At 57.1% G+C, this 93,980-nt stretch carries 87 protein-coding genes, 5 tRNA genes and 1 pseudogene; 70 read left to right on the forward strand and 23 right to left on the reverse strand.

The window, feature by feature from the left end:
• Positions 1-48 precede the first annotated feature (48 nt).
• Positions 49-124 (forward strand) — tRNA-Trp (locus GJV78_RS15030).
• 102 nt (positions 125-226) lie between these two features.
• On the opposite strand, the gene hdfR is transcribed toward GJV78_RS15030, so the two are convergent.
• A complete protein-coding gene (gene hdfR / locus GJV78_RS15035) occupies positions 227-1,060 on the reverse strand; it encodes an HTH-type transcriptional regulator HdfR (RefSeq protein ID WP_167519586.1) in 834 nt (277 codons plus the stop codon).
• 118 nt (positions 1,061-1,178) lie between these two features.
• On the opposite strand from hdfR, the gene maoP reads away from it, so the two are divergent.
• Positions 1,179-1,517, forward strand: coding sequence for a macrodomain Ori organization protein MaoP (gene maoP / locus GJV78_RS15040; RefSeq protein ID WP_155109085.1), 339 nt, complete (start codon positions 1,179-1,181; stop codon positions 1,515-1,517).
• Positions 1,518-1,538: 21 nt separating this feature from the next.
• Here maoP and GJV78_RS15045 read toward each other — a convergent pair whose 3' ends face one another.
• Positions 1,539-3,059, reverse strand: a complete 1,521-nt coding sequence (locus tag GJV78_RS15045) for a YifB family Mg chelatase-like AAA ATPase (RefSeq protein WP_155109086.1) — start codon at positions 3,057-3,059, stop codon at positions 1,539-1,541.
• A gap of 350 nt (positions 3,060-3,409) precedes the next feature.
• Here GJV78_RS15045 and ilvL point away from each other — a divergent pair, with 350 nt between their 5' ends.
• The 6 genes from ilvL (at position 3,410) to ilvA (ending at position 9,962) form a co-directional block, all read left to right on the forward strand.
• Entirely contained in the window at positions 3,410-3,508 is a 99-nt protein-coding gene (gene ilvL / locus GJV78_RS15050) for an ilv operon leader peptide (RefSeq protein WP_155109163.1), read from the forward strand.
• A gap of 139 nt (positions 3,509-3,647) precedes the next feature.
• Entirely contained in the window at positions 3,648-5,294 is a 1,647-nt protein-coding gene (gene ilvG, locus GJV78_RS15055) for an acetolactate synthase 2 catalytic subunit (RefSeq protein ID WP_155109087.1), read from the forward strand.
• Positions 5,291-5,554, forward strand: coding sequence for an acetolactate synthase 2 small subunit (gene ilvM, locus GJV78_RS15060; protein ID WP_155109088.1), 264 nt, complete (start codon positions 5,291-5,293; stop codon positions 5,552-5,554). The genes ilvG and ilvM overlap by 4 nt, the downstream gene beginning before the upstream one ends.
• Before the next feature lie 18 nt (positions 5,555-5,572).
• Positions 5,573-6,502, forward strand: a complete 930-nt coding sequence (gene ilvE, locus GJV78_RS15065) for a branched-chain-amino-acid transaminase (RefSeq protein WP_155109089.1) — start codon at positions 5,573-5,575, stop codon at positions 6,500-6,502.
• Positions 6,503-6,564: 62 nt separating this feature from the next.
• A complete protein-coding gene (gene ilvD, locus GJV78_RS15070) occupies positions 6,565-8,415 on the forward strand; it encodes a dihydroxy-acid dehydratase (protein WP_155109090.1) in 1,851 nt (616 codons plus the stop codon).
• Between the two features lie 2 nt (positions 8,416-8,417).
• Positions 8,418-9,962, forward strand: coding sequence for a threonine ammonia-lyase, biosynthetic (gene ilvA / locus GJV78_RS15075; protein WP_155109091.1), 1,545 nt, complete (start codon positions 8,418-8,420; stop codon positions 9,960-9,962).
• Between the two features lie 54 nt (positions 9,963-10,016).
• Here the strand turns inward: ilvA and GJV78_RS15080 are convergent, their stop codons facing one another.
• Positions 10,017-10,403: a hypothetical protein gene (locus GJV78_RS15080; RefSeq protein ID WP_155109092.1), complete on the reverse strand. Its 387-nt coding sequence runs from the start codon at positions 10,401-10,403 to the stop codon at positions 10,017-10,019.
• Between the two features lie 31 nt (positions 10,404-10,434).
• On the reverse strand, positions 10,435-11,328 hold the full coding sequence (gene ilvY, locus GJV78_RS15085; protein ID WP_167519587.1) for an HTH-type transcriptional activator IlvY: 894 nt from the start codon (positions 11,326-11,328) through the stop codon (positions 10,435-10,437).
• A gap of 146 nt (positions 11,329-11,474) precedes the next feature.
• Between ilvY and ilvC the strand changes: the two genes are divergently transcribed.
• Positions 11,475-12,950, forward strand: coding sequence for a ketol-acid reductoisomerase (gene ilvC, locus GJV78_RS15090; RefSeq protein ID WP_155109094.1), 1,476 nt, complete (start codon positions 11,475-11,477; stop codon positions 12,948-12,950).
• Between the two features lie 89 nt (positions 12,951-13,039).
• Here the strand turns inward: ilvC and ppiC are convergent, their stop codons facing one another.
• Complete coding sequence (ppiC, locus tag GJV78_RS15095) at positions 13,040-13,321, reverse strand: peptidylprolyl isomerase PpiC (protein WP_155109095.1); 282 nt, start codon at positions 13,319-13,321, stop codon at positions 13,040-13,042.
• A gap of 86 nt (positions 13,322-13,407) precedes the next feature.
• Here ppiC and rep point away from each other — a divergent pair, with 86 nt between their 5' ends.
• Complete coding sequence (rep, locus tag GJV78_RS15100; RefSeq protein WP_155109096.1) at positions 13,408-15,429, forward strand: DNA helicase Rep; 2,022 nt, start codon at positions 13,408-13,410, stop codon at positions 15,427-15,429.
• A 36-nt stretch (positions 15,430-15,465) separates the two neighbouring features.
• Here rep and gppA read toward each other — a convergent pair whose 3' ends face one another.
• Positions 15,466-16,947 (reverse strand): guanosine-5'-triphosphate,3'-diphosphate diphosphatase, encoded by a 1,482-nt coding sequence (gene gppA, locus GJV78_RS15105; RefSeq protein WP_155109097.1) that lies wholly within the window; start codon positions 16,945-16,947, stop codon positions 15,466-15,468.
• A gap of 165 nt (positions 16,948-17,112) precedes the next feature.
• A complete protein-coding gene (gene rhlB, locus GJV78_RS15110; protein ID WP_155109098.1) occupies positions 17,113-18,378 on the reverse strand; it encodes an ATP-dependent RNA helicase RhlB in 1,266 nt (421 codons plus the stop codon).
• A 119-nt stretch (positions 18,379-18,497) separates the two neighbouring features.
• Here rhlB and trxA point away from each other — a divergent pair, with 119 nt between their 5' ends.
• From trxA to GJV78_RS15210, 20 genes are all read left to right on the forward strand, one after another.
• Complete coding sequence (gene trxA / locus GJV78_RS15115; protein ID WP_155109099.1) at positions 18,498-18,827, forward strand: thioredoxin TrxA; 330 nt, start codon at positions 18,498-18,500, stop codon at positions 18,825-18,827.
• A gap of 130 nt (positions 18,828-18,957) precedes the next feature.
• Positions 18,958-19,077 carry a rho operon leader peptide gene (locus GJV78_RS15120; RefSeq protein ID WP_167519588.1) on the forward strand — a complete coding sequence of 40 codons (120 nt, stop codon included), beginning with the start codon at positions 18,958-18,960 and terminating at the stop codon, positions 19,075-19,077.
• Between the two features lie 86 nt (positions 19,078-19,163).
• On the forward strand, positions 19,164-20,423 hold the full coding sequence (gene rho, locus GJV78_RS15125; RefSeq protein ID WP_002437993.1) for a transcription termination factor Rho: 1,260 nt from the start codon (positions 19,164-19,166) through the stop codon (positions 20,421-20,423).
• Positions 20,424-20,832: 409 nt separating this feature from the next.
• Positions 20,833-21,936 carry a UDP-N-acetylglucosamine--undecaprenyl-phosphate N-acetylglucosaminephosphotransferase gene (wecA, locus tag GJV78_RS15130; protein WP_167519589.1) on the forward strand — a complete coding sequence of 368 codons (1,104 nt, stop codon included), beginning with the start codon at positions 20,833-20,835 and terminating at the stop codon, positions 21,934-21,936.
• 12 nt (positions 21,937-21,948) lie between these two features.
• The gene (gene wzzE, locus GJV78_RS15135) at positions 21,949-22,995 is read left to right on the forward strand and encodes an ECA polysaccharide chain length modulation protein (protein ID WP_155109101.1); all 1,047 of its coding nucleotides are present in this window, start codon (positions 21,949-21,951) and stop codon (positions 22,993-22,995) included.
• Between the two features lie 52 nt (positions 22,996-23,047).
• Positions 23,048-24,178 carry a non-hydrolyzing UDP-N-acetylglucosamine 2-epimerase gene (gene wecB, locus GJV78_RS15140; RefSeq protein ID WP_167519590.1) on the forward strand — a complete coding sequence of 377 codons (1,131 nt, stop codon included), beginning with the start codon at positions 23,048-23,050 and terminating at the stop codon, positions 24,176-24,178.
• On the forward strand, positions 24,175-25,437 hold the full coding sequence (gene wecC / locus GJV78_RS15145; RefSeq protein WP_155109102.1) for a UDP-N-acetyl-D-mannosamine dehydrogenase: 1,263 nt from the start codon (positions 24,175-24,177) through the stop codon (positions 25,435-25,437). The genes wecB and wecC overlap by 4 nt, the downstream gene beginning before the upstream one ends.
• Positions 25,437-26,504: a dTDP-glucose 4,6-dehydratase gene (gene rffG / locus GJV78_RS15150; RefSeq protein ID WP_155109103.1), complete on the forward strand. Its 1,068-nt coding sequence runs from the start codon at positions 25,437-25,439 to the stop codon at positions 26,502-26,504. The genes wecC and rffG overlap by 1 nt, the downstream gene beginning before the upstream one ends.
• Before the next feature lie 153 nt (positions 26,505-26,657).
• On the forward strand, positions 26,658-27,539 hold the full coding sequence (gene rfbA, locus GJV78_RS15155) for a glucose-1-phosphate thymidylyltransferase RfbA (RefSeq protein WP_155109104.1): 882 nt from the start codon (positions 26,658-26,660) through the stop codon (positions 27,537-27,539).
• Positions 27,517-28,194, forward strand: coding sequence for a dTDP-4-amino-4,6-dideoxy-D-galactose acyltransferase (gene rffC, locus GJV78_RS15160; RefSeq protein WP_155109105.1), 678 nt, complete (start codon positions 27,517-27,519; stop codon positions 28,192-28,194). The genes rfbA and rffC overlap by 23 nt, the downstream gene beginning before the upstream one ends.
• A gap of 4 nt (positions 28,195-28,198) precedes the next feature.
• Positions 28,199-29,329 carry a dTDP-4-amino-4,6-dideoxygalactose transaminase gene (rffA, locus tag GJV78_RS15165; protein ID WP_155109106.1) on the forward strand — a complete coding sequence of 377 codons (1,131 nt, stop codon included), beginning with the start codon at positions 28,199-28,201 and terminating at the stop codon, positions 29,327-29,329.
• A gap of 1 nt (position 29,330) precedes the next feature.
• The gene (gene wzxE, locus GJV78_RS15170) at positions 29,331-30,581 is read left to right on the forward strand and encodes a lipid III flippase WzxE (protein ID WP_155109107.1); all 1,251 of its coding nucleotides are present in this window, start codon (positions 29,331-29,333) and stop codon (positions 30,579-30,581) included.
• Positions 30,578-31,657: a TDP-N-acetylfucosamine:lipid II N-acetylfucosaminyltransferase gene (locus tag GJV78_RS15175; RefSeq protein WP_155109108.1), complete on the forward strand. Its 1,080-nt coding sequence runs from the start codon at positions 30,578-30,580 to the stop codon at positions 31,655-31,657. Before wzxE ends, GJV78_RS15175 begins: the two co-directional genes overlap by 4 nt.
• On the forward strand, positions 31,654-33,012 hold the full coding sequence (gene wzyE / locus GJV78_RS15180; protein ID WP_155109109.1) for an ECA oligosaccharide polymerase: 1,359 nt from the start codon (positions 31,654-31,656) through the stop codon (positions 33,010-33,012). The genes GJV78_RS15175 and wzyE overlap by 4 nt, the downstream gene beginning before the upstream one ends.
• Positions 33,009-33,746 carry a lipopolysaccharide N-acetylmannosaminouronosyltransferase gene (gene wecG, locus GJV78_RS15185; protein ID WP_155109110.1) on the forward strand — a complete coding sequence of 246 codons (738 nt, stop codon included), beginning with the start codon at positions 33,009-33,011 and terminating at the stop codon, positions 33,744-33,746. Before wzyE ends, wecG begins: the two co-directional genes overlap by 4 nt.
• Positions 33,747-33,950: 204 nt before the next feature.
• Positions 33,951-35,336: a bifunctional threonine/serine APC transporter ThrP gene (gene thrP, locus GJV78_RS15190; protein WP_155109111.1), complete on the forward strand. Its 1,386-nt coding sequence runs from the start codon at positions 33,951-33,953 to the stop codon at positions 35,334-35,336.
• 102 nt (positions 35,337-35,438) lie between these two features.
• Positions 35,439-35,515, forward strand: a tRNA-Arg gene (locus GJV78_RS15195).
• Positions 35,516-35,576: 61 nt separating this feature from the next.
• Positions 35,577-35,652 (forward strand) — tRNA-His (locus GJV78_RS15200).
• Between the two features lie 18 nt (positions 35,653-35,670).
• Positions 35,671-35,757: transfer RNA gene (locus tag GJV78_RS15205), tRNA-Leu, on the forward strand.
• Positions 35,758-35,799: 42 nt separating this feature from the next.
• A tRNA-Pro gene (locus GJV78_RS15210) sits at positions 35,800-35,876 on the forward strand.
• A gap of 758 nt (positions 35,877-36,634) precedes the next feature.
• Here GJV78_RS15210 and hemY read toward each other — a convergent pair.
• From hemY to hemC, 4 genes are read right to left on the reverse strand one after another with little or no spacing between them, the layout of a single operon-like run.
• Positions 36,635-37,831 (reverse strand): protoheme IX biogenesis protein HemY, encoded by a 1,197-nt coding sequence (hemY, locus tag GJV78_RS15215; protein WP_167519591.1) that lies wholly within the window; start codon positions 37,829-37,831, stop codon positions 36,635-36,637.
• A gap of 2 nt (positions 37,832-37,833) precedes the next feature.
• Positions 37,834-38,994 (reverse strand): uroporphyrinogen-III C-methyltransferase, encoded by a 1,161-nt coding sequence (gene hemX / locus GJV78_RS15220; RefSeq protein ID WP_155109113.1) that lies wholly within the window; start codon positions 38,992-38,994, stop codon positions 37,834-37,836.
• Between the two features lie 22 nt (positions 38,995-39,016).
• The gene (gene hemD, locus GJV78_RS15225) at positions 39,017-39,757 is read right to left on the reverse strand and encodes a uroporphyrinogen-III synthase (RefSeq protein WP_155109114.1); all 741 of its coding nucleotides are present in this window, start codon (positions 39,755-39,757) and stop codon (positions 39,017-39,019) included.
• Complete coding sequence (gene hemC / locus GJV78_RS15230) at positions 39,754-40,695, reverse strand: hydroxymethylbilane synthase (protein ID WP_155109115.1); 942 nt, start codon at positions 40,693-40,695, stop codon at positions 39,754-39,756. The genes hemD and hemC overlap by 4 nt, the downstream gene beginning before the upstream one ends.
• Positions 40,696-41,061: 366 nt before the next feature.
• Between hemC and cyaA the strand changes: the two genes are divergently transcribed.
• Positions 41,062-43,608, forward strand: coding sequence for a class I adenylate cyclase (cyaA, locus tag GJV78_RS15235; RefSeq protein WP_155109116.1), 2,547 nt, complete (start codon positions 41,062-41,064; stop codon positions 43,606-43,608).
• 43 nt (positions 43,609-43,651) lie between these two features.
• Here cyaA and cyaY read toward each other — a convergent pair whose 3' ends face one another.
• On the reverse strand, positions 43,652-43,972 hold the full coding sequence (cyaY, locus tag GJV78_RS15240; RefSeq protein WP_155109117.1) for an iron donor protein CyaY: 321 nt from the start codon (positions 43,970-43,972) through the stop codon (positions 43,652-43,654).
• Positions 43,973-44,211: 239 nt separating this feature from the next.
• Here cyaY and lptM point away from each other — a divergent pair, with 239 nt between their 5' ends.
• The 8 genes from lptM to corA all read left to right on the forward strand — a co-directional run bounded on the left by lptM (position 44,212) and on the right by corA (position 51,436).
• The gene (gene lptM, locus GJV78_RS15245) at positions 44,212-44,415 is read left to right on the forward strand and encodes an LPS translocon maturation chaperone LptM (RefSeq protein WP_155109118.1); all 204 of its coding nucleotides are present in this window, start codon (positions 44,212-44,214) and stop codon (positions 44,413-44,415) included.
• Between the two features lie 37 nt (positions 44,416-44,452).
• A complete protein-coding gene (gene dapF, locus GJV78_RS15250) occupies positions 44,453-45,277 on the forward strand; it encodes a diaminopimelate epimerase (RefSeq protein ID WP_155109119.1) in 825 nt (274 codons plus the stop codon).
• A complete protein-coding gene (locus GJV78_RS15255; protein ID WP_155109120.1) occupies positions 45,274-45,981 on the forward strand; it encodes a DUF484 domain-containing protein in 708 nt (235 codons plus the stop codon). The genes dapF and GJV78_RS15255 overlap by 4 nt, the downstream gene beginning before the upstream one ends.
• Positions 45,978-46,874 carry a tyrosine recombinase XerC gene (xerC, locus tag GJV78_RS15260; RefSeq protein WP_155109121.1) on the forward strand — a complete coding sequence of 299 codons (897 nt, stop codon included), beginning with the start codon at positions 45,978-45,980 and terminating at the stop codon, positions 46,872-46,874. Before GJV78_RS15255 ends, xerC begins: the two co-directional genes overlap by 4 nt.
• On the forward strand, positions 46,874-47,590 hold the full coding sequence (gene yigB / locus GJV78_RS15265) for a 5-amino-6-(5-phospho-D-ribitylamino)uracil phosphatase YigB (protein WP_155109122.1): 717 nt from the start codon (positions 46,874-46,876) through the stop codon (positions 47,588-47,590). The genes xerC and yigB overlap by 1 nt, the downstream gene beginning before the upstream one ends.
• A 184-nt stretch (positions 47,591-47,774) precedes the next feature.
• The gene (gene uvrD / locus GJV78_RS15270) at positions 47,775-49,937 is read left to right on the forward strand and encodes a DNA helicase II (RefSeq protein ID WP_155109123.1); all 2,163 of its coding nucleotides are present in this window, start codon (positions 47,775-47,777) and stop codon (positions 49,935-49,937) included.
• 338 nt (positions 49,938-50,275) lie between these two features.
• Complete coding sequence (ysgD, locus tag GJV78_RS23665) at positions 50,276-50,332, forward strand: protein YsgD (protein ID WP_211180520.1); 57 nt, start codon at positions 50,276-50,278, stop codon at positions 50,330-50,332.
• A 153-nt stretch (positions 50,333-50,485) separates the two neighbouring features.
• Positions 50,486-51,436 carry a magnesium/cobalt transporter CorA gene (gene corA / locus GJV78_RS15275; protein WP_155109124.1) on the forward strand — a complete coding sequence of 317 codons (951 nt, stop codon included), beginning with the start codon at positions 50,486-50,488 and terminating at the stop codon, positions 51,434-51,436.
• 45 nt (positions 51,437-51,481) lie between these two features.
• Here corA and GJV78_RS15280 read toward each other — a convergent pair whose 3' ends face one another.
• From GJV78_RS15280 to yigI, 4 genes are all read right to left on the reverse strand, one after another.
• Positions 51,482-51,874 (reverse strand): DUF2628 domain-containing protein, encoded by a 393-nt coding sequence (locus GJV78_RS15280; protein WP_155109125.1) that lies wholly within the window; start codon positions 51,872-51,874, stop codon positions 51,482-51,484.
• 24 nt (positions 51,875-51,898) lie between these two features.
• Positions 51,899-52,282: a hypothetical protein gene (locus GJV78_RS15285; protein WP_155109126.1), complete on the reverse strand. Its 384-nt coding sequence runs from the start codon at positions 52,280-52,282 to the stop codon at positions 51,899-51,901.
• 413 nt (positions 52,283-52,695) lie between these two features.
• Entirely contained in the window at positions 52,696-53,607 is a 912-nt protein-coding gene (gene rarD / locus GJV78_RS15290) for an EamA family transporter RarD (RefSeq protein WP_155109127.1), read from the reverse strand.
• A gap of 51 nt (positions 53,608-53,658) precedes the next feature.
• Positions 53,659-54,126, reverse strand: coding sequence for an acyl-CoA thioesterase YigI (gene yigI / locus GJV78_RS15295; protein ID WP_155109128.1), 468 nt, complete (start codon positions 54,124-54,126; stop codon positions 53,659-53,661).
• A 164-nt stretch (positions 54,127-54,290) separates the two neighbouring features.
• On the opposite strand from yigI, the gene pldA reads away from it, so the two are divergent.
• From pldA to rhtC, 3 genes are all read left to right on the forward strand, one after another.
• Positions 54,291-55,160: a phospholipase A gene (gene pldA, locus GJV78_RS15300; protein ID WP_155109129.1), complete on the forward strand. Its 870-nt coding sequence runs from the start codon at positions 54,291-54,293 to the stop codon at positions 55,158-55,160.
• A gap of 421 nt (positions 55,161-55,581) precedes the next feature.
• Positions 55,582-57,411: an ATP-dependent DNA helicase RecQ gene (recQ, locus tag GJV78_RS15305; RefSeq protein ID WP_167519597.1), complete on the forward strand. Its 1,830-nt coding sequence runs from the start codon at positions 55,582-55,584 to the stop codon at positions 57,409-57,411.
• Between the two features lie 67 nt (positions 57,412-57,478).
• Positions 57,479-58,099: a threonine export protein RhtC gene (gene rhtC / locus GJV78_RS15310; RefSeq protein ID WP_155109131.1), complete on the forward strand. Its 621-nt coding sequence runs from the start codon at positions 57,479-57,481 to the stop codon at positions 58,097-58,099.
• 30 nt (positions 58,100-58,129) lie between these two features.
• Here the strand turns inward: rhtC and rhtB are convergent, their stop codons facing one another.
• Positions 58,130-58,750 carry a homoserine/homoserine lactone efflux protein gene (gene rhtB / locus GJV78_RS15315; protein WP_155109132.1) on the reverse strand — a complete coding sequence of 207 codons (621 nt, stop codon included), beginning with the start codon at positions 58,748-58,750 and terminating at the stop codon, positions 58,130-58,132.
• A 152-nt stretch (positions 58,751-58,902) separates the two neighbouring features.
• Here rhtB and pldB point away from each other — a divergent pair, with 152 nt between their 5' ends.
• From pldB to GJV78_RS15360, 9 genes are all read left to right on the forward strand, one after another.
• Positions 58,903-59,895 (forward strand): lysophospholipase L2, encoded by a 993-nt coding sequence (gene pldB, locus GJV78_RS15320; RefSeq protein ID WP_155109133.1) that lies wholly within the window; start codon positions 58,903-58,905, stop codon positions 59,893-59,895.
• Between the two features lie 42 nt (positions 59,896-59,937).
• Positions 59,938-60,738, forward strand: a complete 801-nt coding sequence (gene yigL / locus GJV78_RS15325; RefSeq protein WP_155109134.1) for a sugar/pyridoxal phosphate phosphatase YigL — start codon at positions 59,938-59,940, stop codon at positions 60,736-60,738.
• Between the two features lie 138 nt (positions 60,739-60,876).
• Complete coding sequence (locus GJV78_RS15330) at positions 60,877-63,396, forward strand: type VI secretion system Vgr family protein (protein ID WP_155109135.1); 2,520 nt, start codon at positions 60,877-60,879, stop codon at positions 63,394-63,396.
• The gene (locus GJV78_RS15335) at positions 63,389-64,621 is read left to right on the forward strand and encodes a hypothetical protein (RefSeq protein WP_155109136.1); all 1,233 of its coding nucleotides are present in this window, start codon (positions 63,389-63,391) and stop codon (positions 64,619-64,621) included. Before GJV78_RS15330 ends, GJV78_RS15335 begins: the two co-directional genes overlap by 8 nt.
• 20 nt (positions 64,622-64,641) lie before the next feature.
• On the forward strand, positions 64,642-64,989 hold the full coding sequence (locus GJV78_RS23670) for a hypothetical protein (protein ID WP_230979160.1): 348 nt from the start codon (positions 64,642-64,644) through the stop codon (positions 64,987-64,989).
• Between the two features lie 67 nt (positions 64,990-65,056).
• Complete coding sequence (locus GJV78_RS15345) at positions 65,057-65,290, forward strand: hypothetical protein (protein WP_155109137.1); 234 nt, start codon at positions 65,057-65,059, stop codon at positions 65,288-65,290.
• Between the two features lie 2 nt (positions 65,291-65,292).
• Complete coding sequence (locus GJV78_RS15350; RefSeq protein ID WP_155109138.1) at positions 65,293-65,703, forward strand: hypothetical protein; 411 nt, start codon at positions 65,293-65,295, stop codon at positions 65,701-65,703.
• A 72-nt stretch (positions 65,704-65,775) separates the two neighbouring features.
• Positions 65,776-66,162, forward strand: coding sequence for a hypothetical protein (locus GJV78_RS15355; RefSeq protein ID WP_155109139.1), 387 nt, complete (start codon positions 65,776-65,778; stop codon positions 66,160-66,162).
• Between the two features lie 354 nt (positions 66,163-66,516).
• Positions 66,517-67,416 carry a carboxylate/amino acid/amine transporter gene (locus GJV78_RS15360; protein ID WP_167519592.1) on the forward strand — a complete coding sequence of 300 codons (900 nt, stop codon included), beginning with the start codon at positions 66,517-66,519 and terminating at the stop codon, positions 67,414-67,416.
• Here the strand turns inward: GJV78_RS15360 and metR are convergent.
• A complete protein-coding gene (metR, locus tag GJV78_RS15365) occupies positions 67,304-68,257 on the reverse strand; it encodes an HTH-type transcriptional regulator MetR (protein ID WP_155109141.1) in 954 nt (317 codons plus the stop codon). The genes GJV78_RS15360 and metR overlap by 113 nt on opposite strands.
• A 255-nt stretch (positions 68,258-68,512) precedes the next feature.
• Here metR and metE point away from each other — a divergent pair, with 255 nt between their 5' ends.
• The 3 genes from metE to GJV78_RS15380 all read left to right on the forward strand — a co-directional run bounded on the left by metE (position 68,513) and on the right by GJV78_RS15380 (position 72,151).
• Positions 68,513-70,774: a 5-methyltetrahydropteroyltriglutamate--homocysteine S-methyltransferase gene (gene metE, locus GJV78_RS15370; RefSeq protein ID WP_155109142.1), complete on the forward strand. Its 2,262-nt coding sequence runs from the start codon at positions 68,513-68,515 to the stop codon at positions 70,772-70,774.
• A gap of 515 nt (positions 70,775-71,289) precedes the next feature.
• Positions 71,290-71,868 (forward strand): peptidoglycan-binding domain-containing protein, encoded by a 579-nt coding sequence (locus GJV78_RS15375; protein WP_167519593.1) that lies wholly within the window; start codon positions 71,290-71,292, stop codon positions 71,866-71,868.
• Position 71,869: 1 nt separating this feature from the next.
• Positions 71,870-72,151, forward strand: a complete 282-nt coding sequence (locus GJV78_RS15380) for a hypothetical protein (protein ID WP_230979161.1) — start codon at positions 71,870-71,872, stop codon at positions 72,149-72,151.
• A gap of 72 nt (positions 72,152-72,223) precedes the next feature.
• Here GJV78_RS15380 and GJV78_RS15385 read toward each other — a convergent pair whose 3' ends face one another.
• Positions 72,224-73,039 carry a dienelactone hydrolase family protein gene (locus GJV78_RS15385; RefSeq protein ID WP_155109144.1) on the reverse strand — a complete coding sequence of 272 codons (816 nt, stop codon included), beginning with the start codon at positions 73,037-73,039 and terminating at the stop codon, positions 72,224-72,226.
• A 301-nt stretch (positions 73,040-73,340) separates the two neighbouring features.
• Here GJV78_RS15385 and udp point away from each other — a divergent pair, with 301 nt between their 5' ends.
• Entirely contained in the window at positions 73,341-74,102 is a 762-nt protein-coding gene (gene udp / locus GJV78_RS15390; RefSeq protein WP_155109145.1) for a uridine phosphorylase, read from the forward strand.
• Between the two features lie 98 nt (positions 74,103-74,200).
• Here the strand turns inward: udp and GJV78_RS15395 are convergent, their stop codons facing one another.
• Positions 74,201-75,142 (reverse strand): sugar phosphate isomerase/epimerase family protein, encoded by a 942-nt coding sequence (locus GJV78_RS15395; RefSeq protein ID WP_155109146.1) that lies wholly within the window; start codon positions 75,140-75,142, stop codon positions 74,201-74,203.
• A 158-nt stretch (positions 75,143-75,300) separates the two neighbouring features.
• Between GJV78_RS15395 and rmuC the strand changes: the two genes are divergently transcribed.
• The 8 genes from rmuC to tatD all read left to right on the forward strand — a co-directional run bounded on the left by rmuC (position 75,301) and on the right by tatD (position 82,346).
• Positions 75,301-76,746, forward strand: a complete 1,446-nt coding sequence (rmuC, locus tag GJV78_RS15400; protein ID WP_155109147.1) for a DNA recombination protein RmuC — start codon at positions 75,301-75,303, stop codon at positions 76,744-76,746.
• A 99-nt stretch (positions 76,747-76,845) separates the two neighbouring features.
• A complete protein-coding gene (ubiE, locus tag GJV78_RS15405; protein WP_155109148.1) occupies positions 76,846-77,601 on the forward strand; it encodes a bifunctional demethylmenaquinone methyltransferase/2-methoxy-6-polyprenyl-1,4-benzoquinol methylase UbiE in 756 nt (251 codons plus the stop codon).
• A 12-nt stretch (positions 77,602-77,613) separates the two neighbouring features.
• A complete protein-coding gene (gene ubiJ, locus GJV78_RS15410) occupies positions 77,614-78,219 on the forward strand; it encodes a ubiquinone biosynthesis protein UbiJ (RefSeq protein WP_155109149.1) in 606 nt (201 codons plus the stop codon).
• Positions 78,216-79,856: a ubiquinone biosynthesis regulatory protein kinase UbiB gene (gene ubiB, locus GJV78_RS15415; protein WP_155109150.1), complete on the forward strand. Its 1,641-nt coding sequence runs from the start codon at positions 78,216-78,218 to the stop codon at positions 79,854-79,856. Before ubiJ ends, ubiB begins: the two co-directional genes overlap by 4 nt.
• A gap of 78 nt (positions 79,857-79,934) precedes the next feature.
• On the forward strand, positions 79,935-80,204 hold the full coding sequence (gene tatA / locus GJV78_RS15420; RefSeq protein WP_155109151.1) for a Sec-independent protein translocase subunit TatA: 270 nt from the start codon (positions 79,935-79,937) through the stop codon (positions 80,202-80,204).
• A 3-nt stretch (positions 80,205-80,207) separates the two neighbouring features.
• Positions 80,208-80,741 carry a Sec-independent protein translocase protein TatB gene (gene tatB, locus GJV78_RS15425; RefSeq protein WP_167519595.1) on the forward strand — a complete coding sequence of 178 codons (534 nt, stop codon included), beginning with the start codon at positions 80,208-80,210 and terminating at the stop codon, positions 80,739-80,741.
• 2 nt (positions 80,742-80,743) lie between these two features.
• Positions 80,744-81,520 carry a Sec-independent protein translocase subunit TatC gene (tatC, locus tag GJV78_RS15430; protein WP_155109152.1) on the forward strand — a complete coding sequence of 259 codons (777 nt, stop codon included), beginning with the start codon at positions 80,744-80,746 and terminating at the stop codon, positions 81,518-81,520.
• A 43-nt stretch (positions 81,521-81,563) separates the two neighbouring features.
• Positions 81,564-82,346: a 3'-5' ssDNA/RNA exonuclease TatD gene (tatD, locus tag GJV78_RS15435; protein ID WP_155109168.1), complete on the forward strand. Its 783-nt coding sequence runs from the start codon at positions 81,564-81,566 to the stop codon at positions 82,344-82,346.
• Positions 82,347-82,355: 9 nt separating this feature from the next.
• Here tatD and rfaH read toward each other — a convergent pair whose 3' ends face one another.
• Positions 82,356-82,844: a transcription/translation regulatory transformer protein RfaH gene (gene rfaH, locus GJV78_RS15440; protein WP_155109153.1), complete on the reverse strand. Its 489-nt coding sequence runs from the start codon at positions 82,842-82,844 to the stop codon at positions 82,356-82,358.
• A gap of 221 nt (positions 82,845-83,065) precedes the next feature.
• Between rfaH and ubiD the strand changes: the two genes are divergently transcribed.
• From ubiD to GJV78_RS15455, 3 genes and pseudogenes are all read left to right on the forward strand, one after another.
• Positions 83,066-84,559, forward strand: a complete 1,494-nt coding sequence (ubiD, locus tag GJV78_RS15445; protein WP_155109154.1) for a 4-hydroxy-3-polyprenylbenzoate decarboxylase — start codon at positions 83,066-83,068, stop codon at positions 84,557-84,559.
• Positions 84,560-84,599: 40 nt separating this feature from the next.
• Positions 84,600-85,304 carry an NAD(P)H-flavin reductase gene (fre, locus tag GJV78_RS15450; protein WP_155109155.1) on the forward strand — a complete coding sequence of 235 codons (705 nt, stop codon included), beginning with the start codon at positions 84,600-84,602 and terminating at the stop codon, positions 85,302-85,304.
• A 35-nt stretch (positions 85,305-85,339) separates the two neighbouring features.
• A pseudogene (locus tag GJV78_RS15455) lies at positions 85,340-85,966 on the forward strand (DUF1287 domain-containing protein); the annotation flags it as partial.
• A gap of 422 nt (positions 85,967-86,388) precedes the next feature.
• Here GJV78_RS15455 and fadA read toward each other — a convergent pair.
• Both fadA and fadB read right to left on the reverse strand, forming a co-directional pair.
• Entirely contained in the window at positions 86,389-87,552 is a 1,164-nt protein-coding gene (fadA, locus tag GJV78_RS15460; RefSeq protein WP_155109157.1) for an acetyl-CoA C-acyltransferase FadA, read from the reverse strand.
• A 9-nt stretch (positions 87,553-87,561) separates the two neighbouring features.
• Positions 87,562-89,751, reverse strand: a complete 2,190-nt coding sequence (gene fadB, locus GJV78_RS15465; RefSeq protein WP_155109158.1) for a fatty acid oxidation complex subunit alpha FadB — start codon at positions 89,749-89,751, stop codon at positions 87,562-87,564.
• Positions 89,752-89,937: 186 nt separating this feature from the next.
• Here fadB and pepQ point away from each other — a divergent pair, with 186 nt between their 5' ends.
• From pepQ to hemG, 4 genes are read left to right on the forward strand one after another with little or no spacing between them, the layout of a single operon-like run.
• Complete coding sequence (gene pepQ / locus GJV78_RS15470; RefSeq protein WP_155109159.1) at positions 89,938-91,269, forward strand: Xaa-Pro dipeptidase; 1,332 nt, start codon at positions 89,938-89,940, stop codon at positions 91,267-91,269.
• The gene (locus tag GJV78_RS15475; RefSeq protein WP_155109160.1) at positions 91,269-91,883 is read left to right on the forward strand and encodes an IMPACT family protein; all 615 of its coding nucleotides are present in this window, start codon (positions 91,269-91,271) and stop codon (positions 91,881-91,883) included. The genes pepQ and GJV78_RS15475 overlap by 1 nt, the downstream gene beginning before the upstream one ends.
• 37 nt (positions 91,884-91,920) lie before the next feature.
• A complete protein-coding gene (trkH, locus tag GJV78_RS15480; RefSeq protein WP_155109161.1) occupies positions 91,921-93,372 on the forward strand; it encodes a Trk system potassium transporter TrkH in 1,452 nt (483 codons plus the stop codon).
• Between the two features lie 10 nt (positions 93,373-93,382).
• Positions 93,383-93,934 carry a menaquinone-dependent protoporphyrinogen IX dehydrogenase gene (gene hemG / locus GJV78_RS15485; RefSeq protein ID WP_167519596.1) on the forward strand — a complete coding sequence of 184 codons (552 nt, stop codon included), beginning with the start codon at positions 93,383-93,385 and terminating at the stop codon, positions 93,932-93,934.
• The last annotated feature ends 46 nt before the right edge of the window (positions 93,935-93,980 follow it).

Consider the following 93,980-nt stretch of genomic DNA (forward strand, 5'->3'; position numbering starts at 1 on the left):
ACGCAGGGGGTCGCGGGTTCGAGTCCCGTCCGTTCCGCCACCCTAATTAGGGGCGTAGTTCAATTGGTAGAGCACCGGTCTCCAAAACCGGGTGTTGGGAGTTCGAGTCTCTCCGCCCCTGCCAGAAAATAATCCTTAGCTAACGCTAAGGATTTTTTTTATCCAAAATCTCCGTTAACCCTCCTTTATCTTCTCGTAGGCTTCCATGCCTGGTCGCCGCCACCGATTAGTCATTTAAAATGGTGGTCGTTAAAAGATCGTGGATAAGCGCCTGTTTGTCGCTATTTTGCAGCCATATCGCATACAAGGGCCGTGAGAGCGTAGTGCTGTCAGCAACGGTATGCAGTCCCCCCTTCTCCCTGGCCCAGCAGACAGGAAGCCAGCTGCATCCCTTAAGCGCTGCAAGCTGCTGTCGGGCCAGTTCTGCTGAGCTGGTTGTCAGTACAGGTACTTCATCGGCAGCAATTAATCCGACTTCATGCTGTTGAAAATCTGGCCCCCAGTCCAGACGTAGATAGTTCAGTTCGTTTTTTAGGGTTGATGGCTTACTGCAATAAAGCGCTAATGTGAAATGTCCCAACAGCTGGCTGCTGAACTCATCCATTTTAGGTGCTTCGGTGGTGATCAAAAGGTCGAGCTGGCGTTCATGAAGCTGTTTTACCAGCGATTGACGCTGGGCTATCCGGGCCTCGAACTGCAGGCCGGTTTGCGTTTCTTGTTTCTGATACAGGCGCTCCAGCCAGCCGTTGAGCATACACTCCCATAGTGAGGCGCTGGCACCAATAGAGAACTCGTTATGCCGCGAGGAGTGCGCAACTTCCTTTCGTGCCGCCTGCCAGGTATTCATCAGCGTTTCCGCATAGGGTAAAAGCTTTTCGCCAGCGGTGGTTAAGCGAATATTATTTCTGTGACGGGTAAAAAGGTTAACACCCAGCTGATTTTCCAGTTGTCTGATGCGAAAACTCACCGCTGACTGGGTCAGATAGAGCGCTTCAGCGGCCCGGCCAAAATGGCGTGTTCTACTAACTTCCAGGAAAGTTTTTAGCAATTCCGTATCCACATGGCTCTCCGCAAAATTATTTGTCGTTATGATTTAAATGTTTTGTTTGACGCTCTGTCAAGCGTAACTAATACTCCGCGCCATAAACAGCTTGGCCAAAGAATTAGGAGCGTGCAGGATGGCGGAAAGCTTTACGACGACTAATCGTTATTTCGACAATAAACATTATCCACGCGGATTCTCTCGTCATGGTGATTTCACTATTAAAGAGGCGCAGCTACTTGAGCGTTATGGTTATGCCTTTAATGAGCTGGATCTGGGAAAACGTGAACCGATCACTGAAGAAGAGAAGCTCTTTGTCGCCGTCTGCCGCGGCGAGCGTGAGCCGGTAACGGAAGCAGAGCGCGTCTGGTCTAAGTATATGACGCGAATTAAACGGCCGAAGCGTTTTCACACGCTTTCCGGCGGCAAGCCGCAGATGGAAGGTGCCGAAGAGTACACCGAGTCTGATGATTAAAAAAAGGGCGTAAGCCCTTTTTTACATCAGCGCTTTTTGTAAATGGATCAGTAACCGGTCGATAGCACGATAGCTAACCGCCTCCTGAAGATGCTGACGTGTAATCTGCCTGGCGTGGCCGAGATCCGCTATCGTTCGGGCAACCTTAAGCAGGCGTTGCCAGGCGCGTATGGAAAGCCCCAGCTGGATAAGCGACTCTTCAAGCCATTGCACATCCTCTTCTGCCAGCTGGCAATACCGGCGTATTTCCCGATTATCCAGATGGGTGTTCAGCTTCCCCTGCCGAGAATACTGACGCTCCCTGGCGTCTGTAACGCGGCTTTTAACGGCCGCGCTGCTCTCCCCCTTAGCGCTGGCCTGGCTGAGTATTCCGGGCGGCGGCAGGGGGATTTCCAGCGACAGATCAAAGCGATCGAGGAAAGGGCCGGACAGCCTGCTGAGGTAGCGTAACGTCTGTTCTGGCGAGCAGCGGTTATGGTTGCCCTGATAGTGTCCCGTCGGGCTGGGATTCATCGCAGCTATCAGCTGAAAGCGCGCGGGATAGGCGATTTTAGCCCGGGAGCGTGAAATATGAATCTGGCCGGATTCAATGGGTTCTCGCAGCGCATCCAGCGTCCGACGTTCAAACTCCGGCAGCTCATCGAGAAATAAAATGCCGTTATGTGCCAGGGATATTTCACCAGGCAAAGGCATCGAGCCGCCGCCAACCATTGCGGCTAATGATGCGCTGTGGTGGGGGGAGCGAAAGGGGCGTTGCTTCCACTGTGTGGATACACATCCGCAGGTCACCAGGCTGAGAATAGCCGCGCTTTCCAGCGCTTCCTCATCGCTAAGCGGCGGCAGCAGGCCCCTAAGGCGGCTGGCGAGCATAGTTTTTCCCGTACCGGGTGGCCCAATTAACAGCAGGTTATGTCCTCCAGCCGCCGCGATCTCCAGGCTACGTTTTCCTTGTTCCTGGCCGATAATATCGCTGAGATCGTCGCATGGGGCGTGGTAAAGCGCTTTCCTGGCACAGGGGCGGGCCAGATCGTGTTTTCCTTCAAGGAAAGCACAAACGGCCTGCAGATGAGGGGCGATCAGGCATCCTTCGGCGCTTATTAATCCAACCTCAGATTCATTTTCCTGAGCGACGATAATTCCTCTGCCTGCCTGCAGTGCCTCCGTCGCGCTGGATATGACGCCTGGCACGCTGCGTAGCGCGCCTGTCAGCGCCAGTTCGCCCACCAGTTCGTAGTCGGCAAGCCTATCGGTTTTAAGCTGCTCCGACGCGGCCAGCAGCGCGACAGCGATAGGTAAATCATATCTCCCGCCCTCCTTAGGCAAATCTGCTGGCGCAAGATTTATGGTGATTTTCTTTGCCGGAAAGTCGTATCCGCTGTTAATGATTGCGCTGCGTACTCGATCCCGCGCCTCTTTTACGGTGGTTTCCGGTAGACCGACCATGGTCAGCCCCGGTAAACCGTTGCTGATATGAACTTCAATAGTAATTGGTGGCGCATTAATGCCAAGCGCCGCACGTGTATGAACAATTGCCAGCGACATAGCTCCTCCTCAAACCGCCATTATGTAGCGCTTATTACCCTTATCATTATCTGTTTTTTGTGAAATTAGACGCCTGTTCACTGCTTTTTACTTAACAACTATCGAACAACACGCTCGCTGGAAGGCGGCACGCATTTTCTGCGTCTGAGGAGGAATGAGTGAGCGAAAAACCGCTTTCAGGTTCCGGGAAGAAATATTTTTTTTCCTTCTTTTTACTATAAAAAACAATGGTTTTTATTTTGTTTTTCGCTGGTTTCAGAAAATTTAGCGTAAAAAAATATTGTGCTATCGATAAAAACTATGATAACTCTTTAGGCATTCCTTCGAGCAAGATACAAGAAAAGACGAAAATGACAGCCCTTCTACGAGTGATTAGCCTGGTCGTGATTAGCGTGGTGGTGATTATTATCCCACCGTGCGGGGCTGCACCTGGAAGAGTAAATACTTAGAAATCAAGTTATTGCCAACCAAGACCCCCGCACCGAAAGGTCCGGGGGTTTTTTTTGACCTTAAAAATACATCAGGCGATCGGAAAATTAATTTCAGCATAAAATTCTGTTTGCCAGCGATCATGACGGGGAAGTAACTATGAATGGAGCGCAGTGGGTCGTACATACTTTGCGGGCACGGGGTGTTGACATCGTTTTCGGCTATCCTGGTGGCGCAATTATGCCCGTCTATGATGCGCTGTACGATGGTGGCGTGGAGCACCTGCTGTGTCGTCACGAGCAGGGGGCGGTAATGGCTGCGATCGGCTATGCCCGTGCAACAGGTAAAACCGGGGTATGTATCGCCACCTCCGGTCCCGGAGCCACCAATCTGCTCACTGGCCTTGCCGATGCACTGCTGGATTCCGTCCCCGTTGTGGCTATCACCGGTCAGGTTGCCGCTCCGCTTATTGGCAGTGATGCGTTTCAGGAAGTAGACGTATTAGGACTCTCGCTGGCCTGCACTAAACATAGCTTTCTGGTGCCGTCGCTGGATGAGTTGCCGCGCATTATGGCTGAAGCTTTTGATGTGGCGAACAGTGGCCGCCCAGGCCCGGTACTGATTGATATTCCAAAAGATATCCAGCTGGCCTGCGGTGAGCTGGAGCCGTGGTTTACCACGGTGGAAAACGAGGCATCTTTCCCGTATGCAGAGATTGAGCAGGCGCAACAAATGCTGGCGCGGGCGCAAAAGCCGATGCTGTACATAGGCGGTGGCGTCGGAATAGCGCAGGCGGTTCCGGCACTGCGCGAATTTCTCCGGGAGACGCAGATGCCGGTGGCCTGCACCCTGAAAGGGCTGGGGGCGGTAAGTGCCGACCACGCATACTATCTTGGCATGCTGGGGATGCACGGTACTAAAGCGGCAAACTTTGCGGTACAGGAGTGCGATCTACTGATCGCTGTCGGCGCGCGTTTTGATGACCGGGTGACCGGCAGGCTGGATACCTTTGCGCCGGAGGCCAGCGTAATCCATATAGATATCGACCCGGCGGAAATGAATAAGCTGCGTCAGGCGCACGTGGCCCTGCAGGGCGATCTCAACGGACTGTTGCCAGCGCTGCAGCAGCCGATCGATATCGACCCGTGGCGGCAGCGCTGCGCGGGGCTGCGCGCTGCCCATGCGTGGCACTACGACTTTCCAGGTGAAACGATCTATGCACCGCTGTTGTTAAAACAGCTCTCCGATCGTAAGCCAGCCAACTGCGTGATAACCACCGACGTCGGCCAGCATCAGATGTGGTCGGCACAGCATATGGCCCATACACTTCCGGAAAATTTTATTACCTCCAGCGGCCTTGGCACGATGGGGTTTGGTTTACCGGCCGCGGTGGGCGCGCAGGTGGCGCGACCGGACGATATGGTGATCTGTATCTCCGGCGACGGCTCTTTCATGATGAACGTGCAGGAGCTGGGCACCGTAAAACGCAGGCAGCTGCCGTTGAAGATCGTACTGCTTGATAATCAGCGGTTAGGGATGGTGCGGCAGTGGCAGCAGCTGTTTTTTCAGGAGCGCTATAGCGAAACCATTCTTAGTGATAACCCCGATTTCCTTATGTTAGCCAGCGCTTTTGGTATTCCTGGCCAACACATCACCCGTAAAGACCAGGTTGAAGACGCGCTCGACGCCATGCTGAACAGCGATGGTCCCTACCTGCTTCATGTCTCAATTGACGCGCTTGAGAACGTCTGGCCTCTGGTGCCTCCGGGCGCCAGCAACTCAGAAATGCTGGAGAAATTATCATGATACAACATCAGGTTAACGTGGCGGCCCGCTATAACCCCGAGACATTAGAACGTGTTTTACGTGTGGTGCGTCATCGCGGTTTTCAGGTGTGTTCAATCAATATGGAAACGACCAGCGATGCACAGAACATAAATATCGAATTGACCGTTGCCAGCCCCCGACCGGTCGAATTACTGTTTAGCCAGTTAAAAAAGCTGGTGGATGTTGCGCATGTTGCTATCCGCCAGAACACAACCACATCACAACAGATCCGCGCCTGAGCGCAAAAGGGAAAAAAAATGTCGACAAAAAAAGCTGATTACATTTGGTTCAATGGCGAGATGGTTCGTTGGGAAGACGCAACGGTGCACGTCATGTCCCACGCGCTGCACTATGGCACGTCGGTATTTGAAGGTATCCGCTGCTATGACTCGCATAAAGGGCCGGTGGTGTTCCGTCATCGGGAACATATGCAGCGACTGCATGACTCAGCCAAAATTTATCGTTTCCCGGTTTCCCAAAGCGTTGATCAATTGATGGACGCCTGCCGGGCGGTGATCCGTAAGAACAACCTGACCAGCGCCTATATCCGCCCGCTGGTGTTTGTTGGCGACGTCGGCATGGGCGTTAACCCACCTGAGGGGTACACCACCGATGTGATCATCGCCGCGTTCCCCTGGGGGGCTTACCTGGGCGCGGAAGCGCTGGAGCAGGGGATCGATGCGATGGTTTCTTCCTGGAATCGCGCCGCGCCGAACACTATCCCGACGGCGGCAAAAGCGGGCGGCAATTACCTTTCCTCTCTGCTGGTTGGCAGTGAAGCGCGCCGTCACGGCTACCAGGAGGGCATCGCCCTGGACGTAAACGGTTATATCTCCGAAGGCGCGGGCGAAAACCTGTTTGAAGTGAAGGACGGCATCCTGTTTACTCCGCCGTTTACCTCTTCGGCGCTGCCAGGCATCACCCGCGACGCGATCATTAAGCTGGCGAAAGATCTGGATATTGAGATCCGCGAACAGGTGCTGTCCCGCGAATCGCTGTATCTGGCGGACGAGGTGTTCATGTCCGGCACCGCGGCGGAGATAACGCCGGTTCGCAGCGTGGACGGCATTCAGGTGGGTGAAGGGCGCTGCGGTCCGGTGACCAGGCGCATTCAGCAAGCCTTCTTTGGCCTGTTTACCGGCGAAACGGAAGATAAATGGGGCTGGTTGGATCAGGTCAATCGCTAATTAAAAAATGGGACGGTATGCACCGTCCCATTTGATAAATAAAAATAGGGAGTGAAAAGAGCATGCCTAAGTACCGTTCCGCCACCACCACTCACGGCCGCAACATGGCGGGCGCTCGCGCCCTGTGGCGCGCTACAGGAATGACCGACGCCGATTTTGGCAAGCCGATTATTGCGGTTGTGAACTCATTTACCCAGTTCGTGCCGGGCCACGTTCATCTGCGTGACCTCGGCAAGCTGGTCGCCGGACAAATCGAAGCTGCCGGCGGCGTCGCCAAAGAGTTCAACACCATTGCCGTGGATGACGGAATCGCGATGGGCCACGGCGGGATGCTGTATTCACTGCCGTCTCGCGAGCTGATTGCCGACTCGGTGGAGTATATGGTGAACGCCCACTGCGCCGATGCGATGGTCTGTATTTCCAACTGCGACAAAATCACCCCGGGAATGCTGATGGCCTCTCTGCGCCTGAACATTCCGGTGATTTTCGTTTCCGGCGGACCAATGGAAGCCGGGAAGACCAAACTGTCGGATCGGATCATCAAGCTGGATCTGGTTGACGCAATGATTCAGGGGGCGGATCCAACGGTTTCGGACGAGCAGAGCAACCAGGTTGAGCGTTCCGCCTGCCCCACCTGCGGCTCCTGTTCTGGTATGTTCACCGCCAACTCCATGAACTGCCTGACCGAGGCGCTGGGGCTTTCGCAGCCGGGCAACGGCTCGCTGCTGGCGACCCATGCCGATCGGAAGCAGCTGTTCCTCAACGCCGGCAGCCGCATCGTGGAACTGACTAAACGCTATTACGAGCAGAATGATGAAAGCGCCCTGCCGCGCAATATCGCCAACAAGGCGGCGTTTGAAAATGCGATGACGCTGGATATTGCTATGGGCGGGTCCACCAATACCGTGCTGCATCTGCTGGCGGCGGCGCAGGAAGCGGAAATCGACTTCACCATGAGCGATATTGATAAGCTTTCCCGTAGGGTGCCGCAGCTGTGCAAGGTTGCGCCGAGCACGCAGAAATATCATATGGAAGACGTGCACCGGGCGGGCGGCGTGCTGGGGATCCTCGGCGAGCTGGATCGCGCCGGGCTGCTGAATCGCGACGTTAAAAACGTGCTGGGCCTGACGCTGCCGCAGACCCTCGAACAGTATGACGTGATGGTCACCCGGGATGAGGCGGTAAAAACCCTGTTCCGCGCCGGTCCGGCGGGCGTGCGTACGACCCAGGCCTTTTCGCAGGAGTGCCGCTGGGATTCGCTGGATGACGATCGCGCCGAAGGCTGTATTCGCTCGCTGGAGCACGCCTACAGCAAAGACGGCGGGCTGGCGGTGCTGTACGGCAATTTTGCTGAAAACGGCTGCATTGTGAAAACCGCAGGCGTTGATGAAAGTATTCTGCGATTTACCGGCCCGGCAAAGGTCTATGAGAGCCAGGACGATGCGGTAGAGGCTATCCTCGGCGGTAAGGTTGTGGCGGGGGATGTGGTGGTGATCCGCTATGAAGGGCCGAAGGGCGGTCCGGGTATGCAGGAGATGCTTTATCCGACCAGCTTCCTGAAATCGATGGGGCTGGGTAAAGCCTGTGCGCTGATCACCGACGGCCGCTTCTCCGGCGGAACCTCCGGGCTGTCTATTGGCCATGTTTCTCCGGAAGCGGCCAGCGGCGGGAATATTGCGATCATTGAAGATGGCGACATTATCGCTATTGATATCCCCAATCGCGGTATCCACCTGCAGCTGAGCGATGCGGAAATTGCCGCCCGTCGCGAACTGCAGGAGGCCCGCGGTGACAAAGCCTGGACGCCGAAAGATCGACAGCGCCCGGTCTCGTTAGCCCTGCGTGCCTACGCCAGTCTGGCGACCAGCGCAGACAAAGGCGCGGTCCGCGATAAATCAAAGCTGGGAGGTTAAGAATGGCCGAATCACAGCCTCTTTCGGCGACTCCGGAGGGGGCGGAGTATCTCCGCGCCGTACTGCGTGCACCGGTATATGAGGCCGCACAGGTAACCCCGCTGCAGAAAATGGAGAAGCTCTCTTCGCGGCTCGATAATACCATCCTTGTCAAGCGCGAGGATCGGCAGCCGGTTCACAGCTTCAAGCTGCGCGGCGCTTACGCCATGATGTCCGCGCTGACAGAAGAGCAAAGAGCGCGCGGCGTGGTCACCGCATCGGCGGGCAACCATGCCCAGGGCGTCGCGTTCTCATCGTCACGCCTCGGCGTAAAGGCGCTGATCGTCATGCCGCTGACCACCGCTGATATTAAAGTGGATGCGGTGCGCGGCTTTGGCGGTGAGGTGCTGCTGCACGGGGCTAACTTTGACGAAGCCAAGGCGAAAGCGATTGCGCTGTCGCAGCAGCAGGGCTTCACCTGGGTGCCGCCGTTCGATCATCCAATGGTCATTGCCGGACAGGGAACGCTGGCCCTGGAGCTGCTCCAGCAGGACGCTCATCTGGACCGGGTGTTTGTGCCGGTTGGCGGCGGCGGGCTGGCGGCCGGTGTGGCGGTGCTGATCAAGCAACTGATGCCGCAAATTAAAGTTATTGCGGTTGAAGCTGAAGATTCCGCATGTCTGAAAGCCGCTCTGGAGGCGGGTCATCCGGTTGATTTACCCCGCGTCGGGCTATTTGCCGAAGGGGTGGCGGTTAAACGCATCGGCGATGAAACCTTCCGTCTGTGCCAGGAGCATCTCGACGATATTATTACTGTCGATAGCGATGCGATCTGTGCGGCGATGAAGGACCTGTTCGAAGATGTACGTGCGGTGGCGGAGCCTTCCGGGGCGCTGGCGCTGGCGGGGATGAAAAAATACGTCGCTCAGCACGCTATTCGCGGCGAACGCCTGGCGCATGTGCTCTCCGGGGCAAACGTCAATTTCCACGGTCTGCGCTACGTTTCTGAACGCTGCGAGCTGGGGGAACAGCGCGAAGCGCTGCTGGCGGTCACCATTCCGGAAGAGAAGGGTAGCTTCCTCAAGTTCTGCCAACTGCTGGGCGGTCGTTCGGTGACCGAATTTAACTACCGCTTCGCCGATGCGAGAAATGCCTGCATTTTTGTCGGCGTGCGCCTGAGCCGCGGTCTGGAAGAGCGTAAAGAGATCCTCAACCTGCTGCATGAAGGTGGCTACAGCGTGGTGGATCTTTCCGACGATGAAATGGCCAAGCTCCATGTGCGCTATATGGTCGGCGGTCGTCCGTCGCAGCCGCTACAGGAGCGTTTGTTTAGCTTCGAGTTTCCGGAATCACCCGGTGCCCTACTGAAGTTCCTGCATACGCTGGGCACCCACTGGAATATCTCTCTGTTCCACTATCGCAGCCACGGTACCGACTATGGCCGCGTGCTGGCGGCGTTTGAGCTGGGCGAACACGAGCCGGATTTTGAGACGCGGTTAAAAGAGTTGGGTTATGAGTGTCATGACGAGACGAATAACCCGGCATTTCGGTTTTTTCTGGCAGGTTAGTGATTATGATGACCGGAACTTACTCTTTGTACTTTCCGGCCATCGTTTGCCACGCTATTTCATAATCGTGTTGCGCACGTACCGATCGAGCCGATCGGATTCATAAAAAGCTATGCATTGTGCCAGCACGTTGTTCGCCTTTCCGCTTTCATTCTTCAGCGACATGGTCAGCTTGTCGAAGTCTTTAGTTTCTCGCTCAATGTAGCGCAGAAACGATTCCCACAGTCCGGCGTTAGCCAGCGCGTAGCCCTCTACCAGAAAAGAGGCGTCATGGTTGAAGGCCATAAAAGTCCCCTCAGGCGTCAGCGCGCGATAGTGAATATTGAGACACTTTTGCAACGCCATGTATTTGACGTCCTGAATGGTAATGTTTTTCGGCTTTGCCTGGGTGGTGCAGCATACCAGGACGAGGATAGCTATCGCCCAGCGTTTTATCGGCATTTTATTACTCCTTGTATTGGGTTATTTTCCATTAAAAAATGGCCGGCAGAATTTTCCAGAACGCATCAATGAGCGGTTCGTGCAGCCGCTTTTTCTGCGCGCAGACGCCCAGTTCAAACGGCGTTTTTTCATCGCTACGCTCTAAGATCATTACGCGGTTGCGCACCGGCTCCGGGCTGTTTTCCAGCACCACCTCAGGAAGCAGCGCCACGCCGCAGCCGAGCGCCACCATAGAGACCATCGCCTCATGGCCGCTAACCGTAGCATAAATTGACGGGTTGCTGATTTTATGGCGGCGAAACCACAGTTCAATGCGCCGCCGCACCGGCCCCTGGTCGGCCATAATAAACGGCACCGTCGACCAGTTGGGCTTCTCTGTTGAGACCTGATTACGCACCGGGCAGGGTAACGCTGGCGCGATCAGCACCACCGCCAGATTTTCCAGCATTGAAAAGGCCACCGCGCCGGGCAGGGTTTCCGGTTTGCCGGCAATGGCCAGATCCGCCTCGCCGGTGACGACCTTCTCCATCGCGTCGGCGGCGTCGCCGGTCGTGAGCTTGATCTCCACCGACGGATGTTCAGCGCGAAAGCGGTCGAGAATCGGCGGCAAATGGCTGTAGGCGGCGGTGACCGAACAGAAGATATGTAATTCGCCGGAGAGGGACGGCCCCTGCTGGTCAATAGCGTGGCGCAGCTGCTGATACTGCAGCAGCGTCTGCTGAGCGAAGATGCGCAGCTCCTCTCCCGCTTCGGTGAGGGTGACGGTGCGGTTATCGCGCACGAACAGCGGCTGGCCGAGATCTTCCTCCAGCCGCTGGATCTGGCGGGAGAGGGTGGAGGGGCTGACGTGTATCGCCCTGGCGCTGCGGCCAAAATGGCGGCTCTCCGCCAGATGCAGGAAGGTTTTCAGATCGCGTAAATCCACAGGCCGCATCCCTTAATTTTAAATTGCACAAAATGCAACGTGACGTTGTGAATATATCAATTTTCGCAATGAATTTCCTGTCATATAGTGATGCTATCTCGCAAAAGCGAATAACAAGACGCACAACTTCACGGAGTAACTTCACCATGGCTAACTACTTTAACACGCTGAATCTGCGCCAGCAGCTGGCACAACTGGGAAAATGTCGCTTTATGGGTCGCGACGAATTTGCCGATGGCGCAGGCTATCTTCAGGGTAAAAAAGTGGTCATCGTCGGCTGCGGTGCTCAGGGCCTCAATCAGGGGCTGAACATGCGCGACTCCGGGCTGGATATTTCCTATGCCCTGCGTAAAGAGGCGATTGCCGGGAAGCGCGCCTCCTGGCGCAAGGCGACCGAAAACGGCTTTCGGGTCGGCACCTATGAAGAGCTGATCCCGCAGGCGGATCTGGTGGTGAACCTGACGCCAGACAAGCAGCACTCGGACGTGGTGCACGCCGTGCAGCCGCTGATGAAAGACGGCGCGGCGCTGGGCTATTCTCACGGCTTTAACATCGTCGAGGTGGGCGAGCAGATCCGTAAAGACATCACCGTGGTCATGGTGGCACCGAAGTGCCCGGGCACCGAAGTGCGCGAAGAGTATAAGCGCGGCTTTGGTGTACCGACCCTGATCGCCGTCCATCCGGAAAACGACCCGAAGGGCGAAGGTATGGCGATCGCTAAGGCGTGGGCGGCGGCCACCGGCGGCCATCGCGCGGGCGTGCTGGAATCCTCCTTTGTGGCGGAAGTGAAATCTGACCTGATGGGGGAGCAGACCATCCTGTGCGGTATGCTGCAGGCAGGCTCCCTGCTCTGCTTTGACAAGCTGGTGGAAGAAGGAACCGATCCGGCGTACGCAGAAAAACTCATTCAGTACGGTTGGGAAACCATTACGGAGGCGCTGAAGCAGGGCGGCATTACGCTGATGATGGACAGGCTCTCTAATCCGGCGAAGCTGCGTGCTTACGCGCTTTCTGAGCAGTTGAAAACCATCATGGCTCCTTTGTTCCAGAAGCATATGGACGACATCATTTCCGGCGAATTTTCTTCCGGCATGATGGCCGACTGGGCCAACGACGATAAGAAGCTGCTGACCTGGCGCGAAGAGACCGGGAGAACCGCTTTTGAAACCGCGCCGCAGTTTGATGGTAAAATTAGCGAGCAGGAGTATTTCGATAAAGGCGTACTGATGATCGCGATGGTGAAGGCGGGCGTTGAGCTGGCGTTTGAAACCATGGTTGATTCCGGCATCATTGAAGAGTCCGCCTATTACGAGTCTCTGCACGAACTGCCGCTGATCGCCAATACTATCGCCCGTAAGCGCCTTTACGAGATGAACGTGGTGATCTCCGATACCGCGGAATATGGCAACTATCTGTTCTCTTACGCCTGCGTGCCGCTGCTGAAAGAGTTTATGACCACGCTGCAACCCGGCGATCTGGGTAAAGCCATTGCCGAAGGCGCGGTCGACAATGCCCAGTTGCGCGACGTCAACGAAGCCATTCGCAGCCATGCCATTGAGCAGGTGGGTAAAAAACTGCGCGGCTATATGACGGATATGAAGCGTATTGCCGTCGCAGGATAATAAAAGTCGGCTGATGCCCTTACCCTGACCCTCTCCTACAGGGAGAGGAGCCAACCTAAAAGGCCTTCTCTTCGGGAAGGCCCTGCTGTTTATTTCCGGTACAGCACTTTTATAATGTGGTAGCCGAACTGAGTGTGCAGCGGGCCGGTTGGTTCCAGCACCGGGCAGGAGAACACCACTTTATCAAACGCCGGCACCATCTGGCCCTGGCGAAATTCCCCCAGATCGCCCCCTCTTTTACCCGACGGGCAGACAGAGTGTTTCTTCGCCAGTTTGCCGAAATCGGCACCGTTTTTAATCTGTTCCAGAAGATCCACAGCCAGTTTCTCTTCTTTAACAAGGATATGCAGCGCTGCTGCTATTTTTGCCATGATCGTGCCTTGAGTGGGGTGGTTGAGGCTGGCTATACTACCACGCTCTAAATTCCCCCTCCCGTCTTTCATTGAGTAGCCGTCTTATGCGTTTAAACTCCGGACAACAACAAGCTGTCGAATTTGTCACCGGCCCCTGCCTGGTGCTGGCGGGCGCTGGCTCTGGCAAAACGCGCGTAATCACCAATAAAATAGCCCATCTGATTCGCGGCTGCGGCTATCAGGCGCGCCATATTGCGGCGGTGACCTTTACGAATAAAGCAGCGCGCGAAATGAAAGAGCGCGTGGGGCAGACGCTGGGGCGTAAAGAGGCGCGCGGGCTGATGATCTCCACCTTCCATACCCTGGGGCTGGAGGTGATCAAGCGCGAATATGCGGCGCTGGGGATGAAAGCCAACTTTTCGCTGTTTGACGACACCGACCAGACGGCGCTGTTAAAAGAGCTGACCGAAGGGGCGATCGAAGATGATAAAACGCTGCTTCAGCAGCTGATCTCGACGATCTCCAATTGGAAAAACGATCTGAAAACGCCGGCTCAGGCCGCCGCCGGGGCGCAGGGGGAGCGCGATCGCATCTTCGCCCACTGTTACGGTCTGTACGACGCGCATATGAAGGCGTGCAACGTCCTTGATTTTGACGATCTGATCCTGCTGCCGACTCTGCTGCTGCAGCGTAATGAAGAGGTGCGCGAGCGCTGGCAGAATAAAATCCGCTACCTGCTGGTAGACGAATATCAGGATACCAACACCAGCCAGTACGAACTGGTCAAACTGCTGGTAGGAAGCCGGGCGCGGTTTACCGTGGTCGGTGACGACGATCAGTCGATCTACTCCTGGCGCGGTGCCCGCCCCCAGAATCTGGTGCTGCTGAGTCAGGACTTTCCGGCGCTGCGGGTGATTAAGCTGGAGCAAAACTACCGCTCCTCCGGGCGCATCCTGAAGGCCGCTAACATCCTGATTGCCAATAACCCGCACGTCTTTGAAAAACGTCTCTTTTCTGAGCTTGGCTACGGCGCGGAGCTTAAGGTGCTCAGCGCCAATAACGAAGAGCATGAGGCCGAACGGGTTACCGGCGAGCTGATCGCCCATCACTTTATCAATAAGACCCATTACAAAGATTACGCCATTCTCTACCGCGGCAACCACCAGTCGCGGGTGTTCGAAAAATTTCTGATGCAGAACCGCATCCCCTATAAAATTTCCGGCGGCACCTCCTTCTTTTCGCGTCCGGAAATTAAAGATCTGCTGGCCTATCTGCGGGTGCTGACCAATCCGGACGACGACAGCGCCTTTCTGCGCGTTGTGAATACGCCGAAGCGTGAAATTGGCCCCGCCACCCTGCAAAAGCTGGGAGAGTGGGCGACGAGCCGCAGTAAAAGCCTGTTTACCGCCAGCTTTGATATGGGACTTAGCCAGACCCTGACCGGGCGCGGCTATGAGGCTCTGACCCGCTTTACCCACTGGCTGGGTGAGGTTCAGCGGCTGGCTGAGCGCGAGCCGGTGGCCGCCGTGCGCGATCTTATCCACGGCATTGATTATGAGTCCTGGCTATATGAGACCTCTCCCAGCCCGAAGGCGGCGGAGATGCGCATGAAAAACGTCAACCAGCTGTTCAGCTGGATGACCGAAATGCTTGAAGGCAGCGAGCTTGATGAGCCAATGACCCTGACTCAGGTGGTCACGCGCTTTACGCTGCGCGACATGATGGAGCGTGGCGAGAGCGACGAGGAGCTGGATCAGGTGCAGCTGATGACGCTGCACGCCTCAAAGGGGCTGGAGTTTCCCTACGTGTTTATGGTGGGCATGGAGGAGGGTTTTCTGCCGCACCAGAGCAGCATCGATGAGGATAATATCGACGAGGAGCGCCGCCTGGCCTACGTCGGCATTACCCGTGCCCAGAAGGAGCTGATTTTCACGCTCTGCAAAGAGCGTCGCCAGTACGGCGAGCTGGTGCGCCCGGAGCCGAGCCGCTTTCTGCTGGAGCTACCCCAGGACGATCTTATCTGGGAACAGGCGCGCAAAGCGGTCAGCCCCGAAGAGCGGATGCTGAAGGGCCAGGCCAATATTGCCAGTATCCGGGCAATGATGGCGAAAGCGAAAGAGAAATAAAGCGTGATGCGGTTTATAAGGGCCGGAGTCGCCCGGCTACAGCACGTCCAGCGGCCAGTGAACGTAGCTTTGCCACTGGCTCTCCTGCACGATAAGCTCATTGCCCAGCGGATGCTGTTCCAGCCAGCCCGGCGGCAGGATTAGCGTCAGCCGCTCGCCGCTCGCCCGTAGCTGTATATCCGGCAGCAGATCGTCACGACGGCGGCTGGCAAAAATAATCGCCAGCCGCAGCAGTCGGCAGAGATGCTCCGCCGCGCGCGGCGGCACCGCGTTTTGCTGGTGGAGCGAGGAGAGATCTACCGGATTGGTCTGGTTTAACAGCAGCGTGGCCAGCAGTGTCTTTTGCGCCGGGGTGAAGCCCGGTAAATCGAGATTCCGCACCAGATAAGCCCCGTGCTGCGGTGCCTGCTTAAAGTCGATGTTCAGGCCGATCTCATGCAGCTGGCTGGCGCTCTGCAGCAGGTCGCGGCTCACCGGCTCCGGGAGCCATTCGTCCTGCACCTGTTCAAGAAAGTTCGCCGCCAGATTTGCCACGCGCTGCGCCTGGTCGGTGTCGACCATAAACCGGCGCTGGATATTGCGCAGGGTGCGGCGGCGAATATCCTGATCCACCGTCAGATGAAGCATGCCGTAAACCAGCCCCTCCCGCAGCGCGCCGCCCGCCAGCGTCATCTCCTGGATATCCAGTTCGGTGAAAATGGCGATCAGGATGGCAAGGCCGCTGGGAAAGACGAGCGCCCGTTCGAGCGTCAGGCCTTCGATTTCCAGCTCTTCCAGGCGTCCGCAGAGGATTGCCCGTTGTCTCAGCTGCTGCAGCTTGGCCAGGGTGATGCGTTCATCCATCCCCTGCGCCATCATGATTTCCTGCAGCGCCTGCACGGTGCCGGAAGCGCCGACGCACGCCTGCCAGCCATGATAGCGAAGCTTGTCGGCCACCGGGCGCAGCACGTCGCGCGCGGCCTCTTCCGCCCGATCGAAGTTCTCGCGGGCCAGGTTACGGTCGCTGAAATAGCGTTCAAGCCAGGTAACGCAGCCCATCGACAGGCTGAACAGGGCGGTGGTTTGTGCGCCGGTTCCGGTGACCAGTTCGGTACTGGCACCGCCGATGTCGACCACCAGACGGCGATCCGCTCCGCCGGTGGTGTGGGCAACGCCCTGATAGATCAGGCGCGCTTCTTCTTCACCGCTGATAACCTGCACCGGGCAGCCGAGAAGGGTTTGCGCTTTGGCAATAAATTCCCCGGCATTGACGGCAATACGCAGCGTCGCGGTTGCGACCACGCGAATTTGCGCCTGGGGAATATCCTGCAGACGTTCGGCAAACAGGCGCAGGCACTGCCAGCCGCGCTCCATCGCTTCCGCTGAGAGAGTATTGTCGTCATTCAGGCCCGCGGCCAGCCGCACCTTGCGTTTAATGCGCGAAAGGGTCTGAATGCTGCCCGCCACCTCGCGTACGACCAGCATATGAAAACTATTGGAACCGAGGTCGATCGCCGCATACAGCGAGGTCGTCTTCATACACTTTATCCTTTAACCCGTTTCCGCGTTGGCCGGATCGCCCAGCCAGCGCGTACAAGACCGTGCCTGACCGCCAGGCTAACGGTATCCGAAATCAGCGGTTCGGGATACCTTCTCTTGCCGTTCTGATACGGGCCAAAGGATTCCGCGTATGGCATCACTTTATTAGCCCGGGCGGCGACGGTTACGCGGTGCGCCGGTGCGACGCGGGCCGTTGCCAGGGCGCGGGCGCGTCAGGCGCAGCGGCTTCGGCAGATCGGTCATCAGGGCGTCCGGGTTATATTTACTGACCGGAATCGAGTGGCCAATATAGGTCTCAATAGCGGGCAGGTTCAGCGCGTACTCTTCGCAGGCGAGGCTGATCGAATGACCGCTGGCTCCGGCGCGTCCGGTCCGGCCGATGCGGTGTACATAGTCTTCGCAGTCGTCCGGAAGATCATAGTTAAAGACATGGGTTACCGCAGGGATATGCAGACCGCGCGCCGCGACGTCGGTTGCGACAAGAATATCGAGATCGCCACGGGTAAACTCATCCAGAATGCGCAGGCGTTTTTTCTGGGCGACGTCGCCGGTCAGCAGGCCGACGCGGTGACCATCAGCGGCCAGGTGACCCCAGATATCTTCACAGCGGTGCTTGGTATTGGCGAACACGATGGCGCGATCCGGCCACTCTTCTTCGAGCAGCGTCTGTAGCAGGCGCATTTTCTCTTCGTTAGAGGGATAGAATAACTCTTCTTTAATACGGTGGCCGGTTTTCTGCTCCGGTTCTACTTCCACGTATTCGGCATTGTTCATCTGCTCGAAGGCCAGTTCGCGGACGCGGTAAGAAAGTGTGGCGGAGAACAGCATGTTCAGACGCTGGGTGACCGGCGGCATGCGGCGGAACAGCCAGCGGATATCTTTAATAAAGCCCAGATCGTACATCCGATCGGCTTCATCGAGAACGACGACCTGAATGGCACCGAGGTTAATATAGTTTTGTTTCGCGTAGTCGATGAGACGCCCGGTGGTGCCGATCAGGATATCGACGCCGCTTTCCAGCACCTTAAGCTGTTTGTCGTAGCCGTCACCGCCGTAGGCCAGCCCCAGCTTCAGGCCGGTGGTTTGCGCCAGCGGCTCGGCGTCGGCGTGGATCTGCACGGCCAGTTCGCGTGTTGGTGCCATAATCAGCGCCCGCGGCTGGTTTACCTGACGATCGGCTATCGCGGGATGAGAGAGAAGATAATGAAACGTGGACGTCAGAAACGCCATCGTTTTTCCGGTTCCGGTTTGCGCCTGACCCGCAACATCGCGACCCGCCAGCGTGAGCGGGAGGGCGAGAGCCTGAATGGGCGTGCAGTTATGAAAGCCTTTAGTTTCAAGGGCTTCAATGACCTGTGGGTGCAGGGCGAAGTCGGAAAACTTCTGTTCTGTTAAATGTGTTTTGCTCATAGTGGTGGTAGAATATCAGCTTACTATTGCTTTACGAAAGCGTATCCGGTGAAATAAAGTCAACCTTTAGTGGGTTAATGCTACACCAACACGCCAGGCTTAATCCTGTGGAGTTATATATGAGCGATAAAATTATTCACCTGACTGACGACAGTTTTGACACGGATGTACTCAAAGCGGACGGGGCCATCCTCGTTGATTTCTGGGCAGAGTGGTGCGGACCGTGCAAAATGATCGCCCCGATTCTGGATGAGATCGCTGACGAATATCAGGGCAAACTGACGGTGGCTAAACTGAACATCGACCAGAACCCGGCGACCGCGCCGCAGTATGGCATTCGTGGCATCCCGACCCTGCTGCTGTTTAAAAACGGCGAAGTGGCCGCAACTAAAGTCGGCGCGCTGTCCAAAGGCCAGCTGAAAGAGTTTCTCGACGCTAATATCGGCTAAGACAATCTCACGATCGGGCTCCATTAATCCTAAATTAGCCGGATGACTGGACGCCCGACCGGAGTCGTGCTAACTTAACGTTGACTTCGTTTTAAACATACCTTATTAAGTTTGAATCTGGTTATTTCCAGTGTTTCCCGTTTTTTCTTACGCGAGAAACAAACAGATTTCTGGCTTATCATTCAATCCGTCTTGTCGTTTCAGTTCTGCGTACTCTCCTGTGGCCAGACAGCGGACAGACATGAATTGATGGCCGTAAACAGGCATGGATGACCCTGCCATACCATTCACAACATAAGTTCGAGATTTACCCCACGTTTAAGAACTCACACCATTATGAATCTTACCGAATTAAAGAATACGCCGGTTTCTGAGCTGATCACTCTCGGCGAAAATATGGGGCTGGAAAACCTGGCCCGTATGCGCAAGCAGGACATTATTTTTGCCATCCTGAAGCAGCACGCAAAGAGTGGCGAAGATATCTTTGGTGACGGTGTGCTGGAGATATTGCAGGATGGATTTGGATTCCTCCGCTCTGCAGACAGCTCCTACCTCGCCGGTCCTGATGACATCTACGTTTCCCCCAGCCAAATCCGCCGTTTCAACCTCCGCACTGGTGATACCATTTCGGGTAAGATTCGTCCGCCGAAAGAAGGCGAACGCTACTTTGCGCTGCTGAAGGTTAACGAGGTTAACTACGATAAGCCGGAAAACGCCCGTAATAAGATCCTTTTTGAAAACTTAACCCCGCTGCACGCCAACTCGCGTTTGCGTATGGAGCGCGGCAACGGTTCGACGGAAGACTTAACGGCTCGCGTTCTGGATTTGGCCTCGCCGATCGGCCGCGGCCAGCGCGGTCTGATCGTCGCCCCGCCGAAGGCTGGTAAAACCATGCTGCTGCAGAACATCGCGCAGAGCATCGCCTACAACCACCCTGACTGCGTGCTGATGGTGCTGCTGATTGACGAACGTCCGGAAGAAGTGACCGAGATGCAGCGCCTGGTTAAGGGCGAAGTTGTAGCGTCCACCTTTGACGAGCCGGCTTCCCGTCACGTACAGGTTGCGGAAATGGTGATCGAGAAGGCGAAGCGTCTGGTTGAGCACAAAAAAGACGTTATCATTCTGCTTGACTCCATTACTCGTCTGGCGCGCGCTTATAACACCGTGGTCCCGGCGTCCGGCAAGGTGCTGACCGGCGGCGTTGACGCCAACGCCCTGCATCGTCCGAAACGCTTCTTCGGCGCGGCGCGTAACGTAGAAGAGGGCGGCAGCCTGACCATCATCGCCACGGCGCTGATCGATACCGGCTCTAAAATGGATGAAGTCATCTATGAAGAGTTTAAAGGCACCGGTAATATGGAGCTGCACCTCTCGCGTAAGATTGCTGAAAAACGGGTCTTCCCGGCGATTGACTACAACCGTTCCGGCACCCGTAAAGAAGAGCTGCTTACCACTCAGGAAGAGCTGCAGAAGATGTGGATCCTGCGTAAGATTATCCACCCGATGGGGGAAATTGACGCAATGGAATTCCTTATCAACAAGCTGGCGATGACCAAGACCAACGACGACTTCTTCGATATGATGAAGCGTTCGTAAGGACATTTCCGACCAGAAACGCCACGTTTTTACGTGGCGTTTTTTTTTAATCGCTGTAACCTTAACGATACATTAACCTCAACATGGCCACCTGGGCCGCTGCGCTGAGAGTGGTATCTTGCTGGCGTTCTTCTGGCCCGTAAGGTTTGGTGTTTCCAGACGCACGGCGAGTCATTCGATAATGGGCCTGAATGGTTCCGGCCCTGGGGGAGGCGAGCCGTACGCTGTACTGGCGGGCTTGATGAGGCGCTTCTGGCTCAGCGTCGACGCCGCGCCTGGTTAAAGAACAGGTCTGGTATCGAATGGTTGATTATTATACAAAAATGACGTTTCGGAATGGAGTTTCCCTTCTGCATAAATGTCTTCGTGGTTATACTTCTGCTATTAATTTTCTCTGAGAGCTTGCATTGTGAATTTACTGACAGCAAGTACTGATCTCATCAGTATTTTTTTATTCACAACACTGTTCCTTTTTTTAGCGCGCAAGGTTGCAAAAAAGGTCGGTCTGGTGGATAAACCCAACTTCCGCAAACGCCACCAGGGATTGATACCGCTAGTGGGAGGGATCTCGGTTTACGCGGGGATCTGCTTCACGTTTGGCATCGTAAATTATTATATTCCCCATGCCGCTCTCTATCTGGCCTGTGCCGGGGTGCTGGTATTCATCGGCGCGCTGGACGACCGCTTCGACATCAGCGTAAAAATTCGTGCAACCATTCAGGCCGCCATCGGCGTGGTGATGATGGCGGTGGGCAAGCTCTATCTCAGCAGCCTCGGCTACATTTTTGGCTCCTGGGAGATGGTGCTGGGGCCGTTTGGTTATTTCCTGACTCTCTTTGCGGTCTGGGCGGCAATCAACGCTTTTAACATGGTTGACGGCATCGACGGGCTGCTGGGAGGGCTGTCCTGCGTCTCCTTCGCGGCAATGGGGCTTATTCTGTGGCTCGATGGTCAAACCAGCCTCGCCATCTGGTGCTTCGCGATGATCGCGTCGATTTTGCCCTACATTATGCTCAACCTCGGTATTCTTGGGCGTCGCTACAAAGTCTTTATGGGCGATGCCGGCAGTACGTTAATCGGTTTTACCGTTATCTGGATTTTACTGGAGACGACCCAGGGCAAAACCCACCCTATCAGTCCGGTTACCGCGCTGTGGATCATCGCCATTCCGCTGATGGACATGGTGGCGATTATGTATCGTCGCCTGCGCAAAGGGATGAGCCCCTTTTCACCGGACCGTCAGCATATTCATCACCTGATCATGCGCGCCGGATTCACCTCCCGCCAGGCCTTTGTCCTGATTACGCTTGCCGCCGCGCTGCTGGCCTCCGTCGGGGTGCTGGCGGAGTATTCTCATTTTATCCCCGAGTGGGTCATGTTGGTCCTCTTCTTGCTAGCATTTTTTCTCTACGGCTACTGTATTAAACGCGCCTGGAAAGTGGCGAGATTTATTAAGCGCGTAAAGCGCAGGCTGCGTCGAGGCCGTGAAAATAACCCAACGTTAACCAAGTAAGCTGAGGAAGCGATGACGCAATCATTACCGGGAGCAGATGCCGTGAATGCGGAAAATGAACTGGATATTCGCGGCTTATTTCGCACTTTATGGGCCGGAAAGCTATGGATTGTCGGAATGGCGCTGCTGTTTGCCCTGATTGCGCTGGCTTATACCTTTTTTGCCCGCCAGGAGTGGAGCGCGACCGCCATTGCCGATCGCCCGACCGTCAACATGCTGGGCGGTTACTACTCACAGCAGCAGTTTTTGCGCAATCTGGATCTGAGGTCCAGCGAGGCCTCCGGCGATCGGCCTTCGGTGATGGATGAAAGCTACAAAGAATTTATTATGCAGCTGGCCTCCTGGGACACCCGCCGCGACTTCTGGCTACAGACCGACTATTACAAGCAGCGCATGGTGGGGAACAGTAAGGCTGATGCCGCGATGCTGGATGAGCTGATAAACGCGATTCAGTTTACCCCCGCGGACACCGCCCGCGCGACGAACGACAGCGTAAAGCTGATTGCGGAAACCGCGCCGGACGCGAACAACCTGCTGCGCCAGTACGTGGCTTTCGCCAGCCAGCGCGCGGCCAGCCATCTTAATGAAGAGCTTAAAGGCGCATGGGCGGCGCGCACCGTGCAGCTCAGGGCGCAGGTAAAGCGTCAGGAAGAGGTGGCTCAGTCGATGTACGCCCGCCGTCTTCACAGCATTGAGCAGGCGCTGCACATCGCGCAACAGCATAATATTTCGCGCACCACCACCGACGTTCCGGCGGATGAGCTGCCGGACTCCGAGCTGTTTCTGCTCGGACGGCCGATGCTGCAGGCGCGCCTCGAAAATCTGCAGGCCGCAGGCCCGTCGTTTGATCTGGATTACTTCCAGAACCGGGCCATGCTGAGCACGCTGAACGTGGGTCCGACTCTGGACCCGCGTTTTCAGACCTACCGTTATTTGCGTACGCCGGAAGAGCCGGTAAAACGAGACAGTCCCCGCCGCGCTTTTCTGATGGTCATGTGGGGCATTATCGGCGGGCTGATCGGCGCTGGCGTTGCGTTAGCCCGTCGTCGCACGATTTAGCGCTACTGCAGCGGGGGGCTGGGCCTTCGCTGACTATTCGAAGAGAATCGATGTGAAAGTACTGACTGTATTTGGCACGCGGCCGGAGGCGATTAAAATGGCACCTCTGGTGCATGCGCTGGCCGGCGATCCTGATTTTGAGGCAAAGGTCTGCGTGACGGCGCAGCATCGGGAAATGCTCGATCAGGTTCTGAAGCTTTTCTCCATCGTTCCTGACTACGATCTCAATATTATGCGGCCGGGTCAGGGCCTGACGGAGATAACCTGCCGGATACTGGAAGGGCTTAAACCCATTCTTGCCGATTTTAAACCGGATGTGGTGCTGGTGCACGGTGATACCACCACCACTATCGCGACCAGCCTGGCGGCCTTTTACCAACGCATTCCGGTTGGTCACGTGGAGGCCGGTCTGCGCACCGGCGATCTCTCTTCCCCCTGGCCGGAAGAGGCCAACCGGACGCTGACCGGAAGGCTGGCGATGTACCATTTCGCCCCGACGGAAAACTCCCGGCAGAATCTGCTGCAGGAAAATGTGGCCGACGCGCGAATTTTCGTTACCGGCAATACGGTGATTGATGCGCTATTCTGGGTGCGTGACCGCGTGCTGGCCAGCGATGCGCTGCGCCTGTCGCTGGCGGCGCAGTATCCTTTTCTGAGCCCGGAAAAAAAGTTAATCCTCGTGACCGGACATCGTCGCGAAAGCTTTGGCCGCGGATTTGAGCAAATTTGCCACGCGCTGGCGGAGATCGCCGCCGTCAGTGAAGAGGTGCAGATCGTCTATCCGGTGCACCTGAATCCTAACGTCAGCGAGCCGGTTAACCGTATTCTCGGCCGCGTGGCAAACGTATGGCTGATTGAGCCGCAGGACTACCTGCCGTTCGTCTGGCTGATGAATCACGCCTGGCTTATCCTCACCGACTCCGGCGGCATTCAGGAGGAGGCACCGTCGCTGGGCAAGCCGGTGCTGGTGATGCGTGAAATGACCGAGCGCCCGGAGGCCATCGCCGCGGGCACCGTGCGGCTGGTCGGCACCGATCCGCAGCGTATTGTGGCGGAGGTTACGCGCCTGCTGCACGATGAAAATGAATATCAGGCCATGAGCCGCGCCCATAACCCTTACGGCGACGGGCAGGCGTGCGAACGCATCCTGAATGCGCTAAAAAATAATCGGGTATCACTATGAGTTTTACGACCATTTCTGTTATTGGGCTGGGATATATCGGGCTGCCGACGGCGGCCGCCTTCGCGTCCCGCCGGAAGCGCGTTATCGGCGTGGACGTTAATACACATGCGGTGGAGACCATCAACCGCGGCGAAATTCATATCGTTGAGCCAGAGCTGAGCAGCGTAGTGAAAACGGCGGTGGAAGAGGGCTTTCTGCGTGCCACCACCGTCCCCGTTGAGGCCGATGCGTACCTTATCGCGGTGCCCACGCCGTTCAAAGGCGAGCATGAGCCGGATATGGCGTATGTCGAAGCGGCGGCAAAGTCCATTGCCCCGGTGCTAAAAAAGGGGGCGCTGGTGATCCTCGAATCCACCTCGCCGGTGGGGGCGACCGAGCAGATGGCGCAGTGGCTGGCGGAGATGCGCCCGGATCTGAGCTTCCCGCAGCAGGCGGGCGACCAGGCGGACATCAACGTAGCCTACTGTCCGGAGCGCGTGCTGCCGGGCCAGGTGATGGTGGAACTGATTAAAAATGACCGGGTTATCGGCGGCATGACGCCGACCTGCTCGGCGCGCGCCAGCGAGCTGTACAACATTTTCCTGGAAGGCGAATGCGTGGTGACCAACTCCCGCACGGCGGAGATGTGTAAGCTGACCGAAAACAGCTTCCGCGACGTGAATATCGCCTTCGCCAACGAGCTGTCGCTGATCTGCGACGAATGGCAGATTAACGTCTGGCAGCTAATTCGCCTGGCGAACCGCCATCCGCGCGTCAATATTCTGCAGCCGGGGCCGGGGGTGGGTGGGCACTGCATCGCGGTCGACCCGTGGTTTATTGTCGCCCAGAACCCGCAGCAGTCACGGCTGATCCGCACCGCCCGCGAGGTGAACGATGACAAACCGCGGTGGGTTATTGAGCGGGTGAAGGCGGCGGTAGCCGACTGCCTGGCGGCCAGCGACAGGCGCGCCAGCGAAATAAAGATCGCCTGCTTCGGGCTGGCGTTTAAGCCGAACATCGACGACCTGCGCGAAAGCCCGGCGATGGGCATTGCCCAGAGCCTCGCCCGCTGGCACGGCGGCGAAACCCTGGTGGTGGAGCCGAACGTCGAACGGTTGCCAAAAGCGCTGGAGGGGCTTTGCGTGCTGGCCTCGCTGGAGGAGGCGCTGGCCTCCGCCGACGTGCTGGTGATGCTGGTCGATCACCGTGAATTTAAGGCCGTCAGCGGCAACGCTGTCACCCAGCGCTACGTGGTGGATACCAAAGGAGTCTGGCGCTGATGAAACGGATCCTGGTTACCGGCGGCGCGGGGTTTATTGGCTCCGCGGTTGTGCGACATATTATCAACGGCACTCCCGACGCGGTGGTGGTGGTGGATAAGCTGACCTACGCCGGCAACCTGATGTCGCTCTCCCCGGTGGCGGACAGCGACCGTTTTGCCTTTGAGCAGGTGGATATCTGCGATCGGGCCACGCTTGACCGGGTGTTTCAGCGCTACCGGCCGGACTGCGTGATGCATCTGGCGGCGGAAAGCCACGTTGACCGCTCTATTGACGGCCCGGCGGCGTTTATCGAAACCAATATCGTCGGCACCTATACGCTGCTGGAGGCGGCCAGGGTATACTGGAACGCCTGCGGCGCTGAAGAAAAAGCGGCGTTTCGTTTTCACCATATCTCCACCGATGAGGTGTATGGCGATCTGCGCGGTGGCGATGATTTCTTTCGTGAAACCACGCCCTACGCGCCGAGCAGTCCCTATTCCGCCTCCAAGGCCAGCAGCGACCATCTGGTACGCGCCTGGCTGCGCACCTACGGTCTGCCAACGCTGATTACCAACTGTTCAAATAACTACGGACCTTATCACTTCCCGGAAAAGCTGATCCCGCTGACCATCCTTAACGCGCTGGCCGGAAAGCCGCTGCCGGTATACGGCAACGGGCAGCAGATCCGCGACTGGCTGTATGTGGAAGATCACGCCCGGGCGCTGTACCGCGTGGCGACCAGCGGCACCGTGGGCGGGACATGGAATATCGGCGGCCACAACGAGCGTAAAAATATCGAGGTGGTGGAAACGATCTGCGCGCTGCTGGAGGAGCTGGCACCGGAAAAACCGCAGGGCGTGACGCAGTACCGCTCGCTGATTACCCATGTCGACGATCGCCCCGGGCACGACCTGCGCTACGCCATCGACGCGACCAGAATCGCCCGCGAGCTGGGCTGGTCGCCGGAAGAGACATTTGAAAGCGGGATGCGTAAAACCGTGCGGTGGTATCTGGCAAATGAGGCCTGGTGGAGGCCCGTGCTGGACGGGAGCTACCGCAGTGAACGCCCGGGCCTGAAAGGCTGATCTCCCGGCTTTCAGACCGTTTTATTTGTCATTTTTAACCTGGATGCGCCCGCGCAAAGCGAATTTTCACGTACTGCGTTGCCGCGCGCGGTTTGCGTTCAGGCTGGCGGCGATGATGACGCCTGATAAATCAGGCTATCGGAGGAAGATCGCATGAAAGGCATCATTCTGGCGGGCGGCTCCGGCACCCGCCTGCATCCCATCACCCGCGGCGTGTCGAAACAGCTGCTGCCGGTTTACGACAAGCCTATGATCTACTATCCGCTGTCGGTGCTGATGCTGGCGGGGATTCGGGAAATCCTGATTATCACCACGCCGGAAGACCAGGGCTATTTTCAGCGTCTGCTCGGCGACGGGTCGGCGTTCGGCATCGCGCTGCAGTATGCCGGGCAGCCCAGCCCCGACGGGCTGGCGCAGGCCTTTATCATCGGAGAAACCTTCCTTGGCGGTGAACCTTCTTGCCTGGTGCTGGGGGACAACATTTTCTTCGGCCAGGGGTTCAGCCCGAAACTACGGCAGGTTGCCGCGCGCGGCGATGGCGCTACGGTGTTCGGTTATCAGGTTATGGATCCGGAGCGGTTTGGCGTGGTGGAGTTTGACGACGACTTCCGCGCCGTCTCGCTGGAAGAGAAGCCGAAGCAGCCAAAGTCGAGATGGGCGGTAACCGGACTCTATTTCTATGACCACAACGTGGTGGAGTACGCGAAGCGCGTGCGGCCCTCCGTACGCGGAGAGCTGGAGATCACCTCCCTCAACCAGATGTACCTGGAGGAGGGCAAGCTGACGGTGGAACTGCTCGGTCGCGGTTTCGCCTGGCTGGATACCGGCACCCACGACAGCCTGATTGAGGCCAGCACCTTTGTACAGACGGTGGAAAAACGCCAGGGCTTTAAAATCGCCTGCCTGGAGGAGATCGCCTGGCGCAACGGCTGGCTGGATGACGAAGGCGTGAGGCGCGCCGCCGGCGCGCTGGCGAAAACCGGCTACGGCCAGTACCTGCTGGATTTACTCGATGCCCGTCCGCGCCAGTATTGAGCCGCTTGGCTGGGAGAACGCCTTTTTTGGCATCAACAGCGCCCTTGTGCGTCCGGACCCGGCGGCCCCGGAGCTGACAATCGCCGCGCTGGAGGGCTGGACGCGGGTACAGGCCAAAATTGCCGCCGCCGAAACCGGTACGCTGGACGCGCTGCAGCGGCTGGGTTTTTCTCTGGTGGAAGGTGAAGTGGATCTGGCGCTGTCGGTTGCAGAGGCGGCCCCGATTTCTGGCGTGGAAATTGCAAATATTACGGATATCGCACCGCTGCGTCGGCTGGCCGCGCAGGCGTTTGCGCAAAGCCGTTTTCGCCCGCCGTGGTATGCTGCGGAGGCCAGCGCCCGGTTCTACGCCCAGTGGATAGAAAATGCGGTGCGCGGCACTTTTGATCATCAGTGCCTGCTGCTGCGCGCGGCGGACGGCACGATCCGTGGCTATGTTTCGCTGCGTGAACTGAACGACGCCGAGGCGCGCATCGGCCTGCTGGCCGGGCGCGGGGCGGGCGCTGAACTGATGCAGGCGGCGCTTGGCTGGGCCCAGGCGCGCGGCAAAAAACGACTGCGGGTGGCGACCCAGATGGGCAACACCGCCGCGCTTAAACGTTATATACAGAGCGGTGCGAATATAGAAAGCACGGCGTACTGGCTATACAGGTGACACAATGATTCCATTTAACGCCCCGCCGGTGGTGGGCAGCGAACTTGATTACATGCGGTCCGCGATGAGCAGCGGCAAGCTTTGCGGCGACGGCGGCTTTACCCGCCGCTGCCAGCAGTGGCTGGAGCAGCGCTTTGGCAGCGCGAAGGTGCTGCTGACCCCGTCCTGCACCGCGTCGCTGGAGATGGCGGCCCTGCTGCTGGACATTCAGCCGGGCGATGAAGTCATCATGCCGAGCTACACCTTTGTCTCCACCGCCAATGCCTTTGTGCTGCGCGGGGCGAAAATCGTCTTTGTCGATATCCGTCCGGATACCATGAACATTGATGAGACGCGCATCGAAGCGGCGATCACGGATAAAACCCGCGCCATTGTGCCGGTGCACTACGCCGGCGTCGCCTGTGAGATGGATATCATCATGGCGCTGGCGGAAAAGTACGGCCTGTACGTGGTGGAGGATGCCGCGCAGGGGGTAATGTCCACCTGGAAGGGCCGGGCGCTGGGCACCATTGGCCATATCGGCTGCTTCAGCTTCCATGAAACGAAAAACTACACGGCAGGCGGCGAAGGCGGGGCGACGCTGATTAACGCGCCGGAGCTGATCGAGCGTGCGGAAATCATTCGTGAAAAGGGCACCAACCGCAGCCAGTTTTTCCGTGGCCTGGTGGATAAATACACCTGGCGTGACATCGGCTCCAGCTATCTGATGTCCGATCTGCAGGCGGCCTGGCTGTGGGCGCAGCTGGAGGCGGCGGATCGCATCAATCAGCAGCGGCTGGCGCTGTGGCAAAATTACTATGACGCGCTGGCACCGCTGGCCCACGCCGGGCGTATCGCGCTGCCGGCCATCCCCGCCAACTGCGGGCAGAACGCGCATATGTTTTATATCAAGCTGCGCGATATCGACGATCGCAGCGCGCTGATTAACTTTCTTAAAGAGGCGGAGATCATGGCGGTATTCCACTATATACCGCTACACAGCTGCCCGGCGGGTGAGAAATTTGGCCACTTCGCCGGCGAGGATCGTTATACCACCAAAGAGAGCGAACGCCTGCTGCGCCTGCCGCTGTTTTACAACCTGTCGCCGGTGGACCAGCGTACGGTGATAACCACGCTGCTGAACTATTTTTCCTGATATGTCGCTTGCAAGAGCGTCCCTGTGGACGGCGGCCAGCACGCTGGTCAAAATTGGCGCAGGCCTGCTGGTGGTTAAGCTGTTGGCGGTATCGTTCGGTCCGGCGGGCGTCGGGCAGGCGGGTAACTTCCGCCAGCTGATCACCGTGCTCGGCGTGCTGGCGGGGGCCGGTATTTTTAACGGCGTGACGAAATACGTCGCTCAGCATCATGATGACCCGGCGCGGCTGCGCGCCGTGGTGGGCACCGCCTCGGCGATAGTGCTGGGATTCTCCACCCTGCTGGCGCTCATCTTCCTGCTGGCGGCAGCGCCCATCAGCCAGGGGCTGTTCGGGCATTCTCACTACCAGGGGCTGGTGCGGCTGGTGGCGCTGGTGCAGATGGGGATCGCGTGGGCTAACCTGCTGCTGGCGCTGATGAAGGGCTTTCGCGACGCCGTGGGCAATGCGCTGTCCCTGATTATCGGCAGCCTGGTGGGGGTGATCGCCTGGTACGTCTGCTTCCGCCTGGGCGGCTACGAGGGGGCGCTGCTTGGCATGGCGCTGGTGCCCGCCCTGGTCGTCGTGCCTGCGACGGCGATACTGGTTAAGCGCGGGGCGATCCCGCTGCGCGACCTGCGGCCGTCATGGGATAATGGCCTGGCGGGGCAGCTCAGTAAATTTACCCTGATGGCGCTCATTACCTCCGTAACGCTGCCGTTGGCCTACGTTATGATGCGAAATCTGCTGGCGGAGCGCTACGGCTGGGACGACGTCGGCATCTGGCAGGGGGTGAGCAGCATTTCCGATGCCTGGCTACAGTTTATTACCGCCTCGTTCAGCGTTTATCTACTGCCCACCCTGTCGCGCCTGACGGAAAAACGCGCGATTACCCGTGAGGTGGTGAAGTCGCTGAAGTTCGTTTTGCCGACGGTGGCGGCGGTTGGCTTTGCCGTCTGGCTGCTGCGGGATTTTGCCATCTGGCTGCTGTTCTCCGATAAATTTACCGCCATGCGCGATCTCTTCGCCTGGCAACTGGTCGGGGACGTGCTGAAGGTGGGGGCGTACGTTTTCGGCTATCTGGTTATTGCCAAAGCGTCGCTGCGGTTCTATATCCTGGCGGAAATTGGCCAGTTTGTGCTGCTGACGGCCTTTGCCCACTGGCTGATCCCGCTGCACGGCGCGCTGGGCGCGGCGCAGGCCTATATGGCGACTTATATCGTCTATTTCTCTCTCTGTTGTGGCGTATTTTTACTCTGGCGTAGGCGGGCATGACTGTTCTGATACACGTACTGGGATCGGATATCCCACACCATAATCAAACCGTGCTACGGTTTTTTAATGACGCCCTTGCCGCCACCAGCGAACATGCTCGCGTGTTTATGGTTGCCGGCAAGGACACGGGGCTTAGCGCCGACTGTCCGGCACTGTCGCTGCGCTTTTACGCCGGAAAAAAGGCGCTGGCGGCGGCGGTCATCGCCCTTGCTAAAGCTAATCGTCAGCAGCGCTTCTTCTTCCACGGCCAGTTCAACGCCGGCCTGTGGCTGGCGCTGCTCAGCGGCGGCATCAAGCCCGGGCAGTTCTTCTGGCACGCCTGGGGGGCCGATCTGTATGAGGTCTCCGGCGGCCTGAGGTTCAGACTCTTTTATCCGCTCCGCCGCATGGCGCAACGCCGCGTTGGCTGTGCGTTCGCCACCCGGGGCGATCTCAGCTATCTGGCCCGGCGACAGCCAAAGGTGCGCGGCGAGCTGCTCTACTTCCCGACGCGGATGGACCCGTCCCTTAATAACCTGGCTGATGAGCGTCAGCCGACGGGAAAATTAACCATTCTGGTCGGCAATTCCGGCGATCGCAGCAACGAGCACATTGCCGCGCTGCGCGCGGTGCATCAGCAGTTTGGCGACACGGTAAACGTGGTGGTCCCGATGGGCTATCCGGCAAATAACGAAGCCTATATTAACGCAGTGCGCGAGGCCGGTCTGGCGCTGTTCAGCCCGGAAAATCTGCAGATTCTCGGTGAAAAGCTGGAGTTTGACGCCTATCTGGCGCTGCTTCGGCGCTGCGATCTGGGCTACTTTATCTTTGCTCGCCAGCAGGGAATCGGCACCTTGTGTCTGCTGATCCAGGCGGGCATACCGTGCGTACTCAACCGGGAAAACCCCTTCTGGCAGGATATGGTGGAGCAGCAGCTGCCGGTGCTGTTCACCGGCGATACGCTGAACGAGCAGGTGGTGCGCGAGGCCCGGCGTCAGCTGGCGTCGGTGGATAAAAGCGCTATCGCCTTCTTCAGCCCGAACTATCTGCAGCCCTGGCTCCGGGCGCTGCGGATTGCCGCCGGGGAGGAAATATGAGCCTGATGCAGTTTAGCGGCCTGTTTGTGGTCTGGCTGCTGTCGACCCTGTTTATTGCCACGCTGACCTGGTTTGAGTTTCGCCGGGTACGCTTTAATTTCAACGTTTTCTTCTCCCTGCTGTTTTTGCTGACTTTTTTCTTCGGCTTTCCGTTAACCAGCCTGCTGGTGTTTCGCTTTGACGTCGGCGTTGCGCCGCCGGAAATTCTGCTGCAGGCGCTGCTCTCCGCCGTCGGTTTCTATGCCGTTTATTACGTCACCTGGAAAACTCGCTTAGGCAGGCGGGAGGGCGGCGCGGCGCGGCGGCCGCTGTTTACCATGAACCGGGTGGAGACCCATTTAACCTGGCTTATTCTGATGGGTATTGCGCTGGTGAGCGTTGGCATCTTCTTTATGCACAACGGCTTTCTGCTGTTCCGGCTGCACTCCTACAGCCAGATTTTTTCCAGCGAAGTTTCCGGGGTGGCGCTGAAGCGCTTCTTCTACTTTTTTATCCCGGCGATGCTGGTGGTTTATTTCCTGCGCCAGGACGGCAAAGCGTGGCTGTTTTTCCTGGTCAGCACCGTCGCCTTTGGCCTGCTGACCTATATTATCGTCGGCGGTACGCGGGCTAATATTATCATCGCCTTCGCTATCTTCCTGTTTATCGGCATTATTCGCGGCTGGATCTCCCTGTGGATGCTGGCGGTGGCGGGAGGGCTGGGTATTGTCGGCATGTTCTGGCTGGCGCTTAAGCGTTACGGCCTGAACGTCAGCGGCGACGAGGCGTTTTATACGTTCCTCTATCTTACCCGCGACACCTTCTCGCCGTGGGAGAATCTGGCGCTGCTGCTGCAAAACTATGACCAGATCGAATTTCAGGGGCTGGCTCCGATTGTCCGCGATTTTTACGTTTTTATTCCTTCCTGGCTGTGGCCGGGAAGGCCGGCTATGGTGCTGAACGCCGCCAACTACTTTACCTGGGAGGTGCTGAACAACCATTCCGGTCTGGCCATCTCCCCGACGCTGATTGGTTCGCTGGTGGTAATGGGCGGCGCGCCGTTTATTCCGCTCGGGGCGGTGGTGGTTGGGCTAATTATTAAGTGGTTTGACTGGCTCTATGCGCTGGGCAACCGTGAAACCAACCGCTATAAGGCGGCGATTTTGCACAGCTTCTGCTTCGGTGCCATCTTTAATATGATCGTGCTGGCGCGTGAAGGACTGGATTCCTTTGTCTCACGGGTGATCTTTTTTCTGGTCATCTTCGGTGCCGCGCTGCTGATGGCGAAGCTGCTGTACTGGCTTTTTGACAGCGCCGGGCTGATCCATAAACGCATTAAAAACCTGCCCCGGTCGCAGGTTGAAGGTGAGTCATGACAGATAACACAACGGCACCGGTTTACGCGCTGCGCGGCCTGCAGCTGATTGGCTGGCGCGATATGCAGCACGCGCTTAATTACCTGTTTGCCGGAGGGCTGCGGCAGGGGACGCTGGTGGCGATCAACGCCGAGAAGATGCTGACGGCGGAGGATAGCCCGGAGGTCCGGGCGCTTATCGACGCCGCCGAGTTTAAATATGCTGACGGTATCAGCGTGGTGCGTTCGGTGCGGAAAAAGTTTCCCCATGCGCAGATCTCACGGGTGGCGGGTGCCGATCTGTGGGAGGCGCTGATGGCGCGAGCGGGCAAAGAGGGTACGCCGGTGTTTCTGGTCGGCGGCAGGCCGGAGGTGCTGGCGCAGACCGTAGCAAAGCTGCGCGCGCAGTGGCAGGTTAACATCGTTGGCAGCCAGGATGGCTACTTTACCCCGGAGCAGCGTCGGGAGCTGTTCGAACGTATTCATGCCAGCGGCGCGCAGATTGTCACGGTGGCGATGGGCTCGCCAAAGCAGGAAATTTTTATGCGCGACTGTCGGCGGGTGCATGCTCACGCGCTGTACATGGGCGTGGGCGGAACCTACGACGTTTTTACCGGTCACGTAAAGCGCGCGCCGAAGGCATGGCAAAAGCTGGGGCTGGAGTGGCTCTATCGCCTGCTCTGCCAGCCGAGCCGCCTTACCCGACAGCTGCGCCTGTTGCGCTATCTGCGCTGGCACTATACCGGCGATATCTGATACCCCTTTTTTGTGCGCAGGTAGCGCATACAGCTTAATATGCCGCCTGCTACCCTACATATCTGCTGCTTTCTTCGCCATAACGATATTTTTTAATGCTTAGTTTGCCATTTAGCCAAATTTAAGAAACTATTCGCAACAATAGAACGTCACCATAACAATAACCGGCGCTGCCGGAACGCTTGCAAACAACACAGAGGATCTATGGCAGAGAACAAATCTGAGCTTCAGCGTGGGCTGGAGGCTCGTCATATCGAATTGATTGCCCTTGGCGGCACCATCGGCGTCGGGCTGTTTATGGGGGCCGCCAGTACCCTGAAGTGGGCGGGGCCGTCGGTGCTGTTGGCCTATATTCTCGCCGGGCTGTTCGTCTTTTTTATTATGCGCTCGATGGGCGAGATGCTGTTTCTGGAGCCGGTGACCGGCTCGTTCGCCGTGTATGCGCATCGCTATATGAGCCCCTTTTTTGGCTATCTCACCGCCTGGTCGTACTGGTTTATGTGGATGGCGGTGGGGATTTCAGAAATCACCGCCATTGGCGTTTACGTGCAGTTCTGGTTTCCGGAGATGGCGCAGTGGATTCCCGCGCTGATTGCCGTCGGGCTGGTGGCGCTGGCTAACCTGGCGGCGGTGCGGCTGTATGGCGAAATCGAATTCTGGTTTGCGATGATCAAAGTGACCACCATTATTGTGATGATCGTCATCGGGCTGGGGGTGATTTTCTTCGGCTTTGGCAACGGCGGTCAGGCCATCGGCTTTGACAATCTGACCGGGCACGGCGGCTTTTTTGCCGGAGGCTGGAAAGGATTCTTCACTGCGCTGTGTATCGTGGTGGCCTCCTATCAGGGCGTGGAGCTGATCGGCATCACCGCCGGGGAGGCGAAAAATCCGCAGGTGACGCTGCGCAGCGCGGTGGGTAAGGTGCTGTGGCGTATCTTGATTTTCTACGTGGGGGCGATCTTTGTTATCGTCACCCTCTTTCCGTGGAATGAGATTGGCAGCAGCGGCAGCCCGTTTGTGCTGACCTTCGCCAGGATTGGCATCACCGCTGCGGCGGGCATCATTAATTTTGTCGTGCTGACCGCCGCGCTCTCCGGCTGTAACAGCGGAATGTACAGCTGCGGGCGGATGCTCTACGCGCTGGCGAAAAACCGCCAGCTGCCGACGGCGGTGGCGAAGGTCTCCCGTCATGGTGTGCCGGTGGTGGGCGTGGCGCTGTCGATTCTGATCCTGCTGATTGGCTCATGCCTTAACTATATTATTCCCGACCCGCAGCGGGTGTTCGTATATGTCTACAGCGCCAGCGTACTGCCGGGGATGGTGCCGTGGTTTGTGATCCTGATTAGCCAGCTGCGGTTCCGTCGTGCGCACAGGCAGGCGCTCGCCGATCATCCCTTCCGCTCTATTCTGTTTCCCTGGATGAACTGGCTGACAATGGCCTTCCTGGCGTGCGTCTTAATCGGGATGTATTTTAATGACGATACCCGTATGTCGCTGTATGTTGGCATTCTTTTCCTCCTTGCCGTGACGCTTTTTTACCGCCTTTTCGGACTTACTCGCCGTGAGGCAACCCACCGGCCGGAGGGGTAAGCGTTAAAATGCGCAAAGCGTAACCAAATGCGCATTTTATTGAAAAAGGCACTGGACAGTCGGGGGTGAAGTCCGTATTATCCACCCCCGCAACGGCGCTAAGCGCCCGTAGCTCAGCTGGATAGAGCGCTGCCCTCCGGAGGCAGAGGTCTCAGGTTCGAATCCTGTCGGGCGCACCATATTGTCTACGGTGCTGGAGCTGCGGTGGTTTCAATACCGCGTAAAAAATGATTATCAGTGGTGGCTATAGCTCAGTTGGTAGAGCCCTGGATTGTGATTCCAGTTGTCGTGGGTTCGAGTCCCATTAGCCACCCCATTTTAAAAGTTGTGATACGCGAAGGTGGCGGAATTGGTAGACGCGCTAGCTTCAGGTGTTAGTGTCCTTACGGACGTGGGGGTTCAAGTCCCCCCCCTCGCACCACGACTTAATGAATTGAACTAGAAATTCAAAAAAGCAGTACATCGGCGAGTAGCGCAGCTTGGTAGCGCAACTGGTTTGGGACCAGTGGGTCGGAGGTTCGAATCCTCTCTCGCCGACCAATTTTGAACCCCGCTTGCGCGGGGTTTTTTGTTTTCTGCCGCCTTCCGGCGTTGTCTGATGGAGACAAGCGCCTGCTTCGATTGTCGCCAGCGGGTGACAGTTAACTCTTTGATATTAAAGCTATTAATTCCAGTCCCGTAGAGTTGTCTCCTGACGGCGACACGCCGGCCTCGTCTGCAGGGGAAAAGGGCGCAAGTCGTCGGTAACCCGCTGATTTCACAGTAAAGTAAAAAGTCCGAATACGAATTTTTATAGTGCAAATTTGGCACGCAATGTGCAATAATCTTGCTGTAGATGCTCATTCCATCTCTTATGTTCGCCTCCGTGCCTCATAAACCCAGGAATGATGCAGAGCCGTTTACGGTGCTTATCGTCCACTGACAGATGTCGCTTCGGCCTCATCAGACACCATGGACATAACGTTGAGTGAAGCACCTCTTTAAGTTGTCATACAGACCTGTTTTGACGCCTGCCCTGATGGAGCAGGCGTTTTTTTATGCCTCAATAAAGCGTTTTTTACGGCGCTCCGGCGTTATCGGCTGGGCGTTGAGGGCTGTACCCGATCGCGTACGGTGTTAACGGATTTCCGTCGCGGAAAAAAGAGACCGTTAACCCGCTCAGCAAGGCGCTGACAATCAGCAGAAAAAGATGCTAAACCGGAACGAGAGTTGGAGCACCAGGGCGGTGGACGCTCCTTTAATACCGTGCAAACATCACGCCTGATAAGGAGGCCAGAGCGACCTTATCAGGCTTAATATTACTGTGGCGGGTTGTTCTGTAGCGTCAGCATCAGGCCGTCGCGGCGCATCGAGGCGGCCTCTTCCGGCTGGTGCAGCCGGTCAAGCGCATCGGCAAGACGGGCGTAGTCATGAGCGTCCGGGCGCTGCTTCAGGGCGGCGCGGAAGGCGACGGTCGCCTCCTGCCATTCGCCGTGCTTCATCAACGACTGGCCGAGCGTGCTCCATAACAGCGGGCGATCGCCGACGTTTTTAATCTGCTGGCGCAGCACCTTTTCCAACTGTTCCGGATCGTTCGTTTTCAGGCGAACAATCGGCTGCAGCAGGCGATCGTCATACTGGCGCTTCAGACCGTCGATGATAATTTGCTGCGCCATATCGTGGTCGTCGCATTCGATCAGGTGCTCCGCTATGGCGACCTGCAGCGCGACCTGATGGCGGGTCTTACGGCTCTGGTTTTTCCACCAGGCGCGCAGACCTTCGCTGCCCCCATCGGCGCGCGCCTGATCCATCAGGCCAATCCACGCCTGCTGCTCCAGCATATCGCGATGCGCTTCATCGCCGACGTTAGCTTTCGCCATGGAGGGAATGATGTCAAGCAGCGAACTCCAGGCCCCGGTGCGAATATAGGCCTGCTCCGCCAGACGCAGCACTTCCGGATGACGCGGCGTGACCTCCAGCAGCCGGTCCACGCCGTGGCGCGCGGCGTGGTCTTCATTGCGGGCGAGCTGCAGGCGAACGCGGGTAATTTCTACCGGAATGGTGTCGTTGTCGGCAAGCTCTGTCGCGCGTTCCAGGTGCTGATTGGCGCGCGCTTCATCGCCGCGCTGCTGGGCGGCTTCGGCGGCCAGCAGATAGTTCACCACCGGCTGTTCCGCGTGATCGGCGTTTTTCGCCATCAGCTTTTCGACCTGTTGATAATCGCCTTCCGCCAGCTTCAGCAGCGCCTGCTCGGTCTGTTTGCGCGCGCGGCGGCGCTTACGCCCGACAAACCAGCCGTGGGTGTGGGCACCGGTACGGAAAAGACGGCGCAGCAGCCACTCAATGGCGAACAATACCACCAGCGCGAGGATCAGGATAATCGTCAGTCCGGTGACGCTGGTTTCAATGTTGTAGCTGTCGGTCTGGATAAGCACGTAACCCTGGTGGCCCGCAATCATCGGGCCAACCACGATGCCTGCCAGCAGCAGCACAAAGAGCAATAATACTTTCAGCATCATTATTCTCCCTGCGGCGCGGCAGCCGGCGTTGTCGGCTCCGCCTGACGATCGGCCGCCGGCTGCGCCAGCAGATTGCGTACGCGGGTTTGTACCAGCTTCTCAAGCAGCGCCTGGCTCTGCAGCGTTTCCGGCAGATCCATTGAGATGCTTTGCTGACTCAGTTTATCCACCTCCTCAAGGAAGGTTTTAGTGGTTGAATCAGCGGTGTCGTAGTAGGCGCGCACCCAGGTAGAGACATTATCCAGCGCCTGGCGCCAGGTCTCTTCCTGATGACGCGGCACCGCCTGCGCGGCAATCAGCAGGCGGGAACGAATATTCTCCCGCAGGTAGATGTCCTGATTCGGTGCCAGCAGCGGCACGGCGGTGTCATCGCGGCGGCGAATGGTGATAAAGCTGTCCATAAAGCTCTGCCAGCTCTTTTGTAAATTGACGCGCCATTCGCGGATCGAGCTGGAAAGCTCGGTGCTGTCGGCATCCATCGGCGAATCGTCGGAATCATTGTCGGCCAGGCGCAGGTCATCCACCTGGTTGGAGAGCTGGTTGACCTTGAGGATCATGCCGTCGTAGTCGACCTGGACCACGGAGGAGAGGCTGGCGATATCGTTGGCGATGGCGCTGCGGGTGGCGATCAGGCTGGGATCGTTCATCTCCGCCAGGCTGGCGTCAGCGCTTTTCAGCAGCGCCGCGGCGGTGGTGACGTCCCGATCGCTCCATAGCTTGCGTCCGGCAAGCTTCACCAGGAAATCGGCCTGCGCCAGCAGCCAGGTTTTCGCGTCGCTGCCGGAGATGGCGGCCACCTTTTGCTGCATCTCATCCAACTGCTTCACCAGCGCCGTCTGCTGACGATTTGCCTCAGCTAACTGCGCGGCCTGCCGTTGGATAACGCCTTCCAGCTCGGCTTTCTGATTGATCTGCTCCTTCTGTAATACGGTCAGCTGGTTAGCGAGCGTAGTGGCGGTAACGACTTGCGCCGACACCTGCTGTTTTCCCCAGCCGTATAGCCCGACGCCGGTTGCCAGAGCAATGGCAATGGCGACGGCGCTGAGCACTAGCGCGGCGGCGTTGTTACTTTTCTTTTCAGCGGTGACTGGCTGTGGTGTGGTAACCACGGCCTCCCTGGTCTCTTCAACCACGGCGGAGGATTTTTCTTGTTCCGTCATTATGGCTTCCCGTCTATGAGAGTTATTGTAATGCGCGCAGCAGCGCATCGTTGTCGGCGTTATCAGCGACCTTAATATCTTGCCAGCCCAGTTCCCGGGCGAGGTGCACCAGACGCTCACTGACGACCAGCAGCCGACAGCGTAGTAACCAGTGCTCGCGATACCACTGCGGGATCAGCGACCAGAGCTGCTGCAGCATTTCGCCGCTGCTGACGACCACCGTCGTCACGCCGCGAGTCTGCCAGCGCATCGCCTCTTCCGCACCATCGTAGTATTTTGCACTGCGTTGATAACATTCACAAAAATTCACTTCGACACCGCGTTCCGCCAGGGTTTCACCCAGCAGCTCGCGCCCGCCGTTGCCACGTAAAATCAGCGCGCGTTTGCCTGCAATATTTTGTAATTCAGGTAATTGTAGCAAGACTTCGCTGATTTCCCGATCCTGAGGCCAGAGAATATCGCATCCGCTGACGGCATGTAGCGCCAGGGCGGTTGTGCGGCCAATGGCGAAATAACGAGGCGACGCGGGCCAGCGCCGCTCCTCCTGCCGTAGCCGGGCATCCGCGAAAGAGACCGCCTGCTTTGACAGGGCAAACAGCAGATCGCCTTCGCCCAGCGTTGTGAGATGCCCGGCCAGCGCGGCCAGCTCGCGGCCCGGCGTAAACTCAATAAGCGGGAAGCTCCAGGCCACCTGCCCCAGTGCGCGCAGACGGCTCACTAACTCTTCCCCGGCGGGAGACGGGCGGGTGACCAGGATACTCATGCGGGCGCTTCTCCGTTATAAATCTCAGTCAGAATGGCTCGCGCGCCGTTGTTCAGCAGCTCTTCCGCCAGCGATACGCCCATCTGCTCCGCGTTTTCCGGCGAGCCGCGGCGCTCACCGCGCACCATCAGCGCGCCGTCCGGCGCGCCCACCAGCGCCCGAAGCCATAGCTCGCCGTTAAGGATTTCGGCATAGCTGCCGATCGGCACCTGGCAGCCGCCTTCGAGGCGGGTATTCATGGCGCGTTCGGCCCTGACGCGCAGCGCGGTCTCATGGTGGTTTAGCGGGGCCAGCAGCGCCCGGGTGCGCGCGTCGTCGAGGCGGCACTCAATGCCAACCGCGCCCTGTCCTACGGCGGGAAGAGAGACTTCCGGGGACAGCGCACAGCGGATCCGCGATTCAAGATTTAAGCGCTTCAGGCCCGCTGCCGCCAGGATAATGGCGTCGTAATCGCCGTTGTCCAGCTTGCTCAGGCGGGTGCCGACGTTACCGCGCAGGGAGCGAATCACCAGATCCGGACGGCGTTCGGCCAGCTGGCACTGACGGCGCAGGCTGGAGGTGCCGACGACGCTGCCCGCCGGCAGCTCGTCCAGGCTGGCGTAGCGGTTAGAGACAAAGGCGTCGCGCGGATCTTCGCGCTGGCAGATGGTGACCAGGCCCAGCCCCTCGGGGAACTCAACCGGGACATCCTTCATGGAGTGAACGGCGATATCCGCGCGATTTTCCAGCAGCGCCACCTCCAGTTCCTTCACAAACAAACCCTTGCCGCCGACCTTTGCCAGCGGAGTATCAAGAATTACGTCGCCGCGCGTTACCATTGGCACCAGCTCCACGGCCAGCCCGGGGTGATGCGCGATCAGGGCGTCTTTGACATAATGTGCCTGCCAGAGAGCCAGCGGGCTTTGGCGTGTGGCAATTCTTAAAACATTGTCTAACATGCTTGTTACCGTCATTATCAATCATGGACCATCCTAACATCCTTGCCATTACGATGGCAGTGTTACGGTCAAAGGTGAGTAAGGGACAGGGTGCTCTATCGGCGGATAATCGCGTCAGATGGCCCGATCGTATTAAGGAATTTACGCGCAGCGAACGGTGCTACACTGCTATGTAGTGCATCTTTCTTTACGGTCAATGAGCAAGGTGTTAAATTGATCACGTTTTAGACCATTTTTTCGTCGTTATCCTGACGGATACCAACGAGAAAAGGTAACGGTTTTTTTGACATACGGTTTATCCCGAATGGTGAAGGCGGCGTGTCGGCCATCGTCAGCATGACGGGTAGCAACATCAGGCGATACGTCTTGTACCTCTATATTGAGACTCTGAAACAGAGACTGGATGCCATTAATCAGCTGCGCGTTGATCGCGCGCTTGCCGCGATGGGGCCTGCTTTCCAGCAGGTATACAGTTTACTGCCAACATTATTGCACTATCACCACCCGCTGATGCCTGGCTACCTTGACGGTAACGTTCCCAGAGGCATTTGCCTTTACACGCCTGATGAAACTCAACGCCACTACCTGAACGAGCTGGAGCTGCACCGCGGCCTGACGCCGCAGGACCCGCCCACGGGCGAGCTGCCGATTACCGGCGTTTACACCATGGGCAGCACCTCGTCGGTGGGGCAGAGCTGTTCATCGGACCTCGATATCTGGGTTTGCCACCAGTCCTGGCTCGATGGCGAAGAGCGCCAGCTGCTGCAGCAAAAATGCAGCCTGCTGGAGAGCTGGGCCGCCTCGCTGGGGGTGGAGGTCAGCTTTTTCCTGATCGACGAAAATCGTTTTCGCCATAATGAGAGCGGCAGCCTGGGCGGCGAAGACTGCGGCTCTACGCAGCATATTCTGCTGCTCGATGAGTTTTATCGCACCGCCGTGCGTCTCGCCGGCAAGCGTATTCTGTGGAATATGGTGCCGGGCGGTGAAGAAGAGCATTACGATGATTACGTCATGAAGCTCTACGCGCAGGGGGTGCTGACGCCGAACGAGTGGCTGGATCTGGGGGGCTTAAGCTCGCTCTCTGCCGAAGAGTATTTCGGTGCCAGCCTCTGGCAGCTCTATAAGAGCATCGACTCGCCCTATAAGGCGGTGCTGAAGACGCTGCTGCTGGAGGCCTACTCCTGGGAATACCCTAATCCGCGCCTGCTGGCGAAGGATATCAAACAGCGCCTGCACGACGGCGAAATCGTTTCGTTCGGTCTCGATCCCTACTGCATGATGCTGGAGCGCGTTACTGAATACCTGACGGCGATTGACGATCCGACGCGCCTCGATCTGGTGCGTCGCTGCTTCTACCTGAAAGTTTGCGAAAAGCTGAGCCGCGAGCGCGCCTGCGTTGGCTGGCGTCGCGAAGTGCTAAGCCAGCTGGTAAGCGAGTGGGGTTGGGACGACGAACGCCTGGCGATGCTCGATAACCGCGCCAACTGGAAGATCGATCGGGTGCGCGAAGCGCACAACGAGCTGCTCGACGCCATGATGCAGAGCTACCGTAACCTGATCCGCTTTGCCCGTCGCAATAACCTCAGCGTCAGCGCCAGCCCGCAGGATATCGGCGTGCTTACCCGCAAGCTGTACGCCGCATTTGAAGCCCTGCCGGGCAAGGTCACGCTGGTGAATCCGCAAATTTCACCGGATCTCTCTGAGCCGAATCTGACCTTTATCCACGTGCCGGCGGGCCGGGCCAACCGTTCAGGCTGGTATCTGTACAACCGCGCGCCGAATATGGACTCCATCGTCAGCCACCAGCCGCTGGAATATAACCGCTACCTGAATAAACTGGTGGCCTGGGCCTGGTTTAACGGCCTGTTGACCTCGCGCACCCACCTGTTTATTAAGGGCAACGGGGTTGTCGATCTGCCGAAGCTGCAGGAGATGGTGGCCGACGTGTCGCACCATTTCCCGCTGCGGCTGCCCGCGCCGACGCCGAAAGCGCTCTACAGCCCGTGCGAAATACGCCACCTGGCGATTATCGTTAACCTCGAATACGATCCGACGACGGCGTTCCGCAATCAGGTGGTTCACTTCGACTTCCGCAAGCTGGACGTGTTCAGCTTCGGCGAAGCGCAGAACTGCCTGGTGGGCAGCGTGGACCTGCTGTACCGCAACTCGTGGAACGAGGTCCGCACCCTGCACTTCAACGGCGAGCAGGCGATGATCGAAGCGCTGAAGACCATTCTCGGCAAGATGCACCAGGATGCCGCGCCGCCGGATAGCGTGGAGGTGTTCTGCTACAGCCAGCATCTGCGCGGCCTGATCCGTACCCGCGTGCAGCAGCTGGTGTCTGAGTGTATCGATCTGCGTCTCTCCAGCACCCGCCAGGAAACCGGTCGCTTTAAGGCGCTGCGCGTCTCCGGCCAGACCTGGGGATTGTTCTTTGAGCGCCTGAACGTATCGGTACAAAAGCTGGAAAACGCCATTGAGTTTTACGGAGCCATTTCACACAACAAGCTGCACGGCCTGTCGGTACAGGTAGAGACCAATCATGTGCAGCTGCCGTCGGTTGTCGATGGCTTCGCCAGCGAAGGGATTATCCAGTTCTTCTTCGAAGAGACCGGCGATCGGAAGGGCTTTAATATCTATATTCTTGACGAGAGCAACCGGGCGGAGGTCTATCACCACTGCGAGGGCAGCAAAGAGGAGCTGGTGCGCGACGTCAGTCGCTTCTACTCCTCGTCCCACGATCGCTTTACCTATGGCTCCAGCTTTATCAACTTCAACCTGCCGCAGTTTTACCAGATTGTAAAAAACGACGGGCGCGAACAGGTGATCCCGTTCCGCTCGCAGGCGATGGACGCCGCGGCACCGGTAAGCCCGGACCACGACGCGCCGCTGTTACAGCAATATTTTTCGTAGCGAGCGCCGGTCAGGCCGTGTATCACCCGCCCGGCCGTAACGCTTAACGGAAGCTCACCGCTTCCCCCGCCTGCTGCGTTGCCGCCCGTTCCAGCAGATCCCAGAAGGTTTCGCCGCTGCGGTCGCAGATCCATTCGTCGCCCTGCAGATCGAAGTGGTAGCCGCCCTGTTTGGTAGCCAGCCACACCTGGTGCAGTGGTTCCTGACGATTAATAATGATTTTGCTGCCGTTCTCAAAGGTGATGGTTAATACGCCGCCGTTGATTTCACAGTCGATATCCTGGTCAGAGTCCCGGCTATCCAGACGCTCTTCGATGGTCAGCCACAGCCGATCGGCAAGGCGGTGGAATTCACTGTCGTTCATTGTCATTTCTCGTGGTTTAGCGATGACGGCAGTATAAACGTAAAATCATTTTGGATGTATCTGTCGCGGCGGGCGACCGTCGGCATCGGCGCTGAACAAATCGCTTTTGTCGCCGTCAAAGAGTGGGCCTGCAGGAGGGCTCAGGAGAAATCACCGGGCTGTTTGTAGCCAAACTCTTGCTTTTACCTCTTCTCCTGCGATGATAGAAACAGAAAGCATGAACTTACGGGCAATCCACCATGAAAAATGTGTTCCAGGCACTCGCTGTCCTTTTTACTCTGTTCAGCCTGACGGGCTGTGGGCTGAAGGGGCCGCTCTATTTCCCGCCGGCCGATAAAAACGCGCCGCCGCCGACGCAAAAAGTTGATACGCAGACGCAGTCAACGGTGCCGGACAGGAACGATCGCGCAACGGGAGAGGGTCCTTCCCAGGTGAACTACTGACGGTCGGCTTCTGTCCCCCGCGTGAACGGAGTAAATAATGCAGTTCTCTAAAATGCATGGCCTTGGCAACGATTTTATGGTCGTTGACGCGGTAACGCAGAACGTCTTTTTTTCACCAGAGCTGATCCGTCGCCTGTCCGACAGGCATCTGGGCGTCGGCTTTGACCAGCTTCTGGTGGTTGAGCCTCCCTACGATCCGGAACTGGACTTTCACTACCGCATCTTCAACGCTGACGGTAGCGAAGTGTCGCAGTGCGGCAATGGTGCCCGCTGTTTCGCTCGCTTTGTCCGCCTGAAGGGGTTGACCAACAGGCGTGATATTCGCGTCAGTACCGCCAACGGCCGGATGGTGCTGAGCGTAACGGATAACGACCTGGTCAGAGTCAACATGGGCGAACCGAACTTTGAGCCTTCGCAGGTGCCTTTTCGCGCCAACAAAGCGGAGAAGACCTATATTATGCGCGCGGCCGAGCAGACGATCCTGTGCGGCGTGGTCTCAATAGGTAACCCGCACTGTGTGATTCAGGTTGATGACGTGGCGACGGCGGCGGTGGAAACGCTGGGGCCGGTGCTGGAAAGCCACGAACGCTTTCCGGAGCGCGCCAATATCGGCTTTATGCAGGTCGTAAAACGTGAGCTGGTTCGCCTGCGCGTCTACGAGCGTGGAGCCGGTGAAACGCAGGCCTGCGGCAGCGGCGCGTGCGCGGCGGTGGCGGTTGGTATTCAGCAGGGGCTGCTGGCCGCAGAGGTGCGCGTGGAGCTGCCGGGTGGACGCCTGGATATCGCCTGGAAAGGGCCGGGTCATCCGCTGTATATGACCGGTCCGGCGGCGCACGTTTATGACGGATTTATTCATCTATGAAACGGTCAGAGGAAGAGCTACAGGAAGTGCAGATGGCGCTTGATGACCGGGCTGTGGTCGATTATCTGTTGAAAAATCCTGAGTTTTTTATCCGCAACGCGCGCGCCGTAGAGGCGATTCGCGTCCCTCATCCGGTGCGCGGCTCGGTTTCGCTGGTGGAGTGGCATCTGGCCCGCGCGCGCAACCATATTCATCAGCTTGAAGAAAATATGTCGCTGCTGGTGGAGCAGGCCGGTGCCAACGAAAGCCTGTTTTATCGTCTGCTGAGTCTGCAAAGCCGCATGGCGACGGCCGACAGCCTGGACGATATGCTGATGCGTTTTCACCGCTGGGCGCGGGAGCTGGGGCTGGCCGGTGCGACGATCCGCCTGTTCCCGGACCGCTGGCGTCTGGGCGCGCCGTCAAGCTATACCCACCTGGCTCTCAGCCGCCAGGCCTTTGAGCCGCTGCGTATTCAGCGGCTGGGGCAGAAGCAGCACTATCTCGGGCCGCTCAATGGCCCGGAGCTGCTGGTGATGCTGCCGGAGGCGAAGGCGATCGGCTCGGTGGCGATATCGATGCTTGGGCGCGAAGGCGAGCTTGGGGTGCTCCTCTTTTACAGCCGCGACGCTCATCACTATCAGCCGGGGCAGGGCACGCTGCTGCTGCAGGAGATCGCCAGAATGCTGCCGGCTCTGATTGAGCGATGGATAGAACGGGTATGACGGATCTCTCCACGGCCGTTACGCGCTTTTTGCGCTACCTTAGCGTCGAGCGTCAGCTCAGCCCGATGACTCTGCTCAGCTACCGGCGTCAGCTTGACGCCATGATCGCTCTGGCCGGAGAGCGGGGCCTGAGAAGCTGGCAACAGTGTGACGTGGCGATGGTGCGCAGTTTTGCGGTGCACGCCCGCCGCCAGGGGCTGAGCCCCGCCAGCCTGGCGCTGCGCCTTTCCGCCCTGCGCAGCTTTTTTGACTGGCTGGTCTCCCGGGGCGAGCTGAAGGCTAACCCGGCAAAAGGCGTTCCCGCGCCAAAAGCGTCGCGCCATCTGCCAAAAAATATTGACGTGGACGATGTCAATCGCCTGCTGGATATCGACCTCAACGATCCGCTCGCCGTGCGCGATCGGGCGATGCTGGAGGTGATGTACGGCGCCGGGCTGCGTCTGTCCGAGCTGGTGGGGCTGGATAGTAAACATCTGGATCTCGACTCCGGCGAGGTGTGGGTGATGGGAAAAGGCAGCAAAGAGCGCCGCCTGCCCATCGGCCGCAATGCGGTGGAGTGGATCGCGCGCTGGCTGGATCTGCGCGGCCTGTTCGGCAGCGATGACGACGCGCTGTTTCTCTCGAAGCTGGGCAAGCGGATCTCCGCGCGCAATGTGCAGAAGCGCTTTGCGGAATGGGGGATCAGGCAGGGGCTGAACAGCCATGTCCATCCCCATAAGCTGCGCCACTCCTTCGCCACGCATATGCTGGAGTCAAGCGGCGATCTGCGCGGCGTCCAGGAGCTGCTGGGCCACGCCAACCTCTCCACCACGCAAATCTATACTCATCTTGATTTTCAACGGCTTGCTGCGGTGTACGATGCGGCGCATCCGCGCGCCAAACGGGGGAAATAATGCGTTTTTACCGGCCAACGGGCCAGATTGCTGCTCTCACCTTCGATCTCGACGATACGCTGTATGATAACCGTCCGGTTATCCTGCGCACCGAGCAGGAGGCGCTTGCCTTTGTGCAGAACTATCATCCGGCGCTGCGTACCCTGCAGAATGCCGATCTGCAGCGCCTGCGCCACGCGGTGCGCGAGGCGGAGCCGGACATTTACCACGACGTCACCCGCTGGCGCTGGCGTACGGTTGAGCGCGCGATGCTGAACGCCGGGCTGTCGGCGGCGGAGGCGGAGGCGGGGGCCAACGCGGCGGCGGTAAATTTTGCGAAATGGCGCAGCCGGGTGGAGGTGCCGCAGGCCACCCACGACACGCTGAAGCGGCTTGCCGCAAAGTGGCCGCTGGTGGCGATCACCAACGGCAACGCCCAGCCTGAGCTGTTTGGTCTGGGCGACTATTTTAAATTTGTGCTGCGCGCCGGCCCGGACGGCCGCTCCAAGCCGTTCAGCGATATGTATCTTCTGGCGGCGGAAAAGCTGAATCTGCCGATCGGGGAGATCCTGCACGTGGGCGACGATCTGACCACCGACGTGGCCGGGGCGATCCGCTGTGGTATGCAGGCCTGCTGGCTCAGGCCGGAAAATGCCGACCTGATGCACGCGGCAGACAGCCGCCTGCTGCCGCACCTGGAAATTTCACGGTTGGCATCTCTGACCTCGCTGATATAATCACCAGCGATTCTGTATAAATTCCCAGGTTTTTACTACGTGTCATTCTTTGGCCCGCAGGTGCGTTAACGGCTCTTATTTCTCCCGACGGCATAGCCAGTCTATGCTCCCGGCGAGCCGGTCGCCCTCTGCTAACCGGAGCGGTGCGCGTAGCGGTTCACTCTACTTTTACGCGGCGGTGCCAATGGACGTTTCTTACCTGCTCGACAGCCTCAATGACAAACAGCGCGAAGCGGTGGCCGCGCCGCGCAGCAATATGCTGGTGCTGGCGGGGGCGGGGAGCGGTAAAACCCGCGTGCTGGTGCACCGCATCGCCTGGCTGCTGTCGGTGGAGAACAACTCGCCTTACTCGATTATGGCGGTGACCTTCACCAATAAGGCGGCGGCGGAGATGCGCCACCGGATCGGGCAGATTATGGGCACCAGCCAGGGCGGCATGTGGGTTGGCACCTTCCACGGTCTGGCCCACCGCCTGCTGCGCGCGCACCATATGGACGCCGGGCTGCCGCAGGATTTCCAGATCCTCGATAGCGAAGATCAGCTGCGGCTGCTCAAGCGGCTGATCAAGGCCATGAACCTCGACGAGAAGCAGTGGCCGCCGCGCCAGGCGATGTGGTACATCAACGGCCAGAAGGACGAGGGGCTGCGCCCGCACCATCTGCAGAGCTTCGGCAATCCGGTGGAGCAGACCTGGCAGAAGGTCTACCAGGCCTACCAGGAGGCGTGCGATCGCGCGGGCCTCGTGGATTTCGCCGAGCTGCTGCTGCGCGCCCACGAGCTATGGCTCAACAAGCCGCATATTCTGCAGCACTATCGCGAGCGCTTTACCAATATCCTGGTGGACGAATTCCAGGATACCAACAACATTCAGTACGCCTGGGTCCGCCTGCTGGCGGGTGATACCGGCAAGGTGATGATCGTCGGTGATGATGACCAGTCCATCTACGGCTGGCGCGGGGCGCAGGTGGAAAACATCCAGCGCTTCCTCAACGACTTCCCCGGCGCGCAGACCATCCGTCTGGAGCAGAACTACCGCTCGACCAGCAACATTCTCAGCGCGGCGAACGCCCTGATTGAAAACAACAACGGGCGGCTGGGTAAGAAGCTGTGGACCGACGGCGTCGACGGCGAGCCGATCTCCCTCTATTGCGCGTTCAACGAGCTGGACGAAGCGCGCTTCGTGGTTAACCGCATTAAAACCTGGCAGGACAACGGCGGGGCGCTTGCGCAGTGCGCCATCCTCTATCGCAGCAACGCCCAGTCGCGCGTGCTGGAAGAGGCGCTGCTGCAGGCCAGTATGCCGTACCGTATCTACGGCGGAATGCGCTTCTTTGAGCGTCAGGAAATTAAGGACGCACTCTCCTATCTGCGCCTGATCGCCAACCGCAATGACGACGCGGCGTTTGAGCGGGTGGTCAACACCCCGACGCGCGGCATCGGCGATCGCACGCTGGATGTGGTGCGGCAGACTGCCCGCGACCGCCAGCTGACCCTGTGGCAGGCGTGCCGCGAGCTGCTGCAGGAGAAGGCGCTGGCCGGCCGCGCCGCCGGCGCGCTGCAGCGCTTTATCGAGCTGGTGGATGCGCTGGCGCAGGAGACGGCGGAGATGCCGCTGCACGTGCAGACCGATCGGGTGATTAAAGACTCCGGCCTGCGCACGATGTATGAGCAGGAGAAGGGCGAGAAGGGCCAGACCCGAATCGAAAACTTAGAGGAGCTGGTGACGGCGACGCGCCAGTTCAGCTACAACGAAGAAGATGAAGATCTGATGCCGCTGCAGGCGTTTCTCTCCCATGCGGCGCTGGAGGCGGGTGAAGGGCAGGCGGACACCTGGCAGGATGCGGTGCAGCTGATGACCCTGCACTCGGCAAAAGGGCTGGAGTTTCCGCAGGTGTTTATCGTCGGCATGGAGGAGGGCATGTTCCCCAGCCAGATGTCTCTGGACGAGGGCGGCCGCCTGGAAGAGGAGCGCCGCCTGGCGTACGTGGGCGTCACCCGCGCGATGCAGAAGCTGACGCTGACGTATGCCGAAACGCGCCGCCTGTACGGTAAAGAGGTCTACCACCGGCCGTCGCGCTTTATCGGCGAGCTGCCGGAGGCGTGCGTTGAGGAGGTGCGCCTGCGCGCCACCGTCAGCCGTCCGGTCAGCCATCAGCGGATGGGAACGCCGATGGCGGAAAACGATACCGGCTATAAGCTTGGCCAGCGGGTGCGCCATGCGAAGTTTGGCGAGGGCACCATCGTCAACCTCGAAGGCAGCGGCGAGCACAGCCGCCTGCAGGTCGCCTTCCAGGGACAGGGGATCAAATGGCTGGTGGCGGCCTATGCGAAGCTGGAGTCGGCCTGAATTTCGCCTCAGGCCGGTAGTATTCTGAAAAATAGCGGTTTAAATAACTCGGGCCGCGTGAGAAGACGTAAGGCGCTTTGACGCGCCGCCTGTCGCATCAGGCGTGAAGCATGGCTTTTCCCTGAGAGGAAACCGGCGCTGTTCTGGCCTGATAAGGGCGCAATCGCGCCGCGCGTCCGGCGTCTTCAAACTTTACGATCCGCGCCCTGCGTTTGCCCTCCCGATACTCACCAACGGTTAAGGACGACACCTGTTGCTTTTCGCATTTCGTTGCGTGTTGACGACAAATTTTTGCTGGCGTAACATGCGCGCACGATTACGTTAAGAGGACATTCGCCTTGGACACACCCAGTAGATACTGGCTCACTATCCTGTCATCCAGGATCAACTCCTAAGGCTATCCCTCTTTGCTGATAGCCTTAGCGGTTGTCAGCGACTTCTTCTGTTTCCCGTCGCGCTGAGTCAGGCTGTTTAATGGTCTGAAACCCAATGTGTTTCTGTGTGCCCACCGAACCGTCCGATATTTTTACGCATTGGGAGTCCCGGTCATGCTGAGCGCATTTCAACTGGAAAATAATCGCCTGTCCCGGCTGGAAGGCGAAGAAACACATCCCCTGGTCGATGCCGTATGGGTCGATCTGGTCGAGCCGGATGATGACGAGCGAATGCGCGTCCAGTCCGAGCTGGGCCAGAGCCTGGCGACGCGCCCTGAGCTGGAGGATATCGAAGCCTCCGCCCGTTTTTTCGAAGATGAAGACGGCCTGCACATTCACTCTTTTTTCTTTTTTGAAGACGCCGACGATCACGCCGGTAACTCGACCGTGGCGTTTACCATCCGCGACGGCCGCCTGTTCACCCTGCGTGAACGTGAGCTGCCCGCCTTTCGCCTGTACCGGATGCGCGCCCGCAGCCAGGCGATGATGGACGGCAACGCTTATGAGCTGCTGCTGGATCTGTTTGAAACCAAAATCGAACAGCTGGCGGATGAGATTGAAAATATCTACAGCGATCTGGAGCAGCTGAGCAGGGTGATTATGGAAGGGCACCAGGGCGATGAATATGATGAAGCGCTCTCCACCCTGGCGGAGCTGGAGGATATCGGCTGGAAGGTGCGTCTGTGCCTGATGGATACCCAGCGCGCGCTAAACTTCCTGGTTCGCAAGGCGCGTCTGCCGGGCGGGCAGCTGGAGCAGGCGCGTGAGATCCTGCGCGATATTGAATCCCTGCTGCCGCACAATGAATCTCTGTTTCAGAAGGTTAACTTCCTGATGCAGGCGGCGATGGGTTTTATCAATATTGAGCAGAACCGCATTATTAAGATCTTCTCGGTGGTTTCGGTGGTGTTCCTGCCGCCGACGCTGGTGGCCTCCAGCTATGGGATGAACTTTGAATTTATGCCGGAGCTGAAGTGGAGCTTCGGCTACCCCGGAGCCATTATCTTAATGCTCCTCGCAGGCCTGGCCCCGTATCTGTACTTCAAGCGCAAGAACTGGCTGTAGCATTGCGCTGCCGGGGGGCAGCGGTGGCTGCCTCCCGGATGTGATTTACAGACTCCAGTTATCGATGCCCTTTACCTTTTTTTCATAGAACCATTTGATGGTATTTTGCGCGATAAATACAGAATAGACTAACCCAACAATATAGCCATACCGACCAAGAAACATCGCGGGAATCGACAGGAGAATGGCTAACAAAAAAACCAGGATGGCTTTCCGCCACAGACCCAGGCAAAGTAAATAAATACAGCCAAAGACGTAGGCACGCAAACTGAATCTTACCTTGATTCTCTCCAGCCAGGGTAATTTATTGAATGCCTCTTTATACTCCTTCGGCGGCACAAGTTGCCAGAAGTCGAGAAACCCGTGCTTCTCGCAGAAATCAAAACGAGTTTTCCACTTTTCTGAAAGTGTACTGTCTTCCCTGTAGTTATAGCTCATGTTAACTCCATTTAAATATTTAACTTAAGAGGCGGTTGGTGCCATCATTAATATAACAAAGGTTAAAAAATACCAGCCAAGAAATACCGAGATGCCCGTTCCTCCGCAATCAAAACCTTCAATGCCGATCTCAACGATGGCGTAAAGATAGATCAGCAGGGTTACGGAGATATAGCTTTTTATATAACTGAAGCCGCTGTCTCTGAGGCGGAAACAGTTGAGCGTGATAATAAGGTAGTGCCAGACGATCGTTGCGATGAGCATCAGAAATCCGCTGTCTGTTTCCACCGCCTGAGTAACGATAACGCCGCTAACAATATTTATTAAAATAAATAACAGGGCGTAACGTAACCTGGCAATACCTCTTTTTCTTTTTATTGCTGGGGCTATAGCGATTATGTTTGTCACGGGTCGACATCCCTTGTCTGATTTTGCGCTCAGGATGGCAATATCCCCACATTCTGGCAAGAGAGGGGGATATTTTTCAGAATATAACCATCAGACTAACGTTTTATCCTGGGGTGGGTATATACCCGTCATACTTCAAGTTGCATGTGCGTTGGCTTCGGGTTACTCGTCTCATCCATGAGGCTCGCCCTGACGGGCCGCCGCTGCGCGGCATTCAAATCTGCTCCGGGCAGATTTGTCGCTCACCCCGGTCACTTACTCCAGTAAGCTCCCGGGGATTAATGAGAGACATCCCTGTCTCTCACCAGAGGCAGCCTGCGGCTGTTCAAATTCGTTCCTGACGAATTTGTCACTGCGTCGCCGCGTGATTCGGCCTGAAGGCCTCACCCCTTCGGGGCCAGCCCGGGGGCTGTTCAAAACGCGCTGCGTTTTGTCCTGCAACTCGAATTATTTAGGGTATAGACGGCATCCATGATAAAAATGGCCAGCGCCGCCCAGATGAAGGCGAAGGTGACCATCTTATCCGCTCCCGGCGTCTCGCCGTAGAAGGTCACCGCCAGCAGAAACATCAGCGTCGGTCCGATGTACTGGAAAAAGCCCAGCGTGGAGAGACGCAGCCGCGTGGCCGCGGCGGTAAAACAGAGCAGCGGAATGGTGGTGACAACCCCTGCGGCGATCAGCAGCAGATTCAGCACCATCGTATTGCTCCCCAGGTGGCTGGTCGGGCTGTCGGCAATACCAAACAGATAGAGTGCGGCAACCGGCAGCAGCCACAGGGTTTCAACCAGCATACCGGTTTGCGCCTCGACGGCGATTTTCTTACGCACCAGGCCGTAAAGGGCAAAGCTGAACGCCAGCCCAAGGGCGATCACCGGCAGCGAGCCGAAGGTCCAGAGCTGCACCAGCACGCCGCAGACCGCCAGAAACACCGCCAGCCACTGCATCCGACGGAAGCGTTCGCCAAGGAAGATCATCCCCAGCAGAATATTGACCAGCGGATTGATAAAGTAGCCGAGGCTGGCCTCCAGCATATGGTGGTTATTCACCGACCAGATAAAGAGCAGCCAGTTGCCGCCGACCAGCACCGCGGAGAGCGCCAGCAGCACGATTTTTTTCGGCGTTTGCCACAGCGCTTTGACCTGCGGCCAGCGACGGCTAAGGCTTATCAGCGCCACCATAAAGAAAAAGGACCAGATCACCCGGTGCGTCAGAATCTCATCGGCGGGAACGTAATCGATAAGCTTAAAGTAAGCGGGGGCGATGCCCCAGATAAAGTAGGCGGCCAGCGCGAGTAATATGCCCTGCCGAGTTTGCTTAGCGTCCATCAGAAGCACTCATCTTAAAAATGTCACCACAGATTACCTGTTTTTATCCGTCTACCCCACCATATACGTTGCGGTCGCGCTGGCGATATAGACCTGTTCTTCGTTATGCAGCTCCACCCGCGCGACGGCGACTTTATTTCCCGCCCGCAGCAGGCTGCCGGTAGCGGTAAAGCGGCTGCCGCGCCCCGGGCGCAGATAGTCAACGCGCAGATCGATGGTGCCCATCCGCGACAGCCGCTGGCGCAGCTCATCTTCGCTCATAGTTTCATGACGGGTTAACGTGCTGCCAACGCACACCAGCCCGGCGGCAACGTCCAGCGCCGACGCGATTGCCCCGCCGTGAAGAATGTTCTGCACCCGGTTGCCGACCATCATCGGCTGGTTATTAAAGGCCAGCTGTGCGAACCCTTTCTCATAGCGCTCCAGCTCCAGGCCCAGCGCCTGGTTAAACGGCATATGATAGACAAAAATTTCCCCTACCAGCTTCAGGGCCTCTTCAGCGGTTAATACGGCAGCCATACAATCCCGTGATATTTTTGGTTAACAAAATGTTGATATTATGCTTATTCTTTGTTGATTTCTACTTTCGGACAGGATGACTAACGACAGGGCACATAACTATGTAAAATGTCTGACACTTAATGACATATATTGAAAATGTTTCGTTCAGGAGAACAACACTAATGCGGGTGATTCAGGGTTGGTTGTTACCGGCGGTACTGCTGCCGCTGGCCGCGTATGCGCAAGAAGCGACGATAAAAGAGGTCCATGACGCACCGGCGGTGCGCGGCAGTATTATCGCCAATCTGTTGCAGGAGCATGATAACCCCTTCACGCTTTACCCTTACGATACCAACTACCTGATCTACACCTCCACCAGCGATCTGAATAAAGAGGCGATTAGCAGCTATAACTGGTCCGATAACGCCCGTAAAGACGAAGTGAAGTTTCAGCTAAGCCTGGCGTTCCCGCTCTGGCGCGGGATCCTTGGCCCCAACTCCGTTCTTGGCGCGTCCTATACGCAGCGGTCGTGGTGGCAGCTCTCCAACAGCGAAGAGTCATCGCCGTTTCGCGAAACCAACTACGAGCCGCAGCTGTTCCTTGGCTTTGCTACCGACTACCGCTTTGCCGGCTGGACGCTACGCGATGTGGAGATGGGCTATAACCATACTTCCAACGGCCGCTCCGAACCCACCTCCCGCAGCTGGAATCGCCTCTATACCCGCCTGATGGCGCAGAACGGCAGCTGGCTGGTAGAGGTGAAGCCGTGGTACGTCATCGGCGATACCGACGATAACCCGGACATTACCAAATATACGGGCTACTACCAGCTTAAGGTGGGCTATCATCTGGGCGACGCGGTGCTGAGCGCGAAGGGGCAGTATAACTGGAATACCGGCTACGGCGGGGCGGAGCTGGGCTTAAGCTATCCGCTGACGAAACACGTTCGCCTCTATACCCAGTTCTGGAGCGGCTACGGTGAATCGCTGATCGACTACAACTTTAACCAGACCCGCGTCGGCGTTGGCGTGATGCTTAACGATCTCTTCTAAGCGATGATTGCGTTTTATACCCGTCATACTTCAGGTTGCCTGTGCGTTGGCTGCGGGTTACTCGTCTCATCCATGAGACTCGCCCTGACGGGCCGCCGCTGCGCGGCGTTCAAATCTGCTCCCGACAGATTTGTTACTCACTCCGGTCACAGTGTTTGCTATGCTCCCGGAGATGAATGAGGGACATCCCTGTCCCTCACCGAAGGCGACCTGCGGTCGGGCAAATTCGTTCCTGACGAATTTGTTGCTCGTTTGCCGCGTGATTCGGCCTGAAGGCCTCACCCCTCCGGGCCAGCCGGGGGCTGTTCAAAACGCGCTGCGTTTTGTCTGCAACTCGAATTATTTAGGGTATAAACATTGCAGTTTCTCTCTCAGACGCTGAAAATAGCGCCTGTTTTGTTTGACGGCGAACGGGGTTAATGTGGCGCAGGCGGAAGTGTTAAATCTGGAATCCGGGGCTAAACAGGTTTTACAGGAGACCTTCGGCTACCAGCAGTTCCGCCCCGGCCAGCAGGCCATTGTCAGCACCGCGCTCTCCGGGCGCGACTGCCTCGTCGTTATGCCGACCGGCGGCGGAAAATCCCTCTGCTATCAGATCCCCGCGCTGCTGCTTAGCGGCCTGACGGTGGTTGTTTCACCGCTTATCTCCCTGATGAAGGACCAGGTCGACCAGCTGCTGGCCAACGGCGTGGCGGCGGCGTGCCTGAACTCCACCCAGAGCCGCGACCAACAGCTGGCGGTGATGGCGGGCTGCCGTAGCGGGCAGATCCGGCTACTGTATATCGCCCCTGAACGGCTGATGCTGGACAACTTCCTCGATCATCTGGCGCACTGGAACCCGGTGCTGCTGGCGGTGGACGAGGCGCACTGTATTTCCCAGTGGGGGCACGATTTCCGTCCGGAATACGCCGCGCTGGGCCAGCTGCGCCAGCGTTTTCCCGCCCTGCCGTTTATGGCCCTGACCGCCACCGCCGATGATACCACCCGGCAGGACATTATTCGTCTGCTGGGGCTGAACGACCCTCTCATTCAGATCAGCAGCTTTGATCGACCGAACATCCGCTACATGCTGATGGAGAAGTTTAAGCCGCTCGATCAGCTGATGCGCTACGTGCAGGAGCAGCGCGGCAAGTCCGGTATTATCTACTGCAACAGCCGCGCAAAGGTGGAAGACACCGCCGCGCGCCTGCAAAGCCGCGGCATCAGCGCGGCGGCCTATCATGCGGGCCTGGATAACGCCGTGCGCGCCGACGTGCAGGAGAAGTTTCAGCGCGACGATCTGCAGATTGTGGTGGCGACCGTGGCCTTTGGTATGGGCATCAACAAGCCCAACGTGCGCTTTGTGGTGCACTTTGATATTCCCCGCAACATCGAATCCTATTACCAGGAGACCGGCCGCGCCGGGCGTGACGGCCTGCCCGCAGAGGCAATGCTGTTCTACGATCCGGCGGATATGGCGTGGCTGCGCCGCTGCCTGGAGGAGAAACCCGCCGGGCAACTGCTGGATATTGAGCGGCACAAGCTGAATGCGATGGGGGCCTTTGCCGAGGCGCAAACCTGCCGACGCCTGGTGCTGCTTAACTATTTTGGCGAAGGGCGGCAGGAGCCGTGCGGCAACTGCGATATTTGCCTCGATCCGCCGAAACGGTACGACGGCCTGAAGGATGCCCAGATTGCGCTGTCGACCATCGGCCGGGTTAACCAGCGTTTCGGCATGGGCTACGTGGTGGAAGTGATCCGCGGGGCCAACAGCCAGCGTATCCGCGATCTGGGCCATGATAAGCTCAAGGTTTACGGCATGGGGCGGGAAAAAAGCCATGAGCACTGGGTCAGCGTGATTCGTCAGCTTATCCATCTTGGGCTGGTGACGCAGAACATCGCCCAGCATTCGGCGCTACAGATGACGGACGCCGCCCGCCCGGTGCTGCGCGGCGAAGCGCCGCTGCAGCTTGCCGTGCCGCGTATCGTCGCGCTGAAGCCGCGCGTAATGCAAAAATCTTTCGGCGGCAACTACGATCGCAGACTGTTCGCCAAGCTGCGCAAGCTGCGCAAGGCCATCGCCGATGAGGAGAATATTCCGCCGTACGTGGTGTTCAACGACGCGACGCTCATTGAGATGGCCGAGCAGACGCCGGTTTCCGCAGGCGAGATGCTGAGCGTCAACGGCGTCGGGATGCGTAAACTGGAACGCTTTGGCAAACCGTTTATGGCGCTGATCCGCGCCCACGTCGACGGCGAAGAGGAAGAGTAGTCAGCCGGATGAAAAGCTGCCAGGATGAGGGTTCTCTGAACCCTTCCCCCCGCGAGAACTATCGATCATGCTAACGTTATTTTTTTCCGTGGCCGTGATGCATCTCCTTGCGCTGATCAGCCCCGGCCCCGACTTTTTCTTTGTTTCTCAGACCGCCGTCAGCCGCTCGCGCAAAGAGGCGATGCTGGGCGTGCTGGGCATTACCTGCGGCGTAATGGTCTGGTCGGGCGTGGCGCTGCTTGGCCTGAATCTGATCGTTGAAAAAATGGCCTGGCTGCATACCATCATTATGGTCGGCGGCGGCATGTATCTGTGCTGGCTGGGCTACCAGATGCTGCGCGGGGCGTTGAAAAAGCGTGCTGTCGGCGATCCCGCCCCGCAGGTGGAGCTGGCCCAGGGGGGCCGCAGCTTTATTAAGGGGCTGTTAACCAACCTGGCGAACCCGAAAGCGATTGTCTATTTTGGCTCGGTATTCTCGCTGTTTGTTGGCGACAGCGTCGGTGCGGCCGCCCGCTGGGGAATTTTCGTCCTGATTGCCGTCGAAACCTTTGCCTGGTTTACCGTCGTCGCCAGCCTGTTTGCCCTGCCGAAAATACGCCTTGGCTATCAGCGGCTGGCGAAATGGATCGACGGCTTTGCCGGCGCGCTGTTCGCGGGTTTTGGTATTCATCTGATCGTGTCGCGCTAACCCTCCCGCCGGATCGCCGTCCGGCCGTTTTCAGACGTGTCGCGCCGATGCCAGCAGCCCGCCCACCAGGATAAACAGTGAACCAAACCCTCTGTTGAGGGCCTTCATCTGCTTCGCTCCCTTAATCCATCCGGCGATCCTTTGTGCCAGCGCGGCGTAGCCGATCATAACGATAATATCGACCACGATGGTGGTAACCCCGAGGAGGAGATACTGCATCAGCTGGGGCTGGTGCGGGATAATAAACTGGGGAAACAGGGCGGCGAGAAAGACGATGCTCTTTGGGTTAGTCAAATTCACCAGCACCGCCCGCCTGAACAGATTTCCCCGCGTCCGGACCTGGGCCAGGGTATTGAGGTCGATGGCTCCCGCGGCGCGCCACTGCTGGATACCCAGCCAAATCAGCCAGGTTGCGCCGGCCCATTTCAGCACCTCGAAGGCGAGCGCCGAACGGGAAAAGAGCGCGCCCAGGCCAACGCCGACCAGCACAATATGTATTGCCAGCCCGCTCTGCAGGCCAGCGATAGAGGCGGCTGCGCCGCGATAGCCGTGGTTAATGGAGGTGGTCATGGTGTTGATAGCGCCGGAGCCGGGGGAAAGGCTTAAAATCATCGACGTCAGCAGGTAGGCGAACCACCACTCAAAGGTCATAGCAAACTCCCTGATTGACTGTTTATTCGCGGCGGATGACCGGAGGGCCGCTCCGCCGGTCCCTTGAAGTATGCCGAGTATATGCCACAATACGCTTCTGTCGCAGCAAAGCGTTTGAAACGACCCTATCAGAGAAACGAGGATGGAAGCCGATGTTTCAGCAGCAGAAAGAGTGGGAATCACGAGAAGATGCTTTTGCTGCTTTTTCTATGGGGCCGCTAACGAATTTCTGGCGACGGCGGGAAGAGGCGGAGTTTACCGGCGTGGGCGATGTTCCCGTGCGTTTTGTCCGTTTTCGCGCAAAGGAAAATGACCGCGTCGTCGTCATCAGCCCCGGCCGCATTGAGAGCTACGTGAAGTATGCCGAAGTGGCGTACGATCTGTTTCATCTCGGTTTTGACGTGTTGATTATCGATCACCGCGGGCAGGGGCGTTCCGGGCGTATGCTGCCGGACCCGAACCGCGGGCACGTCGATCGCTTCAATGATTACGTGGATGATTTTGCCGCTTTCTGGCAGCAGGAGGTGCGGCCGGGGGCGTGGCGCAGACGCTACATTCTGGCCCACTCGATGGGTGGCGCTATCGCCACGCTGTTTCTGCAGCGCCACCCCGGGCAGTGCGATGCGGCTGCGCTCTGCGCGCCGATGTTCGGCATCGTGATTCGCCTGCCTTCAGTGATGGTGCGCCATATTCTCGACTGGGCCGAAGAGTATCCGCGCATTCGCGAAGGTTACGCTATTGGCACCGGGCGCTGGCGGGCGCTGCCGTTCGGTATAAATTTACTGACCCACAGCCGACAGCGCTACCGGCGCAACCTGCGCTTTTATGCCGATGAGCCTCAGCTGCGCGTCGGGGGACCAACGCTGCACTGGGTGCGGGAAGGTCTTCAGGCCGGCAGTCAGGTGCTGGCGGGGGCGGGCGGCGACGCCACGCCAACGCTGATAATCCAGGCGGAGGAAGAGCGGGTGGTGGATAACCGGATGCACGACCGCTATTGTGAAATTCGCGCCGCGGCGGGCCATCCGGTAGAAGGGAGGGTGCCGCTGGTGATAAAGGGTGCCTATCATGAAATTCTTTTTGAAAAAGACGCCATGCGCGCAGCCGCGCTCAACGCTATCGTTGAATTTTTCAACGGGCATAACTAACTCACTCAGCGAAAACCGCTTTGCTTAGAGGTTAAACCTTTTATGTATCAAATCGTTGCGTCTGACCTGGACGGCACGCTGCTTTCTCCCGATCATACACTTTCCCCTTACGCGAAAGAGACGCTGAAGCTGTTAACCGCCCGCGGCGTCAACTTTGTATTCGCCACCGGCCGCCACCATGTCGACGTTGGGCAAATCCGCGATGGCCTTGAGATTAAGGCTTACATGATCACCTCCAACGGCGCGCGGGTGCATGATACCGATGGGCGGCTGGTCTTCACCCATAATCTGGATAGTGATATCGCCAGCGACCTCTTCGGCGTGGTGGATGACAGCCCGGATATCATCACCAACGTCTATCGCGACGATGAGTGGTTTATGAACCGCCATCGTCCGGATGAGATGCGTTTTTTCAAGGAGGCGGTATTTAACTATTCGCTGTTTAAACCGGCGCTGCTGGAGCCGGAGGGCGTCAGCAAGATCTTCTTTACCAGCGACGCCCATGAGCGGCTGCTGCCGCTGGAGCAGGCGATTAACGCCCGCTGGGGCAATCGGGTTAACGTCAGCTTCTCCACCCTGACCTGTCTGGAGGTCATGGCCGGCGGCGTTTCGAAAGGTCATGCGCTGGAGGCGGTGGCGAAGGCGATGGGTTACGACCTGAAAGCGTGCATCGCCTTTGGCGACGGCATGAACGACGCCGAAATGCTGTCGATGGCAGGCAAGGGCTGCATTATGGCTAATGCGCATCAGCGGCTGAAAGATCTGTACCCGGAGCTGCAGGTGATCGGCGATAACGCTGAAGATGCGGTGCCGCGCTATCTGCGTAAGCTGTATCTTGTTTAACCTGTCCTTATGTGCTTAATTAGCGCGTGGGGATAAATTTTATACCTGTCATCACGAAGTATGACGGGTATATACAGTGCAGTGACTCACTCACTTAAGGCATGTCTGGTTTTATGCCTGCCGAAGTAAAGGAATACAATGAGCAACACTCTTCCTATAAGATTTAGCCATAATCACCACTCGCTTTCGGTAAAAGGGTGTGAGTCAGCGCTCGATGTACTGGCCTTTGAAGGAAATGAGGCCCTCAGTAAACCGTTCAGCTATCGTATTGAGTTCACCAGCGGTAACCATGCCATCAGCAAAGAGATGATGCTGATGAAATCCGCTTCCCTGACGCTGCAGGCCCCGGTTGACCGGGGTTACGGTATCAAAATACAGCAGCCGGTGCGGGTGATTCAGGGGGTGGTCACGGGTTTTGAACGCCTCGGCACATCAAAAGATGAAACCCATTACGCCCTGACGCTCCAGCCACGTCTGGCGCTGCTTGACCGTTCACACCAGAACGCTATCTACCAGGACATGTCGGTCCCGCAAATCGTGGAAAAAATCCTGCGCGAGCGTCACAACATGCACGGTCAGGATTTTCTGTTCTCACTCTCAAAAGAGTACCCGCGCCGTGAGCAGGTGATGCAGTACGGCGAGGATGACCTGCACTTTATTACCCGCCTGCTGGGCGAGGTTGGCATCTGGTTCCGTTTTACCATCGACACACGCCTGAATATCGACGTCGTGGAGTTCTGTGACGGTCAGCAGGGTTATGAGAAGGGCCTGACGCTGCCATCGGTTCCGCCGTCAGGACAGCATTCGGAAGGCGTGGATTCGGTGTGGGGAATGGAGAGCCGCCATAACGTGGTGCAGAAGCAGGTCAGTACCCGTGACTACAACTACCGTCAGGCTACGGACGACATGAACAGCCGGGTCGATGCGACCCGCGGGGATACCACCACCTATGGTGATGCATATCACTATGCTGATAACTATCTGACGCCGGGAAGCCCATATGACCGCGATCCGGCACCGGAGACGGGCGCGTTTTACGCCCGCATTCGTCATGAGCGCTACCTGAATGGCCAGACACAAACCCGTGCCATCACCAGCTGTCCGACCCTCTCTCCGGGTATGCTGCTGAAAGTCGTCGGCGGTTATGAAGTGGCAGACGTATTTGCTCAAGGCGTGGTCATCACGGCGATGCACAGTCATGCGCGGCGGGATGAAGATTTTGGCGTCAACTTCGACGGGATCCCGGACAGCACGGACTTTTGCTTCCGCCCGGAGCCAGGCCCATGCCCGGTGATGGCCGGCACATTACCGGCCCGCGTCACCAGTACCACCGAAAATGACACCTACGGGCATATCGATAAAGACGGCCGCTATCGCGTTAACTTGCTGTTTGACCGTGATAACTGGGAGACCGGGTTCGAGAGCCTGTGGGTGCGACAGTCCCGCCCCTATGCCGGCGACACTTACGGCCTGCACCTGCCGCTGCTGGCGGGGACCGAAGTGGCGATTGGCTTTGAAGACGGTAACCCGGACCGGCCATACATCTCCGGCGTGCTGCACGACTCGGCCCACGGCGACCACGTCACTATCCGCAACTACAAACGTAACGTGCTGCGTACACCTTCGAACAACAAAATCCGCCTTGATGATAATCGTGGCCAGGAGCATATCGAGATTTCGACGGAGTACGGCGGCAAGAGTCAGCTGAACCTCGGACACCTCGTCGACAGCGAAAAGCAAAAGCGCGGTGAGGGCTTCGAGCTCAGAACCGACTGCTGGGGGGCTATCCGGGCGCAGAAAGGGATATTTATCTCAGCGGACGGGCAGGAGAAGGCCCAGGGGCAGGTGCTGGAGATGCAGCCGGCGGTCAGCAATCTGGGCACCGCCCGGGAGCAGATGACATCCCTCTCCGATGATGCGCAGAAGGCGAGCGCGAACCCGGCCGATCTCCAGGCGCAAATTAACCTGCTGGAACAGCAGCTGACGGACCTTAAAAAATCGGTGCTGCTGCTCAGTGCGCCGGATGGCATCGCGCTGACCAGCGGACAACATCTGCAGGTATCAGCCGGCCAGAACCTGATTGCCACTGCCGGTAAAAATGCTGATGTCAGCGTGGTGAAAAATCTGTTTATCGGGGTTGGTAAAGCCCTGAGCGTGTTTGTCCGTAAGCTGGGGATCAGGCTCATCGCGAACCAGGGGTCGGTACAGATACAGGCACAAAACGATCTGATGGAATTGCTGGCTCGCAAAGAAATCAGTATTGTCAGCACGGAAGATGAAATCAAAATCATCGCGAGGAAGAAGCTGACGATAAATGGCGGAGGGAGTTATATCACTCTGGATGTCAATGCTATTGAATCAGCAACCCTGGGGGATTTCAGGACAAGAGCCGGGCATTATGCGAGACAGACGAGAGCGCAGCATAAGCCTGATATTTCACCTTTAGCGAATGCGATAGATGATGGCAGTTACAATATTCGCTACCTGTGTACAGATGATAATGGAACACCGATACTGAATACTCCTTACAAGGCATTTCTGGCAGATGGTTCAGTATTGGAAGGTGTTAGTGATGGTGAGGGATATACGAAGCTGTTTACCTCTGCGCAAACTCAGGATGTTCTGCTACATATGATGCCGGAGGCTATCAATGCCTAAATATAATATTTATACAAAAATTGAGTCTAATGTTCCAACATCTGATCTTTTTTACGACCTCAATGTGTATAAAACTGACGCTAATAATAAAAAGCATGTTCTGCTGTCAGTGACGCAACAACCAATAACTTCTGGTTATTATACCCAGCCTCATGAAACAAATGAGACTGATGATGATTTGTCAGTGATCTATATTATAGAGATGAACTTGTACCGTAAACACGGCGGTAAGCTGATTTCGGTGTTTTCCTCTCCGTCAAAGAAAATGTATACCCTTGGTGAAATGGTATCAGGACAAGCGTACTCTAAAAATAAACGCGAAAATGTCTGCTATTTTGAAACGAAAACGCAGACAAAACCCGTGAATGATAAGGGGGAGGATAATATACATCATGTGCAAATCACTTGTATGCCAAGGTTTTTTGTTTCACTAGAGCATCCAATAGGAGATCCATTAGACCCCTTTACGAAAAATAATATAAAAAGTGAACTTGATACCAGAAAGGCTGCTTCCCTGTTAGGGCCTGAAGGGGGATATTACCCAGATCAGTATTACTCGATGTTATGTGGACCGGCAGCTTTTTACTATTGTTTAATGATGGATCGATATGATATTTATGAACAACTGGTCTGGGAGCTATGGAGTCATGGTAAAGCCATGTTGGGGGATTTTTTATTTCAGCCAAGCACTAAGACGATGAAAGTGGATGATTTATTTGCAGGGGCAAGTCAACCTAGAGTTTCCGCAATTGATTGGATTACAATGGCTAGCTTGCGTGACTCATCTAATAATTTGTTAAGATATGAATCAGTTCGAGATAAAGTATCTGCAATTACATTGTGGGGTGATATTGAAAAATGGATGCTGAATACAGGTGCGCAGAAGATATTTAGTAATATAAGTTTGTATCACAGCAGTTTAAACGATATTTGTAAATTAAACTCATTAATGAGTAATGATGTCCATATTTTTAGTTTGATATCAGCGGGCATGCTCCAACAAGGTGCAGATGTTCCATTCAAAGATCACTGGATCGTTTGGGGAGGGAAATTAAAATTAGTAAACGGGGGAAGTATTACTAACGAAACGAGTTTAGAAGAACTTGTCTCGCTGAGACTTTTTTCATGGGGTGAAGTTAAAGATAATTCGCTTAGGGCTTCATTAACGTTGGGTGAATTTCTAAGGCATACTTTTGGGGGAATGGTATTTAAAAAAATACCATAATTTAAATGAATAAATGCAATATGATTTTTGTTCTTTCTATATTTTTGACTGCATGTAGCAATAATATTGTATTCGAGCCTGATCATTTGCCTGATGGGTATATTGGCCAGGACTATTATGTTCCTGTTACCATTACTGGAGGGACAGGACCGGTTGTCGATTTGAGTTATGGAATTCATCCATCAGATTCTGGGTTAAAACTGGTATTTTCTGAAAAAAAATATTACACAAAATATCTATATAATAATTTTACCATACAAGGTAAGCCTAAATTACAAGGAGTTGTAACAATTACTATTAAGGGCGGTGTTGTTGCTAGTGCTGGGCAATATTTTGAAAGAAAATATGAAATTAATGTTTTAAAATAAGTAATGATAAAAAAATAAGTCGCATGTTTAATAAGAGTACGGAGTCGTCACTCTCATATCTGCAGGGATGTTAAAAGAATGGGATAATGGTGATTCATCGTTAAAGAATCACCGGATCGTTTGGGATAAACCTGTTTGTAAGGTCGATGGCGGAGATATTACTACCAAAGATAGTAATCAATTAATTGAACTCAAGCTTTTCTCCTGGGGAAGAGTTGACTGGCAAATAAAAGACAGAAGCAGTCTCAACTACTTCGCTAAACATGTTTTTGGAGGGTTGGTTTTTAAACCAATAAAATAAGTATGAAAAAAATAATTGTTTTTATTATTTTTTTTCTTTTTGCCTGTGCAAATCCAGCGCCAAATTTTTCACCAGGAGGAAATAAGCTCCCTGATGGAACTGTGGGGCAAGCCTATTTTTCTGAAGTTGAAATAACTAATGCCGTTGTGTTCAAAGAGAATGTCGGCGTAAATATCTCACCTATGGATTCTGGCTTGAGATGGAAGCCTGAAGTGATTACCTTAGAAAGGGAGGGGCAGAAAAAAGAGGAGGAGGACTATCATCACATAATAATTAGTGGAAAACCTAAGAAAACCGGTGAAATACTGATTCATATTAATGGATACACTATGGGAACATCAACACCGGGAAGAAAAATTGATAAGGTATATAGAATAAAAATAAATAGGGCTGGAGATAATATTATGCACTGATACGCTAAATAAAGTTCTGGAATATGTCCGTAAACATGTTTTGGAGGCGTGGTATTCAAACCATTGAGCTAAATGAAATATTTAATTTATATTTTAATTCTTATTGTGTCTGGCTGCGCCGGTACGCATCCAACAGTTCTTCCTGAAAAAAATAATCTTAAAGTTGCAACAGTTAATCACAAGTACCGGGATGTCATTGATTTAAAAGGCGGGGCCGTTAATGAATCCAGCGTATCGGTAAGTATAACCCCGAACGGTTCAGGGTTAGTATGGGATCCGGAAGAAGTAAAATACGGTTTTGGTGGGGAAGATGGGATAAACAAAGATTACCATCGCATTATCATAACTGGTATCCCGAAAAAATCAGGAGATTATAGCGTAACTGTTTCTGGTTTTACTCTCGGCACAATGCATTCCGGTAAAGACTTTTATAAAAAATATAAGATAAAGATCAAGTAGTAACTAACTCATTTAGAGCCTGGCCCATTAGAACTATTTTACTTGCCATTTTGGACCAGGGCAGTGCCCGAAATCCCCACTACCACATATATGCTCCGGTTTCTGTGCGCTGTCCGTGCCTAAACTGGCTGCGCCAATAACGTCTGGTGGACGAGGCTCTAAACCAGAGTCACGACCCGGAATTCTGAATGCGCGCTCCGTGCCTGCGACCTGAAGTATGGCGAATGTCAGCATGGTGAAATTGAGCCAGGCACTGATAGCTCAGGTTCAGGAAAATGGATGTCTGTTATTTGTTCAGTCGTCAACCATAAAAAACATTACAATGGATACCTTTCAATCTGTGAGACATCCATTGTGGCGCTACTCATTATTACCACCATCCTGTGGGCCTTCTCCTTTAGCCTTTACGGCGAGTATCTGGCCGGGCACGTCGACAGCTATTTTGCGGTGCTGGTGCGCGTAGGCCTTGCGGCGCTGCTCTTTCTCCCCTTTCTGCGCACCTGCGGGCATGGCGTAAAAACCATCGGCCTGTATATGCTGGCGGGGGCGATGCAGCTCGGCATCATGTATATACTCAGCTTCCACGCCTACCTCTACCTGACCGTTTCCGAGCTGCTGCTGTTTACCGTGCTGACGCCGCTCTACATAACCCTGATTTACGATCTGATCAGCGGGCGTCGTCTGCGGCTGGGCTACGCCTTCAGCGCGCTGTTGGCGGTCATTGGCGCGGGGATTATTCGTTACGATCGGGTAACCGACCACTTCTGGGTCGGGCTGTTGCTGGTGCAGCTTTCTAACATCAGCTTTGCCATCGGCATGGTGGGCTATAAGCGGCTGATGGAGGTGCGCCCCATGCCGCAGCACAACGCCTTCGCCTGGTTCTACGTCGGGGCGCTGCTGGTGGCGGCGGCGGCCTGGCTTACGCTGGGCAACGCCCAGAAAATGCCGGCGACAGTGCTGCAGTGGGGCATTCTGGCGTTTCTCGGCGTGGCGGCCTCGGGCATCGGCTACTTTATGTGGAACTACGGAGCTACCCAGGTGGATGCGGGAACTCTCGGCATTATGAATAATATGCACGTGCCCGCCGGGCTGCTGGTCAACCTGGCGATATGGCACCAGCAGCCGCACTGGCAGAGCTTTATCACGGGCGCGCTGGTGATCCTGGCGTCGCTGTGGGTGCATCGCCGCTGGGTCGCTCCACGCCGCGCACAAACGGCAGGCGATCGCAGGCGTGTTGGCGCGCCGAGCGAATAAACGCCCCGGTTACCGGCTGGCGCTGCTCGCCGTCGCGTACCGCAGCATACAGGCGGCTCCACAGGCCGTCGCCCAGGGTTTTGGTGACCACCAGACCCTGGCGCTCCACGTTATCCACCACCCAGTGCGGCAGCGCGGCAATGCCCATCCGGGCCGCAACCATCTGAATCAGCAGCAGGGTGTTATCCACGCTTTTCAGCGCCGGGCTGACGCCCGCAGGCTGGAGAAAATGACGCCAGACGTCCAGCCGGGCGCGCTGTACCGGATAGATAAGCAGCGTTTCGTCGGCTAAATCTGCGGGCGTGATGCGTTTTTTGCCGGCCAGCGGATGGTCGGGGGCCAGCACCAGCCGTACCTCGAAATCGAACATCGGTGAATAGTGCAGGCCGCTGCGCGGCAGAATATCCGAAGTCAGCACCAGGTCCAGCTCGTCCTGCAGCAGAGCGGGCTGCGGATCGAAGGTCACGCCGGATTTAAAATCCATCTCCACCTGCGGCCATTTGACGCGGAAGTTCTCCAGCGCCGGGGTCAGCCATTGAATGCAGCTGTGGCACTCAATGGCAATGCGCAGCCGGGACTGCTGCGGGGCGTTACAGGCCTGCAGCGCCCGGCCTATCTGCGGCAGCACCTGATTTGCCAGCTGCAGCAGGATCTCACCCTGGGGGGTGAAGCGCAGCGGCTGGCTTTTGCGCACGAACAGACGAAAGCCGAGGCGCTGCTCCAGATCGCTGAACTGGTGAGACAGCGCCGACTGGGTCTGGTGCAGCGTCGTCGCTGCGGCCGCCAGCGACCCGCTGTTGCGCAGCGCCTGCAGCGTCTTCAGATGTTTAATCTCAATCATGAAAGTCCTTCACTTCGCCATGAGCAAATTGCGCTTGAGGAATATACAGTACCTGTCGAATATAGATGTGTAAACATCTGGACGGCTAAAACGTGCATGTTGCGAATTTATGGTGCATGGGCTTCGGGTTACTCATCTCATCCATGAGATTCGGCCTGACGGGCCGCCGCTGCGCGGTGTGCAAATCTGTTCCGGACAGATTTGTCACTCACCCGGTCCGCAATCCTGCGGATTACACATTATGAGGTTATAAAAATGACAATTATTAACCACACCCTCGGTTTTCCTCGCGTTGGCCTGCATCGCGAGCTGAAAACGGCGCAAGAGAGCTACTGGGCGGGGAAGACGTCCCGTGAGGCGCTGCTGGCGACAGGGTGCGAGCTGCGCGCCCGCCACTGGGCGCAGCAAAAGCAGGCGGGTATCGATCTGCTGCCGGTGGGCGATTTTGCCTGGTATGACCATGTGCTGACCACCAGCCTGATGCTGGGCAACGTGCCGGCCCGCCATCAGAACGACGACGGCTCGCTGGATATCGATACCCTGTTCCGCATCGCGCGCGGTCGCGCCCCGACCGGCGAACCGGCGGCGGCGGCAGAGATGACCAAATGGTTTAACACCAACTATCACTATCTGGTGCCGGAGTTTGTCAAAGGTCAGTCGTTCAGGCTTGCCTGGCGACAGCTGCTGGAGGAGGTGGACGAAGCGCTGGCGCTGGGCCACCGGATAAAGCCGGTGTTGCTGGGGCCGGTGACCTATCTGTGGCTGGGTAAAGTTAAGGGAGAGCCGTTTGACCGCCTCAGCCTGCTTGGCGATATTTTGCCGGTTTACCAGCAGCTGTTGGCGGAGCTGGCGGATCGCGGCATCGAATGGGTGCAGATTGACGAACCGGCGCTGGTGCTGGAGCTGCCCCAGGCGTGGCTGGAGGCCTGTCGCCCGGCGTATGAGGCGCTAACGGGGCGGGTAAAACTGCTGCTGACCACCTGGTTTGAGGGGGTCACGCTGAATCTTGACCTTATCAGTACGCTGCCGGTGCAGGGGCTGCACGTCGATCTGGTTCAGGGTAAGGATGACGTTGCTGAACTGCACCGCCGTCTGCCCGCCGACTGGCTGCTCTCCGCGGGCCTTATTAACGGGCGCAACGTCTGGCGCGCGAACCTGCCGGAAAAATATGCGCAGATTAAAGAGATCGTGGGCAAGCGCGATCTGTGGGTGGCCTCCTCCTGTTCGCTGCTGCACTGTCCTGTCGATCTGAGCGCAGAGACGGCTCTTGATGCGGAAGTAAAGAGCTGGTTCGCTTTTGCCCTGCAAAAATGCGAAGAGCTGGCGCTGCTGCGTGATGCGCTGAACGGCGGCGACACCGCCGCGCTGGCGGCGTGGAGCGCGCCGATACGGGCGCGGCATCGTTCGACGCGCGTTCATAACGCGGCGGTGGCCGGACGGCTGGCCACCGTCACCGACCGGGACAGCCAGCGTGCAAACCCCTGGCCGGTGCGCGCCGAAGCCCAGCGCGCCCGCTTTAAGCTGCCGCTCTGGCCAACCACCACCATCGGCTCTTTCCCGCAAACCACGGAAATCCGCAGGCTGCGGCTGGACTTCAAAAAGGGCAGTCTGGACGCCAGCGGCTACCGTACCGGCATCGCTGAACACATCAGACGGGCGATCGTTGAGCAGGAGCGTCTGGGCCTGGACGTGCTGGTGCACGGCGAAGCCGAACGTAACGATATGGTGGAATATTTCGGCGAACATCTGGACGGCTTCGTCTTTACCCGCAACGGCTGGGTGCAGAGCTACGGCTCCCGCTGCGTAAAGCCGCCGGTGGTGGTCGGCGACATCAGCCGGCCGCAGGCTATCACCGTGGAGTGGGCGAAGTACGCCCAGTCCCTGACCGATAAACCGGTAAAGGGAATGCTCACCGGCCCGGTGACCATCCTCTGCTGGTCGTTCCCGCGTGAGGACGTGTCGCGGGAAATCATCGCGAAGCAGGTTGCCCTCGCGCTGCGTGACGAAGTGGCGGATCTGGAGGCGGCGGGCATCGGTATTATTCAGATTGACGAACCGGCGCTGCGCGAAGGCCTGCCGCTCAGGCGCAGCGATTGGGAAGCGTACCTGAAGTGGAGCGTGGAGGCGTTTCGCATTAGCGCCGCGGTGGCGAAGGATGACACGCAGATCCACACCCATATGTGCTACTGCGAGTTTAACGACATCATGGATTCCATTGCGGCGCTGGACGCGGACGTGATCACCATTGAGACCTCGCGTTCGGATATGGAGCTGCTGGAGTCGTTTGAATCCTTTGAATATCCTAACGAAATCGGGCCGGGGGTATACGATATTCACTCCCCTAACGTGCCGGACGTGGCGTGGATCGAAGCGCTGCTGCAAAAGGCGGCGCGGCGCATCCCGGCCCGGCGGCTGTGGGTGAATCCGGACTGCGGCCTGAAAACCCGCGGCTGGTCGGAAACCCGGGCGGCGCTGGCGAATATGGTGCAGGCCGCCCGCAACCTGCGCCAGGCATAATGTGCTACGGAGGCTTTAGCCTCCGTCAGGTTGATGGCAAAGAGGGAAAAACGTGGTTTTTCCCTCTTTGTGGTTAGCCACCGAAAATCAATGAATTGATTTTCCTTGTTTATTTTTGTGGTGATTATGGCCGAACGAGATCGGCCCGGGGTTTGTCATCAGTCTCACGGAGGCCGGCGCNATCGGCCCGGGGTTTGTCATCAGTCTCACGGAGGCCGGCGCTGTCTCTTTCTTTTCGTGAGGGTCTGAATGTGTTTTTACTATTGCGCCAGCCCAGGATAAGTGCCTTTTCCGATATCTGAAATTCGGCATTTACTTATTCTGTATCTTGCTATGCCCTGTGTACGTTGCAAAACTGCAGTGGTATTTAGTGGCTCTGGCGTTGTGGCGTTGTTCTTATGTTTTTTCCGATTTGACTGAACTGGCAGTGATGAATTTCCGTAAGAGTATAACGCTCAGGGTTGTATTTTCCCTTCCCGTCAAGGGTGTTTTTTACTTACAGGAACGAAGTCATAATGGCAGAATTAAGCGGTCAAAATTGGGTATCGCGTTTTCCCGGAAGTAACTCCACGCAAACGTTAAGCCCTGTATTCAAAGCTAATCTGGAAGCGTTTTTAACAAGCCTTCGTAACGCTGGCGTCAGAGTCACGCTTTCGGCCACGCGGCGTCCGCCGGAAAGGGCTTATCTGATGCACTGGTCGTGGAAAATTGCTCGTGGTCGCGTTCAGCCAGAAAATGTACCAGCTAAATCAGGCGTCGATATTGACTGGGTACACAGGGGCGCTGGTGGGAAAGTTGATACCACCGCCAGTATCAACGCGGCAAAAGCGATGGTGCGCGCCTATGGCATGACGAATTTGAACGTGGCACCGGCATTAAATAGTAGACATACTGAGGGGAACGCTGTAGACATGTCTTTATCCTGGTCAGGGAACCTGGAAATAAAGAACAAACGGGGAGATACGGTGGTGATTAACACACTTCCTCGCGATGGTATGAATAGCCAACTTCATGAAGTAGGTAAAACCTTTGGCGTTATAAAATATCATGGCGGCTCCAATGATAAACCTCACTGGTCAACGGATGGTCGATAAAATGAAGCAAATTGCTCTGCTGGGCTCGATATTTTTTTTACTCTCCTGCGCTCAGGCTGAAGACAATTATCCAAAAGACGTTACGGCATTTTTGAATAATGCAGAAAGCTGCCAGCACTTAGCCGGAGAGTGGGATTCGCAATTACCCAAAGCGCAGCAGGAAAACATTGAGCGGCAGGTGAACATTGTTTGCCCGACGGCAAAAGAACAGCAGGCAGAGCTAAGAGCTCGCTATTCCGGGGAGCAAAACATTCTTGACGTTATCAACGGTTACGACTTTTAACTCTCCCACACGCTTTCAGCGCTGATGTTCAGGGCGGGCAGATATTGCCCGCCTTATTCAGGACATAGCCCATCAGCCTGCGTCGTTCCTGTCATACCGGGCAAACCATGCCAGCATCCGCTGCCAGCCCTCTTTCGCCGACGCTTCGTGATAGCCCGGCCGGTAATCGGCATTAAAGGCGTGTCCGGCCTCCGGGTAGACGATAATTTCTGCCTTTGCATCCGCCGCGCGCAGCGCCTGCCGCATGGCTTCAACGCTCTCCTGTGAAATCCCCATGTCCTGCCCGCCGTACAGGCCCAGCACCGGGGCGCTGAGGTTGGGGGCAATATCTACCGGATGCTGCGGCGAGTTCAGCGATTTTTCGCCGGTCAGCCTGCCGTACCACGCCACCGCCGCTTTCAGCTGCGGGTTATGGGCCGCGTACAGCCAGGCAATGCGTCCGCCCCAGCAGAAGCCGGTCATCATCAGACGGTGTGCATCACCGCCGTTGCGCGAGGCCCAGCTGGCGACGTGATCCAGATCGGCCAGCACCAGGGCGTCCGGAACTCTGGCGACCAGCCCGCTCAGCAGCGTCGGGATATCGGCAAAATCGTCAGGATTGCCTTCGCGAAAATAGAGTTCGGGCGCGATTGCCAGATAGCCCGCCAGCGCCAGCCGACGGCAGACGTCGCGGATATGTTCATGAACGCCGAAAATCTCCTGCACCACAATGACCACGGGCAGCGGGCCGTTGTTCTTTTCAGGTCGCGCGTGGTAAGCGGGCATCTCGTCACCCCGGGAAGGAATCGTGGTAAAGCCGGTGATAACGCCGTCTTCCGGAGTGTGTATCGTGGTGGCGGCGAGTGGGGAAGCGGCCGCTGCAAAACCGGTAGATGGGGTTGCTGTCATGGTATTCTCCGTGCCCTTAAAAAGAGTAAAACCTGGCGATCGGGGTGCATAGGAACGCCCGCCGGCAGAAGCCGGCGCTGAGCGCCACGTTAACTATAGCCAGCCTGCATGAAACCATCGGGTGCCGGAGCGGCGTATTTTTAGCCATCAGGATTTGTTTGTGTGATATGTGTCACTTATTGTGGGTAACGATATGCAATTCATATATTTCATAGTGATGAGCATCACGAAAATAGTCTCTTCCTTTCGGTAGAGTGTCTTTTTGCTTCTTCTGCCAAAACACCATTACAGAGGAGTTGTTATGTCCAGGTCCGATGTTTTTCATCTCGGTCTCAGCAAAAACGATTTACAGGGGGCCACACTTGCCATCGTGCCTGGCGATCCGGAGCGGGTGGCAAAGATTGCCGCGCTGATGGATAAGCCGGTTAAGCTGGCCTCTCACCGCGAATTTACCACCTGGCGCGCGGAGCTGGACGGAAAGGCCGTGATTGTCTGCTCCACCGGCATCGGCGGCCCGTCAACCTCTATCGCCGTGGAAGAGCTGGCGCAGCTGGGTATCCGTACCTTTCTGCGTATTGGCACCACCGGGGCCATTCAGCCGCATATCAACGTCGGCGATGTGCTGGTCACCACCGCCTCCGTGCGTCTGGACGGCGCGAGTCTGCACTTTGCGCCAATGGAGTTTCCGGCGGTGGCTGACTTTGCCTGCACCACCGCGCTGGTGGAGGCGGCAAAATCCATTGGGGCGACCACCCACGTTGGCGTTACCGCCTCTTCTGACACCTTCTATCCGGGCCAGGAGCGCTATGACACCTTCTCCGGGCGCGTGGTCAGCCGCTTTAAAGGCTCGATGGAAGAGTGGCAGGCGATGGGCGTCATGAACTATGAAATGGAATCCGCCACGCTGCTGACCATGTGCGCCAGCCAGGGCCTGCGCGCCGGGATGGTGGCGGGGGTGATCGTCAACCGCACCCAGCAGGAGATCCCCAACGCGGAAACGATGAAGCAGACCGAAAGCCACGCGGTGAAGATCGTGGTGGAGGCGGCGCGTCGCCTGCTGTAAGCCGAACAGCGAGTTAAGAGGCGGTAAATATGGCTTCATGCTGTAGGAGCCACAGCGTACCGCGGTCTAAAAGGCTGTGGCGACCTTTAGACGGCGGGTCATGTGCTTAGCGTCGCCTTAAGCGCCTCAATGGACGTTCGCAGACCCGCCTCTGTGCTCATGGTTAAATCCTCCATTTCCAGAGAGACTGCCCCGTTGTATCCCGTCATTTTTAACACGGAGAAAAATTCTTTCCACCACTGTAAATCTCGTCCACAGCCGACGGCAACGTAGTTCCAGGTTCGATTCAGCGTATCCGTCACAGGTCTGGGTTCTGGTAGTCCGTCAATATCGGCAAGGCCGCGTTCAATGCGGGCATCTTTGCCATGCACGTGATAAATTGCGCCAGCCAGTTTACGGACGGCGGCAACTGGCTCAGCGCCTATTGCGATCAGGTGAGAGGGATCCAGATTTATACCGATTATCTCGCCTATCGCCGTTCTGAGGCGTAGCAGCGTCGAGGGGTTATACACCAGCTGGCCAGGAAACGCCTCCAGAGCGATCTTCTCAATTTTATTCTCCTCTGCATGGCGTACAAAGCTGCGCCACCAGGGGATGGCTACCTTATTCCACTGGTAATCAACCACATCTGGCATGTTATCCGGCCATGATACGGTTGAGGTTATCCAGTTAGGGATCTTATCTCCTTCACCTCCTGCGGGTAAGCCGCTCATCATGACAATTTTTTTTATCCCAAGCTTTGCCGCGAGTTCAACGGTTCGGTAGCTGCTGGCTGCGTGCTGTTTCCCGAATTCACCCGGCGCAAGTGGGTTACCGGAACAGTTCAGCGCCACAATTTCCATCTCACGCTTTTCAAGCTCGTGGCGAAAGATGGCCAGCCTGTCAGGTGAGGAGAGAAGGGCGAGAGTATCGACATGAGGGCAAGAGGACCAGCCGCCGGCTGTCAGCTCAACTCCGTGAATACCATACTGCTGGACACGATCGAGCATGTCAGGAAAAGAGAGATTGCCAAAAATATCGGTGCAGATAGCCAGTTTCATCACTTTCTCCATTATGTTTTTGAACTAAAAATTCCATTATATTTTTTTTTGAAATATTAATTCTTGCTACAGCATCAAACTTTTGGATGACGTCTCGCAGAAAACAGTTTTCAAACTGGACGTTTATACAGCACAATTCTATTTTATGCGGGTAATGGATGGGCGCAGGGGGCGATGTGGCGGTTTCAATCATAATGTATGCCATGATAGCGCTGGCAGGCATGGCGATCGGCTGGCTGTTTGCCGGCTATCAGCATGCGTTACAAAAAGCCGGGCAGCTGGCCGAGCGTGAAGAGCTCGTCGCCGGGCTGAGCGCGGCGAAGCAGCAGCTGGCGCAAAACGTCCACTGGCGTGAAGAATGCGAACTGCTCAATAATGAGCTGCGAAACCTGCGCAGCATCAACACCTCCCTTGAAGTGGATCTGCGTGAGGTCACCACCCGCCTGCAGGCGACGCAGCAGCACGCGGAGGATAAAATCCGCCAGATGATCAACAGCGAGCAGCGGCTGAGCGAACAGTTCGAAAATCTGGCCCACCGCATTTTCGAACAGAGCAACCGGCGGATGGATGAGCAGAACCGCCAGAGCCTTAACGGTCTGCTGACGCCGCTGCGTGAGCAACTGGATGGCTTCCGCCGCCAGGTGCAGGAGAGCTTTGGCCAGGAGGCCCGGGAGCGGCACACCCTGGCCCATGAAATTCGCAGTCTGCAGGCGCTCAACGCGCAGATGGCGCAGGAGGCGATCAACCTGACGCGGGCGCTGAAAGGAGACAATAAAACCCAGGGCAACTGGGGAGAGGTGGTACTTACCAAGGTGCTGGAGGCCTCCGGTCTGCGCAATGGCTATGAATATGAGACCCAGGTCAGCATCGAAAACGACGCCCGCTCGCGGATGCAGCCGGATGTCATCGTGCGGCTGCCGCAGGGCAAAGACGTGGTGATCGACGCTAAAATGACGCTGGTCGCCTATGAGCGCTATTTCAACGCGGAGGATGACGCCGTTCGCGAGCTGGCGCTTCAGGAGCATATCGCTTCGGTACGCAGCCATATTCGCCTGCTGGGGCGCAAAGATTACCAGCAGTTGCCGGGGCTGCGCTCTCTGGACTATGTGCTGATGTTTATCCCCGTTGAGCCGGCCTTTCTACTGGCCCTCGACGGGCAGCCGGAGCTGATTAACGAGGCCCTGCGCCATAATATTATGCTGGTCAGCCCGACGACGCTGCTGGTGGCGTTACGCACCATCGCCAACCTCTGGCGCTATGAGCACCAGAGCCGCAATGCGCAGCAGATCGCCGATCGGGCCGGCAGGCTCTACGATAAAGTGCGGCTGTTTGTTGATGATATGACGGCGATAGGCCAGGGGCTGGAAAAGGCGCAGGAGAGCTACCGCCAGGGGATGAAAAAGCTCGCCAGCGGGCGCGGTAACGTGCTGGCGCAGGCCGAGGCGTTTCGCGATCTCGGCGTTGAAATTAAACGTGAGATTAATCCGGAACTGGTAGAGCAAGCCACCTCGCAGGACGAGACGTATCATTTACAATCGATAGCGGAAGCGCGCCGGAAGGCGGCTTATTTCGGGGATGAAGAGGCTAACCCGCAGCTGCGTTAGCCCGCTGTGGCCAGCCGGGCCAGTCAGACAGGTAGGGCAATTTGCCCCGATCTGTTACACTTCTTGAACAATTTTTTGATGAGCAGAGCAGGCACTGAGATGGTGGATAATTCACAGGAAACGACGCACTTTGGTTTTCAGACCGTCGCTAAAGAGCAGAAAGCGGATATGGTGGCTCACGTTTTTCATTCTGTGGCCGCGAAATATGACGTCATGAACGATCTGATGTCATTTGGTATTCATCGCTTGTGGAAGCGCTTCACCATCGACTGCAGCGGCGTGCGGCGTGGGCAGACGGTCCTCGATCTGGCGGGCGGCACCGGCGATCTGACGGCAAAGTTCTCCCGCATGGTCGGTGAAACCGGCAAAGTGATTCTGGCCGATATCAATGATTCGATGCTGCGAATGGGGCGCGAAAAACTGCGCAACATCGGCATTATTGGCAACGTCGAGTATGTGCAGGCAAATGCAGAAGCGCTGCCCTTTCCCGATAACACCTTTGACTGCATAACCATCTCCTTTGGTCTGCGCAACGTAACGGATAAAGAAAAAGCGCTGCGCTCAATGTATCGCGCGCTGAAGCCGGGCGGGCGTCTGCTGGTGCTGGAGTTTTCTAAGCCGATTATTGAGCCGTTGAGCAAAGCGTACGATGCCTATTCCTTCCATATTTTGCCGCGTATCGGCTCAATGGTCGCTAATGACGCGGAGAGCTACCGCTACCTGGCGGAGTCCATCCGTATGCATCCCGATCAGGATACCCTGAAGGCGATGATGCAGGATGCCGGCTATGAAAGCGTTGACTACTACAATCTGACGGCGGGCGTCGTGGCGCTACATCGCGGCTATAAATACTGACGGGAGAACGGGATGCCTTTTAAACCCCTGGTCACCGCGGGAATTGAAAGCCTGCTTAATACCTTTCTGTATCGTTCATCCGCGCTGAAACCCGCGCGGGCGCGCCTGTTGGGTAAGGTGCTGCGCGTTGAGCTAAAAGGCTTCTCCACTTCATTAGTACTGGTGTTTAGCGAGCGGCAACTCGACGTGCTGGGCGAATGGGAAGGCGAGGCTGACTGTACGGTAAGCACCTGGGCCAGCGTCCTGCCGAAGCTGCGCGATCGCCAGCAGCTCGCCGCGCTGATCCGCAGCGGCGAGCTGGAGGTTCAGGGCGATATTCAGGTGGTGCAGAACCTCGTGGCGCTGGCCGATCTGGCGGAGTTCGATCCCGCCGAGCTGCTGGCCCCCTACACCGGTGATATTGCTGCTGAAGGCATTAGCCGAAGCCTGCTCGGCGGTGCGGCATTTTTTCTCCACGGGATTAAACGCCAGCAGCGCTACTTTGCCGAAGCGATTACCGAAGAGTGGCGTCTGGCACCGGGAGCGCTTGAGGTTGCCTGGTTTGCTGAAGAAACCACCGCCGTGGCGCGTGCCGCTGATGCGCTTACCAGAAGGCTGGAAAAACTGGAGGTTAAATGACGCCAGGAGAAGTACGGCGCCTCTGGTTCATTATTCGTACCTTTTTAAGCTACGGACTTGATGAACTTATTCCCCAAATGCGTATTACGCTGCCGCTCAGGCTGTGGCGTTCAACGCTCTTCTGGATGCCGAACCGGCACAAAGACAAGCTGCTGGGAGAGCGGCTCAGGCTGGCCCTGCAGGAGCTGGGGCCGGTGTGGATTAAGTTTGGTCAGATGCTCTCCACCCGCCGCGATCTTTTTCCTCCGCAGATCGCCGATCAGCTCGCCCTGTTGCAGGATAAGGTAGCACCTTTTGACGGTCGCCTGGCGAAAGCGCAAATCGAGGAGGCGATGGGCGGCCTGCCCGTTGAGGCCTGGTTTGACGACTTTGAGATCCAGCCGCTGGCCTCGGCGTCGATTGCTCAGGTGCATACCGCGCGGCTGAAGGCCAACGGCAAAGAGGTGGTGATTAAGGTTATTCGCCCGGATATCCTGCCGGTGATTAAAGCGGATATGAAGCTTATCTATCGCCTTGCCCGCTGGGTGCCGCGCCTGTTGCCGGACGGCCGCCGCCTGCGCCCGGTGGAGGTCGTGCGTGAATATGAAAAGACGCTGATCGACGAGCTGAATCTGCTGCGCGAATCGGCTAACGCCATCCAGCTGCGGCGTAATTTTGAAAACAGCCCGATGCTGTACATTCCCGAAGTCTATGCCGACTACTGCAGTGAAAATATGATGGTCATGGAGCGGATTTACGGCATACCCGTTTCGGATGTGGCGGCGCTGGAGAAAAACGGCACTAACATGAAGCTGCTGGCAGAGCGTGGCGTGAAGGTCTTCTTTACCCAGGTGTTCCGCGACAGCTTTTTCCATGCCGATATGCACCCCGGCAACATTTTTGTCAGCCATGAACACCCGGAAAACCCGCAGTATATCGGCATTGACTGCGGCATCGTCGGCTCGCTAAACAAGGAAGATAAGCGCTATCTGGCGGAGAACTTCATCGCCTTTTTCAACCGCGACTATCGCAGGGTCGCCGAGCTGCACGTGGTTTCTGGCTGGGTGCCGCCGGACACCAACGTTGAAGAGTTTGAGTTCGCGATCCGCACCGTCTGTGAGCCGATTTTTGAAAAACCGCTGGCGGAAATCTCGTTTGGCCACGTGCTGTTAAACCTTTTTAATACGGCGCGGCGGTTTAATATGGAGGTACAGCCGCAGCTGGTGCTGTTGCAAAAGACGCTGCTGTACGTCGAGGGGGTAGGGCGGCAGCTCTATCCGCAGCTGGACTTATGGAAAACGGCGAAGCCATTCCTTGAGTCATGGATTAAAGATCAGGTCGGTATTCCGGCCATGGTGAGAGCGTTTAAGGAAAAGGCCCCCTTCTGGGGTGAAAAAATACCTGAACTTCCTGAACTGGTGTACGACAGTTTGCGCCAGGGCAAATATTTACGGCTCAGTGTTGATAAGATTGCGCGCGAGCTTCAGGTTAATCACGTGCGCCAGGGACAATCCCGCTATTTGTTGGGTATTGGCGCAACGCTGCTGCTGAGCGGGACGTTCCTGCTTATCAACCGACCTGAATGGGGTTTCATGCCCGGCTGGCTCATGGCGGGCGGCGTAATCGCCTGGATAATCGGCTGGCGGAAAACGCGCTGATTTTTTCATCGCCCAGGACAGGCCGCATGACGTATAATGCGGCCTTAATTATTCATCATCTATCACAGAGGAACATGTATGGGTGGTATTAGCATTTGGCAGTTAGTGATTATTGCCGTTATTGTCGTACTGCTGTTTGGTACTAAAAAACTCGGCACTATTGGTTCCGATCTTGGCGCGTCCATTAAGGGTTTCAAAAAGGCCATGAGCGATGATGAAACAAAGCAGGATAAAGCCGGCCAGGACGCCGATTTTACCGCTAAATCTATCGTTGATAAGCAAGCCGATGTAAAACCTGAAGTCGTTAAAACAGAAGACGCAAAGCGCCACGATAAAGAGCAGGTGTGATTCGTGTTTGATATCGGTTTTAGCGAACTGTTACTGGTATTCATCATCGGCCTCGTTGTGCTGGGGCCGCAGCGACTGCCGGTAGCGGTAAAAACGGTGGCGGGATGGGTTCGCGCCCTGCGCTCTCTGGCCACAACGGTTCAGAACGAGCTGACGCAGGAGCTGAAGCTGCAGGAGTTTCAGGACAGCCTGAAAAAGGTTGAAAAGGCGAGTCTGGAAAACCTGACGCCCGAGCTGAAGGCCTCCATGGACGAGCTGCGCCAGGCGGCCGAATCCATGAAACGCTCTTACAGCACCAACGAACCTGAGCAAGCCAGCGATGAAGCGCACACCATACATAACCCGGTGGTGAAAGGGAACGAAGCGCTGCACGAAGGGGTTACTCCGGCTGCCGCAGAAGCGCAGGCCAGTTCTCCGGAACAAAAGCCTGCCGCTGCCGCACCGGCGGAAAGCCCTTCCGTCAACGCGGCGGACGTGCTGCCAAAATCTGCTGCGCCTGCCGCCGAGTCTTCCCCTTCGTCGAGTGATAAACCGTAAACATGGCCGTAGAAGATACCCAACCGCTTATTACACACCTGATTGAGCTGCGTAAGCGTCTGCTGAACTGCATTATTGCGGTTATCGTGATTTTTCTGGCGCTGGTCTATTTTGCCAACGATATCTATCATCTGGTGTCTGCGCCGCTGATTAAACAGCTGCCGCACGGGGCGACGATGATCGCGACGGACGTTGCCTCGCCGTTTTTCACCCCGATTAAACTCACCTTTATGGTGTCGCTGATCCTGTCCGCGCCGGTCATTCTTTACCAGGTCTGGGCCTTTGTCGCCCCGGCGCTGTATAAGCATGAGCGCCGTCTCGTGGTGCCGCTGCTGGTTTCCAGTTCGCTGCTGTTTTATATCGGGATGGCGTTCGCCTACTTTGTCGTCTTCCCGCTGGCGTTCGGCTTCCTTGCCAACACCGCGCCGGAAGGGGTTCAGGTCTCGACCGATATTGCCAGCTACTTAAGCTTCGTCATGGCGCTGTTTATGGCCTTTGGGATCTCCTTCGAAGTGCCGGTAGCTATCGTACTGCTCTGCTGGATGGGCATTACAACGCCAGAAGATCTGCGTAAAAAGCGGCCGTACGTGCTGGTGGGTGCTTTCGTGGTGGGGATGCTGCTGACGCCGCCGGATGTCTTCTCCCAGACGCTGCTGGCGATACCGATGTACTGCCTGTTTGAGATCGGCGTCTTTTTCTCTCGCTTTTACGTCGGCAAACGGCGAACGCGGGATGAAGATAACGCTGCCGAGCAGCAGGCTGAAGAAGCCGATGAATAACACCAACCGCCCGTTTCAGGGCGGTTGTCATATGGAGGGAAGCATGTTTGATATTGGCGTTAATTTAACCAGCTCGCAGTTTGCCAGCGATCGGGATGCGGTGGTCGCACGGGCCTTTTCCGCTGGCGTGAAGGGGATGCTGCTCACCGGGACGAATCTGCGGGAAAGCCAGCGGGCGCTGGAGCTGGCGCGCCAGTATCCTCACTGCTGGTCCACGGCTGGCGTCCATCCCCACGACGCCAGCCAGTGGCAATCTGACACGGAAGAGGCGCTCATCGCCCTGGCCGGTCAGCCGGAAGTGGCGGCTATCGGCGAGTGCGGCCTTGATTTTAACCGTAACTTCTCCACGCCGCAGGAGCAGGAAAAAGCCTTTGAAGCACAGCTGAGGATTGCCGCCGGGCTGCGGATGCCCGTTTTTCTGCACTGTCGCGACGCACATTCACGCTTTCTGACCCTGCTCGATCCCTGGCTGGACAAACTGCCCGGCGCGGTGCTGCACTGTTTTACCGGCACGCAGGAGGAGCTGTGCGCCTGCCTGGACCGGGGGCTGTATATTGGCATTACCGGATGGGTATGCGATGAGCGTCGCGGAGTGGCGCTACGCGAGCTGCTGCCGTTGATTCCTGCTGACAGGCTGCTGGTTGAAACCGATGCGCCCTATCTGCTGCCCCGTGACCTGACGCCAGCTCCCGCCTCGCGGCGTAACGAACCCGCTTATCTGGCACATATTGTCGAACGCATTGCGCACTGGCGCGGAGAAGATGCGCGATGGCTGGCTGAAAAAACCAACGCTAACGTGAAAGCGCTGCTGGGTATTGCGCTCTGAGAAGAGACGTTAAATCTTACGGAAGCCTGTGTTATTCACAGCCTGCTTAACTTCTTTATTCAGCAGGTTGAGCAACAGCATAGAGCGCGCTTCGCCGTCAGGTTCGGTGAAAATAGCCCGCAGCCCTTCAAACGCCCCCTCCGTAATCAGCACGGTGTCGCCGGGATAGGGCGTTTGCGGATCGACAACCCCGTCGGGCTTATAGATAGAAAGCTGGTGAATAACGCTGGAGGGAACCACGGCCGGCCAGGCACCGAAGCGTACGAAATGGCTGACGCCGCGCGTAGCGCTGATGGTCGTGGTGTGGATCACCTCCGGATCGAACTCGACAAACAGATAGTTAGGAAACAGCGGCTCGCTCACCGCAGTACGCTTGCCGCGCACCATTTTTTCCAGCACGATCGTCGGCGTCAGGCAGTTAACCGCCTGTCTTTCGAGATGCTCCTGAGCGCGCTGAAGCTGCCCGCGTTTACAGTACAGTAGATACCAGGCTTGCATAATAACTCTTATCTGCTTGATCGGGGCGCAAGCATAGCAAAAGCGATGCTTGATGTTAATTATGCGCTCCGTATTTCTCCTGACCTGGCGTTGATGGCCGGCCTGCCGGGTAGGCCGGCTATCAAGGAGCGGCCGTTGCGCCGTATTTCACGCTAATTTAACAAAAAGACAGCAACAACAGGATGAACGCCGTATAATAAAGCGCTCACCAAGAGGCCATAATGGACGCCATGAAATATCATGATTTACGCGATTTCCTGACGCTGCTTGAGCGACAGGGCGAGCTAAAACGCATTACGCTTCCGGTTGATCCCCACCTGGAGATCACTGAAATTGCCGACCGCACGCTGCGCGCCGGCGGGCCTGCGCTGTTGTTTGAAAATCCCAAAGGTTATTCGATGCCGGTGCTGTGCAATCTGTTTGGCACGCCGAAGCGCGTGGCGATGGGAATGGGCCAGGAGGAGGTTTCGGCGCTGCGGGAAGTGGGTAAGCTGTTGGCCTTCCTGAAGGAGCCGGAGCCGCCGAAGGGCTTCCGCGATCTGTTCGACAAGCTGCCACACTTTAAGCAGGTGCTGAATATGCCGACGAAGCGGCTGCGCGGTGCCCCCTGCCAGCAGAAGGTGGTTTCAGGCGACGAGGTGGATTTACGGCGTATACCCATTATGACCTGCTGGCCGGAAGACGCCGCTCCGCTGATTACCTGGGGGCTGACCGTAACGCGCGGCCCACATAAAGAGCGGCAGAATCTGGGCATCTATCGCCAGCAGCTGATTGGAAAGAATAAACTGATCATGCGCTGGCTATCCCACCGCGGCGGCGCGCTTGACTATCAGGAGTGGCTGGCCGCCCATCCGGGGGAGCGCTTTCCGGTTTCCGTGGCGCTGGGTGCCGATCCGGCGACGATTCTGGGGGCGGTGACCCCCGTTCCCGATACTCTCTCCGAATATGCCTTCGCCGGGCTGCTGCGCGGCACTAAAACCGAAGTGGTGAAATGTCTCTCCAACGATCTTGAAGTGCCCGCCAGTGCGGAAATTGTGCTGGAGGGGTATATCGAACCGGGAGAGATGGCGGCGGAAGGGCCATACGGCGATCACACCGGCTACTATAACGAAGTGGATAATTTCCCGGTCTTCACCGTGACCCATATTACCCGGCGTGAGGATGCCATTTATCATTCTACTTATACCGGCCGCCCGCCGGATGAACCGGCGGTACTGGGTGTGGCGCTGAATGAAGTCTTTGTGCCGATCCTGCAAAAGCAGTTTCCGGAAATCGTTGATTTCTATCTACCGCCGGAGGGCTGCTCCTATCGCCTGGCGGTGGTAACGATTAAAAAACAGTACGCGGGACACGCCAAACGGGTCATGATGGGCGTCTGGTCTTTCTTACGCCAGTTTATGTACACCAAATTTGTCATCGTCTGCGATGATGACGTTAACGCCCGCGACTGGAACGATGTGATTTGGGCGATTACCACCCGTATGGACCCTTCCCGGGATACGGTGCTGGTAGAGAATACCCCCATTGACTATCTGGATTTTGCTTCGCCGGTTTCCGGGCTGGGCTCCAAAATGGGCCTCGACGCCACAAATAAATGGCCGGGCGAAACCCAGCGAGAGTGGGGGCGTCCGGTTAAAAAAGATCCCGCTGTTACCGCGCGCATTGACGCGATCTGGGATGAGCTGGCTATCTTTAATGACGGTAAAAGCGCCTGAGGCGCGATCGTTTTGCCCATAGACCCGACAGAGGGAGCGCATGACAACCTTAAGCTGTAAAGTGACCTCAGTAGAGGCGATTACCGATACCGTATACCGCGTTCGTTTAGTGCCGGACGCCCCTTTTTCCTTTCGCGCCGGCCAGTATCTGATGGTGGTGATGGATGAGCGGGATAAACGTCCGTTCTCTATGGCTTCTACGCCCGATGAGAAGCGCTTCATTGAGCTGCACATCGGCGCGTCTGAAATTAACCTCTACGCTATGGCGGTGATGGATCGCATTCTGCTGGATCACCAGATTAGCGTGGATATTCCTCACGGTGAGGCCTGGCTGCGCGACGATAACGAAGCGCGGCCGCTGCTGCTGATTGCTGGCGGAACCGGTTTTTCATACGTGCGTTCCATTCTGCTGACCGCTCTGGCGCGGAACCCCAATCGTGAGGTGGCGATTTACTGGGGCGGCCGCGAAGAGAAGCACCTTTACGATCTCTCCGCGCTGGAGGCGCTGGCGGTTAACCATCCCGGCCTGCGGGTGGAGCCGGTCGTGGAGCAGCCGGAAGCGGACTGGCGCGGTCGAACGGGAACCGTGCTGACGGCGGTGTTACAGGACTACGGCACCCTGGCGGAGCACGATATCTATATCGCGGGTCGTTTTGAGATGGCGAAGATCGCCCGCGACCTGTTCTGCAATGAGCGCAGCGCACGCGAAGACCGCCTGTTTGGAGATGCGTTCGCCTTTATTTAACGACGCCGGGAAAAATAACGTTCAGGGATGGAACGATGAATTCAACGCTACTTTATACCCTTCTGGCCGTTGCCTTATGGTGCGGCAGCCCGCTGACCGTAACGCCGGTGGCGGCACAGGCAGCACCTGCGCCGGTCTCCGACGTCGAGGCGCGGACCAACAGGGCGGTCGCGCAGGCCGCCAGGCAGCAGATCGGCAAGACCCTGTTTTACGATCCGGCCTACGTCCGGCTTGCGTACCCCGGCGGGGATCTGCCGCTGGAGAGGGGCGTCTGTGCGGATGTGGTTATCCGCGCCCTGCGTAGCGAAGGCGTCGATTTACAGCGGCTGGTGCATGAGGATATGCGCAAACATTTCTCTGCTTACCCGCAAAAATGGAAGCTAACCCGCCCGGATGCGAATATCGATCATCGTCGCGTATACAATCTTGAAACCTGGTTTAACCGGCATAATAAAGCGCTGCCGGTAACCGCCGTTTATAGCGATTATCAGCCGGGCGATATTGTCTCCTGGCGATTAGATAACGGTCTGGCGCATATCGGCGTTGTTGCCGATCGCTATGCCGCCGACGGCACGCCGCTCATTGTCCACAATATTGGCGCAGGAGCACAGTTAGAAAACGTGCTGTTCAGCTGGCGTATCATTGGCCACTATCGCTACTTTACGGATCGGACTGCGGGGAGTCAGCCCTCTTCAGCCTGTTTTCCGGCATCTCGTAGCCTTTCCCCCGTTTGCAGGTAAAACTGACCCCGGCAGGCTACTTTTAAGGACGCTTTTCATAGGGACGTTTTGCGCTTTTTGTTCCGTTTCCCCCTCATGCGGCTTTGCGCCGTGGGGAGGTTATTAAGCGTTACTTTATGGGCTATCGGACTGCTGATTGGACGCATTGCCGGAGGCTATCGCGTACGGGTGATTGACGATCGTGGCCGGGCGGTTACGTGGAGGTTATTCCCTGGACGGAGAAAAAGCCCGCCCCTGACAGGCGGGAAAACGGCAACTAAGCGTCCGGCCCACCGGGCAAATTCGTTGCCAAAAATAGCCAGCCGCTGCGATACAGGGCGAACGACTGGCGGCTCGTCCGGCGGTTAAACCCGCTCAAACACGGTGGCAATGCCCTGACCCAGCCCGATGCACATCGTCGCCAGGCCAAACTGCGCATCCTTGCGTTCCATCAGGTTGATGAGCGTGGTGCTGATGCGCGCCCCGGAACAGCCCAGCGGATGGCCGAGGGCGATGGCTCCGCCGTTGAGGTTGATCTTCTCATCCACCTGCTCCAGCAGCCCCAGATCCTTAATGCACGGCAGGATCTGCGCGGCAAAGGCTTCGTTCATCTCAAACAGATCGATATCGCTGACGGTAAGCCCCGCTTTTTTCAGGGCCAGCTTCGACGCCGGCACCGGGCCATAACCCATAATCGACGGATCGCAGCCGACCACCGCCATCGCGCGCACGCGCGCACGAGGGCGCAGCCCCAGCTCGCGGGCGCGGCTTTCGCTCATCACCAGCATGGCGGCGGCACCGTCGGAGAGGGCGGAGGAGCTGCCCGCCGTTACCGTCCCGCTGACCGGATCAAACGCCGGGCGCAGGGCAGAGAGCGCCTCGACGGTGGTTTCCGGGCGGATCACCTCGTCATGGCTGAACTGTCTGAGTATGCCGTCCGCGTCATGGCCGCCGGTGGGGATTATTTCGTTTTTAAACGCGCCGGACTGCGTGGCTGCCCAGGCGCGGGCATGAGAGCGGGCGGCGAAAGCGTCCTGCATGTCGCGGCTGATGCCGTGCATACGCGAGAGCATTTCGGCGGTCAGCCCCATCATCCCCGCCGCTTTGGCAACGCTGCGGCCCATGCCAGGGTGAAAATCCACCCCGTGGTTCATCGGCACGTGGCCCATATGCTCCACGCCGCCGACCAGGCACGCCTGCGCGTCGCCGGTCATAATCATGCGCGCCGCGTCGTGCAAAGCCTGCATCGAGGAGCCGCACAGGCGGTTGACGGTCACCGCCGGGACGGTATGAGGGATTTCTGCCAGCAGCGCGGCGTTACGGGAAATATTGAAGCCCTGTTCCAGAGTCTGCTGCACGCAGCCCCAGTAGATATCGTCGATCGCCGCCGCTTCCAGCGCTGGGTTACGCGCCAGCAGGCTACGCATCAGGTGTGCGGAGAGATCTTCCGCCCGCACGTGGCGGAATGCGCCGCCTTTTGAACGGCCCATCGGGGTGCGAACTGCATCGACAATGACAACCTGTTCCATTGTGACTCCTTAAGCCGTTTTCAGGTCGCCAACCGGACGGGCTGGCTCAACCTGGGGATAGTACGATTCGTTGTGGCGCGCCTTGTTGCGCAGCCCTTCCGGCACGTCGTACAGCGGGCCGAGGTGCTGATACTGCTGCGCCATATCGAGATATTTCGCGCTGCCCAGCGTATCCAGCCAGCGGAACGCGCCGCCGTGGAACGGGGGAAAACCCAGGCCATAGACCAGCGCCATATCCGCCTCCGCCGGGCTGGCAATAATGCCCTCCTCCAGGCAGCGCGCCACTTCGTTGATCATCGGGATCGTCATGCGGGCGATAATGTCGTCGTCGCTGAAGTCGCGCCCCGTCTGGCTGACCTCCGCCAGCAGCCCGTCGACCGCGGCGTCTGCTTCTTTTTTCGGTTTGCCCTTGCTGTCCGCCTTATAGCGCCAGAAGCCGAGGCCGTTTTTCTGGCCAAAGCGACCGGCCTCAAACAGGACGTCGACGGCGTCGCGGTAATCTTTACGCATCCGCTGCGGGAAACCCGCCGCCATGACCGCCTGGGCGTGATGGGCGGTATCAATGCCGACCACGTCCAGCAGCCAGGCCGGACCCATCGGCCAGCCAAACTGCTTTTCCATTACCTTGTCGATTTTGCGGAAGTCCGCGCCGTCGCGCAGCAGCTGGCTGAAACCGGCAAAATAGGGGAACAGCACGCGGTTGACAAAGAAGCCGGGGCAGTCGTTAACCACGATGGGCGTTTTACCCATCTGGCTTGCCCAGGCGACCACTTTGGCGATGGTCTCATCGGCGGTTTTCTCGCCGCGAATCACCTCAACCAGCGGCATCCGGTGCACCGGGTTAAAGAAGTGCATCCCGCAGAAATTTTCCGGGCGCTTCAGCACGCTCGCCAGCTCGCTGATTGGGATCGTGGAGGTATTTGAGGCCAGCACGGCGTCCGGGCGTATTTTCTCTTCGGTCTCCGCCAGTACCATCTTCTTCACCTGCGGATTCTCCACCACCGCCTCGACCACCACGTCCACGCGCTCAAAGCCGACGTAGTCCAGCGTCGGGTGAATGGTAGAGATAACACCAGCGAGCTTCAGGCCGTCTATTTTGCCGCGCTCAAGCTGTTTATTAAGCAGCTTCGCCGCTTCGGTCATGCCCAGCGTCAGTGACTTATCGTTAATGTCTTTCATCACCACCGGCACGCCTTTCCAGGCCGACTGGTAAGCGATGCCGCCGCCCATAATGCCCGCGCCCAGCACCGCGGCCTGCTTCGGCATCTCTACGCTTCTGGCCAGCGTCTTCGCCTTACCCTTCACATACCGATCGTTAAGAAAAATGCCGACCAGCGCCCGCGCTTCGCGGGTGTGCGCCAGCGGTACAAAGCTCTGGTTTTCCAGCTGCAGCGCCTTCTCGCGGCCAAAGCGGGCGGCGGCTTCAATGGTCTTTACGGCGGCCATCGGTGCCGGGTAGTGTTTGCCCGCCGTCTGCGCCACCATGCCTTTGGCGATAGTAAAACTCATCGCCGCCTCAATGTTGCTTAAGCGCAGCGGCTCCAGTTTCGGCTGACGCCTGGCCCGCCAGTCGAGGTCGCCGCTGATGGCCTGGCGGAGGATGGCAAGCGCGCCGTCGCGCAGTTTTTCCGCCCTGACCACCCCGTCGACGAGGCCAATTTTCAGCGCCTGCTCCGCGTCAACGTCCTTTCCGGCCGCGATGATCTCCAGCGCGCTGTCTGCGCCGATCAGGCGCGGCATTCGTACGGAGCCGCCAAAGCCCGGCATGATGCCCAGCTTCGTCTCCGGCAGGCCGATGCGCAGATCCGGCGTTGCCAGCCGGTAATCGACCGCCAGCACGCATTCACAGCCGCCGCCCAGCGCATAGCCGTTCACGGCGGCAAGGGTCGGCACCGGCAGATCCTCCAGCCGGTTAAAGACGCCGTTGGCGAAATGCAGCCAGCGGCTGAGCTGCTCCTCGGGGACGAGGAAAAGGGAAAGAAATTCGGTGATGTCAGCGCCGACAATAAAGGCGGCTTTGCTGGAGCGCAACAGCAGCCCTTTTACGCCCGGCTGTTTTTCCAGCGCGTCAAGGGCATGGCCAAGGCTGGCGACGGTGGCCGTGTCGAGTATATTGACCGGGCCGGGAGCATCGAACACCAGTTCGGCAATGCCGTCTTCCAGCCAGTCGAGGTACAGGGTATCGCCTTTGTAAAGCATGTCAGTCTCCTGAATCCGCAAGGGGATCTGGTCGTACCAGATGAGATGAAGTGTGAGTATTGTGTTAATGAAATGCAAACAAATGATTAACAAAATGCCGATGCGATCACGCTCAGTGGAAATCACGCTTGTCGGGGTGATGTGCTAAGATGCGGAGACTTAAGGTCAAAAAAAGAAGGACAGAAAATGGAGTCATTGGCCGCGCTTTATAAAAATCATATCGCTACCTTACAAGAGCGGACCCGCGATGTGCTGGCGCGCTTTAAGCTGGATGCGTTACTGATTCATTCCGGCGAACTGGTTAATGTTTTTCTTGACGATCACCCTTATCCGTTTAAGGTCAATCCGCAGTTTAAAGCCTGGGTTCCGGTGACGCAGGTGCCGAACTGCTGGCTGCTGGTGGATGGCGTAAATAAGCCTAAGCTGTGGTTTTACCTGCCGGTGGATTACTGGCACAACGTAGAGCCGCTGCCAACCTCCTTCTGGACGGAAGACGTTGAGGTGATCGCTCTGCCAAAGGTGGACGGTATCGGTAGCCAGCTGCCCGCGGCGCGCGGCAATATCGGTTATATTGGACCGGCAGCGGAACGCGCGCTGCAGCTGAGTATTGCGGCTGGTAATATCAATCCGCAGGGCGTTATCGATTACCTGCACTATTACCGGGCTTATAAAACAGACTATGAGCTGGCCTGTATGCGCGAGGCGCAGAAAATGGCGGTCAGCGGCCATCGGGCGGCGGAAGAGGCGTTCCGCTCCGGTATGAGCGAGTTCGACATTAACCTGGCGTATCTCACCGCCACCGGCCATCGCGACACCGACGTGCCCTACAGCAATATTGTGGCGCTTAATGAACACGCCGCGGTGCTGCATTACACGAAACTGGACCATCAGGCACCGTCGGAAATGCGCAGCTTTCTGCTGGACGCCGGCGCTGAATATAACGGCTACGCGGCGGATCTGACCCGCACCTGGTCGGCAAATGGCGATAACGACTATGCCCGGCTGGTGAAGGACGTGAACGCCGAGCAACTGGCGCTGATCGCTACCATGAAGGCGGGCGTCAGCTACGTTGATTACCATATTCAGTTCCATCAGCGCATTGCGAAGCTGCTGAGTAAGCACCAGATCGTCACCGGTATCAGCGAAGAGGCGATGGTGGAGAACGATCTCACCGGGCCGTTTATGCCGCACGGTATCGGTCATCCGCTGGGCCTGCAGGTGCATGACGTCGGAGGCTTTATGCAGGATGACGGCGGCACCCATCTCGCCGCGCCAGCTAAATATCCCTGGCTGCGCTGCACCCGTGTGCTGCAGCCGCGAATGGTGCTGACCATTGAGCCGGGTATCTACTTTATTGAGTCACTGCTGGCACCCTGGCGTGCTGGCCCGTTCAGTAAGCACTTCAACTGGCAAAAAATCGCCGCGCTGCAGCCGTTTGGCGGCGTTCGTATTGAAGACAACGTGGTGATCCACGAAAACAGCGTCGAAAATATGACCCGGGATTTAAAACTGGCGTAATGGAGAGCTGGTTAATCCCGGCGGCACCGGTCACCGTCGTTGAAGAGATCAAAAAAAGCCGCTTTATTACGCTACTTGCCCATACGGAGGGCGTGGAGGCGGCGAAGGCCTTTGTGGAATCGGTCAGAGTCGGGCACCCGGATGCGCGCCACCACTGCGTGGCGTGGGTGGCGGGTGCGCCGGACGATTCGCAGCAGCTGGGCTTTTCCGACGACGGCGAACCGGCCGGCACCGCGGGCAAGCCGATGCTCGCCCAGCTGATGGGCAGCGGCGTCGGGGAGATTACCGCGGTAGTGGTGCGCTACTATGGCGGCATTCTGTTAGGCACCGGCGGGCTGGTGAAAGCCTATGGCGGCGGGGTGAGTCAGGCGCTGCGCCAGTTAGCGACCCGGCGTAAGACGCCGTTAACCGCATATACTTTGCAGTGCGAGTATGGCCAGCTGGCGGGAGTGACGTCGCTGCTGGAGCAGTTTGACGGCAAAATCATCGCCAGCGATTATCAGGCGTTCGTCCGGCTCAGGGTGGCGCTTCCTTATGCAAAAGTGGACGACTTTAGCGCAAGGCTGGCGGATTTTAGCCGTGGTTCATTGCAATTGTTAGCGATTGAAGAATAATCCCCCTTCATTTTGAAGAACTGAGGAAGCGGCAGAGATGCATTTTCGCGCCATAACCCGAATCGTTGGACTGCTGGTCATCTTATTTTCGGGGACGATGATTCTTCCCGGACTGGTAGCACTGATCTACCGTGACGGCGCGGGCCGGGCGTTTACGCAGACTTTCTTTGTCGCGCTGGTGATAGGCTCTGTTTTGTGGTGGCCAAACCGTCGCGAAAAGGGCGAGCTGAAGTCCCGTGAAGGCTTTCTGATTGTGGTGCTGTTCTGGACCGTGCTGGGCAGCGTGGGTGCGCTGCCGTTTATCTTTTCGGAAAGCCCGAACCTTACCATTACCGACGCTTTTTTTGAATCATTCTCCGGGCTGACCACCACCGGAGCGACAACGCTGGTGGGCCTCGATTCCCTGCCGCACGCTATTCTCTTCTATCGGCAAATGCTGCAGTGGTTTGGCGGTATGGGAATTATCGTGCTGGCGGTGGCGATTTTGCCTATTCTTGGCGTCGGCGGGATGCAGCTTTATCGGGCGGAAATGCCGGGGCCGCTGAAGGACAACAAAATGCGCCCGCGCATTGCCGAGACGGCGAAAACGCTGTGGCTTATTTATGTCCTGCTGACCGTGGCCTGCGCTCTGGCCCTGTGGTTTGCCGGGATGCCGGCCTTTGACGCCATTGGGCATAGCTTTTCAACCATCGCCATCGGCGGTTTTTCCACCCATGACGCCAGCGTGGGCTATTTTGACAGTCCCACCATCAACTCTATTATTGCCGTTTTCTTACTGATCTCCGGCTGTAACTATGGTTTGCACTTCTCTTTACTGAGCGGCCGCAGCCTGAAGGTCTACTGGCGCGACCCGGAGTTTCGCATGTTTATCGGCGTGCAGCTGACGCTGGTGGTTATCTGCACCCTGGTGCTGTGGTTCCATGATATCTATGCCTCGGCGTTTACCACGCTGAATCAAGCCTTCTTCCAGGTGGTATCGATGGCGACAACCGCCGGGTTTACGACCGACAGCATCGCCCGCTGGCCGCTTTTTCTGCCGGTGCTGCTGCTGTGCTCCGCGTTTATCGGCGGCTGTGCGGGTTCCACCGGCGGAGGGCTAAAGGTTATCCGTATCCTGCTGCTGTTTAAGCAGGGGAACCGTGAGCTGAAGCGCCTGGTGCATCCGAACGCGGTTTACAGTATTAAGCTCGGCAATCGCGCTCTGCCGGAGCGCATTCTGGAAGCGGTATGGGGATTTTTCTCCGCCTACGCGCTGGTCTTTCTCGTCAGTATGCTGGCGATCATTGCCACCGGCGTGGATGATTTCTCCGCCTTTGCTTCCGTTGTCGCTACGCTTAATAACCTTGGGCCAGGGCTGGGCGTGGTTGCTGATAATTTCACCAGCATGAACCCCGTGGCTAAATGGATTCTGATTGCTAACATGCTTTTTGGTCGACTGGAAGTTTTTACCCTGTTGGTACTTTTTACCCCGACCTTCTGGCGTGAATAATGGAGCACACGTGAAAACACTGATTCTTTTTTCTACCCGGGATGGACAAACGCGCGAAATCGCCTCGTATCTGGCTTCTGAACTAAAAGAGCGGGGGATCGACGCGGACGTTATTAACCTGCATCGTACCGAGGAACCCGCCTGGGAAAACTACGATCGCGTGGTGATAGGTGCCTCTATCCGCTATGGCCACTACCATTCGACCTTCCTTGAGTTCGTGAAGAAACACGCCGCGCGGCTTAACGCAATGCCGAGCGCCTTTTACTCGGTCAACCTGGTGGCGCGGAAACCGGAAAAGCGTACTCCGCAGACTAACGTCTATGCGCGTAAATTTCTGACCAACAGCGAGTGGCGTCCCGATCGCTGCGCGGTGATTGCCGGCGCGCTTCTCTACCCGCGCTATCGCTGGTACGACCGTCTTATGATCGGGCTGATTATGAAGATGTCGGGCGGTGAAACGGATACCCGAAAAGAGGTTATCTATACCGACTGGCCGCAGGTGGCGAGTTTTGCTGGAGAAATAGCCCAGTTAACCGCAAAGTCGCCGGTAAAATCGGCGTAGAGAGTAAAAAAACGACAGTTGGAAAATTATTTTAAATTACCTCTTG

Source organism: Intestinirhabdus alba, from assembly GCF_009711095.1.
In the GTDB taxonomy this organism is placed as follows: domain Bacteria; phylum Pseudomonadota; class Gammaproteobacteria; order Enterobacterales; family Enterobacteriaceae; genus Intestinirhabdus; species Intestinirhabdus alba.

What these genes read in the sequence shown, in the direction of transcription:
- GJV78_RS15335 (WP_155109136.1), top strand. Translation starts at nt 63,389, where the DNA reads ATGCCTAAATATAATATTTATACAAAAATTGAGTCTAATGTTCCAACA.
- GJV78_RS15280 (WP_155109125.1), bottom strand. Translation starts at nt 51,874, where the DNA reads ATGAGCTATAACTACAGGGAAGACAGTACACTTTCAGAAAAGTGGAAA.
- rffC (WP_155109105.1), top strand. Translation starts at nt 27,517, where the DNA reads ATGCCCGTCCGCGCCAGTATTGAGCCGCTTGGCTGGGAGAACGCCTTT.
- ilvM (WP_155109088.1), top strand. Translation starts at nt 5,291, where the DNA reads ATGATACAACATCAGGTTAACGTGGCGGCCCGCTATAACCCCGAGACA.
- trkH (WP_155109161.1), top strand. Translation starts at nt 91,921, where the DNA reads ATGCATTTTCGCGCCATAACCCGAATCGTTGGACTGCTGGTCATCTTA.
- wzyE (WP_155109109.1), top strand. Translation starts at nt 31,654, where the DNA reads ATGAGCCTGATGCAGTTTAGCGGCCTGTTTGTGGTCTGGCTGCTGTCG.
- uvrD (WP_155109123.1), top strand. Translation starts at nt 47,775, where the DNA reads ATGGACGTTTCTTACCTGCTCGACAGCCTCAATGACAAACAGCGCGAA.
- GJV78_RS15350 (WP_155109138.1), top strand. Translation starts at nt 65,293, where the DNA reads ATGAAAAAAATAATTGTTTTTATTATTTTTTTTCTTTTTGCCTGTGCA.
- dapF (WP_155109119.1), top strand. Translation starts at nt 44,453, where the DNA reads ATGCAGTTCTCTAAAATGCATGGCCTTGGCAACGATTTTATGGTCGTT.
- rhtB (WP_155109132.1), bottom strand. Translation starts at nt 58,750, where the DNA reads ATGACCTTTGAGTGGTGGTTCGCCTACCTGCTGACGTCGATGATTTTA.
- ilvG (WP_155109087.1), top strand. Translation starts at nt 3,648, where the DNA reads ATGAATGGAGCGCAGTGGGTCGTACATACTTTGCGGGCACGGGGTGTT.
- yigI (WP_155109128.1), bottom strand. Translation starts at nt 54,126, where the DNA reads ATGGCTGCCGTATTAACCGCTGAAGAGGCCCTGAAGCTGGTAGGGGAA.
- ppiC (WP_155109095.1), bottom strand. Translation starts at nt 13,321, where the DNA reads ATGGCAAAAATAGCAGCAGCGCTGCATATCCTTGTTAAAGAAGAGAAA.
- GJV78_RS15045 (WP_155109086.1), bottom strand. Translation starts at nt 3,059, where the DNA reads ATGTCGCTGGCAATTGTTCATACACGTGCGGCGCTTGGCATTAATGCG.
- yigL (WP_155109134.1), top strand. Translation starts at nt 59,938, where the DNA reads ATGTATCAAATCGTTGCGTCTGACCTGGACGGCACGCTGCTTTCTCCC.
- rhtC (WP_155109131.1), top strand. Translation starts at nt 57,479, where the DNA reads ATGCTAACGTTATTTTTTTCCGTGGCCGTGATGCATCTCCTTGCGCTG.
- ilvE (WP_155109089.1), top strand. Translation starts at nt 5,573, where the DNA reads ATGTCGACAAAAAAAGCTGATTACATTTGGTTCAATGGCGAGATGGTT.
- GJV78_RS15330 (WP_155109135.1), top strand. Translation starts at nt 60,877, where the DNA reads ATGAGCAACACTCTTCCTATAAGATTTAGCCATAATCACCACTCGCTT.
- tatD (WP_155109168.1), top strand. Translation starts at nt 81,564, where the DNA reads ATGTTTGATATTGGCGTTAATTTAACCAGCTCGCAGTTTGCCAGCGAT.
- rffA (WP_155109106.1), top strand. Translation starts at nt 28,199, where the DNA reads ATGATTCCATTTAACGCCCCGCCGGTGGTGGGCAGCGAACTTGATTAC.
- metR (WP_155109141.1), bottom strand. Translation starts at nt 68,257, where the DNA reads ATGATTGAGATTAAACATCTGAAGACGCTGCAGGCGCTGCGCAACAGC.
- xerC (WP_155109121.1), top strand. Translation starts at nt 45,978, where the DNA reads ATGACGGATCTCTCCACGGCCGTTACGCGCTTTTTGCGCTACCTTAGC.
- wzxE (WP_155109107.1), top strand. Translation starts at nt 29,331, where the DNA reads ATGTCGCTTGCAAGAGCGTCCCTGTGGACGGCGGCCAGCACGCTGGTC.
- wzzE (WP_155109101.1), top strand. Translation starts at nt 21,949, where the DNA reads ATGACGCAATCATTACCGGGAGCAGATGCCGTGAATGCGGAAAATGAA.
- GJV78_RS15080 (WP_155109092.1), bottom strand. Translation starts at nt 10,403, where the DNA reads ATGCCGATAAAACGCTGGGCGATAGCTATCCTCGTCCTGGTATGCTGC.
- rep (WP_155109096.1), top strand. Translation starts at nt 13,408, where the DNA reads ATGCGTTTAAACTCCGGACAACAACAAGCTGTCGAATTTGTCACCGGC.
- hemY (WP_167519591.1), bottom strand. Translation starts at nt 37,831, where the DNA reads ATGCTGAAAGTATTATTGCTCTTTGTGCTGCTGCTGGCAGGCATCGTG.
- fadB (WP_155109158.1), bottom strand. Translation starts at nt 89,751, where the DNA reads ATGCTTTACAAAGGCGATACCCTGTACCTCGACTGGCTGGAAGACGGC.
- metE (WP_155109142.1), top strand. Translation starts at nt 68,513, where the DNA reads ATGACAATTATTAACCACACCCTCGGTTTTCCTCGCGTTGGCCTGCAT.
- ubiE (WP_155109148.1), top strand. Translation starts at nt 76,846, where the DNA reads ATGGTGGATAATTCACAGGAAACGACGCACTTTGGTTTTCAGACCGTC.
- GJV78_RS15255 (WP_155109120.1), top strand. Translation starts at nt 45,274, where the DNA reads ATGAAACGGTCAGAGGAAGAGCTACAGGAAGTGCAGATGGCGCTTGAT.
- fre (WP_155109155.1), top strand. Translation starts at nt 84,600, where the DNA reads ATGACAACCTTAAGCTGTAAAGTGACCTCAGTAGAGGCGATTACCGAT.
- ilvA (WP_155109091.1), top strand. Translation starts at nt 8,418, where the DNA reads ATGGCCGAATCACAGCCTCTTTCGGCGACTCCGGAGGGGGCGGAGTAT.
- tatA (WP_155109151.1), top strand. Translation starts at nt 79,935, where the DNA reads ATGGGTGGTATTAGCATTTGGCAGTTAGTGATTATTGCCGTTATTGTC.
- gppA (WP_155109097.1), bottom strand. Translation starts at nt 16,947, where the DNA reads ATGAAGACGACCTCGCTGTATGCGGCGATCGACCTCGGTTCCAATAGT.
- GJV78_RS15385 (WP_155109144.1), bottom strand. Translation starts at nt 73,039, where the DNA reads ATGACAGCAACCCCATCTACCGGTTTTGCAGCGGCCGCTTCCCCACTC.
- pldA (WP_155109129.1), top strand. Translation starts at nt 54,291, where the DNA reads ATGCGGGTGATTCAGGGTTGGTTGTTACCGGCGGTACTGCTGCCGCTG.
- fadA (WP_155109157.1), bottom strand. Translation starts at nt 87,552, where the DNA reads ATGGAACAGGTTGTCATTGTCGATGCAGTTCGCACCCCGATGGGCCGT.
- rho (WP_002437993.1), top strand. Translation starts at nt 19,164, where the DNA reads ATGAATCTTACCGAATTAAAGAATACGCCGGTTTCTGAGCTGATCACT.
- GJV78_RS15395 (WP_155109146.1), bottom strand. Translation starts at nt 75,142, where the DNA reads ATGAAACTGGCTATCTGCACCGATATTTTTGGCAATCTCTCTTTTCCT.
- GJV78_RS23670 (WP_230979160.1), top strand. Translation starts at nt 64,642, where the DNA reads ATGATTTTTGTTCTTTCTATATTTTTGACTGCATGTAGCAATAATATT.
- rffG (WP_155109103.1), top strand. Translation starts at nt 25,437, where the DNA reads ATGAAACGGATCCTGGTTACCGGCGGCGCGGGGTTTATTGGCTCCGCG.
- hemC (WP_155109115.1), bottom strand. Translation starts at nt 40,695, where the DNA reads ATGTTAGACAATGTTTTAAGAATTGCCACACGCCAAAGCCCGCTGGCT.
- rfaH (WP_155109153.1), bottom strand. Translation starts at nt 82,844, where the DNA reads ATGCAAGCCTGGTATCTACTGTACTGTAAACGCGGGCAGCTTCAGCGC.
- rarD (WP_155109127.1), bottom strand. Translation starts at nt 53,607, where the DNA reads ATGGACGCTAAGCAAACTCGGCAGGGCATATTACTCGCGCTGGCCGCC.
- GJV78_RS15345 (WP_155109137.1), top strand. Translation starts at nt 65,057, where the DNA reads ATGTTAAAAGAATGGGATAATGGTGATTCATCGTTAAAGAATCACCGG.
- hemD (WP_155109114.1), bottom strand. Translation starts at nt 39,757, where the DNA reads ATGAGTATCCTGGTCACCCGCCCGTCTCCCGCCGGGGAAGAGTTAGTG.
- pldB (WP_155109133.1), top strand. Translation starts at nt 58,903, where the DNA reads ATGTTTCAGCAGCAGAAAGAGTGGGAATCACGAGAAGATGCTTTTGCT.
- maoP (WP_155109085.1), top strand. Translation starts at nt 1,179, where the DNA reads ATGGCGGAAAGCTTTACGACGACTAATCGTTATTTCGACAATAAACAT.
- pepQ (WP_155109159.1), top strand. Translation starts at nt 89,938, where the DNA reads ATGGAGTCATTGGCCGCGCTTTATAAAAATCATATCGCTACCTTACAA.
- ubiB (WP_155109150.1), top strand. Translation starts at nt 78,216, where the DNA reads ATGACGCCAGGAGAAGTACGGCGCCTCTGGTTCATTATTCGTACCTTT.
- lptM (WP_155109118.1), top strand. Translation starts at nt 44,212, where the DNA reads ATGAAAAATGTGTTCCAGGCACTCGCTGTCCTTTTTACTCTGTTCAGC.
- rhlB (WP_155109098.1), bottom strand. Translation starts at nt 18,378, where the DNA reads ATGAGCAAAACACATTTAACAGAACAGAAGTTTTCCGACTTCGCCCTG.
- GJV78_RS15475 (WP_155109160.1), top strand. Translation starts at nt 91,269, where the DNA reads ATGGAGAGCTGGTTAATCCCGGCGGCACCGGTCACCGTCGTTGAAGAG.
- GJV78_RS15355 (WP_155109139.1), top strand. Translation starts at nt 65,776, where the DNA reads ATGAAATATTTAATTTATATTTTAATTCTTATTGTGTCTGGCTGCGCC.
- yigB (WP_155109122.1), top strand. Translation starts at nt 46,874, where the DNA reads ATGCGTTTTTACCGGCCAACGGGCCAGATTGCTGCTCTCACCTTCGAT.
- wecG (WP_155109110.1), top strand. Translation starts at nt 33,009, where the DNA reads ATGACAGATAACACAACGGCACCGGTTTACGCGCTGCGCGGCCTGCAG.
- udp (WP_155109145.1), top strand. Translation starts at nt 73,341, where the DNA reads ATGTCCAGGTCCGATGTTTTTCATCTCGGTCTCAGCAAAAACGATTTA.
- GJV78_RS15375 (WP_167519593.1), top strand. Translation starts at nt 71,290, where the DNA reads ATGGCAGAATTAAGCGGTCAAAATTGGGTATCGCGTTTTCCCGGAAGT.
- ubiD (WP_155109154.1), top strand. Translation starts at nt 83,066, where the DNA reads ATGGACGCCATGAAATATCATGATTTACGCGATTTCCTGACGCTGCTT.
- cyaY (WP_155109117.1), bottom strand. Translation starts at nt 43,972, where the DNA reads ATGAACGACAGTGAATTCCACCGCCTTGCCGATCGGCTGTGGCTGACC.
- thrP (WP_155109111.1), top strand. Translation starts at nt 33,951, where the DNA reads ATGGCAGAGAACAAATCTGAGCTTCAGCGTGGGCTGGAGGCTCGTCAT.
- corA (WP_155109124.1), top strand. Translation starts at nt 50,486, where the DNA reads ATGCTGAGCGCATTTCAACTGGAAAATAATCGCCTGTCCCGGCTGGAA.
- GJV78_RS15380 (WP_230979161.1), top strand. Translation starts at nt 71,870, where the DNA reads ATGAAGCAAATTGCTCTGCTGGGCTCGATATTTTTTTTACTCTCCTGC.
- GJV78_RS15175 (WP_155109108.1), top strand. Translation starts at nt 30,578, where the DNA reads ATGACTGTTCTGATACACGTACTGGGATCGGATATCCCACACCATAAT.
- trxA (WP_155109099.1), top strand. Translation starts at nt 18,498, where the DNA reads ATGAGCGATAAAATTATTCACCTGACTGACGACAGTTTTGACACGGAT.
- wecC (WP_155109102.1), top strand. Translation starts at nt 24,175, where the DNA reads ATGAGTTTTACGACCATTTCTGTTATTGGGCTGGGATATATCGGGCTG.
- rfbA (WP_155109104.1), top strand. Translation starts at nt 26,658, where the DNA reads ATGAAAGGCATCATTCTGGCGGGCGGCTCCGGCACCCGCCTGCATCCC.
- ilvD (WP_155109090.1), top strand. Translation starts at nt 6,565, where the DNA reads ATGCCTAAGTACCGTTCCGCCACCACCACTCACGGCCGCAACATGGCG.
- ilvC (WP_155109094.1), top strand. Translation starts at nt 11,475, where the DNA reads ATGGCTAACTACTTTAACACGCTGAATCTGCGCCAGCAGCTGGCACAA.
- ilvL (WP_155109163.1), top strand. Translation starts at nt 3,410, where the DNA reads ATGACAGCCCTTCTACGAGTGATTAGCCTGGTCGTGATTAGCGTGGTG.
- rmuC (WP_155109147.1), top strand. Translation starts at nt 75,301, where the DNA reads ATGGGCGCAGGGGGCGATGTGGCGGTTTCAATCATAATGTATGCCATG.
- tatC (WP_155109152.1), top strand. Translation starts at nt 80,744, where the DNA reads ATGGCCGTAGAAGATACCCAACCGCTTATTACACACCTGATTGAGCTG.
- hemX (WP_155109113.1), bottom strand. Translation starts at nt 38,994, where the DNA reads ATGACGGAACAAGAAAAATCCTCCGCCGTGGTTGAAGAGACCAGGGAG.
- ubiJ (WP_155109149.1), top strand. Translation starts at nt 77,614, where the DNA reads ATGCCTTTTAAACCCCTGGTCACCGCGGGAATTGAAAGCCTGCTTAAT.